At 61.3% G+C, this 115343-nt stretch carries 94 protein-coding genes and 2 pseudogenes (2 of these 96 only partly in view); 48 read left to right on the forward strand and 48 right to left on the reverse strand.

Going from position 1 to position 115343, the window contains the following annotated elements:
- The 15 genes from M2397_RS07665 to M2397_RS07735 all read right to left on the reverse strand — a co-directional run.
- Nucleotides 1–561, reverse strand: the 5' portion of a protein-coding gene (locus M2397_RS07665) for a TolC family outer membrane protein (protein ID WP_259242569.1). The gene continues 783 nt to the left of window position 1, outside the view; only the first 561 of its 1344 coding nucleotides appear in the window; the start codon lies at nucleotides 559–561; its stop codon lies beyond the left edge, outside the window.
- A gap of 23 nt (nucleotides 562–584) precedes the next feature.
- Nucleotides 585–2102 carry a DHA2 family efflux MFS transporter permease subunit gene (locus M2397_RS07670; RefSeq protein WP_259242570.1) on the reverse strand — a complete coding sequence of 506 codons (1518 nt, stop codon included), beginning with the start codon at nucleotides 2100–2102 and terminating at the stop codon, nucleotides 585–587.
- On the reverse strand, nucleotides 2099–3166 hold the full coding sequence (locus tag M2397_RS07675) for an HlyD family secretion protein (RefSeq protein ID WP_259242571.1): 1068 nt from the start codon (nucleotides 3164–3166) through the stop codon (nucleotides 2099–2101). Before M2397_RS07675 ends, M2397_RS07670 begins: the two co-directional genes overlap by 4 nt.
- A gap of 16 nt (nucleotides 3167–3182) precedes the next feature.
- Nucleotides 3183–3983 (reverse strand): DUF3050 domain-containing protein, encoded by an 801-nt coding sequence (locus M2397_RS07680; protein WP_259242572.1) that lies wholly within the window; start codon nucleotides 3981–3983, stop codon nucleotides 3183–3185.
- A 59-nt stretch (nucleotides 3984–4042) separates the two neighbouring features.
- Nucleotides 4043–4999, reverse strand: coding sequence for a fatty acid desaturase (locus M2397_RS07685; protein ID WP_259242573.1), 957 nt, complete (start codon nucleotides 4997–4999; stop codon nucleotides 4043–4045).
- A 10-nt stretch (nucleotides 5000–5009) separates the two neighbouring features.
- Nucleotides 5010–5837, reverse strand: a complete 828-nt coding sequence (locus M2397_RS07690; RefSeq protein WP_259242574.1) for an SDR family oxidoreductase — start codon at nucleotides 5835–5837, stop codon at nucleotides 5010–5012.
- On the reverse strand, nucleotides 5834–6976 hold the full coding sequence (locus tag M2397_RS07695) for an acyl-CoA dehydrogenase family protein (RefSeq protein ID WP_034113710.1): 1143 nt from the start codon (nucleotides 6974–6976) through the stop codon (nucleotides 5834–5836). The genes M2397_RS07690 and M2397_RS07695 overlap by 4 nt, the downstream gene beginning before the upstream one ends.
- A gap of 3 nt (nucleotides 6977–6979) precedes the next feature.
- A complete protein-coding gene (locus tag M2397_RS07700; RefSeq protein WP_259242575.1) occupies nucleotides 6980–7423 on the reverse strand; it encodes a type II toxin-antitoxin system RatA family toxin in 444 nt (147 codons plus the stop codon).
- A 14-nt stretch (nucleotides 7424–7437) separates the two neighbouring features.
- Nucleotides 7438–8697, reverse strand: a complete 1260-nt coding sequence (locus tag M2397_RS07705) for an aspartate aminotransferase family protein (RefSeq protein ID WP_259242576.1) — start codon at nucleotides 8695–8697, stop codon at nucleotides 7438–7440.
- The gene (locus M2397_RS07710) at nucleotides 8694–9758 is read right to left on the reverse strand and encodes an SDR family oxidoreductase (RefSeq protein ID WP_046383432.1); all 1065 of its coding nucleotides are present in this window, start codon (nucleotides 9756–9758) and stop codon (nucleotides 8694–8696) included. Before M2397_RS07710 ends, M2397_RS07705 begins: the two co-directional genes overlap by 4 nt.
- 183 nt (nucleotides 9759–9941) lie before the next feature.
- Entirely contained in the window at nucleotides 9942–10670 is a 729-nt protein-coding gene (locus tag M2397_RS07715; protein ID WP_184742233.1) for an AraC family transcriptional regulator, read from the reverse strand.
- Nucleotides 10671–10754: 84 nt separating this feature from the next.
- On the reverse strand, nucleotides 10755–12152 hold the full coding sequence (locus M2397_RS07720) for an isochorismate synthase (protein ID WP_259242577.1): 1398 nt from the start codon (nucleotides 12150–12152) through the stop codon (nucleotides 10755–10757).
- Nucleotides 12149–12454, reverse strand: a complete 306-nt coding sequence (locus M2397_RS07725; RefSeq protein WP_079443797.1) for an isochorismate lyase — start codon at nucleotides 12452–12454, stop codon at nucleotides 12149–12151. Before M2397_RS07725 ends, M2397_RS07720 begins: the two co-directional genes overlap by 4 nt.
- Nucleotides 12451–13221 carry a thioesterase II family protein gene (locus M2397_RS07730; protein WP_034113717.1) on the reverse strand — a complete coding sequence of 257 codons (771 nt, stop codon included), beginning with the start codon at nucleotides 13219–13221 and terminating at the stop codon, nucleotides 12451–12453. The genes M2397_RS07725 and M2397_RS07730 overlap by 4 nt, the downstream gene beginning before the upstream one ends.
- Nucleotides 13218–14873: a (2,3-dihydroxybenzoyl)adenylate synthase gene (locus M2397_RS07735; RefSeq protein WP_259242578.1), complete on the reverse strand. Its 1656-nt coding sequence runs from the start codon at nucleotides 14871–14873 to the stop codon at nucleotides 13218–13220. The genes M2397_RS07730 and M2397_RS07735 overlap by 4 nt, the downstream gene beginning before the upstream one ends.
- Before the next feature lie 222 nt (nucleotides 14874–15095).
- On the opposite strand from M2397_RS07735, the gene M2397_RS07740 reads away from it, so the two are divergent.
- The 11 genes from M2397_RS07740 to M2397_RS07790 all read left to right on the forward strand — a co-directional run bounded on the left by M2397_RS07740 (nucleotide 15096) and on the right by M2397_RS07790 (nucleotide 36162).
- Complete coding sequence (locus tag M2397_RS07740; RefSeq protein WP_017849084.1) at nucleotides 15096–15989, forward strand: AraC family transcriptional regulator; 894 nt, start codon at nucleotides 15096–15098, stop codon at nucleotides 15987–15989.
- Between the two features lie 155 nt (nucleotides 15990–16144).
- Nucleotides 16145–20416 (forward strand): amino acid adenylation domain-containing protein, encoded by a 4272-nt coding sequence (locus M2397_RS07745; RefSeq protein ID WP_259242579.1) that lies wholly within the window; start codon nucleotides 16145–16147, stop codon nucleotides 20414–20416.
- On the forward strand, nucleotides 20413–25734 hold the full coding sequence (locus M2397_RS07750; protein WP_259242580.1) for a non-ribosomal peptide synthetase: 5322 nt from the start codon (nucleotides 20413–20415) through the stop codon (nucleotides 25732–25734). The genes M2397_RS07745 and M2397_RS07750 overlap by 4 nt, the downstream gene beginning before the upstream one ends.
- Nucleotides 25731–26780: a Gfo/Idh/MocA family oxidoreductase gene (locus M2397_RS07755; protein WP_259242581.1), complete on the forward strand. Its 1050-nt coding sequence runs from the start codon at nucleotides 25731–25733 to the stop codon at nucleotides 26778–26780. Before M2397_RS07750 ends, M2397_RS07755 begins: the two co-directional genes overlap by 4 nt.
- On the forward strand, nucleotides 26777–28504 hold the full coding sequence (locus tag M2397_RS07760) for an ABC transporter ATP-binding protein (RefSeq protein ID WP_079443802.1): 1728 nt from the start codon (nucleotides 26777–26779) through the stop codon (nucleotides 28502–28504). The genes M2397_RS07755 and M2397_RS07760 overlap by 4 nt, the downstream gene beginning before the upstream one ends.
- On the forward strand, nucleotides 28501–30195 hold the full coding sequence (locus M2397_RS07765; RefSeq protein ID WP_184742247.1) for an ABC transporter ATP-binding protein: 1695 nt from the start codon (nucleotides 28501–28503) through the stop codon (nucleotides 30193–30195). Before M2397_RS07760 ends, M2397_RS07765 begins: the two co-directional genes overlap by 4 nt.
- 142 nt (nucleotides 30196–30337) lie before the next feature.
- The gene (locus M2397_RS07770; protein WP_405046418.1) at nucleotides 30338–32410 is read left to right on the forward strand and encodes a TonB-dependent siderophore receptor; all 2073 of its coding nucleotides are present in this window, start codon (nucleotides 30338–30340) and stop codon (nucleotides 32408–32410) included.
- Complete coding sequence (locus M2397_RS07775; protein ID WP_034097888.1) at nucleotides 32410–32691, forward strand: hypothetical protein; 282 nt, start codon at nucleotides 32410–32412, stop codon at nucleotides 32689–32691. The genes M2397_RS07770 and M2397_RS07775 overlap by 1 nt, the downstream gene beginning before the upstream one ends.
- The gene (locus tag M2397_RS07780) at nucleotides 32688–34178 is read left to right on the forward strand and encodes a PepSY domain-containing protein (protein ID WP_259242583.1); all 1491 of its coding nucleotides are present in this window, start codon (nucleotides 32688–32690) and stop codon (nucleotides 34176–34178) included. The genes M2397_RS07775 and M2397_RS07780 overlap by 4 nt, the downstream gene beginning before the upstream one ends.
- Nucleotides 34179–34191: 13 nt before the next feature.
- Nucleotides 34192–35418, forward strand: a complete 1227-nt coding sequence (locus tag M2397_RS07785) for a RhtX/FptX family siderophore transporter (RefSeq protein WP_040268335.1) — start codon at nucleotides 34192–34194, stop codon at nucleotides 35416–35418.
- Between the two features lie 510 nt (nucleotides 35419–35928).
- Nucleotides 35929–36162, forward strand: coding sequence for an MFS transporter (locus tag M2397_RS07790; protein WP_259242584.1), 234 nt, complete (start codon nucleotides 35929–35931; stop codon nucleotides 36160–36162).
- Between the two features lie 288 nt (nucleotides 36163–36450).
- Here the strand turns inward: M2397_RS07790 and M2397_RS07795 are convergent, their stop codons facing one another.
- The 6 genes and pseudogenes from M2397_RS07795 to deoC all read right to left on the reverse strand — a co-directional run bounded on the left by M2397_RS07795 (nucleotide 36451) and on the right by deoC (nucleotide 40592).
- Nucleotides 36451–36855, reverse strand: coding sequence for a DUF2251 domain-containing protein (locus M2397_RS07795; RefSeq protein ID WP_131696286.1), 405 nt, complete (start codon nucleotides 36853–36855; stop codon nucleotides 36451–36453).
- A gap of 169 nt (nucleotides 36856–37024) precedes the next feature.
- Nucleotides 37025–37406, reverse strand: a pseudogene (locus M2397_RS07800) (response regulator); the annotation flags it as partial.
- A gap of 2 nt (nucleotides 37407–37408) precedes the next feature.
- A complete protein-coding gene (locus M2397_RS07805; protein ID WP_259242585.1) occupies nucleotides 37409–38737 on the reverse strand; it encodes an ATP-binding protein in 1329 nt (442 codons plus the stop codon).
- A gap of 11 nt (nucleotides 38738–38748) precedes the next feature.
- Entirely contained in the window at nucleotides 38749–39360 is a 612-nt protein-coding gene (locus M2397_RS07810) for a chemotaxis protein CheC (protein WP_131696283.1), read from the reverse strand.
- On the reverse strand, nucleotides 39360–39719 hold the full coding sequence (locus M2397_RS07815; protein WP_131696282.1) for a response regulator: 360 nt from the start codon (nucleotides 39717–39719) through the stop codon (nucleotides 39360–39362). Before M2397_RS07815 ends, M2397_RS07810 begins: the two co-directional genes overlap by 1 nt.
- A gap of 189 nt (nucleotides 39720–39908) precedes the next feature.
- Nucleotides 39909–40592, reverse strand: coding sequence for a deoxyribose-phosphate aldolase (deoC, locus tag M2397_RS07820; RefSeq protein ID WP_259242586.1), 684 nt, complete (start codon nucleotides 40590–40592; stop codon nucleotides 39909–39911).
- A gap of 128 nt (nucleotides 40593–40720) precedes the next feature.
- Here deoC and deoR point away from each other — a divergent pair, with 128 nt between their 5' ends.
- Nucleotides 40721–41479 carry a DNA-binding transcriptional repressor DeoR gene (deoR, locus tag M2397_RS07825; protein ID WP_131696280.1) on the forward strand — a complete coding sequence of 253 codons (759 nt, stop codon included), beginning with the start codon at nucleotides 40721–40723 and terminating at the stop codon, nucleotides 41477–41479.
- Here deoR and M2397_RS07830 read toward each other — a convergent pair.
- The 5 genes and pseudogenes from M2397_RS07830 to M2397_RS30445 all read right to left on the reverse strand — a co-directional run.
- The gene (locus M2397_RS07830; RefSeq protein ID WP_145337835.1) at nucleotides 41476–42522 is read right to left on the reverse strand and encodes an aldose 1-epimerase family protein; all 1047 of its coding nucleotides are present in this window, start codon (nucleotides 42520–42522) and stop codon (nucleotides 41476–41478) included. The genes deoR and M2397_RS07830 overlap by 4 nt on opposite strands.
- Complete coding sequence (gene fucP, locus M2397_RS07835) at nucleotides 42519–43850, reverse strand: L-fucose:H+ symporter permease (RefSeq protein ID WP_131696278.1); 1332 nt, start codon at nucleotides 43848–43850, stop codon at nucleotides 42519–42521. Before fucP ends, M2397_RS07830 begins: the two co-directional genes overlap by 4 nt.
- A gap of 28 nt (nucleotides 43851–43878) precedes the next feature.
- Complete coding sequence (gene rbsK, locus M2397_RS07840; RefSeq protein WP_259242587.1) at nucleotides 43879–44799, reverse strand: ribokinase; 921 nt, start codon at nucleotides 44797–44799, stop codon at nucleotides 43879–43881.
- Between the two features lie 200 nt (nucleotides 44800–44999).
- The gene (locus M2397_RS30440) at nucleotides 45000–45863 is read right to left on the reverse strand and encodes a methyl-accepting chemotaxis protein (protein WP_371920991.1); all 864 of its coding nucleotides are present in this window, start codon (nucleotides 45861–45863) and stop codon (nucleotides 45000–45002) included.
- Nucleotides 45858–46613, reverse strand: a pseudogene (locus tag M2397_RS30445) (MCP four helix bundle domain-containing protein); the annotation flags it as partial. The gene M2397_RS30440 and the pseudogene M2397_RS30445, both read right to left, overlap by 6 nt.
- A 136-nt stretch (nucleotides 46614–46749) precedes the next feature.
- On the opposite strand from M2397_RS30445, the gene M2397_RS07850 reads away from it, so the two are divergent.
- Both M2397_RS07850 and M2397_RS07855 read left to right on the forward strand, forming a co-directional pair.
- Nucleotides 46750–47958: a multidrug effflux MFS transporter gene (locus tag M2397_RS07850; protein WP_259242588.1), complete on the forward strand. Its 1209-nt coding sequence runs from the start codon at nucleotides 46750–46752 to the stop codon at nucleotides 47956–47958.
- Between the two features lie 100 nt (nucleotides 47959–48058).
- A complete protein-coding gene (locus tag M2397_RS07855; RefSeq protein WP_092484302.1) occupies nucleotides 48059–48916 on the forward strand; it encodes an SDR family oxidoreductase in 858 nt (285 codons plus the stop codon).
- Nucleotides 48917–48959: 43 nt separating this feature from the next.
- On the opposite strand, the gene xerC is transcribed toward M2397_RS07855, so the two are convergent.
- A complete protein-coding gene (gene xerC, locus M2397_RS07860) occupies nucleotides 48960–49874 on the reverse strand; it encodes a tyrosine recombinase XerC (protein WP_184742272.1) in 915 nt (304 codons plus the stop codon).
- Nucleotides 49875–49982: 108 nt separating this feature from the next.
- A complete protein-coding gene (locus M2397_RS07865; RefSeq protein WP_259242589.1) occupies nucleotides 49983–50801 on the reverse strand; it encodes a M949_RS01915 family surface polysaccharide biosynthesis protein in 819 nt (272 codons plus the stop codon).
- Nucleotides 50802–51236: 435 nt separating this feature from the next.
- Between M2397_RS07865 and arnC the strand changes: the two genes are divergently transcribed.
- The 12 genes from arnC to M2397_RS07925 all read left to right on the forward strand — a co-directional run bounded on the left by arnC (nucleotide 51237) and on the right by M2397_RS07925 (nucleotide 64261).
- Nucleotides 51237–52274, forward strand: a complete 1038-nt coding sequence (gene arnC, locus M2397_RS07870; RefSeq protein WP_131696272.1) for an undecaprenyl-phosphate 4-deoxy-4-formamido-L-arabinose transferase — start codon at nucleotides 51237–51239, stop codon at nucleotides 52272–52274.
- Nucleotides 52271–54262 (forward strand): bifunctional UDP-4-amino-4-deoxy-L-arabinose formyltransferase/UDP-glucuronic acid oxidase ArnA, encoded by a 1992-nt coding sequence (gene arnA, locus M2397_RS07875; RefSeq protein WP_259242590.1) that lies wholly within the window; start codon nucleotides 52271–52273, stop codon nucleotides 54260–54262. The genes arnC and arnA overlap by 4 nt, the downstream gene beginning before the upstream one ends.
- Nucleotides 54262–55146, forward strand: coding sequence for a 4-deoxy-4-formamido-L-arabinose-phosphoundecaprenol deformylase (arnD, locus tag M2397_RS07880; RefSeq protein ID WP_259242591.1), 885 nt, complete (start codon nucleotides 54262–54264; stop codon nucleotides 55144–55146). The genes arnA and arnD overlap by 1 nt, the downstream gene beginning before the upstream one ends.
- Nucleotides 55143–56798 carry a lipid IV(A) 4-amino-4-deoxy-L-arabinosyltransferase gene (arnT, locus tag M2397_RS07885; RefSeq protein WP_259242592.1) on the forward strand — a complete coding sequence of 552 codons (1656 nt, stop codon included), beginning with the start codon at nucleotides 55143–55145 and terminating at the stop codon, nucleotides 56796–56798. The genes arnD and arnT overlap by 4 nt, the downstream gene beginning before the upstream one ends.
- On the forward strand, nucleotides 56795–57142 hold the full coding sequence (arnE, locus tag M2397_RS07890) for a 4-amino-4-deoxy-L-arabinose-phosphoundecaprenol flippase subunit ArnE (protein WP_131696268.1): 348 nt from the start codon (nucleotides 56795–56797) through the stop codon (nucleotides 57140–57142). The genes arnT and arnE overlap by 4 nt, the downstream gene beginning before the upstream one ends.
- Nucleotides 57139–57552: a 4-amino-4-deoxy-L-arabinose-phosphoundecaprenol flippase subunit ArnF gene (gene arnF, locus M2397_RS07895; RefSeq protein WP_131696267.1), complete on the forward strand. Its 414-nt coding sequence runs from the start codon at nucleotides 57139–57141 to the stop codon at nucleotides 57550–57552. Before arnE ends, arnF begins: the two co-directional genes overlap by 4 nt.
- A complete protein-coding gene (locus tag M2397_RS07900; RefSeq protein ID WP_131696266.1) occupies nucleotides 57549–58928 on the forward strand; it encodes a UDP-glucose/GDP-mannose dehydrogenase family protein in 1380 nt (459 codons plus the stop codon). Before arnF ends, M2397_RS07900 begins: the two co-directional genes overlap by 4 nt.
- A 3-nt stretch (nucleotides 58929–58931) precedes the next feature.
- Nucleotides 58932–60554 (forward strand): glycosyltransferase family 39 protein, encoded by a 1623-nt coding sequence (locus tag M2397_RS07905; RefSeq protein WP_259242593.1) that lies wholly within the window; start codon nucleotides 58932–58934, stop codon nucleotides 60552–60554.
- Nucleotides 60555–60825: 271 nt separating this feature from the next.
- Nucleotides 60826–60981: a type VI secretion system contractile sheath small subunit gene (locus tag M2397_RS07910; protein ID WP_259242783.1), complete on the forward strand. Its 156-nt coding sequence runs from the start codon at nucleotides 60826–60828 to the stop codon at nucleotides 60979–60981.
- Nucleotides 60982–61149: 168 nt separating this feature from the next.
- The gene (locus M2397_RS07915) at nucleotides 61150–61860 is read left to right on the forward strand and encodes an HPP family protein (protein ID WP_131696263.1); all 711 of its coding nucleotides are present in this window, start codon (nucleotides 61150–61152) and stop codon (nucleotides 61858–61860) included.
- Nucleotides 61861–62002: 142 nt separating this feature from the next.
- Entirely contained in the window at nucleotides 62003–63106 is a 1104-nt protein-coding gene (locus M2397_RS07920; protein ID WP_259242594.1) for an enoyl-CoA hydratase/isomerase family protein, read from the forward strand.
- Nucleotides 63107–63109: 3 nt separating this feature from the next.
- Nucleotides 63110–64261 (forward strand): acyl-CoA dehydrogenase family protein, encoded by a 1152-nt coding sequence (locus M2397_RS07925; protein WP_259242595.1) that lies wholly within the window; start codon nucleotides 63110–63112, stop codon nucleotides 64259–64261.
- Between the two features lie 74 nt (nucleotides 64262–64335).
- Here the strand turns inward: M2397_RS07925 and M2397_RS07930 are convergent, their stop codons facing one another.
- From M2397_RS07930 to M2397_RS07945, 4 genes are read right to left on the reverse strand one after another with little or no spacing between them, the layout of a single operon-like run.
- Entirely contained in the window at nucleotides 64336–65109 is a 774-nt protein-coding gene (locus M2397_RS07930; protein ID WP_145337822.1) for an enoyl-CoA hydratase, read from the reverse strand.
- Nucleotides 65110–65120: 11 nt separating this feature from the next.
- Entirely contained in the window at nucleotides 65121–66248 is a 1128-nt protein-coding gene (locus tag M2397_RS07935) for an acyl-CoA dehydrogenase (RefSeq protein ID WP_184742289.1), read from the reverse strand.
- 12 nt (nucleotides 66249–66260) lie between these two features.
- Nucleotides 66261–67445: an acetyl-CoA C-acyltransferase gene (locus tag M2397_RS07940; RefSeq protein WP_259242596.1), complete on the reverse strand. Its 1185-nt coding sequence runs from the start codon at nucleotides 67443–67445 to the stop codon at nucleotides 66261–66263.
- A gap of 12 nt (nucleotides 67446–67457) precedes the next feature.
- Nucleotides 67458–68225: an SDR family NAD(P)-dependent oxidoreductase gene (locus M2397_RS07945; RefSeq protein WP_131696257.1), complete on the reverse strand. Its 768-nt coding sequence runs from the start codon at nucleotides 68223–68225 to the stop codon at nucleotides 67458–67460.
- A gap of 200 nt (nucleotides 68226–68425) precedes the next feature.
- Here M2397_RS07945 and M2397_RS07950 point away from each other — a divergent pair, with 200 nt between their 5' ends.
- The 5 genes from M2397_RS07950 (at nucleotide 68426) to M2397_RS07970 (ending at nucleotide 78265) form a co-directional block, all read left to right on the forward strand.
- Nucleotides 68426–69319, forward strand: a complete 894-nt coding sequence (locus M2397_RS07950) for a bestrophin family protein (protein ID WP_131696643.1) — start codon at nucleotides 68426–68428, stop codon at nucleotides 69317–69319.
- A gap of 70 nt (nucleotides 69320–69389) precedes the next feature.
- Nucleotides 69390–70448 carry a tetratricopeptide repeat protein gene (locus M2397_RS07955; protein WP_131696256.1) on the forward strand — a complete coding sequence of 353 codons (1059 nt, stop codon included), beginning with the start codon at nucleotides 69390–69392 and terminating at the stop codon, nucleotides 70446–70448.
- Between the two features lie 111 nt (nucleotides 70449–70559).
- Nucleotides 70560–72062 carry an ATPase domain-containing protein gene (locus tag M2397_RS07960; RefSeq protein ID WP_131696255.1) on the forward strand — a complete coding sequence of 501 codons (1503 nt, stop codon included), beginning with the start codon at nucleotides 70560–70562 and terminating at the stop codon, nucleotides 72060–72062.
- A 44-nt stretch (nucleotides 72063–72106) separates the two neighbouring features.
- On the forward strand, nucleotides 72107–73741 hold the full coding sequence (locus tag M2397_RS07965; protein WP_405046419.1) for an ATP-binding protein: 1635 nt from the start codon (nucleotides 72107–72109) through the stop codon (nucleotides 73739–73741).
- Between the two features lie 312 nt (nucleotides 73742–74053).
- Entirely contained in the window at nucleotides 74054–78265 is a 4212-nt protein-coding gene (locus tag M2397_RS07970) for a YopT-type cysteine protease domain-containing protein (RefSeq protein ID WP_259242599.1), read from the forward strand.
- Between the two features lie 101 nt (nucleotides 78266–78366).
- Here M2397_RS07970 and M2397_RS07975 read toward each other — a convergent pair whose 3' ends face one another.
- The 5 genes from M2397_RS07975 to M2397_RS07995 all read right to left on the reverse strand — a co-directional run bounded on the left by M2397_RS07975 (nucleotide 78367) and on the right by M2397_RS07995 (nucleotide 84934).
- Nucleotides 78367–78744 (reverse strand): response regulator, encoded by a 378-nt coding sequence (locus M2397_RS07975; protein ID WP_057703059.1) that lies wholly within the window; start codon nucleotides 78742–78744, stop codon nucleotides 78367–78369.
- Between the two features lie 78 nt (nucleotides 78745–78822).
- Nucleotides 78823–80016, reverse strand: a complete 1194-nt coding sequence (locus M2397_RS07980) for a hybrid sensor histidine kinase/response regulator (RefSeq protein ID WP_259242600.1) — start codon at nucleotides 80014–80016, stop codon at nucleotides 78823–78825.
- On the reverse strand, nucleotides 80010–80609 hold the full coding sequence (locus tag M2397_RS07985) for a chemotaxis protein CheB (RefSeq protein ID WP_131696251.1): 600 nt from the start codon (nucleotides 80607–80609) through the stop codon (nucleotides 80010–80012). Before M2397_RS07985 ends, M2397_RS07980 begins: the two co-directional genes overlap by 7 nt.
- Nucleotides 80606–81436 carry a CheR family methyltransferase gene (locus tag M2397_RS07990; protein WP_405046410.1) on the reverse strand — a complete coding sequence of 277 codons (831 nt, stop codon included), beginning with the start codon at nucleotides 81434–81436 and terminating at the stop codon, nucleotides 80606–80608. Before M2397_RS07990 ends, M2397_RS07985 begins: the two co-directional genes overlap by 4 nt.
- Nucleotides 81437–84934, reverse strand: coding sequence for a response regulator (locus M2397_RS07995; RefSeq protein ID WP_131696250.1), 3498 nt, complete (start codon nucleotides 84932–84934; stop codon nucleotides 81437–81439). It lies immediately after the preceding gene.
- Between the two features lie 283 nt (nucleotides 84935–85217).
- On the opposite strand from M2397_RS07995, the gene M2397_RS08000 reads away from it, so the two are divergent.
- From M2397_RS08000 to M2397_RS08020, 5 genes are all read left to right on the forward strand, one after another.
- The gene (locus M2397_RS08000) at nucleotides 85218–88763 is read left to right on the forward strand and encodes a hypothetical protein (RefSeq protein WP_259242601.1); all 3546 of its coding nucleotides are present in this window, start codon (nucleotides 85218–85220) and stop codon (nucleotides 88761–88763) included.
- Nucleotides 88764–89016: 253 nt separating this feature from the next.
- Nucleotides 89017–89382 (forward strand): response regulator, encoded by a 366-nt coding sequence (locus M2397_RS08005; RefSeq protein ID WP_131696248.1) that lies wholly within the window; start codon nucleotides 89017–89019, stop codon nucleotides 89380–89382.
- A gap of 196 nt (nucleotides 89383–89578) precedes the next feature.
- A complete protein-coding gene (locus tag M2397_RS08010) occupies nucleotides 89579–90979 on the forward strand; it encodes a DUF1254 domain-containing protein (RefSeq protein WP_131696247.1) in 1401 nt (466 codons plus the stop codon).
- A 131-nt stretch (nucleotides 90980–91110) separates the two neighbouring features.
- Nucleotides 91111–92658 carry a J domain-containing protein gene (locus M2397_RS08015; RefSeq protein WP_259242602.1) on the forward strand — a complete coding sequence of 516 codons (1548 nt, stop codon included), beginning with the start codon at nucleotides 91111–91113 and terminating at the stop codon, nucleotides 92656–92658.
- Entirely contained in the window at nucleotides 92655–93671 is a 1017-nt protein-coding gene (locus tag M2397_RS08020) for a DUF3829 domain-containing protein (RefSeq protein ID WP_131696245.1), read from the forward strand. The genes M2397_RS08015 and M2397_RS08020 overlap by 4 nt, the downstream gene beginning before the upstream one ends.
- Here the strand turns inward: M2397_RS08020 and M2397_RS08025 are convergent.
- Nucleotides 93668–94339 (reverse strand): DUF3313 domain-containing protein, encoded by a 672-nt coding sequence (locus M2397_RS08025; RefSeq protein WP_184742306.1) that lies wholly within the window; start codon nucleotides 94337–94339, stop codon nucleotides 93668–93670. The two genes, M2397_RS08020 and M2397_RS08025, sit on opposite strands and share 4 nt — an antisense overlap.
- A gap of 133 nt (nucleotides 94340–94472) precedes the next feature.
- Nucleotides 94473–94967 (reverse strand): hypothetical protein, encoded by a 495-nt coding sequence (locus M2397_RS08030; RefSeq protein WP_145337810.1) that lies wholly within the window; start codon nucleotides 94965–94967, stop codon nucleotides 94473–94475.
- Between the two features lie 194 nt (nucleotides 94968–95161).
- Between M2397_RS08030 and ccoN the strand changes: the two genes are divergently transcribed.
- From ccoN to M2397_RS08045, 3 genes are all read left to right on the forward strand, one after another.
- On the forward strand, nucleotides 95162–96589 hold the full coding sequence (gene ccoN / locus M2397_RS08035; protein ID WP_184742308.1) for a cytochrome-c oxidase, cbb3-type subunit I: 1428 nt from the start codon (nucleotides 95162–95164) through the stop codon (nucleotides 96587–96589).
- A 1-nt stretch (nucleotide 96590) separates the two neighbouring features.
- The gene (locus M2397_RS08040; RefSeq protein ID WP_259242604.1) at nucleotides 96591–96800 is read left to right on the forward strand and encodes a cbb3-type cytochrome c oxidase subunit 3; all 210 of its coding nucleotides are present in this window, start codon (nucleotides 96591–96593) and stop codon (nucleotides 96798–96800) included.
- A gap of 90 nt (nucleotides 96801–96890) precedes the next feature.
- Nucleotides 96891–97583 (forward strand): aspartate/glutamate racemase family protein, encoded by a 693-nt coding sequence (locus M2397_RS08045; RefSeq protein WP_131696240.1) that lies wholly within the window; start codon nucleotides 96891–96893, stop codon nucleotides 97581–97583.
- On the opposite strand, the gene M2397_RS08050 is transcribed toward M2397_RS08045, so the two are convergent.
- The 4 genes from M2397_RS08050 to M2397_RS08065 all read right to left on the reverse strand — a co-directional run bounded on the left by M2397_RS08050 (nucleotide 97580) and on the right by M2397_RS08065 (nucleotide 101610).
- On the reverse strand, nucleotides 97580–98092 hold the full coding sequence (locus tag M2397_RS08050; protein ID WP_145337806.1) for a GNAT family N-acetyltransferase: 513 nt from the start codon (nucleotides 98090–98092) through the stop codon (nucleotides 97580–97582). The two genes, M2397_RS08045 and M2397_RS08050, sit on opposite strands and share 4 nt — an antisense overlap.
- A gap of 61 nt (nucleotides 98093–98153) precedes the next feature.
- Entirely contained in the window at nucleotides 98154–99218 is a 1065-nt protein-coding gene (locus M2397_RS08055) for a DUF1176 domain-containing protein (protein WP_259242605.1), read from the reverse strand.
- 54 nt (nucleotides 99219–99272) lie between these two features.
- The gene (locus M2397_RS08060; protein WP_259242606.1) at nucleotides 99273–100412 is read right to left on the reverse strand and encodes a glycerate kinase; all 1140 of its coding nucleotides are present in this window, start codon (nucleotides 100410–100412) and stop codon (nucleotides 99273–99275) included.
- Between the two features lie 91 nt (nucleotides 100413–100503).
- Nucleotides 100504–101610 (reverse strand): sugar diacid recognition domain-containing protein, encoded by a 1107-nt coding sequence (locus tag M2397_RS08065; protein ID WP_259242607.1) that lies wholly within the window; start codon nucleotides 101608–101610, stop codon nucleotides 100504–100506.
- A gap of 173 nt (nucleotides 101611–101783) precedes the next feature.
- Between M2397_RS08065 and M2397_RS08070 the strand changes: the two genes are divergently transcribed.
- On the forward strand, nucleotides 101784–103094 hold the full coding sequence (locus tag M2397_RS08070; RefSeq protein ID WP_259242608.1) for an MFS transporter: 1311 nt from the start codon (nucleotides 101784–101786) through the stop codon (nucleotides 103092–103094).
- A 64-nt stretch (nucleotides 103095–103158) separates the two neighbouring features.
- On the opposite strand, the gene M2397_RS08075 is transcribed toward M2397_RS08070, so the two are convergent.
- On the reverse strand, nucleotides 103159–103863 hold the full coding sequence (locus tag M2397_RS08075; RefSeq protein WP_259242609.1) for an SDR family oxidoreductase: 705 nt from the start codon (nucleotides 103861–103863) through the stop codon (nucleotides 103159–103161).
- Between the two features lie 101 nt (nucleotides 103864–103964).
- On the opposite strand from M2397_RS08075, the gene M2397_RS08080 reads away from it, so the two are divergent.
- The 4 genes from M2397_RS08080 to rarD all read left to right on the forward strand — a co-directional run bounded on the left by M2397_RS08080 (nucleotide 103965) and on the right by rarD (nucleotide 108196).
- Nucleotides 103965–104876 (forward strand): LysR family transcriptional regulator, encoded by a 912-nt coding sequence (locus M2397_RS08080; protein ID WP_259242610.1) that lies wholly within the window; start codon nucleotides 103965–103967, stop codon nucleotides 104874–104876.
- A gap of 119 nt (nucleotides 104877–104995) precedes the next feature.
- The gene (locus tag M2397_RS08085; RefSeq protein ID WP_259242611.1) at nucleotides 104996–105862 is read left to right on the forward strand and encodes a hypothetical protein; all 867 of its coding nucleotides are present in this window, start codon (nucleotides 104996–104998) and stop codon (nucleotides 105860–105862) included.
- Between the two features lie 193 nt (nucleotides 105863–106055).
- A complete protein-coding gene (locus tag M2397_RS08090) occupies nucleotides 106056–107066 on the forward strand; it encodes an aldo/keto reductase (protein ID WP_131696229.1) in 1011 nt (336 codons plus the stop codon).
- Between the two features lie 248 nt (nucleotides 107067–107314).
- Nucleotides 107315–108196 carry an EamA family transporter RarD gene (rarD, locus tag M2397_RS08095; RefSeq protein WP_131696228.1) on the forward strand — a complete coding sequence of 294 codons (882 nt, stop codon included), beginning with the start codon at nucleotides 107315–107317 and terminating at the stop codon, nucleotides 108194–108196.
- 56 nt (nucleotides 108197–108252) lie between these two features.
- Here rarD and hppD read toward each other — a convergent pair whose 3' ends face one another.
- Entirely contained in the window at nucleotides 108253–109329 is a 1077-nt protein-coding gene (hppD, locus tag M2397_RS08100) for a 4-hydroxyphenylpyruvate dioxygenase (RefSeq protein ID WP_027606579.1), read from the reverse strand.
- 246 nt (nucleotides 109330–109575) lie between these two features.
- On the reverse strand, nucleotides 109576–110499 hold the full coding sequence (locus tag M2397_RS08105; protein WP_167656293.1) for a DMT family transporter: 924 nt from the start codon (nucleotides 110497–110499) through the stop codon (nucleotides 109576–109578).
- 78 nt (nucleotides 110500–110577) lie between these two features.
- On the opposite strand from M2397_RS08105, the gene M2397_RS08110 reads away from it, so the two are divergent.
- From M2397_RS08110 to M2397_RS08120, 3 genes are all read left to right on the forward strand, one after another.
- Nucleotides 110578–111504, forward strand: a complete 927-nt coding sequence (locus M2397_RS08110) for a LysR family transcriptional regulator (protein WP_259242613.1) — start codon at nucleotides 110578–110580, stop codon at nucleotides 111502–111504.
- A 27-nt stretch (nucleotides 111505–111531) separates the two neighbouring features.
- The gene (locus tag M2397_RS08115) at nucleotides 111532–113073 is read left to right on the forward strand and encodes an EAL domain-containing protein (protein ID WP_259242614.1); all 1542 of its coding nucleotides are present in this window, start codon (nucleotides 111532–111534) and stop codon (nucleotides 113071–113073) included.
- Between the two features lie 198 nt (nucleotides 113074–113271).
- Nucleotides 113272–113637: a histone-like nucleoid-structuring protein, MvaT/MvaU family gene (locus M2397_RS08120; RefSeq protein ID WP_027606583.1), complete on the forward strand. Its 366-nt coding sequence runs from the start codon at nucleotides 113272–113274 to the stop codon at nucleotides 113635–113637.
- Nucleotides 113638–113747: 110 nt separating this feature from the next.
- On the opposite strand, the gene M2397_RS08125 is transcribed toward M2397_RS08120, so the two are convergent.
- The gene (locus tag M2397_RS08125) at nucleotides 113748–114284 is read right to left on the reverse strand and encodes a DUF4946 domain-containing protein (RefSeq protein ID WP_167656291.1); all 537 of its coding nucleotides are present in this window, start codon (nucleotides 114282–114284) and stop codon (nucleotides 113748–113750) included.
- A gap of 199 nt (nucleotides 114285–114483) precedes the next feature.
- Here M2397_RS08125 and gloA point away from each other — a divergent pair, with 199 nt between their 5' ends.
- The gene (gloA, locus tag M2397_RS08130) at nucleotides 114484–115005 is read left to right on the forward strand and encodes a lactoylglutathione lyase (protein WP_053129696.1); all 522 of its coding nucleotides are present in this window, start codon (nucleotides 114484–114486) and stop codon (nucleotides 115003–115005) included.
- A gap of 64 nt (nucleotides 115006–115069) precedes the next feature.
- Here the strand turns inward: gloA and ahpF are convergent, their stop codons facing one another.
- Nucleotides 115070–115343: the end of an alkyl hydroperoxide reductase subunit F gene (ahpF, locus tag M2397_RS08135; RefSeq protein WP_259242615.1), read on the reverse strand. 1292 nt of this gene lie beyond the right edge of the window; the window shows 274 of its 1566 coding nt (coding positions 1293–1566); its start codon lies off the right edge, out of view; it ends in the stop codon at nucleotides 115070–115072.

Consider the following 115343-nt stretch of genomic DNA (forward strand, 5'->3'; position numbering starts at 1 on the left):
GAGCGCGTTGTGGGTGCTGGCGCCGTCGGCCAACAAACGCCGGGTGCGGTCCTGGCTCTCCTGCAGGGTTTGCAACTGTTGCGTGCGGGTGTTCAGCAGTTCCTGGTTAAGCAGTACGTCGAAGTAGGCGCGGGCGACACGCAGCATCAGGTCCTGGCGCGCCTGTTCGGTCTGCACCTCGCTGGCGCTGATCATCAGTTTGCTTTGGTCGTGGGCAACCACACTCTGCCAGCGCAACAGCGGTTGGGTGAGAACCACGGCATAGGCGTTGGTGTTATTGCGGTTGCGATGGTAGTCGGACGAATCCTCGGCATCGACCCACGCCGCGCCGCCGGTGACCGACAGGTCCGGTAACAGGTTGGCACGGCTTTGCGGTTCTTTTTCCGCGGTGGCCAATTGTTGCGCCTGTGCGGCGGCGAACTTCATGTCGTGGGTCAGCGCCTTCTGGTACAGCTGATACAAGTCTTCCGCCGCCGCATTGGCCGGGCAGCAGGCGAGGCTGAGGCCGCACAGGAAAGTGAGCAGTGTGATCGGGTCGAGATGCAGCCCTGGAATACGCAAGGGGATGTGCTCCACTGGAGAAGTTATCGGCTGAGGGTGCTTCTGCGCATCATCAGCACCATGGGAATGCCGATGGCCATGACCGCGCCCAATATGCCGAACAGCATGCTGAAGGCCAGCATTTGCGCTTGTTCACGCGCTTGCAGGTAAGGCATCAGGGCCAAGGCTTGTTGATGGCTTGCAAGGTTCAGGGACAGAAACAGCGGGTTGGATTCCACGCCGCCCCAGCCACTGGCAACCAGGCTGGACTCGGTCACATGCTCGGACAGCAGGCGATAGCGCTCCCACGAGAACCGCGTGAGCAGGGTCGCGGCAATGGCGATGCCGACGCTGCCGCCCAGCTGGCGCATCAGGTTGAGCACGCCCGAAGCGCCCGAGATCAACGTCAGCGGCAGACGGCGCATGGCCAGGTTGGTCAGCGGTACGAAGATCATGCCCAGGCCCAGGCCGCGAATCACCAGGGGCCAATAGAGCGTGTCCGGGTTGCTGTCGAGGGTGAACTGGGTGTGCAGGAACATCGCATAGCAGTACATGACGATGCCCAAGGTCACGAACACGCGCTCGTCGATCTTGTTTTCCTGAGACAGCTTGCCGATCACCAAGGTGCTGATGGCACTGGCCACCGCCCCGGGGAAAATCACCAGCCCGCTCTGGTACGCGCTCTGTGCCAGCAACGTCTGCAAAAACAGCGGCACCATGAATAACGTGCTGTACAGCCCGAAACCCACGCAAAACGCGCAGATGCAGCCCATCAAAAACTCGCGGTTCTGAAACAGCGCCACATTGACGATCGGGTTGGTCGCGCGCCGTTCCCACCAGAAGAACCCCACCAGGCTGAAGCTGCTGAGCAACAGGCAGGCAACCGTCCAGTTCGATTCCATCCAGTCCCAATGCTCGCCGCGCTCCAGCAGGATCTGCAGGCTGCCGACGCCCAGGGCCAGCAGGCAGAAGCCGCTGTAGTCGACGCTGCTGGGTTTGCTTTCATTGGCGGAGTCGCCGATGCACAGCCAGCACAGCAGCAGGGCCACAGCACCGATAGGCAGATTGATCAGGAATATCCAGTGCCAGGACAAGGTGTCGATCAGATAGCCGCCGACGGTGGGGCCCAACGTCGGCCCCATCATCACGCCAACGCCGTACAACGCCATGCCGCTGCTGACCTTCTCCTTGGGGAATACGTCGTAAATGATTGCCTGTGAAATCCCCAGCAACCCGCCGCCCGCCAAGCCTTGCAGTACGCGGAATGCCACCAGTTGCCAGAGTTCGGCGGAAAAGGCGCAGCCCACGGATGCCAGCACGAACAGCGCCGTGGAGACCAGGTAATAAGTGCGCCGCCCGAACCAGGCCGACAGCCAGCCGCTGACCGGCAGGATCACTACGTTGGCCACCACGTAGCCGGTGGACACCCAGGAGATTTCATCGACCGACGCCCCGTAGGTGCCCATCAGGCTGGGAATCGCCACGTTGACGATGGTCACGTCGAGCAGTTCCATCATCGACACCAGCGTCACGGTCAGCGCAATCAGATACGGCGACTTCATAACGTGTGGCTGCCGTGCTGTTGCGTGGCGACTTCGACGAAGGCGCTCATGCCGGGGCTCAACAAGGCTTTGTAGTCATCCGGCACGTCTTTGAGGGCAATCCTGACCTGCACGCGCTGCACCACCTTGGTGAAGTTGCCGCTGGCGTTCTCTTGGGGCAGCAGTGAAAACTTTGCGCCGGTAGCCGGTGCGAGGCTCTCGACCACCCCGTCGAAAGCCTGCCCGGGAAACGCATCCACAGTGACCTTGGCCAACTGGCCGACCCGCACGCGCCCGACCTGGGTTTCCTTGAAGTTGGCGGTAATCCACAGCGGGTCGGTGGCAATCAGGCTCAACAGCTTCTGCCCGGCGACCACGAATTGGCCCGGCTCGACTTCTTTTTTCGAGACGATGCTGCGCACCGGCGCGGTCTGACGAGTGTCGTGCAGCTTGATCCGGGCCTGTTCCAGTTCGGCTTGCGCCGCAGCGATCCGGTAGTCCTGCACTTTCAGTTCGGCTTTGTTGGCCAAGGTGCTTTGCGCGGCAGCCTGGGCATTGCCGCGTGCCGCTTCCTGGGCGTGGCTCAGGGCGTCGAAACGCGCCTTGGCCACCTCGAGATCCTGGGTGCTCAACACACCTTGGGCGCCCAGGCGGCGGGCGCGCCCGTAATCGTTGCGCGCCTGCTCCAGATTGGCGCTGGATTGTGCCAGCGCCGCTTGCGCCGCCTGGCGCATTGCGACCGCGCCGAGGACCTGGCTGTCCAACGCACCCGGACCGCCGCCGCGCCCTGCGGCGGCAAGCAACGCCTGCCATTGCGCCTCACGCTGCTCGACTTGGTATTGATATTCGCTGTCGCGGATCTGAAACAGCAGATCACCGCTTTGCACCGTGACGTTGTCTGTCACCGGCACGCTCATCACCACGCCCGAGAGCTTGGCGCGCACCGGAATGATCACGCCATCGAGCTCGGCGTTATCGGTACTCACGTAAGCGTTGGAATACTGCCAACGCTGCCAGCCGAGCAGCAGTAACCCACCGACCACAACGCCGCACAGTGTCAGTTTTATCAATTTACCTTTGGTCATGTTCTGCTCCCTGTGGTCATGCGAGGCTTGGGCACTCAGGGCGGTCCGTGGCGTGTTGCGCTTTGTGCTGCAGGAAGTGATGCACGCCATCCCACAAATCGATGCGCGATTTGATCGCGGTCTTGGCGCTTTCGACCATGTGCTGGTGTTGCACAGGGGTGGTGACGATTTCAGCGATGATGCGTTTAGCGGCCGGGCCGTGATCGTCGCCATCCATTTCGATGTGGCGCTTCAAGTAATAGGTGAGCATCGGCACCTCGGTTTCGCTGACCGACCATTGCGACAGCAGGCGTCCGAACATGTCGGGGATGATGTCTTCACGGCCAAAGAAGAAGTACGCCAACACCGCTTCGGTGGTGCCGTGTTGCGCCACATCGAGCGTCTGGCACATGAACACTTTGGCCGCCAATGGGATATCGCGGTCGCTGAGGGCCTTGGCCAGTGGTTCCTTGGCCTGGATGGCCGCGAGGAAACGGCGGAATACCGAGCTGTCGGCGCCGATTTCATCCATGGCGGTCAGGTACAGGTCCAGGTGGCTGATAAAGCCGCCATTGGGGTGTTCGTCGGTTTCTTCGCCGACCACGATTTCATTGATCAAGCGCGCAGCCGTGATATGCGTTGGCGGTACCCACGGCAACTCCACACAGGTGAGGTCGCGCTGGATGCGCTTGAGCAGGGTCATGAAGTCCCATACGGCAAACACATGAAATTCCATCAGTGTGCGTACATCTTCAACGGTGCGGATATTGGCGAAAAGCGGGTGGCCGAATAACTGGGCGCGCTCGGTTTCAATGTGGCGGTCGATATCAAAAGGCATAGCAGCTCCTGCGGCCTGATGGTTCAGGCCAAAATCCATGGGGAAAGTAAGGGGACCGTTCAGTCGTTCAGCGTGTCGCCACGGTAAGGATGGCGACCGGAGGCGTACTTGAAGGACGGTATGAAGCGTGTCTCCAGCAGGTATTGCCGGTCTGCATACCACCCCGCGTCCAGCAGTTGGCGGTGGACCTTGGGCAGGCGCCAGCACGGCACCGCTGGATAAAAGTGATGTTCCAGGTGAAAGTTCGCGCCGGCGTGCAGCCAGGTGCTCAGGCGCGAGGTACGCGAGCGGGCAGGGGGCTGGTCATGGCCCTCGCTGAAGGCATGTTCCTGATAGGCATTAACTGCCGAGAGCAGGAACGCAACCGCCAGGCTCAAGGCAAACCCAAGCAGTAGCCCGTCGATCTGCCACAGGGCGACCGCGTAGACACTCAACCAGCCGACCTGGCACGCGATATTGCAGCGCGCCAGTCGTCGCACCTGGGCTGCGCTCAAAGGCGAAGGCAAGGGCGATGGGCTGACCGGCGGGCCGAAAGCTAGGCGCAACGTCGCCTGCAGATAGTTCGAGGTGGCCATCAACCGTGACAGCGCAAGGCGGCTAAACAGGCTCCGATAACGCGAGAAGTGCCGATAGTCCGGGTCCTGTTCGCTGTTGCTGTAGCGATGGTGTTGCCAATGGTCGACGAAGTAACCGGTCACGCAGAATCCAGGCAGCAACGAACTGGTGAAAATGCCCAGGTAGCAACTGTGCATAGGCGTGCTGCTCAGGTTGAAATGGAAACCTTCATGCCCGAGGATCGCTTGCAGAAACCACCCGTACCCGGCCAGCACCCAAAGGGGCGAGCACAGCAACACCAACAGGGTGGCGGCCGTGTTCGCCACCCACACAAACAGCGCGAGGGGCAGCAGGAAGAGGCACAAGGCGTAACCGATGATCAACAGGGACTCACCCGACCGGGCCTTGAACAAGGCCCGATCGAGGCGGACCTGAGGCTTGCTGTGGAGTTGTCTGGCCATTGGCAACGCGTTACTCGATCAGTTCAGGTTTGAGCGCGAGGTGCCCGCCGCGGGTCAGCGTGCGCAGGCGCAGGGCGATAAAGGCGTCGACCACACTTGGTGCGATACGCGCGGTGTACATGGCCAGCGTGCCCATAAAGGTCAGCCCGCGGTTGCGCAGGCCGTCTTTTTGGCAGGCGCGAACCAGGCCATCGGCGGCGGCATCGAGTTTCTCTTCGAGAGACAGCAGGGTCCTGTCACCCCACATGAACGTCACCAGGCGCTTGACCGACAAACCCACGCGCTGGGCGGGCAAGTGAATGGCGGTGTCGATAAAGCCCGGGTACACGGTGACCACGTCGAGCTGCCCGCGATATTGCATGCGCAGCACGTCCGAATAAGCACTCAGCGCGCGTTTGCTGGCGCCGTATGCGGCCACATAAGGCGCGTTCACCAGGGCAAACAGCGACGACACGTTGACCACTTTGCCGCGCTTGCGCAGCAACCCCGGCAGGAACCCGGCCACCAGTTGCCATGGCGCGAACAGGTTCACATCCACCGCGCGGGTGACTGCGTCGGTGACGCCGGTTTCGCCGCGTTCCAGGGTCAGGGTGCCGGCGTTATTCACCAGGATATCGATGTCGCCGAAGTCGGTGCTGATGGCGCCAATCACCTGCGTCAGCGCCGTTCGGTCACACAGGTCGACTTGATAAAACCCATCCAGCAACCCGGGCTCTTGTGGCGCAAGAATGTCCAGGCCGATCACGGTGGCGCCCTGTTTTTTCAATATGCAGGCCGCCGCGTAACCGAGGCCGCGCGCGGTTCCGGTGATCACGACGATTTTTCCGAGCAGGTTCATGGGTGCGCTCCGGCGATGCTGAAGGTTGAGTGGGACAAGTAGGTGTCGAGGTTGCTCGCCATCGAGATCTTCGCCGGCGGGTGAAACTGCAGGCCACGGCAGGCCATCAACCAGTTCGAACTCTGGTTGCTGGTGATAAACGCCATCCCACCGAGCATGGCGTGGGCCTGGTCCGAAAGCTCGGTGAGCAGTTGTTCGATGCCGTAGCGCACCAGCAGCAGGCGGGCCAGCACGTTCGGCAGGTCCTGCGGGTTGCGTTCGATATCCAGCGCCGCGCCTTCCAGGGCACTGATCGCCAGTTGCAGCTGAGCCGCCAGCTCCACGCGGTGATGGGGCGTCCAGCGCCCGGCCTCGATCACAGACTCGACCAAACCGGCGCAGACCCCCACGTAGGACGCGCAAATCAACAGCTCGAACCAGATGAAACCGACGGTTTGCACGTCGCCCAACAGGTGTTTGTAGCCGGCGGAAAACAACATGCGTTCGGGCACGAAGACTTCGTTGAGGCGCACCTCGATGCTTTCGGCGGCGGCCAGTGCGCTGTTCTGCCAGAACGGCGACCGCGTGATGCCCGGTGCATTCGCCGGAATCAGTGCGACCATCAGCTCTTCGCCCTCGGCGGTCTGGCGGGTGTAGCTGGCGGTGAGCAAGTCCATCGACTGCCCGAGGCAGCAGGGCTTTTTGCTGCCACTGAGCAATACACCTTCAGGGGTTTGCAGCGCCTGCATGTTCGAATCGAGAATGCCGGCACCCGAGTTGCCTTCGGCAAACCCCGAGGACAGCAGCAAGCGCTTTTGTGCGACCGCCGCCAACAACAAACCTTCGGCACCGCCGCCGTTCTGGGTGAGGGCCAACAGGCTCGCCACGGAAAACTGATGCATGGTGCTGGCCACCGCCAGCGAGGGTGAGCGCGCGCCCAGGGCGATCTGCACATGCACGGCATCAAGGATGCCCGCGCCCAACCCGCCCGCGGCACGGTTGACCAACAGGCCGACCGGCCCTTGTTGCTTGAACAGGGCGATGACTTCGCTAGGCGGCGCTTCGCGTTCGGCGAATGCGATGCTCGCCAGGCGTTCGTCAAAACCTGGGGCGTAGCTGTGCAGCAAGGCACGCGAGCGATTCAACAGTGAAAGGGACATGGTTCAGGCCTTCAAGTAACTCGCCGGGAACAGACCGGTGATGATCGAGTGAATATTGTCGCGGATGGCTTTGTGGGCCACGGGGTCGAGCATGTCGGCGAGCATCGGCAGGCCCAGGTCAAAGCGCGAGGCGAAGGTGATGACCGCGTCTTTGCCGTCCGGCAGTACTTGCCAGGTGCCGGAGAAGTGATCGACATCGCCGCTCATTTGCTCGAAGTGGATTTCCCGGGTCTGGGTATTGAACGTGTCACGCTCCTGCCACTTGAGAATGCCGCTGTGGAAATTGACTTCCCAGGAGGTGAACGACACCTGCTCGCTGACCTTATTGATCGTGATATTGCGCACCGACTCGCACAGCTCGACGTAGTTGCTGAAGTCGCTGATCACGGCAAAGACTTCATCAGCGCAGGCACTGGGGATAAGGGCCAGTACGTTGACTTCTTGCATGGGGAAAACTCCAATCAAAGGGATGGTATTGAGGTGGTCAGCGCGTGGGCGAACCCCTCGATCAACCGATTGCAATCCTGGGCTGTCAGCAGCGGGGAAGGCGTGAGCCTGACGACCCGGTGGTCATTGAGCGAGTGACACACAATGATTTGCTGTTCGATCAGGGCCATGACCATGTTCGCGGCGACCGAGGCGTCGCTGAATTCAAAGCCCAGCAACAAGCCGGCACTGCGCAACTTGACGCGCTCGGCCAGGCCCCTCTGCTGCAACAGCGCGCTGAAGCGGGCGTGCAGGTCCTGGCCCATCAGCCGGGCACGTTCCACGAGGTCTTCCTGCACCATCACTTGCAACGTGGCCTGCACGGCCGCCATGGCCAGCGGGTTGGCGCCGAAGGTCGAGGTATGCACCGTGGGGTTGCGGTTGAACGGCGCGTAAATTGCCGCGCTGGCGACCATGGCACTGACCGGCACGCAGCCACCGGACAGGCTTTTGCCCACCAGCATGATGTCGGGCACCACCTGTTCCTGGTCGCATGCCCACCAATGGCCGGTACGGCCCATTCCGGACTGGATTTCGTCGATGATCAGCACGGCGCCGTACTGGTCGCACAGTGCGCGGACACGTGTCAGGTAGCCTGGCGGCGCGAGGATCACACCCGCTTCGGCCTGGATCGGTTCGAGAATCACACAGGCCTTGTCCGGCGAAGCGCGCAATTGCTGTTCCAGCGCGGCGCTGTCGCCGAAGGGGACGAACGTGCTTTCACTGAGCAGGCCGCTGAACGGCTCGCGGTAGCTTTCGCGGCCGGTGACGGCGAGTGCGCCGAGGGTCTTGCCGTGGAAGCCGCCGAGGGTCGACAGCGTGCGGCGACAGCCGTTGAGCCGGGCGAGTTTCAGGCCGGCTTCGGTGGCCTCGGCACCTGAGTTGCAAAAGAACACATAGTCCAGGTTGCCAGGGCAATGCGCAGCCAGGGCTTGCGCGGCGAAAGCCTGTTGCGGGTTGAGCAACAGCTTGCTGGCCAGGGCGTTTTGCTGCAGCTGCCGGGTGACGGCCGCCACAACCACCGGGTGGCCGTGGCCGAGGAAAAATACGCCATAGCCGCCGGCATCCAGGTACTTGCGGCCTTGGCTGTCGTAGATATAGACGCCATGGCTGGACTGTTCGATCGGCAAATTCATCAACGACGCGAGGCGCGCATACCCTGAATTCACGTGCCGGCGGAAGTACTGGTCGACCTGTGCGGCGTCGGCTGCGGGTTCGGTAAGAAGCGGGTTCATGCGACTGACGCCTGTGCGACGGTTGGCATCGGCTGCTTGAGCATGCGCGTCAACGCGCCCAGCTTGGGCGCCAAGTGGTTGAGCGAGAGCAGTAACTCACGGCTGACATCCCGTGCGCTGAACGCCGGCTCGCCGAGTAACTCAGGGAGTGACGTGGGCAGCGGTGTACGCAGGCAGGCATAGCGACACAGCTGGTTGGCGCGGCCCAGCGCGGCCTGGATATTGCCGGTCAGTGCCGGGAGGAACACTGGGCGGATCAGCCGCTCATAAATATCCGGCGCCATGCAGCGCGGCCGGGTGAAGGCTTGGGCCTGGGCTTCCATGGATTGGCACATCAGGTCCAACAGGCCGTTGAGATCAAGCGCCTGCGGGCCACTGGTGAGAAAGTAGTCTGCGCCGATCAAGCGCTGGCGCAACGCGTTGGCAATCGCCCGCGCCGCCACGTCACGGGCGATCAAGTCGATATACCCGGCAGGCGGGCAGGGCACGATAGGCAGCACGCCGGACATCATCAGCCCCATGGTCATATGAAACCCTTGGAAGTTGGGCATGTGCCCGCTGTCCGAGTCGCCGATGATGATGGAGGGACGAAAGATCGAAACATCGATACCTGCCGAGCGCACCAGCGTTTCAGCCTGGCGCTTGGCGACTTCGTAAGGCGTTTCTGCTTGCACGCCTTCGTAGTAGTCGCACGGATGGGTGAAGGCGGTGCTGATGTGGTAAAGCGGCACGTTGGCTTGCTGGACAAAGTTCACGACGTTTTCGGTGCCGAGGTAGTTCACCGAAAAAATCTGGTCGATATCGCCATCCATGCGGGTCACCGCTGCGGCGTGGATCACCCAATCGACACGCTTGAGCAGCGCTTCATAATCGCCGACGTCCAGCCCCAGTCGCGGGCTGCATATATCGCCCTTGAGCACCTCCACTCGCGGGTGGCGAATGCGGCTTTTACGCGCCAGGCATACCAGGTCAAAGTCCTCTGCCAGGCAGTCGATCAGTGATTCACCGAGTACGCCTGAGCCCCCCGTGAGAAGGACGGTTAATTTTTGCTGTTCTGACATGTAGGACGCTTCCTGCGGACTCATCGAAAGAATTAACGGTGCGTTCCGCCAAATCCCGGGCACGGGTACCCCTGGCGAACACTCTTGCATTCACTTTCGGTAGCGCTGAGGTGCTGTGTGAGGCCGGCAATCAGCGCTTATCGTTTTCGCGAATAAGATGCGATCGATATTGGCTTTTTGATATCAATGCGTCTTGAACGAAACGCTTGTCTTTCGCAAAACCCTGGCAGCGGTGCGGGGCGTCATGCCAATCATGCGGCGCATGATGCGGGCCAAGTGCGCCTGGTCGGAAAAGCCGCCGTCGGCGGCGGCATCCGACAAGGTGGAACCGTCAGCGAGGGATTTGGACGCGCGCTCGAGTTTGTTCCAGATGATCCATTGGGACAGCGACACGCCCATCTGGTGCGTGGCGACATAGCGCAAGCGCGGGCTGGACAGGCCGACCGCACTCGCGGCGCGGCTGACGGAGCCCGGACCGTCGCGGTCCAGGCGCAGAATGTTCAAGGCCTTGTAGAGGCGTTGGTCGATGGGCGACGTAATCGCCAGCAAGCGCCCCAGCGCTTCCACAAACTGAGACAGGGAGCTGGAGTGGCGAAAGCACTCGAGCAGTTCGTCACTGGCCAGGGCGATGCCATTGTCTTGCAGCAACGCGTTGAGCGCACGCCCCAACGGGGTATCCGGGTTGACGTAGACAAAGGCCACCGGATGAATGTCGGGCACGGCGCGGTGCTCGACATTGGGCCCGATGATCACGCCGGCCGCGCGGATCGACTGGCGTGGCAGCTCCAGGGTGACGGGCTGGTGTACGCCGATGCACAGCTGAATGGCAACATGGGAGTGGGCAGTGTTCTGATCCGCGCGGCCAATGTAGCCGGCCCATGAATCACCAAAGGTAACGTTGCCATCCCACATGTAAGGTCTTCCTGACTCAGAGGGTGAATTTTCCGTGTGCAGGGTAGGCCTGCGCCGGCCTTGATTCAAGCATCGGGCAGCGGGTTATACCTGCAACGCGGCGCGCATGCCCGCCAATTTGATGCAGGTTTCGTCGTATTCGCTGGCAGGGTCGGAGTGTTCGACGATGCCACAGCCGGCAAATAGACGGGCTTGGTTGCCGTTGAGCAAGGCGCTGCGCAAACCGACGATGAATTCGCCGTTGCCGTGGGCATCCAGCCAGCCTAACGGCGCCGCGTACCAGCCACGGTCAAAGCCCTCGAATTGGCGAATATGCTCCAGCGCCTGGCCGCGTTCATGGCCGCCGACGGCGGGCGTCGGGTGCAGGACTGCGACCATGTCCAGCAAACTGCTCTGCGGGCGCAGTGCGCCTTCGATCAGCGTCGCCAAGTGCTGCACGCGGCTGAGGCGCTTGATGTGCGGCGCCGGGGGAACGTGCAACGGGCGTACCCAGGGCGCTAGGTCACGCTGAATGATCTGCACCACCACGGCATGCTCATGCTGGTTCTTCTGGCAGCCGAGCAGCGTTTGCGCCAGTTGCGCATCCTGCTCCGGGCAGGGATCGCGCCGGGCTGTGCCCGCCAGCGCCAGGGTTTGCAGGTGACCGTTGTGCAGTTTGACCAGGCGCTCTGGGGAGGCGCCGATAAAACACGCGTGGTGGCGTCGAAACGCAAACAAGTACGCCGTGGGGTCGTTGATTGCCAGGGCAGCCACGGTGCGCCCGGCACTGATAGGCCGGGAAAATTCGCTGACCACTTCCCGCGCCAGCACTACCTTGTTCAACGCGGTGTCGCGCAACACGTCCAGGGCATGCGCGACTTTGCTTTCCCAGCAGGCCCGCGGCAGGCTCTGGTCGCGGGTGTGCTGCCGTGCAGCCGTCGGGGGCGCGCCGCTGAGGTAGCGATCCATCAGCGTGTTCCACTCCTTCAGTACGTGCTCGCAACAGCAACGTGCCGCATCGCTGGGCGCGACGCGCTGTTGGCACACCAGCCAACAGTCTGCACCGTCGCGCACCAGCAATAGCGTCATCAGCCACAGGGACGCATCGCCAAAACCCTGCCAGGCGGGGCTGGCCTTGACCTGATGATCGAATCGAAAGCCGCCGCACACCGAAGGCGCCAGCGGGCCGTGTATCACCGCGCTTTGCAGCCAGTGTCGCCATTGCGCATCGACCGAGGCAAAACGCTGAGGGCCCGCGCTGCTCAGTTCCGCCGCCACCCCCCAGCCGAACAGGCTTTTGTCGTCTTCCGGCGCCCGCCAGAACAGGCACTCGGCGCCAGGTTGGTCGACGCTGCCAAACAGTGCCAGCAAGTCCAGCGGGGCGATCCTCATCGAGTAACTGGCCAACACCGGCTCACCTTGTTCGACGGCACGCCGCTGGGCGTGCTCGAACACCTCGGTCATCCCCTCGGCATGGGCGTGCAACTGTGCAAAGGCCCTCATGCCAGCGTTCTCATCGCGCGCCAGTGCAACACTTGCTGGCCGATGTACCAATGGATGATCTGGGCAAACAGGGTTTCGACGAAGTGCGGGTCCAGCCCGGCCTGCTCGGCCCACTCGCGGCGTTGCGGGAGCATCTGGGCAACGCGTTCGGGCGCGGCGATGCTGCTTTCGGTCGGCTTGAAGCGCGCGGCGGCTTTGACGTAAGTCATGCGTTGGCGCATGAGGTCGATGATCTGGTGGTCCAGTGAATCGATGGCGTGACGAATGTCCTGCAGGCCATCACAGGCGTCGGGGGTTTTCATTGACAGGTTTCCTTCAAGGAGGGCGATGGGGTCGACAGCGTCGCGACGATGGCGTCGATGAGTGCCTGGCGCTGTTCGACCAGGTAAAAATGTCCGCCTTGCCAGCGCTGCAGGTGCAGTGGCCGGTGGCTGGCGGCTTGCCAGGCCATGGCTTCATCAAGCTCGATTTCCGGGTCTTGCTCGGGGTAGAACACCCCGATGCGGCTCTTGAGTGGCCGCGGTTGTGCGCAGGTGTAGGTTTCAACGATGCGGTAATCGTTGCGCAAGCCGGGCAGGAACAATTCGCACAGGGCCGGGTTCTCCAGCAACGCATTGGGGCGCTCGGCCAGGCGCCGCACATCGTCCAGCAAGGCCGCGTCGGGGCCCAGGTGCAACTGCCCGCCGCGTTGGCGCTGCGGCGCCGGGTGGGCGGACACGAACAGGTGGTCGACGGCGATTGCCCGTTGTTCCAGGCGCGTCGCCACTTCATACGCCACCACCGCGCCCAGGCTATGGCCGAACAACACCAGCGGCCGGTCGGCGTAACACGACAACGCGTGCGCGGCACCGTCGGCGAGGCGCTGCATGTCGGTCAGGCACGGCTCGCTGAAACGGTCTTCGCGGCCCGGGTATTGGATGGCCAACAGGTCGATGTCGGCGGGCAGAGCGTGGACCCAGTCGCGGAAGAAACTCGCACTGCCCCCGGCATGCGCGAAACACACCCATCGCCAGCGTGGCATGGGCGTGAGTCGATAAGCGCGTACCCAGCGTTTGTCGTGCAGGCTCACGAAGCGGCACTCTGCAGCCAGGCCTGGCGCAGGCGCTCGCGCAGGTCCTTGCGGCTGACTTTGCCCACGCCGGTGTGCGGGAAGTGTGCGACGAACTCGATACGATCCGGCACCTTGAACGCCGCCAGGCCGTGGCCGCGCAGGTAATGCTTGAGTGCGAAGGCCGAGGGCGCCGGGTCACGGGCGACGATAAAGGCACAGGTGGATTCGCCGAGCACCGCATCCGGCATCGCCACCAGTGCGGCGTCGTGTACCTGGGGATGGCCGATCAGCAGGTTTTCCACTTCTTCGGCAGCGACTTTTTCACCGCCGCGGTTGATCTGGTCCTTGTCACGACCTTCGACCACCAGGTAACCGTCGGCGGTGCGCCTGACCCGATCACCGCTGCAATAGAATCCATCGGCGGTGAACGCCCGGGCATTGTGTTCGGGCAGGCGATAGTAGCCGCGAATGGTGTAGGGGCCGCGCACTTGCAGTTCACCCACTTCACCCTCGGGCACCGGTTGGCCCTGTTCATCGACAATTCGTACTTCGTCATCGGCGCTCAGCGGACGGCCCTGGGTATGCAGCAGCAGATCCGGGCGGTCATCCAGGCGGGTAAAACACAACAACCCCTCGGCCATGCCCAGCACTTGTTGCAAGGTGCAGCCCAGCGTCGGCGTGACCCGTTCTGCCGCGCTGCTGAGCAATTTCGCACCGCCCACTTGCAGCACGCGCAGGCTGGACAGGTCGGCCTGGCGCTGGTCCTGGGCGTCCAGCCAGAGCATCGCCAGCGGCGGCACCAAGGCGGTGACGGTGACCCGCTGCTCGCGGATCAGCGCAAAGCAGGACTCCGGGTCCGAGCGGCGCGTACACACCACGCGCCCACCGGCCAGGAGGGTGCCGATCACACCCGGGCAACACAGGGTGAAGTTATGCGCCATGGGCAACGCGGTGAGGTAAACGGTGCGCGCATCCAGTTCGCAGACTTCGCTGCTGGCGCGCACGTTATAGAGGTATTCGGCGTGCCGCCTCGGGATCAACTTTGGCGTGCCGGTGGTGCCTCCCGACAGCTGGAAACACGCCACGGCGTCGGCGCGACCGGCGTCCCGTTCCAGCGGCGCGCTGTTGTAAAGCTCACTCAACACGGTGAACTCCTGCGCATCGCCGTCGATCACCACGTGGCGCAACAGCGGGTTGGCAGCGGCCAGTCGGCGCGCCATCGAGCGGCAATCAAAGCCCTCCAATTGAGCGCAGCCGATGTAGGCGGAGGCCTGGGCAAACCCACAAAAGCCGCCGATCTCATGTTGACGGTGGGCGGGCAGGGCGAGGATCGGCCGGGCGCCCAGGCGGAACAACGCAAAGCACACTTCGATAAACGCAGTGCCGTTGGGCAAGTGCACCACCACATTGTCGCCCTCTGCGATCCCTTGCGCGTGCAAACCGCCAGCCAGGCGCCGACACCGGTCTGCCAGGCTGCGGTAATTGAGGTGCAAGGGGCCGTCGGTTATCGCGATGGCCGATGGGTTGCGCGCGGCGACCGTATCGAGGGCCTGAGCGAAGGTCTGGTCTTGCCAGTAACCGGCCTGGCGGTAGCGTTCGGCGAACGCGGCAGGCCAGTCGGGCGCGTCGCCAACGCTGTCTGAATCGGGTGCGCAGGTGTGCAATGACATGGAATCCCCTATTTGTAGAAATAATTGGCTACAAGCGTCTAAATGAGATCTATTATCATTGTCCTTCGCCGAGCGCTTCTCAACGCCAAGGCTTTCGGACCTGTGACTTTTTCATTAGATGAAATACACAGCGGCTATAAACAGGGAGGTTTACGGTTTAAAAGCCTCCTCCTCATTCAGGTCAGGCCCCGCGTAATGGCCTCAGGATCAAGGGAAAACCCAATGACTATTACGATCATCGCCCCCAGTCGACAAGAGACGCAGGCCGAACCCAAGGGCAACCAACCCGGAACGGTCTACCTGGACCCGCACATGACCCTGGTCACCGGCACGTTGTGGTCAGACAGCGAAAACTGGGTCGAGGACCCGCTGGAGCGCGGCCTCAAGTTGATTCTGGTGCAAAGTGGCGAGCTGTCGTGCCGCATCCCCGGGCACAGCGAGCAGTCGATCAAGGGGCCGAGCCTGTGCACCATCGTCAACGACGGCGAGTTCACCTCGTCGCAGATCTACGGCACCACCACACCACTGCGCTACACCATCGTCCAGCTGGACCTCGAATCCCTCGACCGCCATCTCGGCCTGGCCCCGCGCAAGCTGCTCAGCAGTGGCGGCGGCGACCCGTACATGATGGTGCGCCCGGCTCCGCGCGCGATGCAGGCACTGGCCACGCAAATTGCAACATGCCCGATGCAGGGCCCGAGCCGCTCGTTGTACCTGGGTGGCAAGGCGCTGGAGTTGACCGCGTTGAGCGCGCAGTTCCTGCTCGGTGAGCGCGGGCAGCCGGAGCATAAGCTGCGCATCACCTCGTCGGATGTGGAGCGTGTACACGCCGCCCGGGACCGTCTGGTGCGCTCGCTGCTCGAACCACCCAGCCTGAACGCCCTGGCCAGCCACGTGGGCATGAGCCCGCGCAAACTGACGGCGGGGTTTCGCAAAGTGTTCGGTACCAGCGTGTTCGGCTACCTGCACGAACATCGTCTCAACGAAGCCCACCGCATGCTCAGCGACGAGGAAAGCAATGTGTCTACCGTCGCCTATGGCGTGGGATTCAGCCCGGCGCATTTTTCCATCGCCTTTCGCAAACGCTACGGTGTATCGCCCAGCGAAATCCGTTGATCACGGCACGGTGTCTCTGAATCGAATGAAAAGGCCTGTTTATCTAAAGCCCTGAGCGCTTTCTGAAAAACCGCTTGCGATAGAGTTCCAATTGAGAATGGCTTCCATCTTGGTGAGCCAGGGACTTTATCTAGACGGGTCACAGGAAGCTTTTCATGAGCGAGCTGACAACAGCAGACACCACCGCACTGCGCAAATGGCTGATCGAACACCTTGCCCAGTTGCTGGGCGCTACCGTGGAAGAAATCGACAGCCTGGGCGATGAGGAAAACCTCTTGGGCTGCGGGGTGGATTCCATCCGCCTGATGTACTTGCAGGAGCGCCTGCGCAGCCATGGGTTGCGGGTCGACTTCGCCCAACTCAGCGCCGAACCCAGCCTCGCGGCCTGGCTTGGCCTGCTGCATGGCCAGGCGGTGCGACGTGTGGAGGTGGCTGATGTCGCCCCGTTGAGCGCAGCCGACGACAGTTTTGAACTCAGCGCGGTGCAACAGGCGTACTGGCTGGGGCGCGGGCCCGCCGAAGTGCTGGGCAATATCAGTTGCCACGCATGGCTGGAATTCGATTGCCAGGGCATCGATGCGCAACGCCTGGAAGCGGCAGTCAAGTGCGTGCAGGCGCGTCACCCGATGTTGCGGGCCAGTTTCAACGACGGCCGCCAACGCATTCTTGGCGCAACGCAATTGCCGGTTTTCGACCATCAGGATTGGCGCCACCACACTCAAGCAGTTGCGCAAGACGCCTGGCACGCGCTGCGTGAATGGCGATCGCATGAATGCCTGGCCGTGGAAGCGGGGCAGGTGTTGCTGGTCGGCCTGGTGCAGTTGCCCGAAGGCCGTGATCGTGTGTGGTTGAGTGTCGACCTGCTGGCCGTCGACGTGGAAAGCCTGCGCCTGTTGATGGCGCAACTGGGCCAGGCCTATCAGGCGCCGGCCGCGCTTGCGCCCGCGCCGGACGTGCAGTTTGCCGACTACCTGGGCCGGCGCCGCCAACGTCGCGCAGAGGCGTATGCGCGAGATCGTGAGCATTGGTGCCAACGCCTTGCGCAGTTGCCGGACGGCCCCGCACTGCCGCTGGCCTGTGCCCCGGAATCGATCCGTGCGCCACGGTTTACCCGCCAGGCTTACGTACTCAGTCACGCAGAAGTCGAACGCCTGCAACGCCAGGCGACTGCCCATGGCCTGACGTTGCCCAGCGTGTTCGCCACGGCATTCAACGCGGTGTTGGCACGCTGGAGTGAGCAGTCGAGCTTCCTGCTCAATGTGCCGTTGTTCGACCGTCACGATGACCAGCCATCCATCGACCAGGTGATCGCCGACTTCACCACCTTGCTGCTGGTGGCGTGTGAAGACGCACCGCAGTTGCCGTTTGCCGAAGGCGCCCGGCGCTACCAGCGCGACCTGCACGCCACCATCGACCACGCGGCGTTTCCCGCGCTGGAAGTGCTGCGTGAGGCACGTCGCCAAGGTCATCCGCGTTCCGCGCCGGTGGTGTTTTCCTGCAACCTGAGCGATTCGGGTTTTGTCCCCGCCAGCTTTCGTGAGGTGTTTGGCGACCTGCACGACATGCTCTCGCAAACCCCGCAAGTGTGGCTCGACCACCAACTGTATCGGCTTGAGGACGGCGTGCTGCTGGCCTGGGACAGCGTTGCCGACCTGTTCCCGCAAGGCGTGCTGCAGGCGATGTTCAGCGCCTATGTCGAGCTGGTGCAGCGTCTCGCCGACAGCGACTGGAACCAGCCGCAACCGGTGTTGTTGCCGCTGGCGCAACAGGCGTGCCGCGACCAGCAGAACAGCCTGCCGGCGTTGGCGCCGGGGCGTGGCCTGCTTGAAGACTTTTTTCGCCAAAGTGCCCGGCAACCCGACGCACTCGCCCTGATCTGCGGCGCGCAACGCTGGACATATAACGATCTGGCCACTCAAGCCCTGCGTATAGCGGCGGGTTTGCTTGAGGCGGGCATGCGTCAGGGCGAGGCGGTGGAGGTCTGCCTGCCGCGTGGGCCTCGCCAGATCGCCGCGGTATTCGGCGTGCTGGCGGCCGGTGGTTGCTATGTGCCGGTGGACACCGCACAGCCGGTTGCGCGGCGCAGCCTGATCGAATCGGCTGCGGGCATCACCCGAGTGATTGCCGATCAGCCGCCGGGCAACGCGCTGCAATGGCTTGACCCGGCGGTGCTTGAGCAGTCCGCGCCATTGGCCGCGCCGAAAGCGCTATCGTCGCGCGCCAGCGCGTATGTGATCTACACCTCGGGCTCTACCGGCATTCCCAAAGGTGTTGAAGTCTGCCATGGCGCCGCAATCAACACGATCGACGCGGTGCAGGCCGAACTGCAGGTCACGCCGGATGATTGCCTGCTGGCCGTGTCGGCGCTGGATTTCGACTTGTCGGTGTACGACCTGTTTGGCGTGCTGGGGCAGGGCGCTCGCTTGGTGCTGCTGCAACCTGAAGAAACCCGCGATGCGGCGCGTTGGGCGCAACTGATCGCCGAACACCGCGTGAGCCTGTGGAATTCGGCCCCGGCATTGCTGGAAATGGCCCTGGGCGTCGGCGCCGATGCCTGTGATTACCGAAGCCTGCGGGCGGTGTTGCTGTCGGGAGACTGGATTGCCCTCGACCTCGCCGCACGCCTGCGGCGCCACGCCACCGCGCAGTGCCGCGTGTATGGCCTGGGCGGCGCCACCGAGGCGGGTATCTGGTCGAACCTGCAAAGCATTGATGAGGTCCCCGACCACTGGCCGTCGATTCCCTATGGCAAGCCTTTGGCCGGCCAAGCGTATCGGGTGGTGGACGCCACCGGGCGCGATGTGCCGGACCAGGTGATCGGGCAACTGTTGATCGGTGGTGCAAGCCTGGCGCGGGGGTATCGCAATGACCCGCTGCTGACCGCACAGCGCTTTCGCAGTGATGAGCACGGGCGTTGGTACCACACCGGCGACCGCGGGCGCTTCTGGGCCGATGGCACCCTTGAGTTTCTCGGGCGCATGGACCAGCAGGTCAAGCTGCGCGGGCAGCGTATCGAACTGGGGGAAATCGAAGCGGCGCTCACCGCCCACCCACGGATTGAAAGCGCCTGTGCTGCGGTCTTGAACGGCAGCCTCGGCGCGGCCGTGGTGATCAGCCCTGAATCTGCATCGGCGCAAGCGTTGCCGGCCGTCTCGATGCTCGACGACACCTTGGCCGCAGAACACCAGGTCACCGCGCAGCTGTTGCGCCGCCTGCTGCAAGACCCGCCGCCCAGCGCCCTGCTCGACACGTGGCGCGAGTGGCTGGCCGAGCATGTCGAGTCGCTCAGCCTGCACGACGCGTTGGCGCACTTAGGGTGGCGCGAGGCGGATCTGCACCGCATGGTCGGTGCCTTGCAGGTGCTGTTGCGCACCGAAGACGGCGCCTCGCAAGTGTTGTTCGATCCGTTGCTGGCACCGCAGGCCATGGCGTTGAACCTGCCGGCGGGCCGCCAGGTGTTGGACACCCTGAGCCAGGCGCTCCAACAACACAGCGGCACACCGCTGAAAGTCGCGGTGCTGGATGTGCGCGGCGGGCAGTTGCTGGAGCAATGGCTGAACCATACGAGTTCGCGCGACGTGCAACTGACCTTGTTCGAGAGCAGCCCCGGCCTGCTGGCGGCCAGCGTGGGCAAGCGCCGGCGCGTGGCGAGCCAATTGCTGGTGGAGGGCGTGCTGCCCGCTGAACACTGGTCACAGTACGACGTGGTGATCAGCTTCGCGGCCTTGCACAGTTATGCTCAGCCCGGCGATGGGCTGAATCTGGCGCAGGCACTGCTCAAGCCGCAAGGCCGCCTGTTGCTGGCCGACCTGCTGCGCGACTCGCCGTTGCGGCTGGTCAGCGCGGCGCTGCTGGATGAGCGCGCGCCGGTATTGCCTGACGCTGCCGAACTGGCGCACCTGCTCGGCCAGAGCGGTTTTCGCCACCTGGAATGCCTGTGGCAAAACCCCGCGATGCTGCTGTTGAGTGCGCGTGCGGCGGATGAAACCCTGACCGCTGAAAGCCTCGACCAATGGCTGCAACAACGCTTGCCCCAGGCGATGCGGCCCGAGCATCTGTGGTCCGTACCGCGCCTGACACTGAATGCCAACGGCAAGATCGACCGCGCGCGCCTGCACGCCAGCCTCAGCGCCGCGTTGCAACGCAGGCAACCGGCAAACAACGAAGACGGCGAACTCAGTGCCGAGCTACAGCCCCTGGCAGCGTGCTGGGAGGCCATCCTGGGACGGCCGGTGCGCAGCGCCCAGGCGAGCTTTTTCAGCCTGGGCGGCGACAGCCTGCTGGCGACGCGGCTGCTGGCCAGCGTGCGTGAACAACTGGGCGCCAGCCTGCGCATGAGCGATTTCTACCTGCAGCCGACATTGGCAGGCATGGCCGCGCTGCTGGTGCGCAGCGGCGAAGTGGCTATAGAGGAGGGCGTGTTATGAGCCTGGATGATGTGTTGCACATCTGCCGTGAACGCCAGATCGAACTCTGGGCCACTGACGGCAAGCTGCATTTTCGCGCGCCGCAAGGCGCATTGGACTCAGCCCTGGCGGAGCGTATTCGCGCCCAGCGGCCAGCGCTGCTGGTGCATCTTGCGCCCCAACAATGGCGCGCACAGCCGGAGCAGGCGCTGCAACCCTTCGCCTTGAGCGCGGTACAGGGCGCCTATGTACTGGGACGCAACCCGGCCTTTGACTATGGCGGCAACGCTTGCCACTTGTATGTCGAATACCCGTGGCCGGCGAACGTCGACACCGGACACCTTGAACAGGCCTGGAACGCCGTGGTGCAACGTCACCCGATGCTGCGCGCGGTGGTCGATAACCATCAGCAACGTGTGCAAGCCCAGGTGCCATGGCAACAGCTGCCGGTGCATGACCGCCGCGACGCCACGCCCGAGGCATTCGAGGCGCACCTGAACAGCGTGCGCAAGCGCCTGGACCATGCCTGCCATGCGCTCGATCAATGGCCGATCCTGCTGCCCCAACTGAGCGTGGGACGCGAGCAGGCAATCCTGCATTGCTCGGTGGATTTCACCTTGTTCGACTACGCCAGCCTGCAACTGCTGCTGGCAGAACTCACCCAGCGCTACTTGGAACCGACGCGCCACTGGCCGGCGCTGGAAGCGACCTTTCGCGACTACCTCGAGCACGAACAGCAAGCGCGCGGCAGCACCGCCTGGCACGCCGACAAGGCGTGGTGGCTGGCGCGCCTGGACAGCCTGCCCGGGCGTCCGGACCTGCCGCTGAGCGAGCACGCGGGCTTGGGCTCCACGCGTTTCGCCCACCACCATGGCGTGTTGAGCAGCGGGCAATGGAACGCCCTGTGCGCCCTTGCCAGCGCCCAAGGCCTCAGCGCGGCGGGCGTGACGCTGGCCGCGTTTGTCGAGGTGATCGGGCGCTGGAGCCAAAGCCCGGACTTTTGCCTGAACCTCACCGTGCTCAACCGGCCGAACCTGCACCCGCAGTTGGACCAGGTCGTGGGAGACTTCACCGCGCTGAGCCTGCTCGCGGTGGACGGCACCGAGGGCGCCAGTTTTGTCCAGCGTGCGCGGCGTATCGGCGCGCAGCTGTTCGATGACCTCGACCACAGCCGCTTCACCGGCGTTGAGGTACTGCGCGAACTGGCCCGTGTGCGAGGGCGTGGCGCCGACCTGATGCCGGTGGTGTTCACCAGTGGCATCGGCAGCGTCGAACGCATGCTCGGCGATGCCGGGCGTGTGTTGCAGCCGCCCAGCTACATGATCAGCCAAACCCCGCAAGTGTGGATCGACTGCCAGGTCAGCGACCAATACGGCGGTTTGCAGATCGGCTGGGATGTCCGCATCGGCGTGTTGCCCGAGGGCATGGCCGCGCAGATGTTCGCAGCCTACGTCGACTTGCTGCAACGCTTGGCCTGCGACCCGCAATTGTGGCAAGCGCGTGGCGATATCGTGCTGCCCGCGCAGCAGGCAAACCCGCCAATCCACGCCAGCGCCCCAGCGCGCAATATCGCCGACGGCTTCGCCCAACAGGCGCGGCGAACTCCGGATGCCCTCGTGATCAGCGACCGCGACGGCCGTTACCGCTATCGTCAGGTCGCCCAGCATGCCGCCGCGGTGCGCACGGCGCTTGAAGCGCTCGGCGTGCAGCCGGGGGCGCGGGTGGCGGTGATGCTGCCCAAGAGTGCCTGGCAACTGATGGCGGTGCTGGGCATTACCCAGATGGGCGCGGCCTATGTGCCGGTGGACATCCGCCAACCGGCCTTGCGCCGCGAGGCGATCCTGCGCGACGCGGGGATTGCTGCGGGGATTGTCCTGCAAGCCCAGGCATGGCCGGACAGCCTTGAACTTCCGCGCATCGCCATCGATACGCTTGCCGCCGACCCGCATTGGCCACCCCGTGTGCCGCTGGCGGTAGAGGCCGCGGACCTGGCCTACATCATCTACACCTCAGGCTCCACCGGCACGCCCAAAGGCGTAATGCTCAGCCATGGCGCGGTGGTCAACACCCTCGATGACATCAACCAGCGCTACGCGGTGAACGTCGATGACCGCGTGCTGGGCCTGGCAGAGTTGAGTTTCGACTTGTCGGTGTATGACTTCTTCGGCGCCACGGCGGTCGGTGCGCAGGTGGTGCTGCCCGACCCCGAGCGCGGCGCCGATCCTTCGCATTGGGCGCAATTGATGCAGGAACACGGCATCACCTTGTGGAACTCGGTGCCCGCACAAGGGCAGATGCTGGTGGATTACCTGGAGACCGAGCCCGGCGCAATCCCCGGGCCGCGCTGTGTGCTGTGGTCCGGCGACTGGATTCCCACCACGCTGCCGACCCGCTGGTGGCAACGCTGGCCCGAAAGCCAGTTGTTCAGCCTGGGCGGCGCCACCGAAGCGGCGATCTGGTCGGTGGAGCATCCCATTCGTGCCGAAGATACGGCCTTGCCAAGCATCCCCTACGGCCGGCCCCTCAAGCACCAGACCCTGGAAGTACTCGACGCGCTGGGCCGCCAGTGCCCGGTGGGCGTGCGTGGTGAGATTCATATCGGCGGACTCGGCCTGGCCCTGGGTTATGCCGAAGACCCGCAACGCAGCGCCGAGCGGTTCATCATCCATGCCAGCGGGCGTCGCCTGTACCGCACGGGTGACCAGGGGCGTTACCTGGACGCGGAAGGCTTGATCGAGTTTCTTGGGCGCCAGGATGACCAGGTGAAGATTCGCGGTCACCGCATCGAACTGGCGGAAATCGACGCGGGCTGGCTGGCCCATCCGCAGATCGCCGCGAGTACCACGGTGTTGCTCGGCGAGCGTCACGAACGTTCGCTGTGCAGCTTCGTCACCCTGCACACCAACGCGCCTGCGCCTCACCTGAGCACGCAGTTGGGCGAAGTCCTGCGCCAGGCACGCCACACCCTTGAACACGCGGATTTCGGCCCGCGCGCCGCCATCGAAGCAGCACTGGCTGCGCTGGATCGGGCGGCGGATGTGTCGTTGCTGCACTGGTTGGGCGGCAGTGGCTTGCTGATCCCGGGGCAGTCCGTGGCATTCGACTCGCTGTGCCAGGCCTTGCAACTCGACGCCGGTCAGCATCGCCTGTTGCGGCATTGGCTTACGTTGTTGACCGACAGCGGCTACCTGTGTGCAGACAATGACGGTTGGCGCTGCCAGGTCAGCACGGCTGACCTGAGTCAGGACGATGCCTGGGCACAGTTCGCCCGTCTGGCGCCGAGCGGTCTTTGGCCGCTGGAATTAGTCGATTACCTGCGCACCAGCGCGACCCGCCTGGCCGAGCAATTGGACGGGCGCCTGAGCCCGGCAAGCCTGATGTTCCCGCAGGGCTCGGCACATATTGCCGAGGCGATGTACAGCCGTGGCCAGCATGCCCAAGTGCTGCATCGGGCCATGGCCGAGGCGGTTTGCGCGATCGTTGCGCGCCAGAGCCAGCGCCGCTGGCGCATCCTGGAAGTGGGCGCCGGCACCGGTGCCGCCAGTGCGCTGATCATCCCCGCGCTGGCGCCGTTGGTAGCGGACGGGGTGCAGATCGACTACGTGTTTTCCGACGTGTCGAGCTATTTCCTTAACGCTGCGCGCGAACGCTTTGCCGCGTATCCGTGGGTGCGCTTCATGCCGTTCGACATGAACAAACCCGCCTGCGAACAAGGGCTTGCCGCGGGGTCCCTGGACCTGCTGCTCAGCTCCGGCGCATTGAACAACGCCCTGGATACAACGCGCCTGCTCGCCGGGTTACGCCAATTGCTGCAAGCCGATGCCTGGCTGGTGATCCAGGAACTGACCCGCGAACACCGCGAAATCAGCATTAGCCAAAGCCTGATGATGGAGACGCCGCAGGACGTGCGCGCCGCCACCGGGCAGCTGTTCGTGCATACGGACCAGTGGCTGGCGTGGCTGAACAGCGAGGCCGGCGACCAGGCCGAATCGCTGGCATCGGCCGACAGTGTGCTGCACCTGCTGGGCTACGACCTGTTGGTCGCACGCGTGAAAACCGACCGGCCATTACTGAGCCAGGAGACGTTGCTGGCCTTCATCGCCGAGCGCGTGCCGCGTTATATGGTGCCGGCGCAGGTGCGGATACTCGACCGCTTGCCGGTCACCGCCAATGGCAAGATTGACCGCCGCGCGCTGACCACCCAAGCCGAGCAGCGCCAGCTCGAACCGGCACGCCGTGCGCGCACGGAAGTGGCGGATGAGTTGGTGCAGCGCTTGATCGCGCATTGGGAGCGAGTACTCGATTGCAGTGGGGTGTCGGCGGATCAGGATTTCTTCGGCGCCGGTGGTGACTCGCTGCTGATCGCGCAATTGATCGCCGGCTTGCGCGAGCAAGAGCCATTGGCCCGTGCGCAACCCTTCGACCGCCTGTTGCGCTGGGCTCTCAGCCAGCCGACCCCGGAAGGCCTGGCCCAGCGCTTGCGCAGTGAGTCGAGCAGTGAAGCCCCCGCAGTGGTGCCCTCCACGGACCCCCGCCGTGCGCCGCTGGGTGGGCGCGGGCGGGTGGATGCGCTGACGGAACTGGCCGCGGGTGAAGGCACAGCGCGGGTGCTGGTGCATGAAGGGCTCGGCACGCTGCTGCCGTATCGCGGGTTGATCGCCGAACTGGCCGGCAGCGGCCCGTTGCTGGGATTGGCGGTGCACGACAGCGACGATTACTTGAGCCTGCCGCCGGAGCATATCAACGCCACCCTCGGCAAACGGTATGCCCAGGCGCTGTGGGACAGCGGCCGGCGCCGCTTCGACTTGCTGGGCTACTGCTCCGGCGGGCTAGTAACGCTGGAGCTGGCCAAGGCCCTGCTGCAATTGGGCGCCGAGGTGCGTCGGGTGGACATCGTATCGAGCTACCGCATTCCGTACCTGGTGGAGGATGAAGTGCAGATGCTCTACAGCTTCGCCGGCACCCTGGGGCTGGACACCGCTGCGCTGGGGTTGCCGGCGGCTGAACCGTTGCTCGACAAACACCTGGATCTGGACGCCACTGCGCTCAAATCCCGCGTACTGGCGGCGGCCAAGGGCATTGCCGATGAGCAGTTGTATCGGGTGTTCGCTCATTCCGTGCGCGCCAGCCACTACAGCGACGGCGCGCCGTATGTGGGCGCCATCCGCCTGTTTGTGCCGAGTGTCGCCAACCCGTTGATCCCCGATCATCAGGCCGCTCTGCAGGCCTGGTGGCAGGCGGCGTCGTTGGCGCCGCTGACTGTGCAGACCCTGCGCGGCAATCACTTCGAGTGCTTGAACGCCGGGCTGAGTCGTTACTTGCTGGAGGAACGCCCATGACTATGCCTGTGAAAACCCTGGTGGTGGGCTCGCGCTTCGGCCAGTTCTACGCCGTTGGTGTGGCTGCGGCCGAGCACCTGGAACTGGTCGGGGTGCTGGGGCAGGGCAGCCGTCGCTCCCGCGCACTGGCTCGCTATCTCGAAGTGCCGTGTTTCGAGGCCTTGGCCCACGTACCCGCCGACACACAACTGGCCTGCGTGGCGGTGGGCGGCGCAGCAAGGGGCGAACAGGGCCCCGCCTTGGCGCAAGCGCTGATGGAGCGGGGCATTGATGTGCTGATCGAGCACCCGTTGCTGCCCCAGGAACTGCAAGACTTGCTGAGCACGGCGGCGCGCCTGCATCGGCGCTGCCTGCTCAACAGTTTCTACCCGCAGTTGCCGTGCGTGGCGCGGTTCATCGAGCTGGCGCGGCAGCTGCATCGTCAACAGGGCATTCGCCATATCGACGCCGACTGCGCGGTGCAGGTGAGTTACGCGACCCTCGATGTGCTGGCGGCGCTGTTGGAATCGGTAGGCCCATGGTCGGTGGACTGCGTGGCACCGGCGCTGTCGGCCTGGCGGGATATCAGCTTGGTCATGGCGCAAGTGCCGGTGTCGTTGCGCGTGCTCAATGAGTTGGCCGCCAATGATGACGGGCGCATGCAGAGGCTGCAGCGCATCAGCATCGCCACTGACAGCGGCACGTTGCTGTTGGCCTCGCCCCACGGACCGTTGCTGTGGCTGCCGGCCGTGCGTGCGCCGGTGCAAGATGCCGACGGGGTGTTCGACCTGTTTGGGCCGCAGGCCGATGAGCCGCTGCCGTGCGCCGAAGTGTTGGAGGCCGCGGCGGCGGATTGGGCGCAGGTTTACCGCCGCGTCTGGCCGACAGCCGCGGCCAGTGCATTGCAACCGCTGATCACGGGGGGGGGGCTGGCGCGCCTGCAACAGCGCAGCCTGGAAGTGGTGAGGCTATGGCAGCAGGTGACGGCGGCGCTCGGGTTCCCGCTGCAGCCGTCGCTGACGTTACCGGCGGCCGGCCTGGCCCAGGCATTGGAGCACGTCCGATGAGCCACTTGAGCGAAATGCTGCGTCCTTTCCGTGCGCGCTTAGGGGCGGCGATCGCGTTGCAGGCCGTCGCCGGGATCTGCTCGCTGCTGCCGCTGATAGCCTTGGCGCAACTGGCGGACAGCTTGCGCCAGGCGCCGCCGCTGGCGTCTTCGGCACTGAACTGGGTGGTGGTGGCGGTGGTGGCGTCAGCGCTGTGGTTGTGCGGCCAGACCCTGGCCTTGCACCTGACCCATCAGGTGGACGCCGACCTGTGTGACCGTCTGCGCGTGCGCCTGGCCGAGCATCTGCAACGCTTGCCCTTGGGCTGGTTTGCACGGCTGGGGCCCGAGGGCGTCACCCGTTACGCCGAGCAGGATGTGCGGGCCTTGCACCAACTGGTGGGCCATGCGCCGACCGACCTGGTCAACCTGCTGTTGATTCCCATGGCCACCCTGGCCTACCTGCTGTGGAGCAACAGTGCCCTGGCGCTCTGGTGCCTGCTGCCGTTGGCATTGGGCGTGCTGGGCTATTGGCGCCTGGGCTCGGCGCATTACCGCGAGGACGTGGCCCAGCGCAATGGCGCAATCCAGCGGTTGTTCAGCGACTACAGCCAGTTCGCCGGCAACCTGGGCCTGGTCCGGCAATTTCCCAGCGCGGGCATTCATCGCCGTGTGCAAGAGGCGGTGCAGCAGTTTGATCAGCGCTTCAGCCATTGGGTGAGCCGCGCCGGTCATCTTGCTGCGCTGATCCAGGTCCTGCTCAGCGCACCGTGGCTGTTGGCCTGGGTGGTACTTGGCACACTATTTATCGGCGTGAGCGAAGTGGGCGCCGTGCAGGTGTGCGGCTTTTTGCTGCTGGTGCGCGCCATGGCGGCGCCGGTATTGGCGCTGGGGCACGGCTTTGATGCGCTGAACAACGCGCGCGCAAGTGCCCGGCGCCTACAGGAGGTGTTGAGTACACCGCCGTTGATCGAACCCGACGCGCCGCAATCGCCTCGGGACGCCAGCGTGGAGATGCTCGATGTGAGCTTCTCCCAGGGCGATGTCACGGTACTGAAGGCGATCAACCTGCGCCTGGAGCCGGGCACTACCACCGCGCTGGTGGGGCCGTCCGGCGCGGGAAAAAGCACCTTGGCCGGTTTGATCGCCCGCTTTATGGACGTCGACAGCGGGCATGTGCGCGTGGGCGGGGTGGATGTTCGGCAGATCGCCAGCCGCCAATTGCAGCAGCATCTGGCGCTGGTGTTTCAGCAGGCGGGGGCATTGCGCCTGTCACTGGCGCAAAACATCGCCCTGTATCAGCCCCACGCCAGTGAAAAACAGATTCGCGCCGCGGCCAAGGCGGCCTGCCTGGATGACTGGATCATGGGGTTGCCCAAGGGCTACGCCAGCGTGGTGGACGATGATGTGCGGCTGTCCGGCGGCGAATTGCAGCGCCTGGCGATTGCGCGGGCGCTGCTGTCGCGTGCGCCGATCATGTTGCTCGACGAACCCACCTCCGCCACCGACCCGCAGACCGAGCGCGCCTTGCGTACTGCACTGCGTGACGACGCGGCCGGGCGCACGCGGCTGATCATCGCCCATCGCCTGGAAACCATCGCCCATGCCGAGCAGATCCTGGTGCTCTGCGAAGGGCGCATTGTGCAGCGCGGGTGTCATGCACAGTTGTTGGCCGTGGACGGTCTGTACCGCCAGCTGTGGGACGAGCAAATGTCGACGGCCGATCAACTGGAGTTCGTGTCATGAGTGTACTTTCGCCGTTGCGTCATTTGCCCGACCAGGCCCGGCGCGTACTGCGCGGCGCTCTGGGGTGGATGCTACTGGCCGCCGTGCTGGATGGCTTGGCGGGGTTGGCGCTGGTGCCGCTGATACTGGCCTGGTTCGATCAACAGAGTGTGCAACCAAGTGTGCTGCTGTTGCTGGGGCTGACGTTGCTGCAGGCCTTGGTCAGCTACGTTGCCCAGCGCCGTGGTTATCTGGCGGGAGCCGGGTTGGCGGCCGGCCTGGTCTCGCAACTGGTGCAACAGCTGCCGCGCTTGCCATTGGCGCGTCAGGGCCAGTTGGAAGACTTGGTGCGCGGGCCGGTGTTCAACAGCATGGGCATCCCGGCGCACTTGCTGGCGCCGCTGGTAACGGCGCTGGTGACGCCGACGATGGTGGTGCTGGGGCTGATCTTTATTGAACCGCGTTTGGCGCTGGCGTTGGCCCTGGCTTATCTGCCGTTGTTCGCCCTGCTGCGTTGGGCCGGGCGACGTAGCCTGGCGCTGGAGCAACTGCGCCAGCAAGTCGACCGTCGCGCCGGGCAGCTGTTGCAGACATTCGCGCAGCAACAGGCCTTGATCCGCAGCGCCGGTGATGCCAGCCAGGGCCAGTTGGCGTTGCGTCAGGCCTTGCACGAGCAACACCAGGCCACGCACCGTCTCAACCGCCGCGCGCTGCCCAGCGGGCTTGGCTTTGCGGCGGCGGTGCAGGTGGTGTTTTCGCTGGTGTTGGCAGGTGGCGTGCTGGCGGTGGCGGCGGGGCAGTTATCCGGCGCGCTGTTGGTGGCGGTGTTGGTGTTGCTGGTGCGCTTCATCGAACCGCTGTCGCAACTGGCTTACCTGGACCAGGCTTTGCGTATGGCGTGGCAGGCGTTATCTCAAGTGCTCGCGGTGTTGGCCATGCCGACGCTGCACAGCCCGCACCCCGGAGAGCAGCCTCAGGATGCAAGTTTGCAAGGGCAAGGCTTGAATATCTGCGGCGAAGGCGGCGAGCAGTTGCTCAAGGATGTAGACATCCATTGCGCGCCGGGAACGTTCACGGCGATTGTCGGTCCGTCGGGCGCGGGTAAAAGTACTCTGCTGGCCTTGCTGGGGCGTGGCATGGACCCGCAGACCGGCGCAGTACGACTCGGCCAAGTGGACATTCGCCAGCTAAGCGAACACACCTTGGCCAACCACCTCACGCAAGTGTTCCAGAACAGCGGACTGTTTGCCGGCAGCCTGCTGTGGAATGTCAGCATGGCCCGGCCGCAAGCCACGCCTGCGCAACTGCAACACGCCGCCAAGGATGCTGCATTGGATGAGGTGCTCAGCAGCCTGCCGCAGGGTTGGCACAGTGAGGTGGGGCCGGGCGGCGCATTACTCTCGGGCGGCCAGCGGCAACGGGTCGGCCTGGCGCGCGCGCTGCTGTCCCCGGCGCCGATCCTGTTGCTTGACGAACCCACCGCCAGCCTCGATGCGCGCTGCGAAGCACGGGTCAATCGCAGCCTGCAGGCGCTGCATGGCGGGCGCACCGTGGTGTTGGTGTCGCACAACCCGATGTTGGTGCGCGGTGCCGATCAGATCCTGGTGCTGGAAGGCGGCAGCGTCAGTGGCTGCGGCGGTCATGAGCAGTTGCTGGCCACGCACCGCTGGTATGCGCAGTTCGTCGAGCAAAACCTGCCGGGCAGCCATTGAAAAAGTCCCTTAATCGAAAAGTCGCAGCGTTCGTTTAAACGATACTAATGCGAATTATTATCGATAAAGAGGCTGGGCAATGTCACACCGGGGAGCAACAAAGGCGGGGCGGGGTTTCCAACGTAATGGGGCGCAACTGGGGATGGTGCTGGTGCTGGGCCTGAGCCCGTTGGCACAGGCGATTGCGACCGTGCAATTGCCTGACATCAAGGTCGCGGGTGACGACACCTCGGGCGAGGTGACCCCGCCCGGCGTGACCACCATCGGCAAGCTACCGCTCAAACTGCGGGAAACGCCGCAGTCGGTGAGCGTCATCGACCATGAGCGCATCGAGCAGCAAAACCTGTTCAGCCTCGATGAAGTGATGCAGCAGGCCACTGGCGTGACGGTGCAGCCGTTCCAGTTGCTGACCACCGCGTACTACGTGCGTGGCTTCAAGATCAACTCTTTCGAATTGGACGGTGTGCCGGCGATGCTCGGTGAAACCGCCGGTTCGCCTCAGGACATGGCGGTGTATGAGCGCGTCGAAATCCTGCGTGGCTCCAATGGTTTGCTGCACGGCAGCGGTAACCCGGCGGCCACGGTCAACCTGGTGCGCAAGCGCCCACAAAAGGCATTCGCCGCCAGCACCACCCTCAGCGGCGGCACCTGGGACCGTTACCGTGGCGAAGTGGATGTCGGCGGGCCGCTGACCCAGACTGGCAACGTGCGTGGGCGCGTGGTGGCGGCCTACGAGGATCGCGACTACTTCTACGATGTCGGCAAGCAAGACACCCAGTTGCTCTACGGCATCACCGAATTCGATCTGAGCCCCGACACCCTGCTGACCCTGGGCGCGCAATACCAGACCATCGATTCGGTGACCAACATGGCCGGCGTGCCCATGGCCAAGGACGGGTCGAGCCTGAACCTGTCGCGCTCCACCTATCTGGACGTGGACTGGGACCGCTTCAAGTGGACCACGCGCCGGGTGTTCGGCTCTCTTGAGCAGCAACTGGATCACAACTGGAAAGCCAAGGTCGCCGCCGAATACCAGGATGCCGACTCAAGCCTGCGCTATGCCGGTGCTTTTGGCGCCATCGACCCGCTCACCGGCGATGGCGGTCGCTTGATGGGCGCTGCGTATAAATTCAGCAGCACTCAAAAGAGCGTGGATGCCTCGGTCAATGGGCCGTATTCGTTGTTTGGCCGCAGCCATGAGTTGCTGTTGGGCACCAACTACAGCCACGGCGAAACCGAGCAGCGCACCGCCCAGTTCACCACGCCGCTCAACGTGCCGGTGAATGTCTATCGCTGGGACCCGAGCAGTGTGCCCAAACCCGGGATCGGCGCCTACACATCGCCCGGTTCCACGACGACCACCTCCAAGGGCGTCTACGCGCTGACCCGCTACAAACTGCTCGATCCGCTGACCCTGGTCATCGGCGGCCGGGCCAGTTGGTGGGACCAGAACGCGCCGACCAGCCACTTCACCCCCGGCCGGGAAATAACCCCGTATGGCGGCTTGATCTGGGACTTTGCGCAGAACTGGTCGTGGTACGCCAGCTACGCCGAGGTCTACCAGCCGCAGACCGGGCAAACCTGGAGCGGCGACCTGCTCAAACCGGTGGAGGGCAAGACCTATGAAACCGGGATCAAGGGCGAGTTGGCGGACGGGCGTTTGAATGTGTCGCTGGCGGTGTTCCGTATCGACCTGGAGAACAACCCGCAAGTCGACCCGGACCATCCAGGTGTGGGGTCGACCACCTACTACATCAGCGGCGGCAAGGTGCGCAGCCAGGGCTTCGAGCTGGAGAGCAGCGGTTATATCACCCCCGAATGGAACGTCTCCGCCGGTTATACCTACACCAGCACCGAGTACCTCAAGGACACCAACGCTTCGGGTGAGCGCTATGCCAGCTTCACGCCGCGCCACATGGCGCGGGTGTGGACCCAGTACGAGTTGCCGTGGCAGGACCGCCGCTGGAGCGTCGGTGCCGGCGTGCAGGCGCAAAGTGATTACTCCACCCAATCCGGGGCTGTGACCCTGGAGCAGGGCGGCTATGCCTTACTCAATGCGCGGGTCGCCTACCGCATCGACGAGCATTGGACTGCCGCGGTCAACGGCAACAATCTGGCGGACCGCAAGTACTACCAGAGCCTGTCCAACGTCAATTGGAACAACCGCTATGGCGAACCGCGCAGCCTCAATCTGACCCTGCGAGGTACGTTCTGATGGCCGCGCCGGCCCTCGGTTCCTGGCCGCTGCGCATTTGTCTGGCGCTGGCGGGCAGCGTGCTCAGCAGCCTGCAACTGGCCGTCCTGCTGGCGCGGCATTATCCGTGGGGCGGTGGGCTGGAGCGGCTGTATGCCGGCGTGTTCCTGGGCTTGGGGTTTCTGGTGACGGTACTGCTGTGGTCGTTGCTGGCGCCGGATCGCAAACGCGTGGTGTGTCGCTCCAGCGTCTGGCTGCTGCTGTTTACGCCCTGGCTGCTTTGGGATGGAGCCTGGCGATGAACCTGATGGGCGCACCGAGGGCATTGGTCCAGCGTGTACACGCCGGGGCAGGCGGGGTGTTTGGAGTACTGCTGTTCGTGATCCTGCTGACGGGGGCGTGGAGCATGGCCCATGAAGACTTGCGCGCCTGGTTTCGCGGCCCGGCGGCGTTGGCTCACGGGCCGGCGCTACCGGTCGCGCAATGGCCGGCTATCGCTCGCGAGCGCGGCCTGGCGCTCGGTGAATTGCGCATTCGTTTGCCGGACAGCCGCCACTCGGTGGTCGAGTTGTGTGCATCGCCCAAGGACTGCACGGTCGCCTTGGACCCCGTCAGCGGCCGTGAGCTGGCGTCAGGCAACGCGGCGGATATCCTGTTCAACCTGCACAAAAGTCTGTTCATCGGTTTTCCCGGCCGGATTTTGATCAGCTTGTTGGGCGTGGTGTTGTTGCTGATGATCTGGGCAGGCAGTGCATTACACAGTGGGCGCCTGCAAGACCTCAAGCGCCTGCGGCGCGACCGTGGGGCACGGGTGTTCGCCCATGACTTGCACAGCCTGATCGGCCGTTGGTGCGGGCCCTGGTTGCTGCTGTTTGGTATCACTGGCGCGTTGTCCGGCCTAGGGGCGCTCGGCACCTTGGGGCTAGCCGCGCAGGCGTTCCCGGGCGCGCCGCAGCAAGCGTTCATGCAGTTGCTGGGGGCACCGCCGCAGGTCGACCGAACAACGGCTTCGGCGCCGGCGGTCGATCTGGATCAGTTGCTGCACCAGGACTCCGTCGCCCATCCGGGGTTCTCTGCTCAAAACGTCGCCTTGCACCACTGGGGTGAGCCGGATGCCTGGGTGGAAGTGAGCGGTATCCAACAAGGCCTGCCCAGTACGGCCGTCTTTGAACGGCATGCCTATCGCGCCGCTGACGGCCTCGCCGTCGGCTCCAGCAGCGCCAGCGGGCGCGGTCTGTGGTTGCAGGCGTTTATTGCGGTGCAGCCGCTGCACTTTGCCGACTACCGCTGGGTGCCTGTTGGCGGGTCACTGCTGCGTGCCGTGCATTTCGGCATGGCGTTGGCGGCGGCGGGGTTGGTGCTCAGCGGCTTGTACCTGTGGCTGGAGCGTCGGCGCCTCAAGGCCGGCGGCGGTTGGCAGGTGCTACTGCGCCTGGTGGTCGGCGGCGGTGGCGGGTTGCTGGCGGCCACGGCGGTATTGCTCTGCGCGGGGGCGCTGGGCAGTGCCAACCTGGCGTGGTGGTTCTGGGGCGGTTGGCTTGCCAGCCTGCTGCTGGCCTGCCTGATGCCCCCCAGGCATCAACCGCTGCACCTGCTGCTGGCCGTGACGGGCCTGGGCTTCCTGGCGGCGGCGCTGCTGCACCTGGCCGGCAGCCTGAAACAAGGCAGCGTGCCGCTGTGGCCCATCGATCTTGTGTTGCTGCTGTGCGCGGCCAGTGCCCTGTGGGCATTGCGGCGCCTGATTTCTTTTACGCGCGCGGCACGGGCTGCCGCCGCCAATGTTGCCTGAGGGGAGACTTGTAATGCTGGATCTGTTGAAACATTGGCGCATGGTGCTGACCTTTGCACTGTTGTACCTGTCCCAAGGCATTTGCTTCGGCATCGCCATGGACGCCTTGCCGACCCTGCTGCGTCATGACGGCGCGGCGCTCCACGCCTTGGCCTTCCTGCCGTTGGTGGGGATACCGTGGGTGGTCAAGTTCCTCTGGGCGCCCCAGGTGGATAACCATTGGAGCCCACGCCTGGGACGGCGCCGCAGTTGGATCATTCCCATGCAGATACTGGTGCTGCTGTGCATTGCCTGCCTGGCAAGCATCGGCCTGCGCGTCGAGACGGCAGGCATCGCCGTGGGCCTGCTGATTGTTGCCTCGCTGGCCAGCGCCACCCAGGACATCGCCACCGACGGCATGGCGGCCGAGTACTTTAGCGGCAACATGCTCGCGCGGATTAACGCCATTCAAGTGGGCGGCACCATGGTCGGCTTCTTCGTTGGCGGCGCCGGCACCTTGCTGCTTAGCGGCTACCTGGGGCAAACCAGCGCGTTCAGTCTGCTGGCTTTGGTGCCGTTGTTGAGTCTGGTGTGCGTCGGCTGGCTGCACGTGGCACCGGCCAAGGAAAAACAGCCAGATGTGGCGCATGCCTCATTATGGCGGTTCATCAGGCGGCCGAAGGCGCTGGCGCTGGTGGTGCTGGCCTTGTTGTCGGCCATGACGTCAGTGTCGGGTTTTGGCTTGTCAAAGCTGTTCCTGAATGACGCCGGTTGGTCCTTGCAGGCTATCGGCCAACTGGGCATGAGCGGCGGCGTGGTCACCATCGTCCTCGGCTGCGGCGGTGGTGCGTGGTTGATCCGGGTGTTGGGGCTGTGGCCGACGTTCATCCTGGCGGTAGGCATGGCCGGCGCTGCCGCGTTGACCTGGCTGCTGCAAGCCAACGGCATGCTTGCCACGCAAACCGGACTGATCTGGTTGGCCGTGGGCCTGGGCTCGTTCGCGACCGGCGCCACCTCGGTGGTGATCATGACTGCCTCCATGGCCTTCGCCGCGCAAAGCGACCAGGCCGGTACGGACATGACCGCCGTGCAAAGCACGCGTGATCTGGGGGAAATGCTGTCTTCGACCTTGCTGGTGGGGTTGACTGCGCAGGCGGGGTATAGCGGTGGGTTTCTCGCGGGGATGGTGATGGCGATCCTGGCGTCGTTGGTGGCGTTGAATGTGTCACGTCAACGTGTGGGGGAAAGAGCCGCGGGCTGATTGATAGGTTGGGCGATCGTCAAAGGCGCTCAACGGGTCAATCAGTGCGAGCGCTCGTGATCTTCCGACATCAAGCGTGCGGCGCGGAGCCGCAGTGAGTGCGCGCCTGCTGGCGTTATAAAAGGGGTACATACAAGCCTGATATTGTTCCGTAGGATGCTCCCGCCAGGACGCTACTACAAATCAATAGCCCGTCGATCGAGCTGTTAGCGCCCAACGTGCCCATGAGGGGCCTTTTGGGCCCACGTGTTCGCTACCCAGCGCGCTTTGATTGACTCGACGGGACCTCGGCCTAAATGTCTTATCTTGAATCTGGCGATTGTCCGGTGACCTTCAGGCAATCGAAGAAGGTGATACTGGCGACAGTCGTTGGCATCGGTTTAGCGATGCGCCCGCTGGGCGCAATAGTGATCGGCAACCTCGCCGACCGCAAAGGGCGAAAAGCCGGCTTGAATGTCACCAATCTATTGATGGCAGCCGGTACCGCCTTGATCGCGTCAATGCCGACGCATGCATCGATCGGCGTCACCGCCACGGTGGCTGGTGCTCTCGCGGTTGCTGCAAGGGTTCGCGACCGGAGGGGAGATCGGGGTGTCGTCCGTGGTGCTGATGGAGCTGGCGGCGCGCAATCAACGCTGCTATCTGGTCAGTTGGCGTTCTGCCAGCCAGGCGGCCGCGGTTTTGGTGGGGGCGGTTGTTGGTGCCACCACGACCGCATTGCTGACCCCCGAACAGAGCTTTTGATTTTCTCGGAAACGGGGGTTTGTGGGGATTTGACCGGAGGTATGTGGGATTGGACACGAACCGAAGTGGCTGAGCCTGATACATGATTTAACATAATATACATTATGCGAACCAACAGAATGTCCTCGTTGGGCTCTGCTTGGCGCTTTTCACCAAGCGGCCCCCCCTGTTTCTCGCCTGATGGAAAAACACGATGACGACACTCGCTGTGGCGCTGCCTGCCCGTTAAACCTGGTAGATCCTTTGCGCAGAAGAAAAAGCCTGGCTAACCCAGGCTCATCCTCATACTCATGCGAACAGCTCAAGCGCAGCATCATCCCAATCGTGGCCATGTTCAGACCAACCATTGCCAGTCTGCGGTGGGAACCCGGTACGGCAATAGCCTTGTTTCGCCGTGAAATCGAATATGGCATGCGGATAATCGTTGATTAGCAACACGGCCTTGGTGTGATCAACGGACCAACCGATCTTCAAACTGGAGGGTTTATGTTTGTCTGAAACGTCCGCAACGTTGTAGATATGCAGCGCGTCTTGAATCGGGTTGCTTTCAGCCGCTGTATCCAGAGCGTAGAAATAGCCGGTGTCTTCGTCGTCTTCGAATACGACAACGCAAGTTCCTTCTTCCGCAGGTGCTTCTGTGAATGAGTTTTGACCCACGTGCAGTTCTGATTCGGCAGCGAGGTATATTGGCATCGGGTATTCCTTTACGAGTTGAATGTTTCAGCCATAAAGAATACCAACAGTCCACGGTTGGGTGACAACGATTAAACTGCCCTATGCCGCCCACAAAAAAAACAAAAAGAATAACTAAACTAAATAGTCATTTAGTTGAGTTATAGGGTTGGGGCGTATTCGGAGGGTTACGCTCACCGGACGCTCTCTTCATTTCCAGAGCCTGATCGAGAGTGAGCTTGAGCTCTTCATCATTCCAGGGCTTGCTGATGTACCTGCGTGATCATGCTCATATCGGCATAACCGGTCAGCAGGATATTTACGCATTGCGGATCGCGCCTATGCACCTCGCGCAGCAAGGTCGGTCCGTCCATGAACGGCATGCGCGCGTCGCAGACGATCAGGTCGACAGGATGTTGTTCGAAAAGACTCAGCGCCTGGGCCCCGCTCGTGGCCAGAAGCAAGTCGTAAGGCTTTGCGCGCAGCAGGCGTCGGAGGCTGTTGAGGATACTTTCTTCATCATCCACCAGCATGACGGTATGCCGTTTTACGCTGGAAGACAGCCTATTCATGATCAGCGTCCTTCAACGGCGCAAGTAGAGACAGCCTGTATCACCGGCTGGCGTAATGGTAACCACGCGCGGAAGCGACTCCCCCTGCCCGGCTCACTTTCGACGGTGAGCCGTCCATGGTGCTTGACCATGATGCTGTACGACAACGACAGGCCAAGGCCCGACCCCATGCCCACCGGCTTGGTTGTGAAGAACGGTTCGAATATCCGGTTCTGGATTTCAAGGGGAATGCCATGACCGTTGTCGGCGATCTCGACGAACACGCCGCCGTCTTCCCTCCCGCTGCTAATGGTGATTTCGCCGTCGGCACCCACGGCATGGCTTGCATTGATGAGCAAGTTCAGGAAAACCTGATTGATCTGTGAGCCCATGCATTCGATGGGCTCGACATCGCCGTAGCACTTGATCACCTGAGCCTTGAACTTGATCTCGTTCCAGATAACGTTGAGGGTGCTGTCCAGCCCCTTGTGCAGATCGGCCAACTGCCATTCATAACTGTCGACATGGGAGAACTCGCGCAGGTCCTTGACTATGCGAGTGACCCGGTCAAGCCCGTCGGCCGACTCGGCCAGCAGGTCGTCGATGTCCTGGCGCATGAAGGTGTAATCCATCTTGTCCCGCATCACCGCTAGCTCGGGATGAGCACTGGCATGCGTGTCATCGGTCGCCTGTTCATGGGCCTCGAGCAGCGCGAAGATGTCCACGAGGTAACGGCGCAGGCTGTTGACGTTGGAACAAACGAAACCGATCGGGTTATTGATCTCGTGGGCCACGCCGGCAGCCAGTTGCCCTATCGCGGCCATTTTCTCGGACTGCAGCAACTGCGCCTGTGCCTCTTCGAGCCGCGCGATAAGCAGCGCCTGGGCGCCCTTTTCTTCTTCCAGCAACTGGTTGAGGTGCGTCAGCTCGATTTGACGCGCAGCGGTATCGGTCGTGTCACTGATGGCCAGGCCCACGCCAAGATTGCTGCCATCGGCATCTTGCACGGGGAAGAAGGTGCAGTTCTGATACATGTGCCGGACCATGCCACTGATGGGCCGGGTGCTTTCGAAATTGAACAGGTGCGGTCGTTGCTGCCACGAAGTGAAAGCAAAGTTTTGCAGAGTCATGACGCTGTTGATCTTCTGCCGGGTCCAGACTTCCGGCAGTTCCGGAAAAGCTTCGAACAGCGTACGGCCGATCAGTTCTTCAGCGCTGCGGCCGCTGTTGATGGACATAAAGTGATTGGAGAACAGCACCTTGCAGTCCTGGTCGACCAGCAGCACGCCCATGTTGATGGCCTTGAGCATCGACTCAAGGGTTTCCCGGGAGATTGCCTTATTGTCTGTCATGGGAGCCCCCTTCAAAGCTCGTCCAGCAAACGATCAATGGCTCGAACGACAACGCCTGCTGTACGTTCAGTGATGCAGATCAGCAGGTCGCAGGAGAATTGATGAGCCTGAACCTCGAAACGGATTTCCAACACCATCGCAAGGTGTTCATTCAGGTTCAATTCATCCAGTGCATTCGCTTCCTGCTCCCTGTGGACGAGAATGGAGGGTGCGTCATAGCTCACTTGAGTCGCCACCTGTCTTGCCAGCCCACTGATGCAGGCGCCGGTCAGGATATTGGTGACATCAAGCATCAACTCGTCCTGCTGGGCCAGGCCGCCGCCCTTGTAGCCCAGCAGCTCGGCCAGTTCATCTGCCCCCATGGCGCCAAAACACACGAACACTTCTCCGCGTAACTCCCCCAGGAAAGACTGACGGGTGACAATCATGAAGCTTCGGCGCAGATGCTCCGGGATCGCCAGGTTATTCTGTTCCCGAATCAGCGGGTGAATAAAAGGAACCGAAAGCGTCACCATGGTATTGGTCAGCAGGGCCAGTCGCTCGGCCGCCTGTCCCATGGCGATGTTCATCAGTTCCTGCAGGGCGTCACGTTGGTCTTCGGTGAGCTCGGCCAAGGTTTCCATCAAAGCACTCCTATGACGTGCAAAGCATTGAGTACGGCTTCTGCCGTAACTGGCTTGGCGACGAATGCAGCAGCGCCTAGGTCGAATACGCGCTGCCTGGCGAGGGGCTGGATGTCTGCGCTGATCACCACGACGACCACATTGGCGTCTTCGCGCTTGAGCGCCTCCAGCGTCTGGAAACCGTCCATGACGGGCATGGTGAGGTCGAGAAAAAGCAGATCGACGTGCCCGGCGTGGTAGGCCTCCATCACCTCGGCACCATTACAGGCTTGGCGAACATCTTCGGTCAGTGATTCAGGCAGGGAACGCAAGACCATCTTGCGGGACATGGATGAGTCATCGGCGATTAGAACTTTCATGGTGCACTCCACAGGTATGAAGTGTCCTGCGGCCTCGGCCGAGGCCGGAGAAATCAAGACTTCATTAAATCTTCCAATCACTCTAGCGTGACATATAGCAAAGAGCCATGAGGAAATCCCGATATTGCTCTAATGATGTGCGAAGGCTGTCGGGATTTCCCGACAGGTCACCAAGCGTCGGCCCGAAGCTCAGTAACCACTCGCCGCCGTCATCGCCCCGCCGACAATCGCAACCCCCGAACTGCTGCCCAAGCGTGTTGCCCCGGCTTCAATCATCTTCAGTGCCGTCGGATAATCGCGCACGCCCCCGGAAGCCTTGACCCCAACCCCGGCGCCCACGGTTTTACGCATCAGGGCCACGTCTTCGGCGGTGGCACCGCCTCGGCTGAACCCGGTGGACGTCTTGACGAACGCCACACCCAAGTCCCGGCAGATTTTACAGGCCTGGACCTTCTCTTCGTCATCAAGCAGGCAGGTTTCCAGGATGACCTTCAACGGCACGGCGCCGCACGCCTTGTGGACCAACGCAATGTCTTCGCGCACCGCCTCCAGCAAACCGTCCTTCAACCAGCCGATATTGAGCACCATGTCGATCTCCCCTGCCCCGGCGGCAATCGCCTGTTCGGCTTCGAAGGCCTTGGTGTCACTCAGGCCGGCGCCCAGCGGAAAGCCCACCACGGCACAAATCACCACGCGGTCATCGGCCAGGCACGATGCGGCGTAAGGCACCTGCCCTGAGTTCAGGCACACCGAATAAAAACCGTGCTCCCGGGCTTCCTCGCACAAGGTGCGAATCTGCTCACGGGAGGCATCGGGAGCCAGCAAGGTGTGATCGATGTACTTGGCCAATGCTGCGGGTTGAAGAGTGTTCATTTAACGAGCCCTTGCCTGTATGTTGCGAATGATCGTGTGCCGCCTGTCACAGCGCTCACACTAATACGTTACAATAATAACACTAAATGTTACTTATCTAACACAAACAATCAAGCCCTGGAATACTCGTGGACAGTAGAAAAGCCGAGCGACTCAAGCTTATCCAACAAGCCTTGCAGGACCAGAACGCCATTCACCTGAGGGAAATGGCGGCGCTGCTGGAGGTTTCGGAGATGACCCTGCGCCGCGATCTCAACCACTTCAGCGATCACCTGCGCCTGCTGGGTGGCTACATCACCCGCGTCGGCAGTGAGGTCAGCGATTACCGGGTTGCCGAGCAGGACACGCGCCACGTCGAGGAAAAGCGCCGCATCGGCAAACTCGCCGCGCGGCTGATCCAGCCCGGTGACACGGTGTTTTTCGACTGCGGCACCACCTCCCCCTTTGTGATTGACTTCATCCCCGATGAGCTGGAATTCACTGCGGTGTGCAGCTCGCTGAACGTGCTGCTTAAGCTGCATGGCAAGCCCAACTGCCACATCGTGTTGTGCGGCGGGACCTTTCACCGCAAGAACCAGGTGTTTGAAAACACGGCCGAAAGCAGCATCCTCGACAGCGTGCGCCTGACCTGGGCCTTCGTGACTGCCGCGGGTGTCAGCCAGGAATTCGGCGTGACGTGCTTCAACTTCAACGAGGTCGAGGTCAAGCAAAAGGTCATGCGCCAGGCCCAGCAACGCGTGTTGCTCGCCGACTTCAGCAAGTTCGACACGGTGCGCACGGCTCACTTCGCCACCCTGGAGGACTTTCAGTACGTGGTCAGCGACAAGAAAATCCCCCGCAGCTACAAGGAAGCCATCCAGGCCCACGGCGCGCAATTGCTGGTTTAACCCAGCAACCGCAACCGTTCCTGCGCACTCAGATAGCCCGTGGTCACACTGAACGAGGCGCTGGCTCCCGCTGCCAACACACGCACGTTGCCTTTGGCTTTCTCGGCGTTATAGCCCTCGGGTTCGCACGTCGATGGCAGCACGAACGCCGCCACTTGCTGATCCGGCGTGTGCAGGATCCAGCGTGCGGCGTGCTCGAATTGTTCGGGGCGATAGCGGGTGTAGAACGCCGCGCCGTCGGGGTGATCCAGCAGGAAATGCGCCTGGCCGGTGGCATCTGTGCCGACGCCGTCGAAGAAAAACACGATTTCAGGGTCGTACAACCCTGGCTGATCAAGACACGCCAATTGCCCGGGCTGCTCGGCGAGTTGCGCCATGTAGGCGCTCCAGTCCGGCGTCGGCTTGACGTGGTCAGGAATGCTGGTACGCAGGCGCAGGCGTTGCATGCCCAATGGCTCGACAAACCGCGCATCGGCAACAAAGGCGTAGTTCATGTGGGCCATGTACATCAGCTCCATAGGCTTGCCGGCCAGGTTCGTCACCTCCATGTCGATATCGAACAAAGCCGAGTCGGCGCGCAGGGTCACGCTGGGGCACGCCCGGTAGCGATCGCCGAAGCCCTTGGCGTATTGATAGCGACCGCCCAGGCGCACAATGCCCTCGCCGATTTCCAGCCAGGCCGAGTCCATCGGGGCGCAAGGCATTTCGCCATGCAAGGCGTGGGTGTCATCCGGCGCCGGGCAACCGTTGCGCAGCAGACCACTGTGAAACATGAAGCAGCCATAGGTATCGATGACCGTCGGGCTGGGCCGAGGTTGCTCGAACAGGTTGCTCATGGTCAGGTCGCAGCCGTCGAACACCGCCGACCAGATCATCTGCCCTTGATAAGGCAGCACCACCAGGCGTCCACGGCTGTTCTCCAGGCTCACGGCCAGCACCCCGGACGGGTAGGTCCAGGCGCTCACCTTGAAATCCTCAGACTGCAGCAGGATCTTTTCCTGCTCGGTAAACACCGCGGGATACAGCGGGATACGCGTGTTCATGAGGCCACCGCCGCTGCTGCGCCCGAAGGCAAGGTCGCGGATTGGCGCATGCATTTGAGCGCATACATCACGATCACGATAAAGCACAGCAACGGCACGCTGTAAGCCAGTTGCATGTTGCCGCCGCTGGCGTCGGACAACAGGCCCTGGAAGATTGGAATCACCCCGCCGCCGACGATGCTCATCACCAGTAATGAACCGCCGACGCCGGTGTCTTCACCCAGGCCATCGATGGTCAGGCCGTAAATGGTCGGCCAGCACGGGCCGAGGAAAATACTCACGCCGACCGCTGCATACACCGCCGAAATGTTCGGCACCAGAATGGTGTAGGCCAGCAGCACAATGCACAGCACACCATAGATCGCCAGGACCTTGGCCGGGTGCAGGCGGCGCATCAACAGGTTGGCGATCATCTTGCCGACAAAGTAGGCGGCAAAGGTGGTCAGCAAAAACCATGAAGCGCTGCGCTCGTTCATTCCGCCCATTTGCATGGCCAGGCGAATGGTGAAACTCCACACGCCGACCTGCGCGCCCACGTAGAGAAACTGCGCCAATACGCCAAAGGTAAAACGCGGGTTACGCCACAACCGACCCAGGCTTTGGCGCAGGCTGCCAGGCTTGCTGTCAGCGGGTTTATTGCCCTTGCAGGCGGGGAATCGGGTGATGGCGACCAGGATAAACATCAGTACCAGCACGGCAATCATCCACTTGTAGGGCAACAGCGTGGACTGGATCATTTGCAACTGCTGCACAGCGGCCTCGGAGGCGCTCATCTGCGTCAGTTGTTCCGTGGTGGCGTCGGTGTCCTTGAACATCACGAAGCTGCCGACGTACACCCCGGCCATCGCGCCGAAGGGGTGGAAAGTCTGCGAGATGTTCAAGCGCCGTGTCCCGGTTTCCCGCGGGCCCATCAGGGTCGAGTAGGTGTTGCAGGCGGTTTCCAGGAACGACAGGCCAGCGGCAATCACAAACAACGCCAGCAGGAACATGCCGTACTTGGCCGTTGACGCCGCCGGGAAAAACAGCAGGCAGCCGAACATGTACAGCAGCAAGCCGATCAGGATCGTGCTCTTGTAGCTGAAACGACGCACCACCATCGCCGCCGGAATGGCCACGAAAAAGTAGCCCAGGTAAAACGCCGACTGCACAAAGGCGGTCTGGAAATCACTGAGTAAAAACGCCTTCTTGAAATGTGCGATCAGCACATCGTTCATGCTCGCCGCCGCGGCCCACAGGGCAAAGATGCTGCACAGCAGGATAAAGGCGAACCAGGGCGTGCGGTTCAGGTAGAAACCATCGGGTGTCTGTTGCAGCGCAGGTTTGTTCATTATTGTTCTCCGGGCTGGTTTGAGAGTGTTACTGCTGTTGCTGGAAACGAGCGAACGCTTGGCTGTCGGGATAAGACGTCTGGGTGCCCAGCGCCATGACTGAGCAGGCGGAATACGCCACGGCCTGTTCCATGGCCTGTCGGATACCGCCGTCGCGGCTCCAGTGCTGAATAAAGCAACCGATAAAGGCATCGCCGGCGCCCGTGGTGTCACGTGCCACGACCTTTCTGCCCGGCACCCGGAATTCCCCCTCCTCTCCCACGTACAACGCGCCGTGTTCGCCGAGGGTGACGATCACGTGGCGAATGCCGCTGGCCACCAGCGTGCGCGCGGCGCGTTGGGCGGCATCCGGCGAGTCCACGACCTGGCCGGTGATCAACGCCAGTTCCGATTCGTTGGGGATCAGGAAATCCAGCAACGCGAGGTGCTCCCCACTCAGGCCGGCCAGGGCCGGTGCCGGGTTGAGCAGCACCGCGATGCCGTGCCGATGCGCAAATTCGATGGCGTAGTAGACCGTCTCCAGATTGATCTCCAACTGCAGCACGATCAGCGTGCACTCGCGCAGGTTGGCGGCCGCCGCGTCGATGTCCGCCGGCAACAAATGCGCATTGGCGCCTTTGACGATCAGAATGCTGTTGTGGGAGTCGGCCCGCACAAAAATCGGCGCGACGCCGCTGGAAACCCCAGGCACCCGCTGGACATAACGGGTGTCGATACCAAAACGCTGGAAGTTGGCCAGGGTGTTGTCGGCAAACATGTCGTCGCCGACCTTGCTCAGCATCAGCACCTGCGCCCCAAGCTTGGCTGCCGCCACCGCCTGGTTCGCCCCCTTGCCGCCACACCCGAGGGCAAAGCCAGGCGCTTCCAGGGTTTCGCCCTGGGCCGGCATGCGCTCGATGTAGGTGATCAGATCCACCATATTGCTGCCGATGACTGCGATCTTGCTCATTGCTGTTCCACCTTGTTGCAGCACGACCAGGCAGGTCGTGGCGCTCTTGTTTTGTTATTTAAATAACATTAGGTGTGAATATTCAATCTTTTTTTTGCAATGGCCGATCTATAAGTCCTGCGGGTGAGTCGGTGCAACGGGCAAAAAAAACCGGCCCACAGGGGGCCGGTCCATTAAGCGGTTATCAGGTCTGCGCTGCGTTACAAGCTGAAGCGATCCACGGACTGCGACAACTTGCCGGCCAACCCGGCCAGCTCATCGGTGGTCGAGGCGGTTTCTCCGATGACACGGCTGTTGTTTTCCGACATCCCGGCAATCATCTCCACCTGGTGGGAGATCTCGTTGCTCGCCAGGCTCTGTTCACCGATGGTGCGCGAGATGTCGTTCACCAACTCGGTCGTATTCAGGGTGGCCTGCAGAATATCGCGGATCGCGCGCTCCACCTCGGCAGTCACCGCCATGCCTTTATCCACCTGGGTGACGCCCTCCTCCATGCTGGTCACCGCTTCCCGGGTGTTTTGCTGGATACGCCCGACCATGTTGGCAATTTCCTGGGTCGAGGCGCTGGTGCGGCCCGCCAGGCTGCGAACTTCATCGGCGACCACCGCAAAGCCGCGCCCCTGTTCTCCGGCGCGGGCGGCCTCAATCGCGGCGTTCAGCGCCAACAGGTTGGTTTGGTCCGCGATGCCCTTGATCACTTGGATAATGCTGAAGATCGCCTCGGACTCCTTGTCCAGCGTACGAATGACCTGGGCCGATTGCTGCGCTGAACGGGCAATGCCGTCCATGTCCTTCACCACCTGGTGAATCACCCGGCCGCCGTCCTTGGCCAAGGCTTCAGCCTGGTTGGCCATGTCCAGGGCACGCCCGGCATGTCGGGTAATCTCTTCGATACTGGCGGTCATTTCACTCGCCGCTGCCGCCATGGTGCTGGCGGCCGCGCTTTGCTGCTGACTGCTGCCAGCGACTTCATGGCAGCCCTGGCTCAAGCGTTCGCTCATGCCATTGACGCCATGGGCATTACTGCGCACCACTTCGATCATGCCGCGCAAATCCCGCTGCATGATGGCGAGGTTGCGGATCAACGAACTGGCTTCGTCCTTGCGCTTGGGTTCGACGATCGGCTCGCTCAAGTTGCCACGGGCGATACTCGCGGCGATGCGGCTGGCAGCCTGCAGCGGCCCCATGATGCTCAAGATGACCCAGCGCCCTTGCGCCAGCAGCAGTAACAGGCTGGCGATCAGCACGGCGGCCAAGGTTAAATTGGCGTGACTGATGGTCTGCCGTGTACTGGTGCTGGTCAGATGGGTATTGCTTTCGATCAGCTCGCTCAAGGCCGCCATTTGATCTTCCAGCTGGGAAAACGCCTTGTTGAAGGTGTCCAGTTCCCCGCGAGCGGCTTCAGGATTGTCCAGGGCCAACGCGACGATGCGCTCCGCGGCGCTGATGTAGGTGTCCAGGCTGGGTCTGATTTTTTCCAGGCTGGTCTTGATCGTGGCCTCCAGCGGCAGCTTAAGGTTGTCCCCCAGTACTTCTCGGAAGTGCTCGGCGTGTTCCTTCAACGAAGTGTTGACCTCGTCCTTGCTGCTGATGCTTTTCCCCAACCCCACGAGCATGGCGGAAAACACGTCGGCACGCAGGGCGTCGTGCATCATGTCGGCTTCCATATGGTTGCGCAGGACCGTCATGCTGACCTCGCTATCCTGCACCGCCTCGCTCATCCGGGCGTTTCCCAGGTAGCCGGCCAGGCTCATGACCAAGGCCGTGAGCAGCCCGGTGGCAATCAATAACATCAAGCGTAATTTGATCGTCATGCCCACACCCCCATACCCAACAGTCAAAGCAACGTTCTTACCGTTATCGGCATCAATCTCAGTTAGTGAAGCCTAAGTTTGCAGATCTGCGCGAATCCCTTAATCTGATCGACTTTTGCTCTGCCCGGAACTGCCCATGTCTCGAAGTATCGCCCACCTCGCCCTACTGCTCGGGTTGATCACCGCCGTCGGCCCATTCGCCATCGACATCTACCTGCCCGCCCTGCCAACCCTGGGCGCCAGCCTGCAGGCATCGCCGGCGGCGGTGCAGATGAGCCTGACAGTGTTCTTCATGATCATCGGCGTGTGCCAGCTGTTCTACGGGCCGATCAGTGATGTGTTCGGGCGCAAGCCGCCGATTTACGCCGGGCTGCTGATCTTTGCGGTGGGCAGTATCGGCTGCGCGCTGGCGCCCACCATTGAAGTGCTGATCGGCTTTCGTGCCGTGCAGGCGTTCGGTGCCTGTGCCGGGATGGTCATTCCGCGGGCGATCGTGCGTGATCTGTACACCGGCCATGAAGCCGCGCGGCTGATGGCCTTGCTGATGCTGGTGATGAGTGTTTCGCCGATCCTCGCGCCGCTGGCGGGCAGCCTGGTGATCTCGCTGTGGAGCTGGCGCGAAGTGTTTGCCGTGCTGGCGGTGGTGTCCGTCGCATGCCTGGTCATGACCATCGTGCAACTGCCTGAGACCCATCCGGCCGAACGGCGTTTGGGCAAGACCCTGGGCACGGCGTTCGCCAGCTACGGTGCGTTGCTGCGCGATCCGGTTTTTATCGGTTTGTCGGTGGTATGCGGTTTTGGCCTGGCCACCTTCTTTGTGTTTATTGGCAGTGCGCCGTTCGTATATATCGAGTACTTCGGCCTGACACCGACGCAATTCAGCCTGTGTTTTGCGCTGAACGCTGCGTCGTTCTTCGCCATGAGCCAACTCACCGCTCGCCTGAGCGCCCGCTTCGGCCTGGCGCCGCTGATTCGCTGGTCGGTAACGGCGGTGGCCGCTGTCATGATCGTGCTGGCGGCCACCACGCTGTGGGTCGATAGCCTGCCCTGGATGATGGCGCTGCTGTTTATCGGCTTCGGTTTTCTCGGCCTGCTGTTGCCGGCGGCCGGGGTGCTGTCGCTGGAGGATCACGGCGCAGTGGCGGGCTCCGCCTCGGCCCTGCTGGGGGCGATCCAGATGATTACCGCCGCAGTGTCGATGACGCTGGTCGGGGTGTTTGCCGACCATACACCGGCGCCGATGCTGACAGGCATCGCGTTGTGTGCCGTGGCGGCGATGCTCACCGTCCTCTGGACCTTGCGCCGTCTGCCGGCGCACTTGGCGAGCGCCCCGCCCTCCTCCTGAGCGGTACCACTCGTCGGGCCTGGCCGGCATCCATTACAACTATCGCCGGCCATGAAACTACTAATCCCATAGCACCGCTCGAAACCTATGGAGATTGGAAATGACTGACTACCCACGCCCACCCTTTGCCCCTCAAGCGCAAAACGTGCCTGGTACCCAGCGCAAAATGGACCCGTACCCGGACTGCGGGGAACAGAGTTACAAGGGCTCCGGCCGGTTGGCCAACAAAATCGCCTTGATCACCGGTGCCGACAGCGGCATCGGCCGTGCGGTGGCCATCGCCTTTGCCCGTGAAGGGGCTGACGTCGCCATCGCCTACCTGGACGAACACGAAGACGCCAGGGAAACCGCACGCTGGGTTGAAGAAGCTGGTCGCCAGTGCCTTTTGCTGCCCGGTGACATCGCGCAAAAAGCCACCTGCCAGGCGCTGGTCGACAAAACCGTGGAACAATTCGGGCGCATCGATGTATTGGTGAATAACGCTGCGTTCCAGATGACCCACGAGACGCTCGAAGAGATCGAGGATGAGGAATGGGTCAAGACCTTCGATATCAACATCACTGCTATGTTTCGCATCTGCAAGGCCGCGCTGCCGCATATGAAGGCCGGCAGTTCGATCATCAACACCAGCTCGGTCAACTCCGACATGCCTAAGCCGACCCTGCTGGCCTATGCCGCCACCAAAGGTGCGATCGCCAACTTCACCGGTGGCTTGGCGCAATTACTCGGCAGCAAGGGCATCCGCGTCAACAGCGTCGCGCCCGGCCCGATCTGGACGCCGTTGATCGTGGCGACCATGACCGATGAAGACGTGCAGAACTTCGGCAGCGAAACCCCATTGGGCCGCCCCGGCCAACCGGTGGAAGTGGCGCCGATTTATGTGCTGCTGGCATCGGATGAGGCCAGCTACATCTCGGGTTCGCGCTATGCGGTCACCGGTGGCAAACCCATTCTCTAAGCCGGCCCCTCTTGCGAGCGCTACGTAAAACGGCGCTGATCGCCTACAAATCGAACCGATCCACTGCCCGCCGCCGCTCATTGTCGTCACGTACGTCATAGCTGGCGGTGGTCTGGATATTGGTGTGATGCGCCAGCTTTTGTGCAATCGACAGGTCATGCTCCTCGATCACCCGCGTGATGAACGAGCGGCGGAAATCGTGGGGCATGATCTTCACCCCCACCTGCTCACCGCGTTGGCGGGCGATGTAGTAAATCGCGTGCTTGGTGATACGTTCGCGGGTGATATGACTGCCCCGGCGTATGCGGTTGAACAGGAAGCTATCGTCCTGCTCGCCATCCTTGAGCTGCTCGCGCCTGAAGGCCAACCATGCCTGCAACTTGGCGAAAGCCCAGCCCGGCGCATACTTGACCAGTTCCTTATTGCCCTTGCCAATCACCCGCAAGCTGCGCTCAGCGAAGTTAATCTGCGCCAGGTCGAGGTTGACCGACTCCGATTTGCGCATTCCCGAGCCATACAGGATGCCGATCACCGCTGCATCCCGCAGGCCCTGGGGACGCGGGTCAGCGGCGCAGACTTCCATCATTTCCCGGATCAACGTGCGCCGCAGATTACGGCCCTGGCCCAGGCGAGTGCCGGGCGTGGCCTTGACCGTGCGCATTTTCAACAGGTGTTCCTGGCTGATCAGGCTCATGCGCCAGGCCTCGTTCATCACCCCGCGCACCGCATTCACATACAGCGACGAGGTATTCGGCGCGTAGCCGTCTTCGCGCAAAGCAGCGACCAGGGCAATGACGTGTTCGGGTTGCAGCAGATGCCAGTCGATGTCTTCGAGGTTGATGTCCTCGTAGCCCAGGCGGTCGGCGGCATCCTGCAGCACATAGCGCATGGTCAGTTGGCTGGAGGGGGCCAGGCGAGTGAGGTAGAGGGTCAGTGGGTTGCGGATAGACTCAGTCAAGGTAGATCAGCCTTTGGATTAAATACCTCAAACAAACCATTGTTTAATCGAGGTATTTAGTGAATTGGCGAAGGCCGAGTCTAACCCAGGAGAAGTCCTGGCACAAAATCACGGGGCCGTGTCGTCATCCTCCGTGGGTGCCTGCGACTGGGTCTGGGTTTGGGTCTGGTTCCATTCGGTGTCCTGCTTCTGCATCAGCGCGAACCAGTGCTGGCGCATAAAGGTCAGGTAAGCCTCCGGCGCCTTGGCGAAGTCCTTCTCGTTGTCATAGCAGCCCGGCAATGGCAACTCGGTGCCCTGCTCCTTGTATTGGCTGACCAGCGCCTGCTGCCCGGCCACACTGCAATCCTTGGGCAGCGGCATGCCACGCAGCGCACCGGCCTCTTCATCCCACCAGGCCGCGCCCACCCGGTCGACACCGCGCAGGCGATACTTCTGCGACTTGCCGACATGCATGATCAGCTTGAATTCATTGGGGCTGACATCGCTGGTGCAGGTGCGCGAATAACCCACGGTGGCCTGGGTGATGCCATCACCGCTGAGGTCGGTGACCTTGGTCGCCGCCATGTCGAAGTGCAGCGCCGCATCGAATTCGCAATGCTGTACGTCGTCGTAGAGCATCCACATGCGCTTGGGGCGGTCGCCGTCGATCAGGTATTGCGCCGCGTAAACAAATGCCGATTGGGTACCATCGTCCTCACGCTCACTGACTTGCTCAGCGAGCACCAGCAGGTTCTTGCCCTGGTGGTCATCCCAGGTATAGGCGGCGACCTGCCTGCCGCGTACTTCAACGCCCTCAGGCACTTGAGCGAGGGTGGTGAGTGCCACGCCGTCATCTGCCCGTCCGGTGGGGACGCACGCTACCGTCATCAACAATCCCATCAAGACGGGCCGCCATTGGCCGCCTACACGCTGCACGCTATTCATCCGAGTACCCTGGCAAGAGATGGCTTACTTTACCGGCACTTGAGGCGCATTGCAGAGAAGATTCTTCAATATAAATGCACAGCAGGCAGTCGCACGGGGCGATACGGCGGCCGGTATTCGGCAAGTCCGGCCCACGACATACAAACCGTTCGTGTTTCGCCCAATTTATAACGCCTTTATCGCCTTAATTAAGTAGCTGAACACTAGCTGTCTACCTGTCAAATAAACGAGTTTTTCATCTGCCTTTCATATCTGTTGCACATTTTTGCGCTTAATCTTGAACGTGAACCTTCAGAGCGAGTCACACAACACCCGCTAACCTGTTGATTACGCTTCATCTTTAGCGCCGTTTTTTTACCAGCGGGCCAGGTGTTCGCCCAATGATTACTACCGCTTTCACGCTCCAAGTTGCTCTAACCCCGAGGTCATGAATCTTTGAAACCCTACCCTATTCATTGCGTGTCGATCGTTATCCCGGTCTACAACGAACAAGAAAGCCTGCCTGAACTGCTGCGCCGCACCACCGCCGCCTGCAAGCAACTGGCCTACGAATACGAAATCATCCTGGTGGATGACGGTAGCCGCGACAACTCCGCCCAATTGCTCGAAGACGCCGCCGCTGAAGACGGCAGCAACGTGGTGGCGGTGATCCTCAATCGCAACTACGGGCAGCATGCGGCGATCATGGCCGGTTTCGAGCAGTGCCGGGGCGAAGTGGTGATTACCCTCGATGCCGACCTGCAGAACCCGCCCGAAGAAATCCCACGCCTGGTGGAGCAAGCGGCCCTGGGCTACGACGTGGTCGCCACCGTGCGTAACAATCGCCAGGACTCGGCCTTTCGCCGCTGGCCTTCGCGCCTGATCAACCTCGCCGTGCAACGCTCCACTGGCGTGGCCATGACCGACTACGGCTGCATGCTGCGCGCTTACCGCCGCACGATCGTCGACGCCATGCTCGCCTGCCGTGAGCGCAGCACCTTTATCCCGATCCTGGCCAACGGCTTTGCCCGCCACACCACCGAGATCCTTGTGCACCACGCCGAGCGTGAACACGGCGAGTCCAAATACAGCGCCATGCGCCTGATCAGCCTGATGTTCGACCTGCTGACCTGCATGACCACCACCCCGCTGCGCCTGCTGTCCATCGTCGGCTTCAGCCTGGCGGCCTTGGGCATGCTGTTCGCCTTTGCACTGATCATCCTGCGCCTGGCCTTCGGTGCTGAATGGGCCGGCGACGGCATGTTCGTGCTGTTCGCGGTGCTGTTCGTGTTCACCGGCGGCCAGTTCATCGGCATGGGCCTGCTGGGTGAATACCTGGGCCGCATGTACAGCGATGTCCGCGCCCGCCCACGTTTCTTTATTGAAAAAGTGCTGCGCAACCAACCGGCAGCACCGGCACCCGTGGTCGTCGTTGACGGCCTGGTGTCCTCCCATTCCACCACTACTTCTCCTTCCGATCAGGTTTCGTCATGAATTCAAAAGCCGTTGTCTTCGCTTACCACGATATTGGCTGTGCGGGCATTGAAGCCCTGCTGACTGCCGGCTACGACATTGCCGCCGTGTTCACCCATGCCGATGACCCCAAGGAAAACAATTTCTACGGTTCCGTCGCCCAGCTGTGCGCGCGCAACGGCATCCCGGTACATGCGCCGGAAGATGCCAACCACCCGCTGTGGATCGAACGCATTGCCAAGCTGAACCCGGAATACATCTTCTCTTTCTACTACCGCAACCTGTTGAGCGAGCCGCTGTTGGCCACCGCCAGCAAAGGCGCGTTCAACCTGCACGGCTCGCTGCTGCCTAAATACCGTGGCCGCGCACCGGCCAACTGGGTGCTGGTCAATGGCGAAACCGAAACCGGCGTGACCCTGCACCGCATGGTCAAACGTGCCGATGCCGGCGCGATCCTGGTCCAGCAAAAAGTCGTGATCGAGCGCACCGACACCGGCCTGACCCTGCATGCCAAGCTGCGTGATGCGGCGACCAGCCTGTTGCGCGATGCCCTGCCGCAACTGGCTGCGGGCAAGCTGCCCGAGACTGCCCAGGACGAAAGCCAGGCCACCTACTTTGGTCGCCGCACGGCAGCCGACGGCAAGCTGGAGTGGAAAAAACCGGCTGAAGAACTGTTCAACCTCGTGCGTGCGGTGACTCAACCGTACCCGGGCGCCTTCTGCTCTGTCGGTGAGCACCAGCTCATCGTCTGGCAAGCCGAAGTGGTCAAGGGCAACGAAGGCCTGGCGCCGGGCCGCGTGATCAGCGTCAACCCGCTGCGCATCGCCTGCGGTGAAGACTCCCTGGTGGTCAAGTTCGGCCAGCGCAACGACAACGGCCTGTACCTGGCTGGTCCGTCCCTGGCCAACGAACTGGGCCTGGTCGACGGCTCCGTGCTGCGCGGTGCCGAGTCCGGCCGCAAGCCGCGCCGTACCCGCGTGCTGATCCTCGGTGTGAACGGTTTCATCGGTAACCACCTGTCCGAGCGCCTGCTGCGTGACGACCGTTATGAAGTCTACGGCCTGGACATCGGCTCCGACGCCATCGAGCGCCTGCGCAGCCACCCAAACTTCCATTACGTCGAAGGCGACATCAGCATCCACACCGAGTGGATCGAGTACCACATCAAGAAGTGCGACGTGGTCCTGCCGCTCGTGGCCATCGCCACACCCATCGAGTACACCCGTAACCCGCTGCGCGTGTTCGAGCTGGATTTCGAAGAAAACCTCAAGCTGGTGCGCTACTGCGTCAAGTACAACAAGCGCGTGATCTTCCCGTCGACCTCCGAAGTCTATGGCATGTGCCAGGACCCGTACTTCGACGAAGACACCTCCAACCTGGTGGTCGGCCCGGTCAACAAGCAGCGCTGGATCTACTCGGTCTCCAAGCAACTGCTGGACCGCGTGATCTGGGCCTACGGCGCCAAGGGCCTGAACTTCACCCTGTTCCGTCCGTTCAACTGGATGGGCCCGCGCCTGGATCGCCTGGATTCGGCGCGTATCGGCAGCTCCCGTGCGATCACCCAGCTGATCCTCAACCTGGTGGAAGGTACGCCGATCCGCCTGTTCGACGGTGGCGAGCAGAAGCGCTGCTTCACCGACATCGCCGACGGTATCGAAGCCCTGGCGCGCATCATCGACAACGACAACGATGCCTGCAACGGCCAGATCATCAACATCGGCAACCCGGAAAACGAAGCCAGCATCCGTCAGTTGGGCGAAGAGCTGCTGCGTCAGTTCGAAGCGCACCCGCTGCGCAGCAACTTCCCGCCGTTCGCCGGTTTCCGCGATGTAGAAAGCAAGGCGTTCTACGGCACCGGTTACCAGGACGTGGCCCACCGCAAGCCAAACATCGAAAACGCCAAGCGCCTGCTGAACTGGGAGCCGACCGTTGAGATGAGCGAAACCATCGGCAACACGCTGGACTTCTTCCTGCGTGAAGCCATGCTCGAAATCGCGGACAAGCGCTGATGCAGGCAGGTCTTCGCATCGACGTCGACACCTACCGCGGCACCCGTGAAGGTGTGCCGCGGTTGCTCGAATCCCTGGATGAGGCCGGGGTAAAAGCGACGTTCTTCTTCAGTGTCGGGCCGGACAATATGGGGCGCCACTTGTGGCGCCTGATCCGCCCGCAGTTCCTGTGGAAAATGCTGCGTTCCAATGCTGCCGGCCTGTACGGCTGGGACATCCTGCTGGCCGGCACCGCCTGGCCAGGCAAGCCCATCGGCCGTGACCTGGGGCACTTGATGCGCCAGGCCAAGGCGGCGGGGCATGAAGTTGGCCTGCATGCCTGGGATCACCACGGCTGGCAGGCCAACACCGGGCGTTGGAGCGATGCACAGCTGGTGGAGCAGATTCGACGCGGCGTGGAGACCTTGAGCGACATCCTCGGCGAACGCATCGACTGTTCCGCGGCCGCCGGGTGGCGTGCCGATGAGCGTGTGGTGCAAGCCAAGCAAGGGTTCAACTTTCGCTACAACAGCGATTGCCGGGGTACCAGCCTGTTTCGGCCGACATTGGCCGATGGCAGCGCGGGTACGCCACAAATTCCGGTGGACCTGCCGACCTTCGACGAAGTCGTCGGGCCGGTGGTGGCCGCCAAAGACTTCAACGGTTTCATTCTTGACAGGTTTGCCGAGTCGAAGCTCAACGTCTACACGATCCACGCAGAAGTAGAAGGGATTCTGATGGCCAATGATTTTCGCCAGTTGCTCGCCCAGGCAGCGCAGCGCGGCATCGATTTCAAACCCCTGGGCGACTTGTTGCCTGCGGACCTGACCACCCTGCCCCGGCAACACTTGGTGCGCGGCGCATTGAGCGGCCGTGAGGGTTGGCTCGGAGTGCAGCAGGCATGATCCGGCGCTGGGCGTTGCCCCTGCTCCTGTTGGCATTCGGCGCGTTCTATTTGCTGCCGCTGGCCACCCACGGCCTGTGGATTCCGGATGAAACCCGCTACGCGCAGATCAGCCAGGAAATGCTGCTGACCGGCAAGTGGGCGTCGCCGCACTTCATGGGGATTCGCTACTTCGAAAAACCCGCTGCAGGGTACTGGATGATCGCGCTGGGCCAGGCGATCTTCGGGCAGAACCTGTTTGGTGTACGCTTCGCCTCGGCGTTGAGCACCGGCTTGAGCATCCTGCTGGTGTACCTGGTGTCCCGCCGGCTGTGGAATGACCCGCAAAAGAGCCTGGTCAGCACCGTGCTGTACATGAGTTTTGTCAGCGTGGCGGCACTGGGCGGCTATGCCAACCTCGATCCGCAGTTCACGTTCTGGGTCAACCTGACCGGCGTCGCCCTGTGGTTCTGCTTCGACAGCACCACCCGCAACGGCCGCCTGGGAGCCTGGGCGCTGCTCGGTTTGGCCTGTGGCATGGGCTTTATGACCAAGGGCTTCCTGGCGTGGCTGTTGCCGGTGCTGATTGCCCTGCCCTACGCGATCTGGCAGAAGCGCTTTCGCGAACTGCTCGGTTACGGCCTGGTCGCCGTGGTCGTCGCCATTGTCGTAAGCCTGCCCTGGGCCCTGACCGTGCACCTGCAAGAGCCGGACTACTGGAACTTCTTCTTCTGGCACGAGCACATCCAGCGTTTTGCCGGCGAGGATGCACAGCACGCCGAGCCGTTCTGGTATTACCTGCCGCTGCTGGTCGCGTTTTCGTTGCCATGGGTCGCCCTGCTGCCGTCCACCTTCAAGCAGGCGTGGCAGCAAAAGCGCTTGCCTGCCACCGCGTTTCTGCTGCTGTGGTTGTTGATGCCCCTGGCCTTCTTCAGTCTGGCCAAAGGCAAGTTGCCCTCCTACATCATGCCGTGCCTGCTGCCGCTGGCGTTGCTGATGGGGTCTGCGTTGTCCACCAAATTGGGCGAAGGCCGTGACCGTGCGTTGCGGGTCAACGGCGGGCTGAACCTGATCATCGGTGTCGTGGCATTGCTCGCACTGACCTGGTTCCAACTGAAAAAACCGGTGTATGAGCACGGCAGTGAAACCCTCAGCCTGGTACTGGTGTTTGCCTTCCTGTTTGGCTGGATCCTCGTCAACCTGCTGCAGGCCGCACGGCCTTTGAAACTGTGGGCCGCGCCGGTGATCGGCAGTTGGTTGATGGTGGCGTTGGTCCCGGCCGCATTGCCCCATTCGGTGGTTTATAACAAGACCCCGGACCAGTTCATCATCGATCACCTCCAGGAACTGAGCCAGACCACCGCGTTGCTGAGCAACGACCTGGGCGCGGCCTCCGCCCTGGCGTGGCGCGTCAAGCGCCCGGACGTGACCCTCTATAACACCATCGGCGAAGTGAAATATGGCTTGGCCTTCGACGATGCGGCCCATCACAAGGTCGACACCACGCAGGTCCAGCAATGGATGAGCGACGCGCGCAAACACGGCGCGGTCGGTGTGGTGATGCGCGTCAAGGGTGACGACGAAATCGCCGAAGTGGCGTTGCTGCCCAAAGACGGCAAGCGCTACGAGCAAGGCAATATCGTGATCCTGGTGTTCCCGCAGGTTGCGCCATGATCACACTGCTCCTGTTCTTGGCGGCCTGCCTGCTGACATGCATGGGCCAGGTCTCGCAGAAATTCGCCGTGGAAGGCTGGCGCGACCAGCCCGACGATTGGACGCTGAAACTGCGCTCGCCGTGGTTGTGGTCTGCCCTGCTGTGCCTGGGTTTTGGTTTGCTGGTGTGGTTGCTGGTGTTGCAGCGTCTGGAAGTCGGCATCGCCTACCCGATGCTCAGCCTCAATTTTGTTCTGGTCACGCTGGTGGCGCGCTTCGTGTTCAAGGAAACCATCGACACACGGCATTGGCTGGGCGTGGCGCTGGTGATTGCCGGTGTGGTGCTGTTGGGGCGCCAGGTATGAGCCGCATTCGTGGTTTCGCCCTGGCCCTGGGCAGCGTTGGCCTGGTCAGCGCCGCCCAATTGGGCATGCGCTGGAGCATGACGCGCCTGCCCTTGCCCGCCGAATGGCTGACGGCATTCAACAGCAACGCCATCGACTTCGGGGCGTTGGGGGTGGTGAGCCTGGCGATCCTGGCCTACGCGCTGTCGATGCTCTGCTGGCTCGGCGCCCTCAAGCACCTGCCCCTGGGCCGCGCCTATTCGCTGCTGAGCATCAGCTACGCGCTGGTGTACCTGCTGGCCGCCAGCCTGCCGGTGTTCAACGAACATTTTTCCCTCTCGAAAACCCTGGGGGTGGCCTTGGTCATCCTCGGTGTGCTGGTCATTAACTCTCGCCGTGCTAGCGCTGCAAGCGCCAGGAATGCCCCATGAAAATCAGTGTATTTGGTAGTGGTTACGTCGGTCTGGTACAGGCCACCGTATTAGCCGAAGTCGGTCACGATGTCATCTGCATGGACGTCGATCAGAACAAGGTCAAGCTCCTGCAGCAAGGCCATGTGAGCATCTTCGAGCCGGGACTGGCGGCCATGGTTAAGGAAAACCTGGAAAGCGGGCGACTGCACTTCACCTTCGATGAAAAACTCGCCGTCGAACACGGCGAAGTGCTGTTTATCGCGGTGGGCACGCCGTCGGATGAAGACGGCTCGGCGGACCTCAAGTACGTGTTGTCGGTGGGCGATGCGGTGGCCCGCCACCGTATCGAACCGGTGATCCTGGTGGAGAAATCCACCGTGCCCGTGGGTACCGGCGATACCCTGCGCGCCCATATCGAAAAAGTCCTGCACCTGGCCGGTCGGCACCTGGAGTTCGATATCGTCTCCAACCCGGAATTCCTCAAGGAAGGCTCTGCCGTTTCCGACTGCCGCCGTCCGGACCGCATCATCATCGGTTGCGAGCGCGAAGAAGTGCGCGACGTGATGCGTGACCTGTACGCGCCGTTCAACCGCAACCACGACCGCATCATCTTCATGGACCTGCGCAGCGCCGAGCTGACCAAATACGCCGCCAACTGCATGCTGGCCACCAAGATCAGCTTTATCAACCAGATCGCCGAGCTGGCCGAACACCTGGGCGCCGACATCGAGGCCGTGCGCCTGGGCATCGGCGCCGACTCACGCATCGGCTACCACTTTATCTACCCTGGCTGCGGCTACGGCGGCTCGTGCTTCCCCAAGGACATGCGCGCCTTGATCCACAGCGCCAAGCAGGCCAACTGTTCCAGCGACCTGCTGGAAGCCGTGGAAGCCATCAACCAGCGCCAGAAGAGCAAGCTGTTCGACCGCATCAATGCGTTCTTCCAGGGCAACCTGCGCGGCAAGACCTTTGCCCTCTGGGGCCTGGCGTTCAAGCCCAACACCGACGACATGCGCGATGCGCCCAGCCGCGTGCTGATGGAAGCCCTGTGGGCTGCCGGCGCCAACGTCCGGGCGTTCGATCCGGAGGCCATGCAGGAAACCCAGCGCCTCTACGGTGACGAGCAACGGCTGATGCTGATGGGCACGCCGGAGTCCACGTTGGTCGGCGCCGATGCGCTGATCGTCTGCACCGAATGGCAGCAGTTCAAGGCGCCGGACTTCGACCTGATCCACCAGCGCCTGAAAACCCCGGTGATCTTCGACGGCCGCAACCTGTACGACGGTGAACGCCTGGCGCGCAAAGGCTTCCAGTACTACCCGATTGGCCGTGGCGATTCCTGCCAGTTGCCGATTCCCCAGCAGCAGTGGGTGCCGCAGGTCGTGGAAGCCTGATACGTGAACAAAGCTCAGTCGTCCCTGCTCAGCCCAACGATCCGCCGCCAATCCCTCGGCCTGGGATTGCTGGCGCTGTTGTTGTTTATCGCCGGCAGTTGGCACCAGGCGATTATCGGTTTCGACTCACGCTTCGTGGTGTTTGCCCAGGAGATGCTGCGCCATGGGCCGGGCTTTTTCCCCACCACGTACGGGCAGCCGTATGCTGATTACCTCGCCACCTCAACGCTGATGACCTGGCTGTTGTCGCTGCCCCTGGGCCAGGTCACCAGCCTCACGGCCTGGCTGCCGACGGCCATGGCTTCGGCAGTGATCGTCACCCTGGTGTATCGCCTGACGGCGCCCTACTCCCAGCGTTGGGGGCTGCTGAGCCTCGCGCTGCTGTTGCTGAGCAGTACCTTCATCAGTGAAACCCGCGCGGTGTCCCTCGACCAGATGCTCGCGGCCATCGCCTTGGCGGTGTTCTACCTCGGTTATGCCCATGACCATTTCGGCGGGGGTAAACGCCTGCACTGGCTGTACCTGCTGCTGATCCTTGGCTTTGCGATTCGTGGGCCTATCGGGCTGGTGATTCCTACGGGCGTGCTGTGCAGCTACTACCTGATCAACCGACAATGGCGCCAACTGTTCAGTTTCGGCCTGCTGGCACTGGCGCTGCTGGTGGCCTGTGTCGGCCTGCTGCTGCTGATGGCCAAGCTCAGTGGCGGCGAGAGCTTCATGCAGGATGTGATCCGCATGCAGTTCCTGGGGCGGATGGACGGCAGTGAAGGCTCCAGCGGCGCGTTGTACTACTTCACCAGCTCGCTGGGTAATTACGCCCTCGCCTATCCCGTGGCACTGCTGGTGCTGCTGGCGGTCGCGGTCGGTCGGCGACGCGTACCGACGCCCGCGTTGCAACTGGTGCTGTACTGCGCTGCCGCTGGCTTTCTGGTGATGCTGGGCCTGTCGATTCCCCAGGCAAAGAAGGCCCGCTATGTGCTGGCGATGTTGCCGATGGCGGCGATCATTGCGGCGTACCCGTTCCAGGTCGTTGAAGGTCGTCTGTTTGCATGGCTGCGCGGGCTGATGCTGGGTGTCTGGACACTGCTGCCAGGCCTGCTGATCGTTGGGCTGATCTTCGCGCGGCCACGTTATCCGGAGCAGTTGAGCCAGCTGGGGCCGGTGTTTGCCGTGCTCGGGCTGTTGCAAGCCTTGGCATTGCTGGCGTTGTTCAGGGCTCGTCTACGGCCGTTGGGGCCGGCGCTTGCCGCCGTCCTTGCGGTGTGGGCAACGTATATAGCAGTGGTCGAACCGCTCGAACGCAGCATCTACGACACCCGCACCTTTACGCTCCAAGTGCATGAGCAGGTCCAGCAACAGCGCGCCCCGGTGGTATTGCACGGCTTGGGCAAAGACGCCAAGGCGATCAAATTCATGGTTAACCTCGACTGCGATCAGGTGCCGTTGTTTACCCGACAAGCCTCTGACCTGGCGCCGTTACGAGGGCCGGCATGGCTGGTGATGAGCCAGGAGGATTTCGAAGGGCTCAAAGACCCGCGATTTGCCTCTATCACACCAACGTTGACCGGCGAGTTCGACCGAAACCCCTATGTGCTGCTGTACCTGGCCAAAGCCACTCAACCTTGAGTTGCGACGCAGAAAGATCCTACGAAGCTATGCGTAATGGCTGGTGTCATTTCACTTTCCCGCGTCTGAAACCCAACTGTAAACTCGATGGCCACGTGCGGTAACTGTCTACCGCCACAGGCCATGGATAACAACAAGGACGCTATGAGCCGCAGCCAGCACCGCGGCTCACTTCGTGAGAGGACAAACCGTGCCAAATGACCGTTTACCGGATACCCCAACTTCCCTGGCCCGTGATGAAGTGCATATCGGCTACCTGTCCGTTCCGCCGCTGGATCGGCTGATGTGGCTGCGCAATGCCCTGGTGGCACTCAAAGGTCCCTTGGCCGGCGAGCCAGGGCTGCAGGAAAACCTGCAAAAGCACTTGTTCAATGAAGAAACCGATAATCGCGTACTGGGCAAGCTCAATCCTGCTGTCACTTCGTAATAAATTCATTATTTTTGTATTTAACCCTCATTAATATGCATTGGCGCTGACCTATCTGGCACGGCACACTGCGCAGTGTTCCTCCCCCGAATGCAGGAACTTTCAAAGGGCTTTTCCGGGCAACCAGACAAGCCTTTTTTTTGCCCGCCGTTTATGGATTTCTTTTCAATGCTCGCTCGCTGGTTTCCCGCTGCTATCAATACCCGCCCCGCCGAATGGAGCCGTGCCGCGATTGGCATGGCCTTGGGTACATTATTCAGTGTCTGGCTCTGCGCCCAGGTCTTCGGCATGGAGGTGGCGCTGCACCTGCTCGGTCCGTTGGGGGCTTCAGCGGTGTTGTTGTTTGCGGTTTCGTCCGGTGCGCTGGCGCAGCCCTGGTCGATCATCGGCAGCTACCTGTGCGCCGGTGTCGTGGCGTTGCTGGTGGCCCGCGTCCTTGGTCGCACCCTGGGCGGTGCTTGCCTGGCAGCTGGCATGGCCGTGGTGCTGATGTGCTGGCTGCGTTGCCTGCATCCGCCCGCCGGCGGCCTGGCCATGACCCTGGTATTAGCCGATCCTGCCTCCGCCGCCCTGGGCTGGCACGAATTGGGTGCTGTACTACTCGGTGCCGGTGCCCTGCTGGCCTGCGCGCTGGCCTACAACAATGCCACCCGAACACGCTACCCCAAGGGCGCTGTCGAGGCTCCAACAGCTATCCTGCCTGATCCCAAGGCTGCCCGAGACCCCGCCATTACCGCTGCCGACTTGAAGTTGGCGCTGGCTGACATGGAGCAATTTTACGACGTAGCTCCCACGGAGTTGGAGCAATTGATCCACGCTGCAGAAACCCACGCTCGGCGCCGCAGCATCGGTGAAGTGCTGGCAACCCGCGTAACCTGAGCCCACGCCCGGCCCCCCTGCAGAAATGCAAAAACGACCTGCATGATTCCGGGTTGTACTGTGCAAATTTGCACTGGTACGATCACGAGAGTGTTCGCACACGAACATCTTGATAAAGAACAATAAAAGCAGGGAGTTATAGATGACTGCTCAGGTTTCAAGCGAAGCAAGCAGTGCCGATAGGCTTGAGGACGACGTACTGGCCGAGGTACGCAACCATATCGGCCACCTCACCCTCAATCGCCCCTCCGGCTTGAACGCCCTCACCCTGGACATGGTCCGCCGCCTGACGCAACAGTTGCTGGCCTGGTCAGACGACCCACAGGTGCATGCCGTGGTCCTGCGCGGTGCGGGCGAAAAGGCTTTCTGTGCCGGCGGCGATATCCGTTCCCTGTACGACAGTTTCAAACGCGGCGACACCCTGCACGAAGAGTTCTTCGTCGAGGAATACGCGTTGGACCTGGCCATCCATCATTACCGCAAGCCCGTGCTGGCCCTGATGGACGGGTTTGTCCTGGGCGGCGGCATGGGCCTGGTGCAGGGCGCGGATTTGCGTGTCGTCACCGAGCGTAGCCGCCTGGCGATGCCGGAGGTGGCGATCGGTTATTTCCCGGATGTCGGTGGCAGCTACTTCCTGCCCCGTATTCCCGGTGAACTGGGCATTTACCTCGGCGTTACCGGCGTGCAGGTCCACGCGGCAGACGCCCTCTATTGCGGTTTGGCCAACTGGTACCTGGACAGCGCCAAGCTGGCCAGCCTCGACCAGAAGCTCGATAGCCTGCAATGGCACGAATCGCCTCTCAAGGACCTGCAAGGCGTGCTGTCCAAGCTCGCCGTGCAGCGGCTGCCCGACCCGCCGTTGGCCGCATTGCGTCCGGCTATCGACCACTTCTTCGGCCTGCCGGACATTCCGAGCATTGTCGAGCAACTCCAGGAAGTTACGGTCGCCGACAGCCATGAATGGGCATTGAACACCGTCCACCTGATGCGCACCCGCTCGCCCCTGGCCATGGCCGTGACCCTGGAAATGCTGCGACGCGGCCGGCGCTTGCCGTTGGAGCAGTGCTTTGCCCTGGAACTGCACCTTGACCGCCAATGGTTCGAACGCGGCGACCTGATCGAAGGGGTCCGCGCGCTGATCATCGACAAGGACAAGAACCCTCGCTGGAACCCGCCGACGCTCCATGGGCTGGACAAAAGCCATGTCGACAGCTTCTTCCACCACTTCGAGCAGGTTGCGAAATAAGCCATGCAAGACATTGAATACTCTGAAGAACAGGTAATGATTCGGGACATGGCGCGCGACTTCGCCCGCGGCGAAATTGCCCCCCACGCCCAAGCCTGGGAGAAGGCCGGCTGGATCGACGACGCCCTGGTGGCGAAGATGGGTGAGCTGGGCCTCTTGGGCATGGTAGTGCCGGAAGAATGGGGCGGCACTTATGTCGACTACGTGGCGTATGCCCTGGCGGTGGAAGAGATTTCTGCCGGTGATGGCGCCACCGGCGCGTTGATGAGTATCCATAATTCAGTGGGTTGCGGGCCAATCCTCAACTACGGCACAGATGTACAGAAACAAACCTGGCTGGCCGACCTCGCCAGTGGTCAGGCGATTGGCTGCTTTTGCCTGACCGAACCGCAGGCCGGCTCCGAGGCCCACAACCTGCGCACCCGGGCCGAACTGCGCGATGGCCAGTGGGTGATCAATGGCGCCAAGCAGTTCGTCAGTAACGGCAAGCGCGCCAAGCTGGCGATTGTATTTGCCGTAACCGACCCGGACCTGGGCAAGAAAGGTATTTCCGCGTTCCTGGTCCCCACCGACACCCCAGGGTTTGTAGTCGATCGCACCGAACACAAGATGGGTATTCGGGCCTCGGATACCTGCGCTGTGACCTTCAACCAATGCAGCGTGCCCGAGGCCAACCTGCTCGGCGAGCGCGGCAAAGGCCTGGCCATCGCCCTGTCCAACCTCGAAGGCGGCCGCATCGGCATTGCCGCCCAGGCGCTGGGCATCGCCCGTGCGGCCTTTGAGGCGGCGCTGGCCTATGCCCGCGACCGGGTGCAGTTCGACAAGCCGATCATCGAGCACCAAAGCGTGGCGAACCTGCTGGCGGATATGCAAACCCGCCTGAACGCTGCCCGTTTACTGATCCTGCACGCGGCGCGCCTGCGCAGTGCCGGCAAGCCCTGCCTATCGGAAGCGTCCCAGGCCAAGCTGTTTGCGTCGGAAATGGCCGAGAAAGTCTGCTCGAGTGCGATGCAGATCCATGGCGGCTACGGATACTTGGAGGATTACCCGGTGGAGCGTTACTACCGGGATGCGCGGATCACGCAGATTTACGAAGGGACCAGCGAGATCCAGCGGATGGTGATTGCAAGAGAGCTCAAGCACTACCAACTCTAACTGGCACACTACACAACCAATGTGGGAGGGGCTTGCCCCCTCCCACATTTGATCTTCAGTGCTTGAAGGATCGCTTACTTATCCTTGAACTCCGGTGCACGCTTAGCCACGAACGCCGCCATGCCTTCCTTCTGATCCTGCGTCGCGAACGCCGCATGGAACACTCGGCGCTCAAAGCGCACGCCTTCGGACAAGCTCACTTCAAACGCACGGTTCACGCTTTCCTTGACCATCATGCTGATCGGCACCGACTTGCCGGCAATCAGCGTGGCGACTTTCAGTGCCTCGTCCAGCAGTTCATCGGCCGGCACGATGCGCGCCACGATCCCGCAGCGCTCGGCTTCAACCGCATCGATAAAACGCCCGGTCAGGCACATTTCCATGGCTTTTGCCTTGCCCACCGCGCGGGTCAGGCGCTGGGTGCCGCCCATGCCCGGCAGCACGCCGAGGTTGATTTCCGGCTGGCCGAACTTGGCGCCGTCACCGGCCAGGATGAAATCGCACATCAGCGCCAGTTCGCAACCGCCGCCCAGGGCGAAGCCGTTGACGGCGGCGATGATCGGCTTGCGGCGGTTGGCCACGCGGTCGCTGTCACTGAACAGGTCATCGAGGTAGATCTGCGGGTAGGTCAGCTCGGCCATTTCCTTGATGTCGGCGCCAGCGGCGAAGGCTTTTTTCGAGCCGGTCAATACGATGCAGCCGATTTCCGGGTTGGCTTCCAGGCCATCCAGCGCCTGGTTCAATTCGCTGACCAACTGTGCATTCAAGGCGTTCAGGGCTTGCGGACGGTTGAGAGTGATCAGCCCGACGCGGCCCTGGATTTCGAGCAAAATGGTTTCGTAACTCATGTATCGGCTCCTTAGAGATTGCGTGAGATGACCATGCGTTGGATATCGCTGGTGCCTTCATAAATCTGGCAGACCCGCACATCGCGGTAGATCCGCTCCAGGGGGAAGTCGCTCAGGTAACCGTAACCGCCGAGGGTTTGCAAGGCTGCGGAACAGACTTTCTCAGCCATTTCCGAGGCGAACAGCTTGGCCATCGAGGCCTCCACCAGCGCTGGTTTGCCACTGTCACGCAGGGCGGCGGCGTAATGCACCATCTGCCGCGCTACGGCGATTTGCGTGGCCATGTCCGCCAGGCGAAAAGCCACGGCCTGGTGTTCAATGATTGGCTTGCCGAAGCTTTCGCGCTCCCGGGCATAATCGCGCGCCGCCTCAAAGGCGGCGCGGGCCATGCCCACCGACTGGGAGGCGATGCCGACGCGACCGCCTTCAAGGTTGGCCAGGGCGATCCTGTAGCCTTCGCCCTCCTGCCCAAGACGGTTAGCCACCGGCACCTTCACATCCTCGAACAGGATCTGGCAGGTATCGGAGGCATGCTGGCCGAGCTTGTCCTCGATACGGGCCACGCTGTAGCCCGGCGAATCGGTGGGCACGATAAACGCACTGATGCCACGCTTGCCCGCTGCCGGGTCGGTCACCGCGAACACAATCACCACCCCGGCATTCTGGCCGGAGGTGATGAACTGTTTGCAGCCGTTGAGCACGTAGTGATCGCCTTCAAGGCGTGCGCGGGTTTTCAGGCCGCTGGCATCCGAACCGGCTTGCGGTTCGGTCAGCGCAAAAGCACCGAGCATGGCGCCGCTGGCGAGGGGGGTGAGGAATTGCTCCTTCTGCTGATCATTGCCGAAGGTCAGGATAGGCACACAGCCCACCGAGTTGTGCACGCTCATGATGGTGGAGCAGGCGCCGTCACCGGCGGCGATTTCTTCCAGGGCCATGGCGTAGGCCAGATAACCCGTGTCGCAACCGCCCCACTGTTCCGGCACCAGCATGCCGAAAAAGCCCAGTTCGGCCATCTCGCCGATGGCTTCCTTGGGAAAGCGATGTTCGCGGTCCCACTCGGCGGCAAACGGTTTGAGCCGTTCCTGGGCAAATTGCCGGGCCGCGTCGCTGATTTGCAGTTGTTCGTCATTGGGCAGCATGGGGGTAGGTCCTTAATACAGGCATTCGACGGCCATGGCCGTGGCTTCACCACCGCCAATACAAATGGCGGCGACGCCACGCTTGAGGCCTTTCTGGCGCAGGGCCGAAAGCAGCGTGACCAGGATCCGCGCGCCGGACGCGCCAATCGGGTGGCCCAGGGCGCAGGCGCCGCCGTGGACATTGACCTTGGCATGGGGGATTTCCAGTTTGCTCATGGTCACCAGGCTGACCACGGCAAAGGCTTCGTTGATTTCGAACAGATCGACCTCGTCGAGGCTCCAGCCGGTCTTGCTCATCAACTTGCGAATCGCCCCCACCGGTGCCACCGGAAACAGCCCCGGTTCATCGGCAAAAGCCGCGTGCCCATGGATCACCGCCAGCGGCTTGAGCCCGCGCTTTTGCGCCTCGGACTCACGCATCAGCAGCAATGCTGCCGCGCCGTCGGAAATCGAACTGGAATTGGCCGCCGTCACCGTGCCGCCTTCGCGGAACGCCGGTTTGAGGCTGGGGATTTTTTCCGGCTTTGCCTTGGGGGGCTGTTCGTCATGCAGGATGGTTTTCTGCTCTTTGCCGACGGTGACCTGTACCGGGACAATTTCGGCGGCGAAACTGCCATGGGTGATTGCCTCCTGCGCACGGGTCAGCGAAGCGATGGCAAACGCATCCTGCGCCTCACGGCTAAAGCCGTTCAGCTGCGCGCACTCCTCGGCAAAGGTCCCCATCAGGCGGCCCTTTTCATACGCATCTTCCAGGCCGTCGAGGAACATATGGTCGATGACGCGGCCGTGGCCCATGCGATAGCCGCTGCGGGCGCGGTCCAACAGATAGGGCGCGTTGGACATGCTTTCCATGCCGCCGGCGATCACCACGTCGACACTGCCGGCCAGCAGCGAATCATGGGCCAGGATCGCCGCTTCCATGCCCGAGCCGCACATTTTGTTGAGGGTGGTGCAACGCGTGGATTTGTCCAACCCGGCGCCCAGGGCGGCTTGACGCGCAGGCGCCTGGCCCAGGCCGGCGGGCAGCACGCACCCAAACAACACCTCATCCACGGCGTCGGCGGCGATGCCGGCACGCTCGACCGCCGCACGGATGGCGGCAGAGCCCAGTTGCGGCGCAGTCAGGGCCTTGAGGTCGCCCTGGAACCCGCCCATGGGCGTGCGCACGGCGCTGACAATCACGATGGGATCATTCATGGGTCATCCTCCTTACTTGGCCGCCATGCGCAAGGCACCGTCGAGACGGATCACCTCGCCGTTGAGCATGCTGTTTTCAATGATGTGCCGCACCAGCGCGGCGTATTCGACAGGCTTGCCCAGGCGTGGCGGAAACGGCACGCCGGCGGCCAGGGAGTCGCGCACGTCCGGGGTCATGCCGGCCATCATCGGGGTTTCGAAAATGCCTGGGGCGATGGTCATCACGCGAATGCCGAAGCGCGCCAGCTCCCGTGCGGCGGGCAAGGTCAGGCTGGCTATCGCGCCTTTGGAAGCCGCATAGGCAGCCTGCCCGATCTGCCCGTCGAACGCAGCCACCGACGCGGTGTTGATGATCACCCCGCGCTCGCCGTCGGCGTTCGCTTCAGTTTCGGCGATGGCCGCTGCCGCCAGGCGCAGCAAGTTAAAGCTGCCGATCAAGTTGACGTTGATCACCTGGGCAAAGCTGGCCAGCCCGTGGGGGCCACTCTTGCCGAGGATCTTTTCACCGCGCACCACCCCCGCGCAGTTGACCAAACCATGCAAACCGCCAAACGCCGCGACCGTTGCCTGCACGGCGGCTTCGGCAGCGGCTTCCTGGCTGATATCCGCCACTGCGCTGCGGGCGTTGTCGCCGAGCTGCCTGGCCTTGGCCGCCACGGCGTCGGCATTCAAATCCACCAGCATGACCTTGGCGCCGGCCGCGACCAGCATGTCTGCGGTGGCCGCACCAAGGCCGGAAGCGCCGCCGCTGACCAGAAAAATCTTGTTCTCAATCTGCATTATTGGTTCCTTGAACGGTCGGTATCGTCGAAATAGTCGCTCTGCAACGCTACGGCAGCAATGGTCAAAGCCTTCAACATGGCTGACTGGTTTGGCCAATCATCGACCGCGCTGATCGGCCGGTCAGTCCAAGCGATTGGACGCCCGGCTTGCAAGCTCCTAACCTGAGAGCCTGCGCCACCGAAGAAGTCCGCCCACCGATGATCGTACGTCCCAAACCGAACCTGCTGGGCATCCTGTTTTCGCTCAAGGGCTCGATTGCCAAGCGCATCGCCCTGCGTAGCCTGCTGGTCACGCTGCTGGCGTCGGTGATCGTGTTGGTGGAAACCCTGCACCCGGCGTATTTCTCCAAGGTCAACGCGACACCCTTTACGTTGCTCGGGCTGTCGCTGTCGATCTTCATGAGTTTTCGAAATAACGCCTGCTATGACCGCTGGTGGGAAGGCCGCAAGCAACTGGGGCAGATGATCATCGAGGTGCGCTCGCTGATTCGCGAGACCCAGGTGCTCACTGACCCCGCGGAGCGTGGGCGCTTGCTGCGGGGGCTGGGCGGCTTCGCCCACGGGCTGGTCGCGCGTCTGCGCCACGAAGACGAAGCCCGGGCGATAAAGCCGTGGGCCAGCGTGGAAGCGAGTCATCCCAACCTCCCTGACCGGGTGCTGCAACAGCTCGGCGCGCGATTTTCCGCTTTGGCCGAGCAAGGCGCCATCAGCGAATGGCGTTACACCCAGTTGGAAACCCGCCTGGTCAGCCTCAGCCAGGTACAGGCCGCGTGCGAGCGAATCAAAAGCACGCCGCTGCCCTTCCCTTACACCTTGCTGCTGCACCGCACCATTTACCTGTTCTGCATTCTCTTGCCGTTCGCCATGGCCGAACCCCTGGGCTGGCTGACGCCGGTGTTTACCGCCATCGTCAGCTACACCTTCTTCGGCCTCGATGAAATCGGCGACGACCTGGAAGACCCTTTCGGCTTTGACGAAAACGACCTGCCCTGCAATGCGATCCTGCGCACCCTGGAGCGTGAGCTGCTCGCCGCCCTCGGCGAAACCGACCTGCCACCGGCCCTGGAACCGGTGGAATACGTGCTGACCTGACACGGGTTTGACACCTGCCGTGGTCTGACCGAAGCTTGCGACTTTGCTTCTTCAGCTTTCGGACACCTGCATGTCAAAGTCACGCCGTTACTCCATCGTCGGCCTGTGCGCCCTGTTGTTGATTGTGCTGATCACCTGGTATTTCTCCCGCACCACCCAGGTGGCCGTGCCTCCCGCCATTGCCCATGGCTACTCCAAAGCCCTGAAACAGGCACACAACGGTGAACCGGGCGCCGCGCGTGTGCTGTATCAGCAACTGGGCCGGCCGGACCTGTCACCCGAGCGCCGCGCCGCCTTGCATGCCGAATTGCCCAACTACCCCAGCCCCCAAGCCTTGAAGCTCGCGGACAAGGACCTCAGCAGCGAATCGCCGCTGGTGCGCGAGGCCGCCATCCACAGCATCGTCGGCCTGGTGCCCACCGGCCAGCGCACGCTGTTGCTCGGCCCAGTGCTGGATGACCCCGAACAAAGCGTGCGTTTCACCGCCGCCAACGCCTTGCTCGGCCTGTCGCCAGACACCCTGGGCCTGTACTTCGGGCCGTTGCAGCAGGTGTTGGACGAGTTCGTGAAAAAGCTCAAGGCCGAGCCCGAAACCGCCGAAGGCTGGATTCAACTGGCGCGCCTGTACATTCACAGCGCCCTGCTGCCAGACGCACAAAACGCCCTGGAACAGGCCATGCGCTTGCAGCCGGACAACCTGCAAGCGGTCGTGGCGCAGATCGAACTGCTGGATAAACAAGGCAAGACCGACGAGTCCCGCCAACTGTTGGCACGGCAACTGGCGGCGCATCCTGAGTCGGCCTACCTGCAGCACGCCCTCGGCATGTGGTTGCTGCACCACGGCGAGCGTCCCTATGCGCTGCTGGGTCTGTCCAAGGCGGTGGAGTTGGAGCCGGACAACCAGGATTATCGCTATGACCTCGCCACCACCCTGCACGCCCAGCAGGAATTGGAAGCCGCCCAGCGCCAATTGGAGGAAATCATCCAGCGCCATCCGGCCAATCGCAAGGCACGAGTGCTGCTGGTCAACTATTGGAAAGAAAGCGGTCAACTGCAGAATGTGCAGGTGCTGCTCGCCCAGCTCGAACAGCAAAACCCTGACGATCCGGCCCTCCAGCAAGGCCTGTAGGCGCAATAATCACGCATCAGTTTGAACCGCCGCAAAGCGCTACGGTCAAGAGAACATGGCACGTCCACCTGGATGCGCATCCTCTACTCGTATGTGACCTGAGGGCACTTCTTGTCTACATCCAAAGCGTTGTTAAGCGAAAAAGCAGCCACCGGCATCGAGGGCCTCGACGACATTCTGTGCGGAGGGCTATCGCGCAGCCATCTGTTCCTGCTGGAAGGTGAACCGGGTACCGGTAAAACTACGGTTGCCCTGCACTTCCTGCAGGCCGGGGCGAAAAAGGGCGAGCGAACCCTGTACATCACACTGTCCGAAACCGAGCGTGAGTTGCGCCAGGGCGCCGAGTCCCATGGCTGGGACCTGGACGACAATATCCATATCTTTGAATTGACCCCGCCGGAGAGCCTGCTGGATGCCGAGCATCAGCAGAGCCTGCTGTACTCATCCGACCTCGAGCTGGGCGAAGCCACCCGGCAGATCTTTGAAGTGGTGGAACGGGTCAAACCGACCCGCGTGGTGATCGACAGCCTCTCGGAAATCCGCCTGCTGGCGCAAAGTTCGCTGCGCTATCGCCGCCAGATCCTGGCGATCAAGCATTACTTCGTGCGCTATGACGCTACCGTGCTGCTGCTCGACGACCTGACCACCGAATCCCTCGACAAAACCGTGCACAGCGTGGCCCACGGCGTGGTTCGTCTCGAAGAGCTGACCCCCAACTACGGTGCCGAGCGCCGTCGCGTGCGGGTGGTGAAGTATCGCGGGCAAAAATACCGTGGCGGTTTTCACGACTTCACCATCATGCAGGACGGCATCCATGTATTCCCGCGCCTGGTAGCTGCCGAACATCGCGGTGGCTACACGCGCCAGACCTTGAGCAGCGGCATTCGTGAGCTGGATGCCTTGATGGGCGGCGGTGTCGAGACCGGCTCCAGCAGCCTGATCCTCGGCCCGGCCGGTACCGGCAAATCGCTGATCTCGATGATCTTTGCCGCGGCGGCGGTAGCCCGTGGCGAAAAGGCTGCGTTATTTATCTTCGATGAAGAGCTGGGCCTGCTGTTCGAGCGCATGAGCAACATGGGCATCGATCTCGCCGCCCTGCAAGCCACCGGTAACCTGCTGATCGAGCAAGTGGACGCCGCCGAGTTGTCCCCCGGCGAGTTCTCACACCGCGTGCGCCGCTGCGTGGATGAACGCGGGATCAAGACCGTGGTTATCGACAGCATCAACGGCTACCAGGCGGCGATGCCGGAAGAAAACGCGCTGATCCTGCATATGCACGAACTGCTGCTGTACCTCAACCGCCGTGGCGCAGCGACATTCATGACCGTCGCACAACACGGGCTGGTCGGCGACATGCAGGCGCCTGTCGACATTACTTACCTGGCCGACACGGTGATCCTGTTGCGTTACTTCGAGGCCCTGGGCAAGGTCCGCCGCGCCATCTCGATCATCAAGAAACGCACCGGCGCCCACGAGTCGACCATCCGCGAATACCGTATCGGCAGCCGTGGCATGACCGTCGGTGAACCGCTGGATAACTTCCAAGGTGTCTTGCGTGGGATCCCGACCTATATGGGCGCCGGTTCCCCTTTGCTCAAGGATGAGGGCGTGTGACGACCGTACCACCCATATCCGAACGCGCAATCGTGCTGGCGCCAATGGGCCGTGACGGCTCGCTGGCGCTGATGATGCTCAACCAGGCCGGTTACAGCGGGATCATCGCCAGCAACCTGACGGTGCTGTGCGAAGCGCTGGAGCAAGGCGCCGGCATGCTGATCATTGCGGCCGAGGCCCTGCGTGGCGCGGACCTGGAGCCGCTGCTGGAGCATCTGCATCGTCAGCCCGCCTGGTCTGACCTGCCCATCGTGTTAATGACCCACCATGGTGGCACCGAGCACAACGGCTCATCACACCTCAGCGGCTTGCTGGGCAACGTGACCTTCCTGGAGCGTCCCTTCCACCCCGTGACGTTGATCAGCCTGGTGAGCGCAGCCCTGCGTGGGCGGCGCCGCCAATATGAAGCACGGGACAGGTTGATCGACCTGAGCGAGAGCGAACTGCGCCTGCAGCGCACCCTTGAGACGCTGGAGCAGCAAGTCGAAGAACGCACGGCGCAGTTGCGCAGCAATGAAGAAGCCTTGCGCCAATCCCAGAAGATGGAAGCCGTCGGCCAGTTGACCGGCGGCATCGCCCACGACTTCAACAATATGCTGACCGGCATCATCGGCAGCCTGGAACTGCTGCGAAGGCGTGTGTCCCGAGGCAAGCTGGATGACCTCGACAGCCTGATCGACCTCGGTGTGACCTCCGCCAACCGCGCCGCCGGCCTCACCCACCGCTTGCTGGCGTTCTCGCGGCGCCAGTCGCTGGATTCCAAGCCGGTACAGATCAACGAACTGGTCACGTCCATGGGCGAGCTGCTGCAACGCAGTCTCAACGAAAGCATCGCCTTGGACATGCGCCTGGACAGCCAATTGTGGACCGCCGAAGCCGACCCCAATCAACTGGAAAGTGCCCTGCTCAACCTCGCACTCAACGCCAGGGATGCGATGCCGGGGGGCGGGCGGCTGACGGTCGACACCAGTAACCGCCATCTGGACAGCGTGTTTACTGCCGCCTACGGCACGCTCACGCCGGGCGACTATGTGGAACTGAGCGTCAGCGACACTGGCTGCGGCATCCCTGAAAGCCTGATTGGCCGGGTATTCGACCCATTCTTCACGACTAAACCCATCGGCCAGGGCACCGGCCTGGGCCTGTCGATGATCTACGGCTTCGCGCGCCAGTCACGCGGGCATGTCACCATCCACAGCGAGGTGGGCAAAGGCACCACGGTGAGTCTGTTCCTGCCGCGCTATATCGGTGAAATCAGCGAGGACAGGCCGTTGGACCCGGCGCTGCTGCCTGTCGCCAATACCGGTGAAACCGTGCTGATCGTCGAGGACGACCCGGCGGTGCGTGTGCTGGTCAGCCAGGTACTGAGCGAACTGGGCTACGCGTTTGTCGAAGCCGGCGATGCCGATAGCGCACTCCCGATTATCGAATCCAGCCAACGCATTGACCTGATGATCAGCGACGTAGGCTTGCCCGGAATGAACGGGCGACAACTGGCAGAGATCGGTAGGCAGATTCGCCCCGAGCTGAAGGTGTTATTTATTACCGGATATGCCGAGCATGCGGCGGTGCGGGGTGGTTTCCTGGACCCGGGGATGCAATTGATCACCAAGCCCTTTACCTTTGACTTGTTGACGGCGAAGGTGCGGGAGATGACTCACATAAAGGCCAGTGAATGAGGCGCAGGTCAAGCGAAACGCTGGGTCTCGACCGGGCCCGCTGACAGGCTATTTACGTTGAAGGCGACGAATTTGGCTCATTGAAAACTTCGTTAATGACCTGCAATGTCTGAAGTTTTACTTTTAGATACAGGAAGTAATACTCAAGTGCCGTCGGTGAGTCACCTTTGTATCGGCGCCCAGCGCATTTAGTAACTTCCGGCAAAGGGTAGAGTTGGAACGTTAGAGGCTAATGCCAATACCAAGTGTTAAACCGCGGGCGCAGTTACAACACCCGGGGTATGTTCATTTGCCTCTCAGAGAATGCCCCTCATGATTTCATCCGATAGCGTTACTCTTCCCCGCCAGCATCTTCAGAGCACCCCGCAAACATCAACTTCCGCCTCGTCCCATACGCCTCTTGCTGAATCTTCTTCCGAGTGGGACATCGATCCGATACGTAATCAACAATCTATTCGGAGCATCGGGCAAAGATCGCTTCTCGCCCAACAAAGTGTCCAGAATCAGTTGCCACCACCTCTGCAAAAAAATTCGATGACGGCGGCCGATGCCATTGGCCTACAAGCACTTATCGATGGCCTGACTAAAACAGGTGAGTTGCAGAAACATCAATACTATGGCACTGAACGGCGGCTTAGATCGTTGCAGATAACCCTGCCACCAGAATCTTACATTGCGCGCAAGAACAACCTTCTCGAAGGGCAAAGCATGAGCGCCGAACGATACATCCAGGCGCTGGGTTTGCCGTTACCCACCAGTTGGCAAGAGACCTTGCGATTGACCCAGAAAATTGCCATGCCATTGCCCGCACCGCCTGCGTTGGGTGATTTCGGGGGGCTGCTGGGTCGGACGGTACCCCTGGCTCAATTCCAGCAAGACCGCGTGCGCGCTATCGTCAACGAATCAGCTAATACCAGCATTCAGTCCTTGATCATACACGCTGTCACCAACACAGAATCACCCGTAACCCCTCGCAAGGTACTCGAACAGTTGATCGCAAACCCCCAGGCGCAGGCACTGGGTCAGAAATTGGAAGCCGAACTGCAGGGCATTTCAACCACAACCAGTGTCAATGAATGGTTGATGACAGCGGTGGCACTGGAACTGGGCATCACGCCCGAAACACAGCGCAACCGTATCGCAGGCTATGACCTGAACCAGCCCGACAATTGGGGCAAACCCGCTTCGGCGATCATCGCGGCGGTCAATGACCATCTAGAACGTGAAAACGCCAATGTCCCTGACGTGAGGGGTTATTTGCTGCTCTCGCGGGTCGCGCCGCAGTTTCTGGTCAAACAGTTGCCCGAGAACCTGGTGTACGGTTCCAACGAGTGGGCTGTGTTCAGTGCTGCCGTTTCGCGCATTGAGCAACAGGCGCCCGGTACTGCGGCGACCATGACATTTGACCAAGTCATCGAGTTCGGCAACACCTCTGCGGTCAGCGAGCGCCAATCGGTGCACGCCGCCCTTGCTGAACGCAACGCCATGGTTGACTGGGGTATCGTCAATGGTTTTCTCATTAAGGATGACGATGACAACTACGAACCAGCAGCGATTGAGCACACGCGGAGCAAATTCAACGAGCAGATAACAGAACTGAGTACACGCCTCGCGGTGTTCTCCTCACCGCTGCCGACCAGAAAAGCCTTGGCAGAAGCCGAACTCAAAAAAGTACTGGGCGATCACGTCCCTCTCGAGAAAGAATTCATCAAGCTGGGCCGCCAAAACAGAGGTGGCACAGCATACTCGATTATTGATCTATATATGTCGGGTCGGCTCAAGGCCGATACGCTCAGGTCTGATTTTGACAAGGAGCTACTAAAAAAACTCGAGCCTAAATTCGTTGAGCTTCCCGATATCGAAGAAGTATTTAAAGAAACGTTCACGCCTTATTTCGACGGGGTAAAAAAAGCCTTTACCTCGCGTATAAAGAATCAAATTTCACGACTCCCTTTAGAAGACCGAAAAAACTTTGGATTCGGGGGATTAACGGCTTACTCCGTTCGCCTACCACTGCATGAGGATAGAGAAGATGATATCAGTCAAAAACAATACAAAAAAATTGGACGCGATTGCATATTGTTTAAAACGGTGCGTGGCGAGAAATCCACCTACTATGAGTTTTCTGTAAGCGATCAGACTATTCGCAAAAAAATCGACCTGCCTGACGATCTGCCGATCGGTGCAACCCGTATCTTCCGTGGGGTAGACGGCGATAAATATATCGAAGGGTTTGAACGGCTGCCGTTTGACCTGGATAAGTATGGGATCGGGAATGGAGGCCTACCACCGCCAAAAGTCCCCGTCATTATTGATCGGGTCATGATCCAGCCCGCGTCAGTCACCTCCGGCGCCGACGAACCGAATTCGACAACTGCTCCACTCAAGACGTTCTTTACCGCGAAGACCGATGCGATTGCCAAGACCGTCAGCGAGCATTTTTTCAGCGACAAGGACAGTTTCGAGGCAAATGCTTCAGGTGAAACAAACTTTGAGAAGCGGTACCGGAAAAACAATAAACTCAGCAACGACATTCTGAATGTAATTATTCCGTTCAAATCCGCTATCGAAAACGCGATTGAGGGTAAATGGGACGACGCCATCGGCGATGCAATGCTGGATCTGATAGCGCTTTATAATCCTGGCGCCAAAGGCAGCGGCATTGTTAACAGAACCAGTAAAACAACGGCTATGAGGCTACTGACAGGCGTCAAGAAATTCGGTGGCGCCGTGCTTAAAGACGCCAATCTTTTCGCTGACGTGGCGGACCTGACGCGCTTGTTGACGAAAGGTGCGAGATCCGCAGCATCGTCACTCTCTGACGGTGTTCATTCCCTACAGATGTCTAGCCGCAGTTTGCTCAATGCTCCTAACGGCCTGGACAGCGTGTCGATGGGTACCTTCAAGTATCAAGGCGAAGTTATGGAGGGTGCGGCAGCGTTCAAAGATAACAAGTGGTACGCACTTGATCCCTTGTCACTAAAACCTTATGGCGCACCGCTGGAGGATTTCTTGCCCTCGCTGCAGAACCAAATGGCAGAACTCGGGAAATGGGCGACTGCGGACAGCCCCCGAAAGACACTCGATGAGGCCGTTGTCAAAAGCTGGAAAAAGACCGTTAACGACCATCGCACTGGACCGCAAAAAGCTCAGTTTGAAAGCGGATACCAATCAGGAAACCCCCAAACTATCAGAGGGTTCTCCAATTCCATGAAGCCCGCAGATATCATAACCTTGGCTGGCAATAAAAACCTTACCGCCAAGGAGGTCGGGATGCTGCTCAAGCGGTTCGACGATCTCTCTTACCAAATCGGTCGGGCTGGCTCAGCTCGTTTTATCGATGCCATAGAACCAGGGCTCGGCAGCGTAATACCTATGCCTCAAGTCATATACCTTTCCAAGACCGGGCAATTGTCCAATGGCCAATGTGCCGCGCTGTCACGTGTCATGGCGGACGCCATGGCAGAAGGCAAAGAACGGTTATTGATCAAGAACATGCTCAGTGCAGCGGCCTACCCGGCCGATCCGGCCTCCAGAGAATTTACTGCCAAACTGAGCAAGATCCAAACCCAAGTCGGCGCGCGAAGTGCTTTTCATGCTCAACAGACGGTGCGTCAGGAGACGGTTCAAGGCATCGTGAATGAGCTGGCCGACGCCAGCGTATCCAAGTCAATAATGATCGACTCTCCTGGTCACGCCATGGCGGCTGGCGTAAGGGTTGATGACACAGGAAAGAGCTTCTACTTCTATGACCCTAATCATGGGCTTGCGAAATTTTCCAATGCACAGGACATGGAAAAGGCACTGGAGAAACTGACTCGCGACAAGAAACTGGAGCCAGGCTACGTGACTCATAGTACTGACCCCGCTAAATTGGAGTTCAAGGTCTTCGACCATACTGATGCGTGGCAGCGAACAAATAGTGTGCTGAGTACGGATGTTAAAAAGCTGTATGACGCACGACTCGCCATCCGACCAGACAGCGAAAGAAGTGCTGAAAAGTTCATGGTTCGTTTACTCAATGAACGTCTTGCCACCCCCGGGACCAAGGCGAGTGTCCGAACCCTTGAGGAATTGAAGAAATTTGACTTCGCCGTCCCAACCCAAATATTTCGAGGGCATACAGCTACCGGGGATACTCTCGCGACCGGCCTCAGGCGTGCAGCGGGAACGGACTCTTCCGGCGACGACTATCTGGCTGCGATTATCCAACATACGGCAAGAACATCAGGCAGTGGCGGTGAAGTCATGTCATTCAGCGCGAGCAAGGCCAAAGCCAATAGTTTTGCCACTCAGTACTCAACACCCACTAAGAAGGTGCCCGTCTTTACTGTCGACACCACCCAAGACCCGAACGCATTTCGAACGGTGGTCGATATCGTTCTTAAAGACGGGGAAAGACTGGTCGGGGATAAAAAAATCACTAAAGCAACCCTTCTGCAAGCCGTTGAAAAATTGAACGGGCAGGAGTTAGAGGTCTTTTATGTCAAAGGGGACATACCGCCGGCATTTATGGTGAGCTAAAGCACCTCTCATCCTACGCTCAATGCCAATAGGAAAAAACTGACACCTTGAACCTATGAAAGCGAAAGCAGCGGCGTCGGACTTTCGACGCCGACCCGCCATCAGGCCAATAACCGCTGTATATGCTCCTGCAACGTATCCAGATCAAACGGCTTGGCCAGGATCGGCGCATTGCGCGTGATCGGGCTGTTGCAGTCGAGAATTTCCTGCGGGTAGCCGCTGATAAAGATCACTTTCAATTCCGGGCGCAACTTGAGCGCGGGCTCGGCGATCTGCACGCCGGAAATCCCACCGGGCAAACGGTAGTCGGTGACCATCAGGTCCAGGTGCGGCTTGGTGGCGAGGATTTCAAAGGCCTGCTCCCCGTTGATCGCCTTCAACACCCGATACCCCAGGCCGGCCAGGTACTCACCCAGCACAAACATAATGGATTCGTCGTCCTCGACGATCAGAACGACATCTTGTGCATCTTCACTCATGGGAAGCCTTTGTCCGGTCAATTGCTGCAATTACGACCATGGGGTCACGCAGAGGTTGCGTCGGGGTGACGATTGATTTCATTCCGACTGTTCAAGGGGCAGGCACACCCGAAACAACGCGCCCTCGCCTATCCGGCTCTCGACCTCGATGGTGCCGCCGTGGGCTGCAATGATCTGTTCTGAAATAAACAGCCCAAGGCCCAGGCCCGCTGATACCTGGCTGGCGGACACGCGTTCGAACTGCTGGAAGATACGCTTCTGGTTCGCTTCACTGATGCCGATCCCATGGTCGCGCACCTCGACCCGGGCCTCGCCATGTTCGCTGTACACGCGCACCTCCACCGGGCTCTTGGCCCCGTAGCGCAAGGCGTTGGTCAGCAGATTGGTGATCACCTGCTCGATACGGAACTCATCCCAGTTGCCCACCACGGGTCCACCGGCAACCAGTTGCATCGACGATTCGGCGGCAGCCACTTGCGGAGCGAAATTCTCCACCAGGTTGCTTACCAGTTGCGTCAGGTCGAAGCGCCCCGGGCGAATCGACAATTTGCCGGTGCGGATACGCGAGACGTCGAGCATGTCTTCGATCAGGCGGATCAGGCTCTGGATCTGACGCTCGTCGCGGTCGACCATGGCGTGCATCTTGTCCAGGGTGAACGCGGCGGCGTTATCCCGCGCCAGGTGCATCTTGCGCAGCTGGGTTTCCAGGATCAGGCCGTTAAGTGGCGTACGCACTTCGTGGGCGACGATCGACATGAAGTCGTCCCGCATGCGCACTGCCTGCTCCAGCTCGGCCTGGGTGGCCTGCAGGCGCGTCAGCAACAGCTCCTGCTCGCGACGGCTGCGCTCCAGCGCTTCCACCTGCAGTTTCATCGCCTTGCTCTGGCGGTACAGGTCGACGAACACATTGACCTTGCTCTTCACCGCGTGGATATCCAGCGGTTTGTGCAGGAAATCCACGGCGCCGCTTTCGTAGCCCTTGAAGGCGTAATTGAGCTCACGGCCTGCGGCGCTGACGAACACAATCGGAATGTTCTTGGTTTTTTCGGTGCCGCGCATCAGTTCGGCCAGCTCGAACCCGTTCATGCCGGGCATCTGCACATCAAGAATCGCCAGGGCGAACTCGTGCTCCAGCAACAGGGACAAGGCCTCGTCGGCGCTCAATGCCTTGAAGACCTGGCGATCCTCGCGCTTGATCAGCGCTTCGAGGGCCAGCAGGTTTTCCGGCAGATCGTCGACGATCAGCAGTTTGGCCTGGACAGTACTTAACATGGGGAGGATTCCAGGGAAGCCAGCAATGCGGCAATGCGGCTCAAAGTCAGAATATGGTCGGGTATATGCAAGGCCAGGGCCGCCTGCGGCATCACGGCAATCCGAGCTTCACTGGGGTCCTGTACCACGGTGGTGCCGCCCGAGTGCTTGACATGGGCCAGCCCGTGGGCGCCGTCGTGGTTGGCGCCAGTCAGGAGAATCGCCAGCAGCCCCTTGCCATAGGCGTCGGCGGCCGAGGCGAACAGGTAATCGATAGCCGGCCGGGAATGGTGTACCCGGTCTTCCTGGCTCAGGGACAGGCTGCGGTCATGCTCTACCGAGAGGTGATAGCCGGGTCCGGCGAAATAAAGCGTGCCTGCATCGATTACCTCCTTGTCCCGCGCTTCGCGCACGGGGATGGGCAAGCGCCGCGCAAAGACTTCCGCCAGTTGGCTGCGGCGCTCATCCGGCAGGTGCAAGACGGCAATGATCGGCAGGCCGAAGGACTCGGGCAGTTCGCTGAAAATACTCAGCAACGCTTCGACGCCGCCGGCGGAAGCGCCGACGACGATGGCTTCAATCCCGCGAATCGGGTTGGCTGCAACGTCGCTCATGATTTTCGGTAGATCCGTTCCTGTTTGACCAAGGGTTCGAATTGCTTGTTGTAGGCGGAAAAATCCAGGGTTTCCTTGCTGCCCAGCACCAGGAAGCCGCGATGGCACAGCGACTCATGAAACAATCCGAATGCTCGATCCTGCAACTTTTTATTGAAGTAAATCAATACGTTACGGCATGAAATTAATTGAGTTTCTGAGAATACACTGTCGGTCGCCAGGCTGTGATCGGCAAACGTCACGTTCTCGCGCAGCGTCTTGTCGAAGATTGCGTAATCGTAGGCCGCCGTGTAGTAGTCGGCAAATGATCGTTGCCCCCCGGCCTGTTGATAATTGGCGGTGTAGGCCCGCACATTTTCCAGCGAGAAAATGCCCTGCTTGGCTTTATCCAGGGACGCCGGGTTGATGTCCGTGGCGTAGATGATCGTGCGCTCCAGCAAGCCCTCTTCACGCAGCAGGATGGCCATGGAGTACACCTCCTCCCCCGTGCTGCAACCGGCGATCCAGATCTTGATTGACGGGTAGGTCTTGAGCAGCGGCACCACTTCCTGGCGGATCGCCAGGAAGTGCGAGGGATCGCGAAACATCTCGCTCACCGGGATCGTCAGAAATTGCAGCAACTGCATGAACGCTGCCGGGTCATGCAGCACCCGATCCTGCAGCGCCGAAATCGTGGCGCAGTCGAACTGGCGCAAGGCATGAGCCACGCGGCGTTTGACCGACGCGCCGGAGTAGTCGCGAAAGTCGTAGCTGTACTTGAGGTAAATCGCCTCGATCAACAGGCGCAGCTCAATATCGCTGCTTTTCTCCAAAAAACGTTGCTCCACTTAAATGCGTTCCATCTTGGGTAGCCATACGCGAATCAGCGAGAACAGGCGATCCAGGTCGATCGGCTTGGCCAGGTAATCGTTGGAGCCCGCCGCGAGGCAACGCTCCTGATCGTCCTTCATGGCCTTGGCCGTCACGGCGATGATCGGCAGTTTCTTCCAGCGCGGGTCCTGGCGGATCAAGGCGGTGGCCTCGTAGCCGTCCATCTCCGGCATCATCACATCCATCAGCACCAGGTCGATATCGTCGACTTCATTGAGTCTCTCGATGGCTTCGCGGCCATTACGGCCGATCACCACCACGGCGCCTTTGTGCTCCAGGGCGCTGGTCAGGGCGAAGATGTTACGCACATCGTCGTCCACCAACAGGATCTTGCGTCCTTCGAAAACCTTGTCGCGGCTGCGGGCGGTCTTGAGCATCTTCTGGCGGTCATGGGACAGCTGGGATTCGACTTTGTGCAGAAAGAGTGTGACTTCGTCGAGCAGGCGCTCCGGTGAGCGGGCGCCCTTGATGATGATCGAGCGCGAATACTTGCGCAATTCGGCCTCTTCATCACGGGTGAGATTGCGGCCGGTGTAGACGATCACCGGCGGGAACGAGCAGATATCTTCGGTGGCCATGCGCTTGAGCAACTCGTTGCCCAGCATGTCCGGCAGCTTGAGGTCGATGATCATGCAGTCGTAGACGTTGTTGCGTAGCAGGTCCAGCGCTTCCTGGGCGAAGCCCACGGCGGTGATCTCGATGTCATCGTCGCCGATCAGGCGGGCAATGCTGTCGCGTTGGAGGTCATCGTCCTCCACCAGCAGCACGCGCTTGACCTTCTGGGTCAGCTTGGCTTCCAGACGCGCAAACACGTCCTTGAGCTCTTCGCGGGTGGTGGGTTTTACCGCATAGCCGATAGCGCCCATGTGCATGGCGGCTTCGACGCGGTCTTCCACGGAAATCACATGCACCGGGATGTGGCGGGTGTTGGCGTGCTCCTTGAGGCGTTGCAGCACGGTGAGGCCGGAATGGTCCGGCAGGCGCATGTCCAGCAGGATCGCGTCGGGGATGTATTCCTCGGCCAGGCTGTAGCCTTCGTCCGCGCCATGGGCCACGAGGCACTGGTAACCCAACTCATGGGCCAGGTCGAACAGGATGCGCGCGAAGTTCGGTTCATCCTCCACCACCAGGATGCAACGACTGGTGAACGGCGCTTTGTCGCGGTCGTCGGCAAACCGCGGGATCTGCTTGGCGTCGGCAACCGGCAGCGGTGAGATCGCGATGGGCTTGGGCGCGGGGGCGGCAACGACCTGACGCGGTTGCTCGATCGGCGCGGCGTCTTCCTCGCGTTCGACATACTGCTCCGGCAGCACCAGGGTAAAGGTGCTGCCTTTGCCGGGCTCGCTGGTCACGCTGATATAGCCGCCGAGCAACGCGGCGAGGTCGCGGGAAATCGACAGGCCCAGGCCGGTGCCGCCGTAGCGGCGGTTGGTGGTGCCATCGGCCTGGCGGAAAGCTTCGAAGATGCTTTCCTGCTGGTCCGGCGCAATACCGATACCCGAATCACGCACGGTAAAGGCAATGCCCTCGCCCGGCGCACGGGACACCGACAGGCTCACTTCGCCCTGCTCAGTGAACTTCACCGCGTTGGACAGCAGGTTCTTGAGGATCTGCTCCAGGCGCTGGCGGTCGGTAAACAGCATCACCGGCGCACCGTTCTGTACCTCCACCTGGAAGCCCAGCTTACGGTCAGCGGCCAACGGTTCGAACATCCCGCGCAAGCCATCGACCAGGCGCGCCACACTGGAGTTTTCCGGGCGCACTTCCAACTTGCCGGCTTCTACCTTGGAAATATCGAGGATGTCGTTGATCAGGTTGAGCAGGTCGTTGCCGGCCGAATAGATCGACTCGGCAAACTTGACCTGTTCGGCGCTGAGGTTTTCCTGGGGGTTTTCCGCCAGCAACTTGGCCAGGATCAACGAACTGTTCAGCGGTGTACGCAGTTCGTGGGACATGTTGGCGAGGAATTCGGACTTGTACTTGCTGGAACGCTGCAACTCATCGGCGCGGTCTTCCAGCTCGAGCTGGGCCTGGTTGAGCTGGACGTTCTTGCGGTCCATGGCATCGCGCTGCTCGGCCAGGGTCTGGGTCTGTTCGGCCAGTTGCTCGTTGGTCTGCTCCAGCTCGGCTTGCTGGGTTTCCAGGTGGGCCTGGGATTCCTTGAGGATGCGCGACTGCTCTTCAAGCTCTTCGTTGGCGGTCTTCAGTTCTTCCTGCTGCACTTGCAGCTCTTCGTTGAGTTGCTGGGTCTCGGCCAGCACTTCCTGCAAGCGTTGGCGGTAGCGCGCCGCTTCGATTGACGTGCCGATATTACCGGCGATCAGCTCCAGCAGTTCTACATCACGCTCTTCCAGCGGTCGCAGGAAGCCCAGCTCAATCACACCATTGACACGGTCGTCATCGCTGGTGGGCACCACCAGCACGCTACGGGTCGAGCCTTCGCCGAGGCCGGAGCTGACCTTGAAGTAGTCGACCGGCACATCATCAAGGCGAATCAGCCGGTCCAACTGGGCGGCCTGGCCCACGATCCCCTCGTCGCTGTAGATAGCCTGTTCAAGCTGTTCCTGTTCCCGGGAGAAGCCATACGTCGCCACGCGCCTGAGGCCGCCGTGCTCTTCACGCACATACAGCGCCGCCACCGCCGAGCCCATGTACTGGGCGAAGAACTGCAGGATATTGCGGCCCAGCATGTTGAGGGTCAGTTGGCCAAGGACTTGCTCGGCCAATTCGGTCTGACCATTGCGTAGCCAGGCTTGTTGTTCCAGGCGCAGTGCGATCTTCTGTTGTGACGCGAGGTTTGCGCTATAACTACCTGAAAGAGCGAGTAAATTCTTACGGCCTATATAGGCCAGGAAGCCACTCAACCCCAACACGAACGCCAAATACAAAGTGACACTGATAACGGTGGTGCGGGTGACTTCTTGATTGCGCGTGATGCGGAACTGCTGCTCCATCGCCACCGCATCTTCGTATTCCTTGCGGATCTCATCGGTCAGGCGCTTGCCACGGCCGGCCTTCACCGCGCCGCGGTAGTCCCCACTCTGGCGCTGCATATCAATCATTGACTGGGCGTATTTGTTCCACTCCAGTTGCAACGCTTCCAGGCGCTTGAGACGGTCCACCTGCTGTGGGTTATCCGCCACCAGCTCTTGCAGGTTGCGCAGGTCGGCAATGATCCGCGGCTTAGCCACTTCGTACGGGTCGAGAAAGTGCTCGTCACCGGTGATGAGGAAACCGCGCATGCCGGTTTCCAGGTCCACCGTCATTTTAGATGATTCGTTGAGGTTATTGATCACCCGGTCGGTGTGCTCGACCCATTGGATGACTGACAGCAAATAGGTGATCAGGCAGACGAAAAATACCGCGCTGAGCACGCCCACACCCAGGGGCAACGCTACGTTTCGGCTGAGCAGTGTACGAAAGCTCTTTTCATCGACAGACGACGCGGGAGTCATGGGCATGCCTTGGCCAAGTATGGAAAACCCGGGAGTTTGCCCCAAAGTGGCGGTAGAGGGCTACGTTTTGTGATGCACATAGAAGATTAAGCGCGACGGTCTGCCTGATCAGACTCCCTCCCCCCGCTCCCTGCCTGCATGCCTACATATATGATTTCTGACACTTGCTTCCCGGCCTGCGGGGAACGTCCGGACTTACGCTCGACACTCACTTGCTGTGTGCCTTAGGTCCAGGGAGGCCCTTTCAGAAGGTATTACCCTTAAATAACTAAAGGTAATAAAGATGACTTCCTCTTTGAGTTTGCTACATCCACAGGGTTTCAAATACTCCACGCCAATATCACCCGATCAGCCGGAGGGCACGCCTTCCACTGGCAACCCCAGCGGCGCCACGCGTGCAATAGTCTCGGATCAATCCCTGTCACATACATCAGAGGCCCGCGCGCAGGGAAACGCGCAGAACTGGAAAAATGTGGCGCAGCACCTCACCACTGCCATGAACACCCTTGCGCAGGATGCGACGCCCCAAACCCTGCTGGCTCATTTGAGCAGTACTCAAACCGCCATTGACCCACGCTCCGCCTACCACCAGGACAGCGCGTCGGGAGGCCAGGCCTCTGTCAGTCTGGAAACCTTTCTCAAGCACCATAATTTGCCTATGCCTGAAACCCGGCTTGATCTGGTTCACTTGGCGGACGCCGCGCACGCTCATGCATTGGAACGACCCTTGGGCAATCTCGGGGGGGCGCTATCCTGGCCCCTGCCCTTGACCTCGCAACAACGACACAAGGTGCGTGTCATTGCCGAAGCCGGGGTGATGCGACATAGCCGCCACTCAGTGCCAGGCCCGGTCCGGTCAGAGCTGACAAAAGGCGCGCTGGGCGCCCTGATAAAAGCCAGCTCGCTGTCGGATGCCGAACTGCAAGACCCTGCCAAGGCCCTGGAAACCCTGCTCAAGTCCACCAAGGCCCAGGCGATGGGGCAAGCATTACAGAGCGGGCTTGAAGGGATTGCCACGCCAACCAGCATCAGCGACTACGTGTTGGCCGCCATTAACATTGGCCTCGATCGTGAATCCGTCGAGTCGCCCGCCAGGAATTCAATCGCCGGCTTCGACTTGGGGCAGGAAAAATACTGGGGCATGCCACCGTCAGCCATCGTTGAGGGGCTCAGTCGCCATCTGGTGGATAAAGGCCGGGCCACGCAAGCCACAGCCAAGCTGGCCACCCACCTGTTGCTGTCACGCATAGCGCCTCAGTTCCTGGTCAAGGACATTCCCGACACGCTGGTCAACGGCAGCCAGGCCTGGGTAAATTTCTGCCTGGCGGTGGCCAAGGTCGAAGCGAGTGCACCGGGTACCACATCACAGTTGGACTACGGCCAGGTGATGAGTGCCGCCCAAGTCTTGAATGATCCGCCGGTCCACGTCATCACAGCCTTGTTGCTGGACTGGGGCATGATCAATGGCCTTGTCGTAAAGAAGGATGATGCTGCCTACACCCCCCAGGAAGTGGAGAGCATCAGGACCGCGTTCAATCAGCAGTTGACTACCAGAATCAAGGCCTCCCAATTACTGTCTGCCGAGATTCCAAGCAGAAAAGCCATCGCCCTGGCAAAGCTCAAGGAGCATTTTGGGGAAGGTATTCCGTTTGAATTGAAGTGCCTCTCGACCGTCTCCCAAGACAAAGCCAAGCAATTGGATGGGAAACACTCAATGCTGGACATGGCCATGATGGGCATCAACGTCAACTGGAAAACAGACGATGCCCGGGTCCCCATCAATGCGATCAACGAGCAGCCCAGGCTCAACGTCAACGGCATATTTCAAGGCCAATACGAGACGGCGACCCAATCGCTGAAAGAAGGCATTCAGACCCAGGTGAAACACCTGATTTCCGAACTCCCGCTGGAAGACCGGCAAAACCTGGAATTCGGTAAAATCGATTTCTATCAATCTAACCAGTACAAAATTGGCAGGGGGCTCATAAATCCCCCCACTTTCCAGTCAAGACTCAATGAGTTGCTGGTAAGAACTGAAAGAGAGGTCGACGGAAAACCCCAGGTCTGTGTTTATGAAATCGATATAAGAAACAAACGAATCGTCAAGCGCACGAGTGAGGCGGCCATCACCCGGGGTGATTGGCGCGACGCGAATATTCTGACCAAAGTCGAAAAATTCACCCCGGAACGCCTTGATCGCCAAGGGCGTGAAGCACACCAACCGAATACCCCTTTACCGGCCCCGTCGAGTTTTACCTCCGCCCGAACCCAGTACCTTGCGGACGCGTTTCTTGAACACCTTGATATCAACGGCAAGGACCAATGGCTGCAAGCCAATGGAACCACGACACTTGATGAGCAGAAAGCAGGCGATGAGCGAGTCAGGCAGTTCTTTCTCAACTTGATTCCGTTCAGGTCGGCCTATGTCAATTTTCGCGACGGTGATTATGAGGCAGGCCTTCTGGACCTTGGCCTGGATACTCTAGCGCTGGCCACGATGGGTTACGGTGTTTCCGCAAAGGCCGCCAAGGTGCTTGTATCCGCAGCGTCCCCTACCATAAAGGCGCTCCAGACGGCACGCATCCTCGGCAGTGGTCTTATCGGCGCGCTCAACCCGCTCAGCGGGGTCAGGGGCATGGCGACGGGAACCGCCAGCCTGGTCACACGTGGAGCAAGATTCCTCAGTGACTCCGGGCAGGTGCTGATTAACAAGGTACGTGGCGCATCGGGAAGCTATGACCTGTTGAAGGCAGCCAACAAGGAATATGGTCCGACGCTGATAGGGACTTATAAAGTCGGAGAGAATAGCGTCGACGGCGTCGCCGTTCTGAAAAACGATCGTTGGTATAGCTTCGACCCTTTTCGAAACCTGCCCTATGGCCCGCCAATCGAGAACTTCTCCCCCCTGCGCGGCAGTCTGTTCGGTAGAGTCCCAGATACGTACCTGGCGAGTGCCGGAGAGAATATCTCTGCCGCGAGGACCTCCAACACACTTCCGAAATTCAACCAGGGTTATCGAAACGGTGCATTGGATGACTTGTCGGATTACTCTGGACAGCGCAGTTTCGAGGCGTTGATGGTATTAGCGGCCAAACCTGGCAGGACACCTGAAGAAATGGGGATTCTGGCCAGGGAGTTGAAGGCCAAAAGAATTGAAGAGGGCAAGTATTTCACTGCGCTGCTTACCCGCGATGTCGGGAATTCTCCCAGCGTTTCCATCAATAGCTTTGCCCAGTCGGACTACCTCGGCCGTGTTGATTTGACCTCCAACGGCGATTGCGCCGGGTTATCGAATGCCATGGCGCTCGCCTTGCATCGAGGAGACGAAAAAATATTCCTCGACAATCTTCGCAAGGCCTCCACCACTGAATCGCCCTCTCCGCTGCACACCCTATTCAATCACGATTTAAAAACACTGCAGTACGCCGTAAACACAAAGGACACCTTCCACGTAAACGCCGCCCCTTCACTGATCAATCATCAGTCCATCATCGACGATCTGAGCAGGTCCACGACGTCAAAATACCTGAGAATCAGCACGGAAGATCACGCCATGCTGGCAGGCATCAGAGTCAAGGATGGCCAAAAAGAGTGGTTTTTCTTCGAGCCCAATGGCGGACTGGTCAGGTTTGATAACGTAGAGTCTATGCGTGAAGGCATCGAGAAAATCCTCAATAGCGGCGGTGTCAGCGCGACCTTAAGGCCTAAGATTTCGCCGGGGGGCAAAAAGGGGTTCCACGTGAGCGCGTTCCATCCCGATGACATCGTCACAGACAAGGTGGACAGTTTTGCGGTTTCAATGATGGTATCCAGACCCCTGCCGTCTTAAGGCATGGCATTGATCCTGGCCCCCGGCAGGGCCAGGAGCTTCTGAACGAAGCCGCTTGCCCGGCAATGTGTTGAACGGCGCACAGGACGGAGCCACTGATGGCCCGCGGCCTCTGGTGAGTAACGCGACTTTTTCTTGCATTCCCGTCACAATGCCCCCGCCAACGGAACTTGCCGAGATTGACGCGACTCATTAGAGAATGGTCTTTCAACCGCTAAAGACCTGCACCTCCATTTTTTCGGGAACCCTCATTATGTCCGCAGTCTCCTCCACCCTCCTTGTCGTCGAAGACGATGCCATCGTGCGTATGCTGATCGTTGATGTGCTCGAAGAGTTGGAGTTCCTGGTGCTTGAAGCTGCCGATGCGCAAGAAGCCTTGAAGATTGTTGAAGACACCGCGCAGATCATCGACCTGATGATGACCGACGTCGGCCTGCCAGACATGGACGGCAAGCAACTGGCGGCCAAGGTGCGTGAATTGCGCCCCACCCTGCCTATCCTGTTTGCCAGCGGCTATGCCGAGAACATCGATGTGCCCGCCGGGATGCAGGTGATCGCCAAGCCGTTCTCCATCGATCAATTGCGCGACAAAGTCAAATCGATGCTGCCTGCCGCCTGACCCCTCTTTTACACAGTGCCGCCCGGCAAGGGCGGCTATTTGTGCGTCTTCATCCACATGTTCAAGCCGCCGTACAGATCGGCATTGATGAGTTCACTTTATTCGCAGGGATTAACGTGACGTCAGGGAAATAAAACAGGAAACTCATCGCCTTTATTCCCCGGCAGTCAAACGAACTTTGGAAGGACGCAACAACATGATTGGAAAACCGACGCGCCTGCTGTTGGCGAGCCTCTCGATACTCATGAGTACCGGCGCCTGGGCCGAATTTACCGCCACCCCCAGCGAAGCCCGGGCCATCGCCAAGGAAGCCTACCTGTATGGCTACCCGGTGGTGGAGATGTACAAGACGCTTTACACCCAGGCCGTTGATAAGGGCGGTACCAACTTCAAGGCGCCGTTCAACCATATCGGCAATACCGCCCAAGTGATCACCCCCAAGGACACCGCGTTCGTGACGCCGAACTCGGACACGCCCTACTCGTTCGTGTGGATGGACCTGCGCAGCGAGCCGCTGGTGCTGACGCTGCCCAAGATCGAAGACGACCGTTATTACTCGGTGCAATTGATCGACCTCTACACGCAGAACATCGCCTATCTGGGCACCCGCAGCACCGGCAACAACGGCGGCCACTACATGATCGCCGGCCCGGACTGGAAAGGTCAGCAGCCGGTGAACGTGGACCGCGTGGTCTACAGCGAAAGCAACATCGCCTACGCCCTCTACCGTACGCAGTTGTTCGACGAGAAGGACCTGAACAAGGTCAAGCAGATCCAGAACGGCTACAAAGTCCAGTCTTTGAGCAATTACGTGAAGCAAGCTGCGCCGGCCAAGGCGCCGAAGGTCCCATGGCCCAAGCCCATGGCGACCATGACCGAAGGCCCGCAACTGTTTCGCTACCTGAACTTCATGCTGGCCTTCGCCGCACCCCAGGACAGCGAGAAAGACCTGCTGGCGCGCTTCGCCAAGATTGGTATCGCCCCGGGCGCACCCTTTAAGGTCAAGGAGTTGACCGCTGAACAGCGCAAGGCCCTGGAAGACGGTATCTCCGATGCACGCGCCGAGTTTGCCGCGTTCAAAAAGGACAAGGTCGACACGCATCAGGTCGCCAGTGGCGATTTGTACGGCAGCCGCGACCACCTGAACAACAACTACCTGTACCGCTACGCCGGTGCGGACATGGGGCTTTTCGGTAACTCCGGCGATGAGGTCGCGTACCTGAGCTATATCCTCGACAGCGAGGGCAAGCCCGCCAACGGCGCACGCCACAGCTACACCGTGCACTTCGCCAAGGACCAGTTGCCACCAGCCGATGCCTTCTGGTCGCTGACCATGTACGACGCCAAGACCAAGCTGCTGGTGCCCAACCACAAGAAGCGCTACCTGATCAATTCGCACATGCTGTCCGGCCTCAAGCGGGACGCCGATGGCGGCCTGACCTTGGCCCTTCAGCACCACGAGCCGCCGAAGGCCGAGCAGAGCAACTGGTTGCCGGCCCCACCCGGTCCGTTCTACGCAATCCTGCGGATTTACCTGCCCAAGCCTGAGGTGGGTAACGGCCAGTGGAAGCTGCCGCCGTTGACGCCGCTTAAGTAACACCACGTGCCCGGTCGCGACCGCGTCAGGCCGGGCCATTCCTGCTGTAAGCGCCAACCCGTACTACCGCTGGTTTATCAACTTGTAAAACGGGTAATGTGCGTGCGATTGTCTACGGAGTTGCACTGCACATGACTTGCTGGAATGTCCTTGGCCTGGCGCCCGATGCCGATAGCCGCACGATCAAGCGCCAATACGCCGCCCTGCTGAAGAAAACCCGACCGGATGATGACCCCGAGGGTTTCCAGCGCCTGCGCGAAGCCTATGAGGCCGCGCTGGCGTGGAGCCAGGGGCAGCAGGAAGCTGACGAAGTGGTCATCGACATCCAGGGCGACAGCCTTGCCGACCATTACCAGGCAGCCATGGCCCATGGCAATGCGCTGCACTTTGAAATCCAGTTGTTGCTGCGCGACATCGAGGGGCATCTCAACCCCGAAGAAACCCGCTGGGCCTTTGAAACCTTCAACTGGCTGACGGCCTGGCAGCGCCTGGAACTGCCCGGCGAGCTGATCGAAAGACTCGAGCGCAAGCACCGCAGCGCGTTGCAGCAACCCTTGCGCCAGGCCCTTGAGCAAAAGGACGAGGCCGCTTTCCTGGCTGCCTATGCCGCACGTTCCGAACATCCCTGGGTGAACAATCACCCGCATGCCGAGTGGTTCAACCAATGGCTGGCCCGCCTGCTTGCACAGAGTCACTACTGGTCGAGCGCAGTGTTCGACGCGGTGTGCGCCGGCCAGCACTGGCATGGCGGCGCCGGTCATGACTGCCCGGCGGGGGATTGGACGCGGCTGTTGCAACGCCAGCAAGGCCCGATTTTCCTCGCCCACCAATACGCGCTGGCCGCCGAACCGCCCAACAGCCCGCAGCAACGCGCCGCGCGGCTGCTGTTGGCGCCCATGAGCCTGGGCCAGCGCCGCGCCTTTGCCCAGCGCTTCAACGACAGCGACTGGGAAGCGTGCCAACGCCTCAGCGCAACCCTCTACGCTGACCATGTCGCGTTGGTCGAAGCCATGCCCGGTGGCAGCGTTTATTTCTGGCAAGGCTGGGACTCGGCCCTGGACACCTGGCCCTGGATCGTTGCGCTGGTGCTCAGTTGCGTGGCGGGGACCCTGGTGAATGCCGAGACCTTGGCCGGTAACCTGCTGCCCACGGTGGGCAAAGGACTGCTGTGGTCACTGGTGGCGGTGGTTGGTGCCGGACTGGCCTGGCATATCTGGCGCCCGCTGGCGCACCAATACCGCGTGCAGGACGAACACCTCAGCCAACGCCTGCCACGGGGCTTAAGCCCAACACATTTGCCGCTGTTGCCGCTGCGCGACCTGCTGCCCGGCATGGTGTTGGTGGCGCTTCTGAGCTACCTGTTCAACCCACTCGCCGGCCTCACGCTGGTGGCCGTGCTGGCTATCATCGGCCTGGTCAAACGCCCTTTTACGAACAGGCATACACCCTGGACCGCCGAACAGCCGCGATGGGCAAAGGTGACCAGGGTATTTTGCGTGGTTGTTGTTATCAGCGTTTTCGCCGGGTTGAAGCTGTATGACAACCAGTACCGGGTCACCCGCAACCAGGGCCTGCAACAGTGGACCGAACGCCTGTGCAGCCGCATGCCGCGTAGCGCAGAACACTGCCAGGCCCCCGCGACCCAGGCACAGTGGTATGGCCAGGAGGCCGGACGATGAATTCCAATTGGTTTATTGCCTTGGGTATTGCACTGGTCATGGGGCTCTTCGGCCTTGCATCTGCGGGCAAGCAAGTGCACCTGGTCGAGTTGTGGTGGAACCAGCGCGACGGCCCCCAAACCGCAACCGCCAGCGCCCTGGCGCCGATCATTGATTGCGTCAACCGAGTCGACCGAGACACTCGGCTTACGTACTACCGGCTCATCACCCCTGAACGCAACGAGCGACAGCCAGACCTGCCGGCCGTCGCCTACCCCAATAATCGCGACGAGTTCGGCGACACCACCGAGCCCCGGGCGCGGCTGATCCAAAAGGACATCTGCGGCCCCAGGATCAGCCTAAAACTTGAACATCAACAGCCCGGCAGCCGCTTGGTCGGGGTGACCGACCGTTTCGTGGCGAGCCTGGATATCTTTACGCCCATCGCCACGGATAACGCACCATCGAATCCGACCACCCAGTCGGCGGCCTATAAACGGCTTTTCAACGAAAACATGGAGGCATTGCTCAGGAAAGAGCTGATCAGCAAGGGCACCGACTACACCTCGATATCCGCCGAGCTGCGCCGTTCCCTGGACCGTGAAGAACAGCGCCTGCGCCCGGCACAGCTGGCCTTGCTGGAGGCGCGTTTCGGTCAGGACCTGCATTGGCATGTGCTCAATTACATGATCGTGGCGCGTCAGGCGGTCAACCAGATCGACCAGGGTGTACGCAACGCCAGCCTGACGCCGCAGGCCCTGGCGGCACTGACCAACAGCGTGCAGCAGGCCGGCGATGGCAGTGAGGCGTTCCTGAACAGCCTTCCGCGTAAAGACCGTAATGGTGACGCCGCTTACCTCTGGTACAGCGTGAAGCCCAATGTCGACGCGTACCTTGAGGCACTGCAAACGCTGCACAAGGATTGGCTGGCGCATGCTGCGCCACAGCAACTGAGTGACGACTACTACGTCGTCACCCGTCGCTACGACGCCCTGCTCAGCTATTACAACCGCCAGGCACGCAATGGGTTTTAGTGTTTTTTCAGCTTCACATACGACTGATGCAGGTCCGACGCCCAGCCATCGATCACGCCTTTCACGTCATCGGCCTTCATCACCTGCGAGTCGTTGGACAGCGGCTTGCCCGTGCCCTTGCGCACCACTTGGGCGAGCACCTTGCCACTGGCACCATCGAGGAACTGCGCCTCGGTGCCGAGGGTAGTTTCCTGGTCGCGGATGCCGGTGCCGGTACTCACCGCCGCCGCCACCAGGGCCACAGGCACGAATTCATAGGGTTTGAGGCCTTCGGTCTTGCTGCTGACGGCAGTGATCGCCGCGCGCACCACCATCACACCGGGGCCAGGGCCGTTGGCCAGGGGCAGTGACTTGCCCAGCTCACGCTTGAGTGCCTGGTTGAAGTAAGTGTTGATGCCATTGAGGGTGCTGTCTGGGATTTTCGCGGTGGCCTGGGGCTTGGGGTAGAACTGCGTCGGTTCGATGTACACCGCGGTGTAGCGGCTCAGGTCCAGTTTGGGGTCGACCCAGCGCATCACCTCGGCCCCCGACGGCGACTTGGCTTCCTTGAGTTGGCTGTAGTCGGAAAGAAAACCCGAGTACTCGTCCGGTTGGGTGACCTTGCTGGCGCAGCCAGCCATAGCAATTGACGCGACGCACAGCGTACTGATCATTAGCCTTAGTTTCATTATTGAACTCCTTGGCGATCATCATTGAGGCATTGAGCTGTAGGTATAGCCAATCCTGGGCAAAAAATGCTTATTTGTACCCAATGTTTGACACACCCGCAGCCCGCATCAACGCTGTACGAAGCGGTCGCCCTCAGCCACGTTCGCGCGGGATCAAGCTCTGCAACTGCGTGGCCAGGAAGTTGGCGTCGAAGCCAAAGGTGTCAGGGTCTTTCAAACCGTTGGTTTTTTTCCACAACCAGTCATTTTTTTCGGCCGGCAGTACCAGCGATACGCTGCCGTGACGGGCGGCGGTCAAGCCCATCACCGACACCGAGATCAAGCCGCCGACGCCCATGACCTCGGGCACGAACTCCACGGTTTTACCGGTAATGTGCACCAGCAGTTTTTCGGTCTTGAAGGTCGACGTCTCCACCGGCATGCTCGGCCCGCTGGCGACATAGGCTTCACGGTGCACCTCCAGCAAGCCGACGGTTTTGACCGGCTCAAGCCATTGCTCGATCTGCCCGAACAACTCGCCGAGCTTTTGTGCCCAGCGGGCCGACTGCACATCGAACTGCTGCTTCTTGTGCGCTTCGCTATCGGCGTAATGACGAAGCATCTCGCCCAGTTGCTGTACATCGTCCATTGCGGATTTCCTTGGGTGTGCCAGGTTGCGATGCCCGATCATGGCAGATGCGGCCACTCACCGTACGATTAACGCTGACAGGCCAGTGGGCGTGCTTGTCGACTGATCCGCTGTAATGAGCTTTTTCTGAGCCTGTTTTGTTTTTCCCGCGTTTCCTACAGTGCCCGCCACTTGGAACCGTGGGAGGACTGAGCATGAGCACCGCAACAATCGAGCAGGCCTATAACTATAAAGTCGTCCGCCAATTCGTGATCGCCACCCTTGTGTGGGGCGTGGTGGGCATGGCCATGGGCGTGTGGATCGCCTCGCAACTGGTCTGGCCCGAGATGAACCTGGACCTGCCCTGGACCACGTTTGGCCGACTGCGGCCGTTGCACACCAGCCTGGTGATCTTCGGCTTCGCCGGCAGCGCGCAATTTGCCGCCAGCTATTACGCGGTTCAGCGTACCTGCCAGGTACGGCTGTATTCCGACCGCCTCGCCGCGTTTACCTTCTGGGGCTGGCAGTCGGTGATCGTAATCATGCTGGTCAGCCTGCCCCTGGGCTACACCACCACCAAGGAATACGCCGAGATCGAGTTCTCCGGCGCGGTGTGGATGACCGTGGTATGGGTGGCCTACGCCATTGTGTTTTTCACCACGGTAGTGCGGCGCAAGACCCAACATATCTACGTGGGCAATTGGTTCTTCGGCGCCTTCATCGTGGTGATCGCCATGTTGCACGTGGTCAATCACCTGGCCATCCCGGTGGATTGGTTCAAGTCCTACCCGGTGTATTCCGGCGCGACCGATGCCATGGTGCAGTGGTGGTACGGGCATAACGCCGTCGGCTTTTTCCTGACCACCGGCTTCCTGGGGATGATGTATTACTTCGTGCCCAAACAGGTCGGGCGGCCGGTGTACTCCTATCGCCTGTCCATCGTGCACTTCTGGGCATTGATCACGTTGTACATCTGGGCCGGCCCGCACCACTTGCACTACACCGCCCTGCCCGACTGGGCGCAGTCGCTGGGCATGGCGATGTCGCTGATCCTGCTGGCCCCGAGCTGGGGCGGGATGATCAACGGCATGATGACCTTGTCCGGCGCCTGGCATAAATTGCGCACCGACCCGATCCTGCGCTTCCTGGTGCTGTCCCTGGCGTTCTATGGCATGTCGACCTTCGAAGGCCCGATGATGGCGATCAAGACCGTCAACGCCCTCTCCCACTACACCGACTGGACCATCGGCCACGTACACGCCGGCGCCCTGGGCTGGGTGGCGATGATCACCTTTGGCTCGCTGTACCACATGATCCCCAAGGTCTTCGGCCGCGAGCAAATGCACAGCGTGGCGCTGATCAACCTGCACTTCTGGCTGGCGACCATCGGCACCGTGCTGTACATCGCCTCAATGTGGGTCAACGGCATTACCCAGGGCCTGATGTGGCGCGCGGTAAACGACGACGGCACCCTCACCTACTCGTTTGTCGAAGCCTTGCAGGCCAGCCATCCGGGGTTTGTGGTGCGATTTGCGGGCGGAGTATTTTTCCTCTCGGGCATGTTGCTGATGGCCTACAACACTTGGCGCACCGTGCGGGTCGCAGACTTGAACGTGGCCCAACTCGATGCGCGGATCGCCTGATATGTGGAGTTTCCTGATTGTGGTGTGCCTGTACGGTGCGGTGGAGTATTGCCTGCGTGGGCAATCGGAGACGAGCCTGGACGAAGCCCGCATGTTGCCGTTCGCTGACGACCCGGAGGTGGCGCGGCGCGTTGAACAAGCCACAGGTAAACCCATCCAGGCAATTGCAGCGGAGCAACCCCGGCCGGGCTGGGTGAACCTCGACATGTGAAACTGCTCCGGTCATTTGGCCGGCAACTGCGTATGACTATTCAGCGGCCGATGGGTAAGGTGAAGCGACTTTCCCTGTCAGGAGCATCGCATGCGCACCATCGGCCTTATCGGCGGCATGAGCTGGGAGTCCAGCGCCGAGTACTACCGCATCATTAACCAGCGCGTGCGTGATCAGCTCGGCCCGCTGCGCTCGGCACAGGTGTTGATGTACAGCGTGGACTTCGGCCCGGTGGAACAGGCTCAGCACGCCGGGCGTTGGGACGACACCGCACTGATCCTGGAAGACGCCGCGCGCCGTTTGCAGGCGGGCGGCGCCGAGTGTGTGGTGCTGTGTACCAACACCATGCATTTGGTGGCGCCGCGTATCGAGGCGGCGGTGTCGATTCCCTTCCTGCATATCGCCGATGCGGCCGCTGCGGCGGCGGTGGCAGCCGGTACCCTGACGGTCGGCTTGCTCGGCACCGCGTTCACCATGGAGCAGGATTTTCTCACGTCACGCCTGGCCGCCCAGGGGCTCACCGTGCTGGTGCCGGACGCGGAGGAGCGCCGCGCCGTGCACCGGATCATCTATGAGGAGTTGTGCGTCGGCGTGATCAGCGATGCGTCCCGCCAGGTCTACCTGCGGGTCATCGACTCCCTGGCTGCACGGGGTGCCCAGGCGGTCATCCTCGGTTGCACGGAAATCAGCCTGTTGGTCAAGCCCGAACACAGCGACCTGCCGCTGCTGGACACCACCGAGCTGCATGCGCAGGCTGCGGTGGCGTTTGCGCTGGAGGGTTAAGCCGACTTGCGCAGGCGCGCCATGCTCAGGGTGTCGACGAACACCCCATCGCGCAGGGCGTAGTCACGCAAGCGCCCTTCGACCTCGAAGCCGAACTTGCGGTACAGGTGGTGCGCGGCGTCGTTGTCGGCGTACACCGTGAGTTCCACCCGGTGCAGGTTCATCCAGTTGTCGGCCACGTCCAGCGCGGCCGTCAACAACCGCGAGCCTACGCCCTTGCCCTGCCAGGCCGTGGCCACGCCCATGCCGAACGAACCCACATGCGCCTGGCGCACGCGCAGGTACTGTTCCAGGCCCAGTTGGCCGATCACCTCACCGCCGTGCACCGCCACCAGTTGCAGGCGCCGTTCGTTGTCCATCACCAGGCGCTTGCGCCACGCCTCGACCGATTGGAACGGCATCTGCAGCACCTGCCGGCACACGGCCGGTTCGTTATAGAGCGCCGCGACACCTTCAAGGTGGGCCTCGGTAAAGCGCTGGATCACGATGTGGGGTTCAGGTGTGTGCATTGTGTTTCATCCTTTGAAAAACAAGTGGCCGGCCAGTGTAGAGGCCATGCCCGCCCCCTGGCTAGGGCGCCGGTGCGGTCGTCCACAGCGACGGCCAATCGCCGTAACCCACACCGGTGCAGCGCGGCATCACATGAAACTCACTGAGCTGGAACGCCTTGCCGTCGAACACCCAGACGCCACCGCCGCCACAGTCACCGATCCCGCGCTGCTTGTAGAAATAACTCAGGGTGCCAGAGGCTTCGTCATAGCCCACCGAGCCTTGCAGCGCGGCGCCGTCCAACGGCAAGGGCTCAAGCTCCAGCGGCGTTTGCGCATAGGGCGCCTGACGCTGGCGGCTGACCACGTCGAACTCACAGTTGTAGGCCGCGCAGTCGTAGCGCGCCACCGTCATCGCCTGTTGCGCCGTCAGCGCCCCGGCCGTTGCCTCGGGCTCACCCTCCTCCGGCGTCACGGCCTGCAATGCAGCCGCCACCAGGCCCGCCTGTTCCTGCACGGTCAACGTCGGCGGCGCAGGGAACTTGCGCAACACCGGCGTCGGCAAGCGTGGCGGCACCTCACTGGCCGGAGCTTTTCCGGGGCGTGCCAGGGCCGTCACGTTATCCACCCGCCCCTGCGCCGCATCCATCAACAGCAGCGAAGCACTCAGGCCGCTGAGCGACACATGCGCCTGCTCATCGCCCGGCAATTGCAGGCGCTGGCCATTGCGCAAACGCTGCAACCAGCGCCGCGCTGCGGCGTCCTCGATCACGCCGTAAGACTGCACCTCGGGATCGCCGCCCTGATCGTCCAGTTCTATGTGCAAATCCCGGGTCAGTTCCAGGCCCAGCGGCTGACCGTCCAACACCAGGGTCGACAGGTCCAGCGCTTCGCCGCGATGGTCGAAGCGCAAGCGTAGATACCCCTCGGGGCCGGCCTGATGCCAGATGTGCAAGGTCAGGGCGCTGTAGTCTTCTTCATCGACGCCACTGGGCGCGCTCAGGGCATGGCAATTGCGCAGGTTGTCGCAACCGGTGACCCAGTTCTTGATTTCCCGCAGCAGCGGCACGGTTTCAGCGGGCGGTTGAGCGAAGGCATGGGTGGCGGTGCCGCTCAGCAGCAGGGCCAGGAGTACGGGGCGTAGCATGGGGACTCTCCGTGTCGAAAAAGGCGCGGATTGTCCCATGTTCGGCGTGATGCGTCAGCGCTTGGCCGCCACTCGCCACACCCGCGCGATATCCGCCGCGCGCTCGCTCAGCAAACGCGGGGCCTCGCTGCAGGCCTGCTCCAGGCTCATCGGGCCGTTTGGCAAGGCAAACGCCGCATCCACGCCATGGGCGTACATCTGCTCGTAGCCGTCGCCCAGGGTGCCGGCGATGACGATCACCGGAACGCCGTGTTGCCGGGCGATACGGGCCACGCCGAAGGGGGTCTTGCCGCGCAGGGTCTGGGCGTCGAAGCGGCCTTCGCCGGTGATGACCAGGTCGGCGCCGCGTACGGCTTCGTCAAGTCCTACCAGTTCGGCGACGACGTCCACGCCCGCGCGGAACTGCGCACCGAGGAACGCCTTGGCGGCAAAACCCAGGCCGCCAGCGGCGCCGCTGCCGGGTTCGTCGCGCACGTCCTTGGGCAGGACGTTGGCGCAGTGATCGGCAAAGTGGCCAAGGGCAGCGTCCAGTTGTTGCACCTGCTCAGGGTTGGCACCTTTTTGCGGGCCGAATATCGCCGAGGCGCCGTGGGGGCCGCACAACGGGTTGTTCACATCGGCGGCGATTTCAAAGCGTACCTGGGTCAGGCGCGGATCGAGTTTTTCCAGGTTGATATGCGCCAGTCGTGACAAGGCCAGGCCTCCGGGAGGCAAGGCCTGTTCCGCAGCGTCGAACAGTTGCACGCCCAGGGCTTGCATCGCACCCGCACCGCCGTCGTTGGTAGCGCTGCCGCCAATCGCCAGAATGATGCGCTGGGCACCCAGGTCCAAGGCCGCGCGAATCAGCTCGCCGGTGCCGTAGGTGCTGCTGGTGCACGCATCGCGCTGGCCTGGCGGTACCAATTGCAGGCCGCTGGCTTCGGCCATTTCGATGATCGCGGTGTGGCTGTCGGCCAACCAGCCCCAACGTGCTTCAACCGTCCCGCCCAGAGGGCCACGCACCGCCTGGCGGCGCAATTGGCCGTTACAGGCGGCGAGCACCGAGTCCACCGTGCCTTCACCACCGTCCGCCATCGGGCACTGGATCACCTGTGCATCCGGCCAGACTTGCGCCAACCCTGCGGCAATGGCCTGGGCGACGCCCTCGGCACTCAGGCTGTCCTTGAACGAGTCGGGGGCGATGATGATTTTCATGGGCTTTCTCCGGTTTTTATGACGCCCATGCTGCCAGTTGGCACCGCCGATGACGCCGGTCCGATGCACAAGTACGGGTAAGGTTTGTTGTTCATTCCGACAAAGCCTGGGGCAACAGCTGCACGCCGAGGTACAGTGCCAGCATGCCGTCCAGGGTCAGCGGGTCGACGCCGCTGAGTTCGGCGATGCGCTCCATGCGGTAGCGCAGGCTGTTGCGGTGAATGCCGAGGGCGTCGGCACAGGCCTGGCTTTGCCCGTCGTGTTCGCACCAACTGCGCAGCGTGGCCAGGAGTTGGCCGTTGCTGTCCTTGGCCAGCACCTTGCGCAATGGGTTGAGCAGTTCGTCGAGGGCATCGTCGTTGCGATGACGCCAGAGCATCACCGGCAAGCGGTAGCGGTTGAGGGTCAAGAGCCGCGACTGCGGCAGCACATCGCGACCGTAGGCCAGTAAATCGCCGACGCGACGATAGCAACGGCGCAATCCGGCCAGGCCATCCGCCTGCCCGCCGACGGCCACGCGAAGGATGTTCCAGCCCAGGCCTTCGAGCTTTTCCAGCAGCCGTGGATTGTCCACCTGCTGTGCCGCCGGTCGGCACCACAGCAGCGAGAACTGCGCCGAGCTCACGCACCAACTGTCCGGATAGCGCGAGGTCAGCCAGGTGTTCAATGCTTCCGCCGATTGGCCCGCCCCCAGTTCGAACAGGTACGGCGTGCGCGCCAGCTGCGGCTTGAGGCCCAATTGCTGGGCTTCATCGACCAGGCGTGGTGAGTCGCCGCTGTCGGCGAGGAGCAACGCCAACAGATCATCGCAACGCTGGCGTCGCCATTGCTGCTCGGTTTGCTGGTGACGATGGCTGACGAGCATTTCGGCGGTCATGCGCACCAGTTCGGCATAAGTGCGCAACAGCTCGGGCTCGCCGGTGATGCCCAGTACGCCAATCAGGCGCTGATCGTGCATCAGCGGCAGGTTGATGCCCGGCTGCACGCCCTTGAGGTGCTTGGCGGTCTGGCCGTCGATCTCGACCACGCGACCATTGGCCAGCACCAATTGTGCTCCTTCGTGGCGGGTGTTGATGCGCTCGGGTTCGCCGCTACCGAGGATCAGGCCTTGGCTGTCCATGACATTGACGTTGTAGGGCAGGATCACCATGGTCCTATCGACGATATCCTGCGCCAGGTCATGATCCAGCTCGAACATGCGGCCATCTCCTTGAAAGAAAGTACTTGAAAGCGTGCTTGTTCATCGGCACAGCGCAAAGCATGCATCACTGTGCGCAAGCACAAAGACAGCACCCCGCCACCTGGCCGAGACTCATTGGGCGATCGACGTTACCCTCGCATCGCGCAAAATCATAATAAAGAGAGATTCCCATGTCACAGAGCGCCGCTGTCACACTGGCCACCGATGACGATAAAAACGCCATCTACAAGCGCGTTACCCTGCGCTTGATCCCCTTCATTTTCATCTGCTATCTGTTCAACTACCTCGACCGGGTCAACGTTGGCTTTGCCAAGTTGCAGATGCTCGATGCGCTGAAATTCAGCGAAACCGTTTACGGCCTGGGTGCCGGGATCTTCTTTGTCGGCTACGTGCTGTGTGGCGTGCCGAGCAACCTGGCGCTGACCAGGTTCGGTCCACGGCGCTGGATTGCGTTGATGATGATCGTCTGGGGCACGCTGTCCACCTGCCTGCTGTTCGTCACCACGCCGACGCATTTCTACACCTTGCGCCTGTTTACCGGTGCGGCTGAAGCCGGCTTCTTCCCCGGTGTGGTGCTGTACCTCTCGCAGTGGTTCCCGACGTTCCGCCGTGGGCGGATCATGGCGCTGTTCATGTCGGCGATCCCGGTGTCCGGTTTGCTCGGCAGCCCGTTTTCCGGCTGGATCCTCAACCACTTCGCCGCCGGCCAAGGCGGCTTGGCGGGCTGGCAGTGGATGTTCCTGCTGCAAGGCATCCCAACCGTGATCCTCGGCGCCCTCGCCTACTTCCTGCTCAGCGACAGCTTTGCCCACGCCAAGTGGCTCAAGCCCCACGAGCGCGCAGTGCTGGAAGCCGACCAGGCCACCGACCTGGTCAACAAGCCGAAAACCACCACCGATTCACTCGCCGAAGTGTTCAAGAACCCGGCGATCTGGGCGTTCGGCCTGATCTACTTCTGCATCCAGAGCGGTGTGTACGCCATCAACTTCTGGCTGCCGTCGATCATCAAGAACCTGGGCTTCAGCGATAACCTGGTGATCGGCTGGCTCAGCGCGATTCCATACCTGCTGGCCGCCGTCTTCATGTTGCTGGTGGGCCGCTCGGCGGACTTGCGCAAGGAGCGTCGCTGGCATCTTGTCGTGCCGATGTTGATGGGCGCCATCGGCCTGGTGATTGCCGTGAACTTCGCCACCACGCCAGCCATCGCCATCCTCGGCCTGACCATCGCGACCATGGGCGCCCTCACCGGCCTGCCAATGTTCTGGCCGGTACCGACCGCCATGCTCAGTGCGGGCGCAGCGGCCGGTGGCCTGGCGCTGATCAACTCCATGGGCCAGATGGCCGGCTTCCTCAGCCCGTATATCGTCGGTTTTGTGAAGGACGCCACCGGCTCCACGGATGTGGCGCTGTACCTGCTGGCGGCGGTAATTGTGGCGGGCAGTGTGTTGGCGTTGCGGATGACGCGGACCTTGAAGGTATAACACGGTCCATGTGGGAGGGGCGGGGCGACGATTCGACTTGCCGCCTCCCACATATAGTCCGCGTTTACAGCAGCCCGCCGCCGTCGATATCAATGACAGCACCGGTCATGTAGCCATTCTCCATGGCCAGCACATACCCCGCCGCCACTTCCTCTGCCTGCCCTACGCGCCCCACCGGCAATGCGCCACCCGCCTTGGCAAACATCGCCAGGCGCTGGTCCTCGGCCAACCCCGCATACGCAGGGGTATCAATCACACCGGGACTCACCACGTTAACGCGACGCGGTGCCAACTCCTTGGCCAACTGCTTGCCCAGGGCTTCAGTGGCCGCGTTGATACCGACTTTGATGAACTGGCCCGGCGCCAATTTGCGCCCCAGTTGCCCGGAGGTCAGGCTGATGCTGCCGCGCTCATCAAGAAAAGGCAGCGCCTGTTGGATCGCCCGCAACGCGCCCCAGAGTTTCACGTTGAAGTTGGCCTGGGCCTCGTCCAGATCGGTTTCGATCAAGGTCTTGGCCCGCACCGAGGGGCCGGAGGTGTACACCAGATGGTCAAAACGCCCGACGGTTTCGAACAAACGCTGCAGGGAGGCGGCGTCGGTGACGTCCACGGGTTCGCTGCGCAGGCCGTTTTGGCTGCCCGACGAGAGACGTCGCCCCGCCAACACCACCTGAGCACCGCGTGCAGCGGCGGCCTTGGCCACGGCTGCGCCGATCCCGCTGCTGCCGCCGATGACGATGACCGTTTTACCGTTGAGGGGAGAAGTCATTAAGAAATGTCCTGGGTCAGAAAGTGAGCGCTCATCTTCCCAGCTTGGCAATCAGCGAAAAATCCCGGTAAAACGACAGGATCTTTAAAGGATTTTTACAAATGAGCTCAATCCTCGACCTTGAAGTGTTCGCACGCACCGCCGACACCGGCAGCCTGTCCGCCGCCGCACGTGGGCTGGGCCTGACCCCCGCAGCAGCCAGCATCGCCCTCAAGCGCCTGGAAACCCGGTTGGGCACCCGCCTGCTGGCACGCTCCACCCGCAGCATGCGCCTGACCGAAGAAGGTCGCCGCTACCTCGACAGCGTGCGCGAAGCGCTGGCCGCATTGGCCGAAGGCGAGCAAGCGCTCAAGCAGCAGAGCCAGGGCCTGACCGGCCTGCTGCAGTTGGCGGCGCCCTCGGATTTTGGCCGCAATGTGGTCCTGGGCTGGCTGGATGAGTTCAAGCAGGAACACCCGAACATCCGCCTGCAATTGCTGCTCAACGACAGCAATGCCGACCTGTTCCGCGACACCGTCGACATCGCCCTGCGTTTCGGCGTCCCACGGGACTCCAGCCTGGTGGCGCTGCCGGTGGTCCCCGACCACCAACGCATTCCCTGCGCCAGCCCCGACTACCTGGCGCGCCACGGCACGCCGCGCATTCCGGCGGAGTTGGCGCAGCACAACACGCTGCGGTACATGCGCCAGGGCCGGGCCAACAGCACCTGGTACTTTCGCCAGGGCACGACGTTGCAGGAAGTTGAGGTGACGGGCGACTACCTGAGCGATGACGGCGAGATTGTGCGGCGCTGGGCACTCGCCGGCCACGGTATTGCCTACAAGGCCAATCTCGACATCGCTCGGGACCTCAAGGCCGGACGGCTGGTGCAACTGTTGCCGGACTGGCAGGGAGAACCCACCCCGTTCAACCTGATGTGCCCCCACCGCCTGCAAGTGTCGGAACGGGTGAAAGTGCTGCACCGGTTTCTACAAGTGCGCTGCCAGGCCCTGTTACAGCCATCGCTGCCCTAAGTTTCAGCTATTAAGAGGTGGCTTTTTAAACCTGTCATTTATGACAGTATCTCAGCGTACCTATCGCATTTAGCATGTCCATTCCGAAGTCCCCTTCACATTGCGCAAGGAACATCGAGATGACAACTAAAGCTAAACCAACCGCGAGCACGGGCAGCCTCACCGCAGCGTTTACCGGCAGCCATACCCATTCGTTCGTATCCAATCTCGACAGACAACATATCTTCAAGTCCGGAGAGCACTGGCGTTTCAGTGGGGTTGAATTGCAAAGCGGCGACCCACACCAGAATTATTATGGGCTGAACGTGGTGCTTCCGGCTGATCTTGAAGAGAACGGCAAGAAGCACATCTACAGCTTCCCCGACGAGGTCACCGGCTTTGTCTTTGCACCCTATGGAGCAGGTATTTCCGTCTATCGGATTGTAAGTGGGGAGATCACCGTTTCAGTACTAAATGAGGAAATGAACGCAACCTTCCATTTATCGGCGGAATTTAACGAAGCGCATGTAGACCTTACCGACGGCGAGCTTCACTTGAAGGGAATATCCTACCCAAGGCTCTATACAGATACCTTCAATGGAACATTCCGTAATAGCCCGTTTCCTTCACATGAAGATTTTGTAGCAAAGACCGCTGGCATTATCAGTCACGAATCGCCCTTTTTCCCGGACAGCTGGGAAGTCTTTGGCTCGCGGGATATCGACTCTTTTCCACCCTCAAACCAAATCGTCAGCATCCAGATAACAAAAAACCTGACCGAGCATGACTATGTCATCTCCCCAAAAAGCACGGAGGTTTTCGTCAACTGCAGCGCCCGTCCCGCTTACGGCCTCTATGCCGCAGTGGGAGGAAACCTGCATTTCGATTCACTCCCCGCTACAGGCCGCGCGAAAGGCACATTGAAATGCAGTTTTATTGTGAGAGAAGGCGTGGAATTTCAGTTCGACGGTGGATTCGACGTAGGCACGCCCTTCTATATCGCTTGATCTTGTTCAAAGATGTAAGCCCCCGCCGCTCTCAACTGGTAACGCCGAATCACCCGCGGCGTTATCAGTTGCACATGGCCACGGCGGGGGGGCAGGCGGGTCCGTGCACGCCGATACGCCGACGTTGAGCTTGTTCTAGAGCCTTGCTCTCTGGTATTGCATAGCACTCGTCAATGCTTTTGAGGAATGCACCATGATTTACCGCACGTTGGGCCAGTCAGGTTTGAAGGTCAGTGCCTTGACTCTGGGCACCATGATGTTTGGCGAACAGACCAACACCGAGGACTCGCTGCGCATCATCGACAAGGCCTGGGACCAGGGCGTCAATTTTATCGACACGGCGGACGTGTACACCGGCGGGCGCTCCGAGGAAATCGTCGGCGAAGCCATCGCTCGCCATCGTCAGGATTGGGTGGTGGCGTCGAAAGTCGCCATTGGCCCCACGGAGGGCCTGCCCAACCGCAGTGGCCTGAGCCGCAAGCGCATCTTCAACGCGTTGGAAGCCAGCCTCACCCGCCTCGATACCGACTACCTCGACATCTACTACCTGCACCGCGAAGATCACGACACCCCGCTGGAGGTTACGGTATCGGCCATCGGCGACCTGATCCGCCAGGGCAAGATCCGTTACTGGGGCCTGTCCAACTATCGCGGCTGGCGGATTGCCGAGGTGATCCGTGTCGCCGAACGCCTGGGCGTGGACAAGCCGGTGATCAGCCAGCCGCTGTACAACATCGTCAACCGTCAGGCCGAAGTCGAACAGATCACCGCCGCCGCCGCGTACGGCCTGGGGGTCGTACCTTACAGCCCACTGGCGCGTGGCGTGCTCAGCGGCAAATACGCGCCGGACGTCACACCCGAAGCCGGCAGCCGTGCCGCCCGCCAGGACAAGCGCATCCTGGAAACCGAATGGCGCATGGAATCACTGCGCATCGCCCAGCAGATCCAGCAATACACCCAGGGCCGTGGTGTGGGCATTGTCGAGTTTGCGATAGCCTGGGTGCTGAACAACGCGGCGGTGAGCTCGGCGATCGTAGGGCCGCGCACCGAGGCGCAGTGGGATGCCTACACCGGCGCGCTGGACGTGAAGATCACGGCTGAGGATGAGGCTTTTATCGACTCGCTGGTGACTCCGGGGCATTCCTCCACGCCGGGGTTCAATGATGTGGGTCATTTTGTCTCGGGCCGAGTGGCGCGCGCGTAGGCTGAGTGACCGGGCTGCGGTTGTAGAGCGGGCTTACTGTTGCGAGCGGGCTTGCACCGCTCGCAACAACAACAACAACAACAACAACAACAACAACCCGACTGACCCTACCAAGCCGACCCAGACAGCGGTAACGAGAAATTTTCCTGAAAAACGCCCCAAAACAGCGCAACCCTCTCGACTCAAAAGCACCATAATCCCCTCTTGAAATTCCCCTTTTTTTTGAAATCGGTTTTCGCGAGGACAGCGTGTCTAAAGGAGTTGTGTTATCGGTGTCGGCCTCGGTGTTGTTTGCCGTGATGTACTACTTCACGTCATTGCTGACGCCATTGAGCGGCCTGGAAATTTTCGGCTGGCGCATGTTGCTGACCGTGCCGTGCATGACGGTATTCATGATCGTCAGTGGCGAATGGCGGCGGGTGTGGGAGTTGCTGCAAGTGCTCGCGGCCAAGCCTCGGCTGATCGGCGGTGTGGTGCTGTCGTCGGCCTTGCTGGGCGTGCAGTTGTGGTTGTTCATGTGGGCACCGCTGAACGGGCGCAGCCTGGATGTGTCGGTAGGTTACTTCCTGCTGCCGCTGAGCATGGTGCTCACCGGACGCCTGGTATGGGGCGAACAGCTTTCATACCTGCAAAAGATCGCGGTGTTTTTTGCCAGCCTCGGGGTACTTAACGAGTTGTTCCAGGCCGGCGGGTTTTCCTGGGCGACGCTGGTGGTGATCATCGGTTACCCGCTGTACTTCATCGCGCGCAAATACCTCAAGACCGACCACCTGGGCGGACTGTGGCTGGACATGGCGCTGATGTTGCCGGTGGCCTGGTGGTTTGTGCAAAGCGGCGAACAGGGCTTCGCGGTGATGGATGCCCACCCCAGGCTGTACGGGTTGATCCCGGTACTGGGCCTGATCAGTGCCTCGGCGCTGGTGAGCTATATCATTGCCAGTCGGTTGCTTGCATTCAGCCTGTTCGGACTGCTCAGTTATGTCGAGCCGGTGCTGTTGCTGGTAGTGGCGCTGCTGTTGGGTGAAGGCATCAAGGCAGGCGAATGGTTGACCTACATCCCGATCTGGATCGCAGTCATGGTACTGGTGTTCGAAGGGTTCAAACATTTGGTGCGTCAGCGCCGAGCCTGAATGCCAAACAACAAAAAGCCCGACCGAGGCGTCCCTCGGTCGGGCTTTTTTCATGCTCAGTCGGCGGTCAACACGCCACGACGTACCTGGTCCCGCTCGATGGACTCGAACAGCGCCTTGAAGTTGCCCTCGCCAAACCCATCATCGCCCTTGCGCTGGATGAACTCGAAGAACACCGGGCCCATCAGGGTTTCCGAGAAGATCTGCAGCAACAGGCGCTTGTCGCCTTCGATTGACGAGCCGTCCAGCAGGATGCCACGTGCTTGCAGTTGATCCACCGGTTCGCCGTGGTTCGGCAGGCGGCCTTCGAGCATTTCGTAGTAGGTATCCGGCGGCGCAGTCATGAAGCGCATGCCGATCTTCTTGAGTGCGTCCCAGGTCTTGACCAGGTCGTCGGTGAGGAACGCCACGTGCTGGATGCCCTCGCCATTGAACTGCATCAGGAACTCTTCGATCTGCCCGGCGCCCTTGGACGACTCTTCGTTCAGGGGGATGCGGATCATGCCGTCCGGGGCGCTCATGGCCTTGGACGTCAGGCCGGTGTATTCGCCTTTGATATCGAAGTAGCGCGCTTCGCGGAAGTTGAACAGTTTCTCGTAGAAGCCGGCCCAGTAGGCCATGCGCCCGCGATACACATTGTGGGTCAGGTGGTCGATGACCTTGAGGCCGGCGCCTTGCGGGTTACGCTCGACGCCGTCGAGGTAGACGAAGTCGATGTCATAGATCGAGCTGCCCTCACCAAAACGGTCGATCAGGTACAGCGGCGCGCCGCCGATGCCCTTGATGGCCGGCAGGTTCAGCTCCATCGGGCCGGTTTCGATATGGATGGGCTGAGCCCCCAGTTCCAGCGCGCGGTTGTAGGCTTTTTGCGAATCCTTGACGCGGAACGCCATGCCGCACACCGACGGGCCGTGCTCGGCGGCGAAATAGGAGGCGATGCTGTTGGGCTCATTGTTAAGGATCAGGTTGATCTCGCCCTGGCGGAACAGTTGGACGTTCTTGGAGCGATGGTTCGCGACTTTGGTGAAGCCCATGATCTCGAAGATCGGCTCCAGGGTGCCGGGGGTCGGCGATGCGAATTCGATAAATTCAAAGCCCATCAGGCCCATTGGGTTTTCGTAGTGGTCGGTCATGGCCGGTGCCTCATCATTCTTGTGGGTAGCAAGTGGTTATGTGCGAGCAAGGATGAGGTCGGAGGGGGGCGCGCAGGAAAGGCCTCGCACACTGCGGGCGAGGAAGTCACCAAAAATGAGGGGGGAGCCGAGTAGCTTCATGGTTACATCAGTCTCTGACGGCCGAGGCTTGCGTGAGCGCAAGTCCATATTCTTGTATGCGTAAATCGATTCTACACAGCGTAACCGTATTTGTCCGTACTCTTATCAAATCCCCATTGCCCTGGCCTGTGCAAGGGGTTTGTTGCACAAGTAGATGCCCAACAGGATGACGGCCCCGCCCGCCAGCATGGGCGCCGTCAGTTGTTCCCCCAGCAGCAGTGCGCCGCAGATCACCGCCGTCAGTGGGTTAAGTGCGATAAATACGCCGGCGCGCGTCGCGCCGATGCGCCGGATACCGTCGTAGTAACCGATATATGCCAGCGCCGAGCCCAAAACGCCGAGGTAGGCCAGGCTGAGCCAATGGGTTATCGGCAAGCAACCAAGCGCTTCTACGCTGACGCTTGCGGTGACAAACGCGGTGGTGGTCAACATCAACGTACCCAGCAGCACCGACCAGGTGACCGTCTGCAATGGCCCCAGGCTTTGGTTGAGCCCACGGGCACACAGCGAATAAACGCCCCACCCCGCCACACAGCCAAGGATCAGTAAATCGCCGATCCAGGCATCGGCGGTGGCCTGCAACAACTGCGGGTTACGGCTGACAATGACCGTCCCGGCACCGACCAGGCACAACAGGATACCCAGCAGCTTGATCCGACTCAGCCGCTCCTTGAATAACAGCCAGCTCGCCAAGCCGATCACCGCCGGGTTCAACGCCACGATCAACGAAGCCCGCGACGCATTGATGTACTGCAACCCATAGAAGAAGCACAGGTTGTAGAAAAAAATCCCGAAGAATCCCAGCACCGCCAGTTGCGCAAACTGCCGAAGATTGGGACGCAACAGAGGAATACGCGCGCAGGCCATGAACAGCAACAACGCCAGACTGGCGAGGATAAAACGCAGGCTGGCGGCCAGCAGCGGATTGAGGTGGTCGGCCAGGAAGCGCCCGGCGACAAAGGTGCCGCCCCAGATCATGGTGACGGCGGCGAGTTTGCAATAAGTCAGGTGATCGGAGGCGAGTCGCATGAGGGATGAGCTCAAGGTACGGAAGAATTCGCGTATTCTTCAGCTAATAACCGATCATCGTAAAATGAGCTTTCACTCATGACACTGACCCAATTGGAAATTTTCTCACTGGTCGCCGAGCTCCAAGGTTTTACCAGTGCCGCCCACCGCTTGGGCATCAGCCAATCGGCGGTGTCCCATGCCATCAAGGCCCTGGAGCAGGAACTGGGTGTGGAGCTGTTTCGGCGCCACCAATCGCTGGTAGAACCGAGTGACATCGGCCAGCAATTACTCGGGCGTGCCCGTGCCATGCTCGGCTTGGCCAACACCCTGCAACAAGAGGCGGCCGATGCCCGTGGCATGCGGCGCGGTACGTTGCGCATCGGCTCATTCGGGCCGACCGCGTCGATTCGCCTGTTGCCAGCCATCCTCAGCCAGTTTCGCAGCGCCCATCCGGGGATTGAGGTGCATGTGGACGAAGGGTCCGACCGCCAGGTGCTGCAGTGGCTGGATGAGCGACGGATCGATGTGGGCTTTGTGGTGCTGGAACAGGAGCGCTTCGACACCTTTGCCTTGTTCGAGGACCAGATGGTGGCGCTGCTGCCGGCAGATCATCCATTGGCTGCGCGGGACACGCTGGCCCTGCAGGACCTGTGTGACGATGCCTTTATCCTGACGGAAGCCGGCTCCTCGGAGTTGGTCACCCGCCTGTTCGACGTCGGCCAACTGCGGCCAAAGGTGCGCTACCGCTGCGCGCAACTGCTGAGCACCCTGGAAGCGGTCAGCCGTGGGGACGGCCTGAGCATCGTCGCCGAAGCATCGCTGCCACAGGCACTTGATCCGCGCTATGTGAAACGACCGCTTTCGCCCCGCGTGCCGCGCCAGATTGGCCTGGCGGTACTGGATCGGCGGCAGTCGTCACCGGCCACCCTGGCCTTTATCGAGATTGCGCAAAGCCTTGGCAGGGCGAGCGAAGTCCAAGCGGGCCATCTATCATCGAAACATTCCCCGCCGGCCTGCCGGTAAAGCCTCCTGCGCAACAGGCCTGAACCCATGCCCCTCACCGTCAAAGGCCCGCGAAAGCTCTTCACCCGCTATTCGATCAGCGTGTTGTCGGGGGTGCTGCCGATCCTGCTGGGTGTGACCATCCTGTATTGGCAAGCTGAACGCACCCTTGAACAAAGCACGGCGCAAACCGCCCAGGAGGCCGTACGTCAATTCGACCTGATGCTCGACAATACCGCCCTCGCCGCCCAGGCCTTGCTGCCACTGGCCGGACAGCCGTGTGACAGTGGCGTGCAACTGGCGCTGCGTGAACAGGTCACGCGCCGGCCGTTCGTGCGGGCGACGACCTTGTCCTGGCAAAAAAATATCTATTGCAGCTCCCTGTTCGGCAGTCACTACGAGTCACCGGTGAACCCGGATGACTATGTCGATGGCCGCCTGTGGTTGATGAACGGCAACCCGGTTACACCGGATACCGCGTTGCTGGTCTACCGATTGGTCGACGGGGACAAAGCCGCGTTTGCCTCAATCGACGGCTATCACCTGACCAACGCCCTGCGCCTGATCAGCCGCTATGCGCAGCTTGTGCTGCAAGTCGGGCCTCACTGGCTCGGCGCCGATGGCAACGTGCACGACACCGCAGTCCCGGTATTTGCCGTAGCCCATCATCACCTGGCATCCGAGCGCTATCACTACAGCGTCGACGCCGGCATGCCGGCCGGTGAAGTGTGGCGCTATATGCAGGCACGTTACCCCGCGCTGTTCAGCCTGGTAGTGTTCTTTGGCGTATTCGCGGGCCTGCTTGCGCACTGGCTGCAAAAGCGTTCCTCGGCGCCTACCCATGAGCTGCAGCGGGCGCTGGGGGCCAACGAGTTCATCCCGTACTTCCAGCCGGTGGTGCGCGGCGACACCCGCGAATGGGCCGGCTGCGAAGTGCTGATGCGCTGGCAGCACCCCAAGGAAGGTCTGGTCCGACCCGATCTGTTTATCCCGCTGGCCGAACATTCTGGCCTGATTGTGCCGATGACCCGTGCCCTGCTGCGCCAGACCGCTGCCCAACTGGCGCCCCATGCGACGCGGTTCAGCCCGGGTTTCCATATCGGCGTGAATATCACCGCGCGCCATTGCCACGACCTTGCACTGGTAGAGGACTGCCGTGAATTTCTCGCCGCCTTCACGCCAGGCCAGGTGACCTTGGTGCTGGAGTTGACCGAGCGCGAGTTGATCGAGCCCACGGATACTACCCGTCGACTGTTCGACGCCCTGCATCAACTGGGCGTGATGATTGCCATCGATGACTTTGGTACCGGCCATTCCAGCCTGGGTTATTTGCGCAACTTCAATGTGGACTATCTGAAGATCGACCAGAGTTTTGTCGCCATGATCGGTGCCGATGCACTATCGCGGCATATTCTGGACAGCATCATCGAATTATCCGGCAAGCTGGACCTGGGCATCGTTGCAGAAGGTGTAGAGACCGCCGAGCAGTGCGAATACCTGGCCGCTCATGGTGTGCATTTTCTCCAGGGCTATCTGTTTGGAAAGCCATTACCCAGCGATGAATTCATTAAAAACCTAGTCAGCCATTGAATAGCCATGCACTAGCGGCGTTGAAATAATGTTAATAAGACAAAAGACATGATTTACTCGTGGCGGATTAACTACTACAATTTTTCTTGCCTGTGCAGAACTCGCAGGACGACTTCTTCTGTGAGTCGCCTTAACGCTATTGGCTTATAGCTTTGTCTGTAGTTGACATCAGCCAAATACACTATTGGAGTACAGATTTTGTCCAGACTCGCCGAATTTCGCGCAGCAGAAAAAGCCCTTCAAGAGCAGCTTGCCCAGCTGGAGTCCCTGAAGAACGACGCCGGACTGAAGAAAGAAATCGAATTCGAAGAAAAGCTTCAAGGACTGATGAAAACCTACGGCAAAGGCCTGCGCGACATCATCCTGATCCTTGATCCAAACCCGGGCAAGACCAGCGCTGCCGCCGCCAGCGCACCAAAACAGCGCCGTGCGCGCGTAGTCAAGGTTTACCACAATCCGCACACTGGCGAACTGATCGAAACCAAGGGCGGTAACCACCGCGGCCTCAAAGCCTGGAAAGAACAGTATGGCGCCGCCACTGTAGATTCCTGGCTTCGCGGCTGATCACCACGTACTAACAAAGAGCCCCGCACATGCGGGGCTTTTTTATTCAAGGGTTCGAAACCGAACTTAAATAACATTTCACTTTGTTCAGAATGACGGGTGAAACGCACTTAAAGTTTGAGGCCAGCGCGCACCGAACTGACTTCATCCTTGCTTGCTTGGTAAGCGTCGGCTTGACCCGCGTATGAAAAAACATACGCTTTATCGGTATCAACCGCGCCTACCAATGTTTGTGAAAGCACGTGCCGTCCATTCTCAGTAATCACACACGTAGTTTCTACGGCCTCAAGACGACTCAGTGTTGTCGAGTGCATCTTGCTGCACACACTTTGGTAGCCGCCTTGGGCAAAATCTTTCTGGATGGACTTGCGCATCTCCAGCAATACGCCCTGAAGGTTAACGTTATGCCCAGCCTCGATCGGCGTCCCCGTCAACTCCATCACCATCACTGTGTTGCCATTTTCATCGTTCTTGATCGCACGCTGCCGCGAAACCGGCTGCGGCGTGGCTGGCGCGTCGCCGTCGGGTACCACCTCCTCGACCTGCCAGCCGCTGGGCCAATGAATTTCCGGCTCGCCCGCCCATACCCAAGGACTGGACAACAGCAAACACAGAGCGCTCAACAGCGGTAAACGACATTCGATCATTGCAAAAGACACCCAAGGTTCAAGCGACAAAGTGTGAGCCCCGCCACCGGCTGGTCGCAAGACCTACGCGTGCTTTTTCATTTGGCGCGGCAGGCGGGCCTTGCGTATCATGGTCCGGCTGCACGGACGCCAGCTGCAAGCCAAGGGAACGCTCCTCTCACCTGGAGCCGCGTTTGCCCCATTTTTTTCTGGAGGGCCCATGAGCCTGCACGAACTGAACACCTTCCCGGGCGTCACCGCCCAACCTGACACCGCCACCTCGAACTTCGTGTTCAACCACACCATGCTGCGGGTCAAGGACATCACCAAGTCCCTGGACTTCTACACCCGTGTCCTGGGTTTTTCCCTGGTTGAAAAGCGCGACTTCCCGGAAGCCGAATTCAGCCTGTACTTCCTGGCCCTGGTGGACAAATCCCAGATCCCGGCCGACGCCGCCGCGCGCACCCAATGGATGAAGTCAATTCCAGGCATCCTGGAACTGACCCACAACCACGGCACCGAAAACGATGCCGACTTCGCCTATCACAACGGCAACACCGATCCGCGTGGTTTTGGTCATATCTGCATCTCGGTGCCCGATATTGTCGCTGCGTGTGAACGCTTCGAAGCATTGGGCTGCGATTTCCAGAAACGCCTGACCGATGGCCGCATGAAAAGCCTGGCGTTCATCAAGGACCCGGATGCGTACTGGGTTGAGATTATTCAGCCAGCGCCGCTGTAAGTTTCTAACACACAACAAAAAACCCCATGATCACTCATGGGGTTTTTCGTTTCCGGGCCTGGACTTACGCCGGAGCGGAGGTCCGGATCAAGTGATCGAAAGCACTCAGGGAAGCCTTGGCGCCCTCGCCTACCGCAATCACGATCTGCTTGTACGGCACGGTCGTCACGTCACCGGCAGCGAATACCCCTGGCAGTGAAGTCTCGCCACGGGCATCGACAATGATCTCGCCACGCGGGGTCAATTCCACAGTGCCTTTAAGCCAGTCGGTGTTGGGCAGCAAGCCGATCTGTACAAAGATGCCTTCCAGGTCGATGGTCTTGAACTCGCCAGTATCG

The organism is Pseudomonas sp. BIGb0381 (assembly GCF_024809815.1).
Classification (GTDB): domain Bacteria; phylum Pseudomonadota; class Gammaproteobacteria; order Pseudomonadales; family Pseudomonadaceae; genus Aquipseudomonas.

What these genes read in the sequence shown, in the direction of transcription:
- M2397_RS08045 (WP_131696240.1), top strand. Translation starts at nt 96,891, where the DNA reads ATGCGCACCATCGGCCTTATCGGCGGCATGAGCTGGGAGTCCAGCGCC.
- M2397_RS08055 (WP_259242605.1), bottom strand. Translation starts at nt 99,218, where the DNA reads ATGCTACGCCCCGTACTCCTGGCCCTGCTGCTGAGCGGCACCGCCACC.
- rbsK (WP_259242587.1), bottom strand. Translation starts at nt 44,799, where the DNA reads ATGAGCAAGATCGCAGTCATCGGCAGCAATATGGTGGATCTGATCACC.
- M2397_RS08105 (WP_167656293.1), bottom strand. Translation starts at nt 110,499, where the DNA reads ATGCGACTCGCCTCCGATCACCTGACTTATTGCAAACTCGCCGCCGTC.
- M2397_RS07925 (WP_259242595.1), top strand. Translation starts at nt 63,110, where the DNA reads ATGCAAGACATTGAATACTCTGAAGAACAGGTAATGATTCGGGACATG.
- fucP (WP_131696278.1), bottom strand. Translation starts at nt 43,850, where the DNA reads ATGAACAAACCTGCGCTGCAACAGACACCCGATGGTTTCTACCTGAAC.
- M2397_RS07830 (WP_145337835.1), bottom strand. Translation starts at nt 42,522, where the DNA reads ATGAACACGCGTATCCCGCTGTATCCCGCGGTGTTTACCGAGCAGGAA.
- M2397_RS30440 (WP_371920991.1), bottom strand. Translation starts at nt 45,863, where the DNA reads ATGCAGCGGGATTTGCGCGGCATGATCGAAGTGGTGCGCAGTAATGCC.
- M2397_RS08115 (WP_259242614.1), top strand. Translation starts at nt 111,532, where the DNA reads ATGCCCCTCACCGTCAAAGGCCCGCGAAAGCTCTTCACCCGCTATTCG.
- M2397_RS07975 (WP_057703059.1), bottom strand. Translation starts at nt 78,744, where the DNA reads ATGAGTGAAGATGCACAAGATGTCGTTCTGATCGTCGAGGACGACGAA.
- M2397_RS07995 (WP_131696250.1), bottom strand. Translation starts at nt 84,934, where the DNA reads ATGACTCCCGCGTCGTCTGTCGATGAAAAGAGCTTTCGTACACTGCTC.
- M2397_RS07685 (WP_259242573.1), bottom strand. Translation starts at nt 4,999, where the DNA reads ATGGCCAGACAACTCCACAGCAAGCCTCAGGTCCGCCTCGATCGGGCC.
- M2397_RS07940 (WP_259242596.1), bottom strand. Translation starts at nt 67,445, where the DNA reads ATGAATGATCCCATCGTGATTGTCAGCGCCGTGCGCACGCCCATGGGC.
- M2397_RS08085 (WP_259242611.1), top strand. Translation starts at nt 104,996, where the DNA reads ATGACAACTAAAGCTAAACCAACCGCGAGCACGGGCAGCCTCACCGCA.
- M2397_RS07945 (WP_131696257.1), bottom strand. Translation starts at nt 68,225, where the DNA reads ATGCAGATTGAGAACAAGATTTTTCTGGTCAGCGGCGGCGCTTCCGGC.
- ccoN (WP_184742308.1), top strand. Translation starts at nt 95,162, where the DNA reads ATGAGCACCGCAACAATCGAGCAGGCCTATAACTATAAAGTCGTCCGC.
- M2397_RS07675 (WP_259242571.1), bottom strand. Translation starts at nt 3,166, where the DNA reads ATGACCAAAGGTAAATTGATAAAACTGACACTGTGCGGCGTTGTGGTC.
- M2397_RS07810 (WP_131696283.1), bottom strand. Translation starts at nt 39,360, where the DNA reads ATGGAAACCTTGGCCGAGCTCACCGAAGACCAACGTGACGCCCTGCAG.
- M2397_RS07765 (WP_184742247.1), top strand. Translation starts at nt 28,501, where the DNA reads ATGAGTGTACTTTCGCCGTTGCGTCATTTGCCCGACCAGGCCCGGCGC.
- arnT (WP_259242592.1), top strand. Translation starts at nt 55,143, where the DNA reads ATGATCCGGCGCTGGGCGTTGCCCCTGCTCCTGTTGGCATTCGGCGCG.
- M2397_RS07740 (WP_017849084.1), top strand. Translation starts at nt 15,096, where the DNA reads ATGACTATTACGATCATCGCCCCCAGTCGACAAGAGACGCAGGCCGAA.
- M2397_RS08010 (WP_131696247.1), top strand. Translation starts at nt 89,579, where the DNA reads ATGATTGGAAAACCGACGCGCCTGCTGTTGGCGAGCCTCTCGATACTC.
- arnA (WP_259242590.1), top strand. Translation starts at nt 52,271, where the DNA reads ATGAATTCAAAAGCCGTTGTCTTCGCTTACCACGATATTGGCTGTGCG.
- M2397_RS08065 (WP_259242607.1), bottom strand. Translation starts at nt 101,610, where the DNA reads ATGTTCGAGCTGGATCATGACCTGGCGCAGGATATCGTCGATAGGACC.
- M2397_RS08015 (WP_259242602.1), top strand. Translation starts at nt 91,111, where the DNA reads ATGACTTGCTGGAATGTCCTTGGCCTGGCGCCCGATGCCGATAGCCGC.
- M2397_RS08040 (WP_259242604.1), top strand. Translation starts at nt 96,591, where the DNA reads ATGTGGAGTTTCCTGATTGTGGTGTGCCTGTACGGTGCGGTGGAGTAT.
- M2397_RS08090 (WP_131696229.1), top strand. Translation starts at nt 106,056, where the DNA reads ATGATTTACCGCACGTTGGGCCAGTCAGGTTTGAAGGTCAGTGCCTTG.
- M2397_RS07715 (WP_184742233.1), bottom strand. Translation starts at nt 10,670, where the DNA reads ATGTGGGATGGCAACGTTACCTTTGGTGATTCATGGGCCGGCTACATT.
- M2397_RS07760 (WP_079443802.1), top strand. Translation starts at nt 26,777, where the DNA reads ATGAGCCACTTGAGCGAAATGCTGCGTCCTTTCCGTGCGCGCTTAGGG.
- M2397_RS07670 (WP_259242570.1), bottom strand. Translation starts at nt 2,102, where the DNA reads ATGAAGTCGCCGTATCTGATTGCGCTGACCGTGACGCTGGTGTCGATG.
- M2397_RS07705 (WP_259242576.1), bottom strand. Translation starts at nt 8,697, where the DNA reads ATGAACCCGCTTCTTACCGAACCCGCAGCCGACGCCGCACAGGTCGAC.
- M2397_RS08080 (WP_259242610.1), top strand. Translation starts at nt 103,965, where the DNA reads ATGAGCTCAATCCTCGACCTTGAAGTGTTCGCACGCACCGCCGACACC.
- M2397_RS07785 (WP_040268335.1), top strand. Translation starts at nt 34,192, where the DNA reads ATGCTGGATCTGTTGAAACATTGGCGCATGGTGCTGACCTTTGCACTG.
- M2397_RS08025 (WP_184742306.1), bottom strand. Translation starts at nt 94,339, where the DNA reads ATGAAACTAAGGCTAATGATCAGTACGCTGTGCGTCGCGTCAATTGCT.
- deoC (WP_259242586.1), bottom strand. Translation starts at nt 40,592, where the DNA reads ATGAACACTCTTCAACCCGCAGCATTGGCCAAGTACATCGATCACACC.
- M2397_RS07950 (WP_131696643.1), top strand. Translation starts at nt 68,426, where the DNA reads ATGATCGTACGTCCCAAACCGAACCTGCTGGGCATCCTGTTTTCGCTC.
- M2397_RS07795 (WP_131696286.1), bottom strand. Translation starts at nt 36,855, where the DNA reads ATGCCAATATACCTCGCTGCCGAATCAGAACTGCACGTGGGTCAAAAC.
- M2397_RS08110 (WP_259242613.1), top strand. Translation starts at nt 110,578, where the DNA reads ATGACACTGACCCAATTGGAAATTTTCTCACTGGTCGCCGAGCTCCAA.
- M2397_RS08060 (WP_259242606.1), bottom strand. Translation starts at nt 100,412, where the DNA reads ATGAAAATCATCATCGCCCCCGACTCGTTCAAGGACAGCCTGAGTGCC.
- arnF (WP_131696267.1), top strand. Translation starts at nt 57,139, where the DNA reads ATGAGCCGCATTCGTGGTTTCGCCCTGGCCCTGGGCAGCGTTGGCCTG.
- M2397_RS07680 (WP_259242572.1), bottom strand. Translation starts at nt 3,983, where the DNA reads ATGCCTTTTGATATCGACCGCCACATTGAAACCGAGCGCGCCCAGTTA.
- M2397_RS07780 (WP_259242583.1), top strand. Translation starts at nt 32,688, where the DNA reads ATGAACCTGATGGGCGCACCGAGGGCATTGGTCCAGCGTGTACACGCC.
- gloA (WP_053129696.1), top strand. Translation starts at nt 114,484, where the DNA reads ATGAGCCTGCACGAACTGAACACCTTCCCGGGCGTCACCGCCCAACCT.
- M2397_RS08000 (WP_259242601.1), top strand. Translation starts at nt 85,218, where the DNA reads ATGACTTCCTCTTTGAGTTTGCTACATCCACAGGGTTTCAAATACTCC.
- M2397_RS07805 (WP_259242585.1), bottom strand. Translation starts at nt 38,737, where the DNA reads ATGACAGACAATAAGGCAATCTCCCGGGAAACCCTTGAGTCGATGCTC.
- M2397_RS07980 (WP_259242600.1), bottom strand. Translation starts at nt 80,016, where the DNA reads ATGTTAAGTACTGTCCAGGCCAAACTGCTGATCGTCGACGATCTGCCG.
- M2397_RS07855 (WP_092484302.1), top strand. Translation starts at nt 48,059, where the DNA reads ATGACTGACTACCCACGCCCACCCTTTGCCCCTCAAGCGCAAAACGTG.
- M2397_RS07865 (WP_259242589.1), bottom strand. Translation starts at nt 50,801, where the DNA reads ATGAATAGCGTGCAGCGTGTAGGCGGCCAATGGCGGCCCGTCTTGATG.
- M2397_RS07965 (WP_405046419.1), top strand. Translation starts at nt 72,107, where the DNA reads ATGGGCCGTGACGGCTCGCTGGCGCTGATGATGCTCAACCAGGCCGGT.
- M2397_RS07970 (WP_259242599.1), top strand. Translation starts at nt 74,054, where the DNA reads ATGATTTCATCCGATAGCGTTACTCTTCCCCGCCAGCATCTTCAGAGC.
- M2397_RS08005 (WP_131696248.1), top strand. Translation starts at nt 89,017, where the DNA reads ATGTCCGCAGTCTCCTCCACCCTCCTTGTCGTCGAAGACGATGCCATC.
- M2397_RS07915 (WP_131696263.1), top strand. Translation starts at nt 61,150, where the DNA reads ATGCTCGCTCGCTGGTTTCCCGCTGCTATCAATACCCGCCCCGCCGAA.
- M2397_RS07920 (WP_259242594.1), top strand. Translation starts at nt 62,003, where the DNA reads ATGACTGCTCAGGTTTCAAGCGAAGCAAGCAGTGCCGATAGGCTTGAG.
- M2397_RS07985 (WP_131696251.1), bottom strand. Translation starts at nt 80,609, where the DNA reads ATGAGCGACGTTGCAGCCAACCCGATTCGCGGGATTGAAGCCATCGTC.
- M2397_RS07750 (WP_259242580.1), top strand. Translation starts at nt 20,413, where the DNA reads ATGAGCCTGGATGATGTGTTGCACATCTGCCGTGAACGCCAGATCGAA.
- M2397_RS07755 (WP_259242581.1), top strand. Translation starts at nt 25,731, where the DNA reads ATGACTATGCCTGTGAAAACCCTGGTGGTGGGCTCGCGCTTCGGCCAG.
- M2397_RS08070 (WP_259242608.1), top strand. Translation starts at nt 101,784, where the DNA reads ATGTCACAGAGCGCCGCTGTCACACTGGCCACCGATGACGATAAAAAC.
- M2397_RS07900 (WP_131696266.1), top strand. Translation starts at nt 57,549, where the DNA reads ATGAAAATCAGTGTATTTGGTAGTGGTTACGTCGGTCTGGTACAGGCC.
- M2397_RS07935 (WP_184742289.1), bottom strand. Translation starts at nt 66,248, where the DNA reads ATGCTGCCCAATGACGAACAACTGCAAATCAGCGACGCGGCCCGGCAA.
- M2397_RS07725 (WP_079443797.1), bottom strand. Translation starts at nt 12,454, where the DNA reads ATGAAAACCCCCGACGCCTGTGATGGCCTGCAGGACATTCGTCACGCC.
- M2397_RS07770 (WP_405046418.1), top strand. Translation starts at nt 30,338, where the DNA reads ATGGTGCTGGTGCTGGGCCTGAGCCCGTTGGCACAGGCGATTGCGACC.
- M2397_RS07735 (WP_259242578.1), bottom strand. Translation starts at nt 14,873, where the DNA reads ATGTCATTGCACACCTGCGCACCCGATTCAGACAGCGTTGGCGACGCG.
- M2397_RS07775 (WP_034097888.1), top strand. Translation starts at nt 32,410, where the DNA reads ATGGCCGCGCCGGCCCTCGGTTCCTGGCCGCTGCGCATTTGTCTGGCG.
- M2397_RS08125 (WP_167656291.1), bottom strand. Translation starts at nt 114,284, where the DNA reads ATGATCGAATGTCGTTTACCGCTGTTGAGCGCTCTGTGTTTGCTGTTG.
- M2397_RS07955 (WP_131696256.1), top strand. Translation starts at nt 69,390, where the DNA reads ATGTCAAAGTCACGCCGTTACTCCATCGTCGGCCTGTGCGCCCTGTTG.
- M2397_RS08075 (WP_259242609.1), bottom strand. Translation starts at nt 103,863, where the DNA reads ATGACTTCTCCCCTCAACGGTAAAACGGTCATCGTCATCGGCGGCAGC.
- M2397_RS07815 (WP_131696282.1), bottom strand. Translation starts at nt 39,719, where the DNA reads ATGAAAGTTCTAATCGCCGATGACTCATCCATGTCCCGCAAGATGGTC.
- M2397_RS07700 (WP_259242575.1), bottom strand. Translation starts at nt 7,423, where the DNA reads ATGCAAGAAGTCAACGTACTGGCCCTTATCCCCAGTGCCTGCGCTGAT.
- arnD (WP_259242591.1), top strand. Translation starts at nt 54,262, where the DNA reads ATGCAGGCAGGTCTTCGCATCGACGTCGACACCTACCGCGGCACCCGT.
- hppD (WP_027606579.1), bottom strand. Translation starts at nt 109,329, where the DNA reads ATGACCGACCACTACGAAAACCCAATGGGCCTGATGGGCTTTGAATTT.
- arnE (WP_131696268.1), top strand. Translation starts at nt 56,795, where the DNA reads ATGATCACACTGCTCCTGTTCTTGGCGGCCTGCCTGCTGACATGCATG.
- M2397_RS08050 (WP_145337806.1), bottom strand. Translation starts at nt 98,092, where the DNA reads ATGCACACACCTGAACCCCACATCGTGATCCAGCGCTTTACCGAGGCC.
- M2397_RS07745 (WP_259242579.1), top strand. Translation starts at nt 16,145, where the DNA reads ATGAGCGAGCTGACAACAGCAGACACCACCGCACTGCGCAAATGGCTG.
- M2397_RS07850 (WP_259242588.1), top strand. Translation starts at nt 46,750, where the DNA reads ATGTCTCGAAGTATCGCCCACCTCGCCCTACTGCTCGGGTTGATCACC.
- M2397_RS07695 (WP_034113710.1), bottom strand. Translation starts at nt 6,976, where the DNA reads ATGTCCCTTTCACTGTTGAATCGCTCGCGTGCCTTGCTGCACAGCTAC.
- M2397_RS07720 (WP_259242577.1), bottom strand. Translation starts at nt 12,152, where the DNA reads ATGAGGGCCTTTGCACAGTTGCACGCCCATGCCGAGGGGATGACCGAG.
- M2397_RS07690 (WP_259242574.1), bottom strand. Translation starts at nt 5,837, where the DNA reads ATGAACCTGCTCGGAAAAATCGTCGTGATCACCGGAACCGCGCGCGGC.
- M2397_RS08030 (WP_145337810.1), bottom strand. Translation starts at nt 94,967, where the DNA reads ATGGACGATGTACAGCAACTGGGCGAGATGCTTCGTCATTACGCCGAT.
- M2397_RS07790 (WP_259242584.1), top strand. Translation starts at nt 35,929, where the DNA reads ATGCATCGATCGGCGTCACCGCCACGGTGGCTGGTGCTCTCGCGGTTG.
- M2397_RS08020 (WP_131696245.1), top strand. Translation starts at nt 92,655, where the DNA reads ATGAATTCCAATTGGTTTATTGCCTTGGGTATTGCACTGGTCATGGGG.
- M2397_RS07930 (WP_145337822.1), bottom strand. Translation starts at nt 65,109, where the DNA reads ATGAGTTACGAAACCATTTTGCTCGAAATCCAGGGCCGCGTCGGGCTG.
- M2397_RS07710 (WP_046383432.1), bottom strand. Translation starts at nt 9,758, where the DNA reads ATGTCAGAACAGCAAAAATTAACCGTCCTTCTCACGGGGGGCTCAGGC.